Source organism: Streptomyces pallidus (ex Mingjun et al. 2026) (assembly GCF_051550185.1).
GTDB lineage: Bacteria > Actinomycetota > Actinomycetes > Streptomycetales > Streptomycetaceae > Streptomyces.
In genome coordinates this window covers 6,474,865-6,588,718 of record NZ_CP196181.1, presented here as the reverse complement: position 1 = coordinate 6,588,718, position 113,854 = coordinate 6,474,865, and the positions used below count along the sequence as shown (strand labels likewise).

The 113,854-nt window shown below is 73.4% G+C and carries 99 protein-coding genes and 2 pseudogenes (1 of these 101 cut by a window edge); 44 read left to right on the top strand and 57 right to left on the bottom strand.

Annotated features, from left to right (window positions below):
• Positions 1–136 precede the first annotated feature (136 nt).
• The 4 genes from ACSHWO_RS29345 to ACSHWO_RS29330 all read left to right on the top strand — a co-directional run bounded on the left by ACSHWO_RS29345 (position 137) and on the right by ACSHWO_RS29330 (position 10,102).
• Positions 137–556, top strand: a complete 420-nt coding sequence (locus tag ACSHWO_RS29345) for an arsenate reductase ArsC (RefSeq protein ID WP_438316486.1) — start codon at positions 137–139, stop codon at positions 554–556.
• A gap of 682 nt (positions 557–1,238) precedes the next feature.
• Complete coding sequence (locus tag ACSHWO_RS29340; protein WP_438316483.1) at positions 1,239–2,747, top strand: DUF4246 domain-containing protein; 1,509 nt, start codon at positions 1,239–1,241, stop codon at positions 2,745–2,747.
• Between the two features lie 159 nt (positions 2,748–2,906).
• Positions 2,907–8,663, top strand: coding sequence for a hypothetical protein (locus tag ACSHWO_RS29335; protein WP_438316480.1), 5,757 nt, complete (start codon positions 2,907–2,909; stop codon positions 8,661–8,663).
• Positions 8,660–10,102, top strand: coding sequence for a hypothetical protein (locus ACSHWO_RS29330; protein ID WP_438316477.1), 1,443 nt, complete (start codon positions 8,660–8,662; stop codon positions 10,100–10,102). Before ACSHWO_RS29335 ends, ACSHWO_RS29330 begins: the two co-directional genes overlap by 4 nt.
• A 316-nt stretch (positions 10,103–10,418) precedes the next feature.
• Here the strand turns inward: ACSHWO_RS29330 and ACSHWO_RS29325 are convergent, their stop codons facing one another.
• From ACSHWO_RS29325 to ACSHWO_RS29285, 9 genes are all read right to left on the bottom strand, one after another.
• Positions 10,419–11,051, bottom strand: coding sequence for an FMN reductase (locus ACSHWO_RS29325; RefSeq protein WP_438316474.1), 633 nt, complete (start codon positions 11,049–11,051; stop codon positions 10,419–10,421).
• Positions 11,048–12,133: an LLM class flavin-dependent oxidoreductase gene (locus ACSHWO_RS29320; RefSeq protein ID WP_438316471.1), complete on the bottom strand. Its 1,086-nt coding sequence runs from the start codon at positions 12,131–12,133 to the stop codon at positions 11,048–11,050. The genes ACSHWO_RS29325 and ACSHWO_RS29320 overlap by 4 nt, the downstream gene beginning before the upstream one ends.
• Before the next feature lie 59 nt (positions 12,134–12,192).
• Complete coding sequence (locus ACSHWO_RS29315) at positions 12,193–12,942, bottom strand: GPR1/FUN34/YaaH family transporter (RefSeq protein ID WP_438316468.1); 750 nt, start codon at positions 12,940–12,942, stop codon at positions 12,193–12,195.
• Positions 12,943–12,969: 27 nt separating this feature from the next.
• On the bottom strand, positions 12,970–14,856 hold the full coding sequence (locus tag ACSHWO_RS29310) for an amidohydrolase (protein WP_438316465.1): 1,887 nt from the start codon (positions 14,854–14,856) through the stop codon (positions 12,970–12,972).
• The gene (locus ACSHWO_RS29305) at positions 14,853–15,806 is read right to left on the bottom strand and encodes an alpha/beta hydrolase (protein WP_438316462.1); all 954 of its coding nucleotides are present in this window, start codon (positions 15,804–15,806) and stop codon (positions 14,853–14,855) included. Before ACSHWO_RS29305 ends, ACSHWO_RS29310 begins: the two co-directional genes overlap by 4 nt.
• Positions 15,807–15,867: 61 nt before the next feature.
• Complete coding sequence (locus ACSHWO_RS29300) at positions 15,868–16,698, bottom strand: alpha/beta fold hydrolase (protein ID WP_385817132.1); 831 nt, start codon at positions 16,696–16,698, stop codon at positions 15,868–15,870.
• A gap of 60 nt (positions 16,699–16,758) precedes the next feature.
• Positions 16,759–17,346 (bottom strand): Dps family protein, encoded by a 588-nt coding sequence (locus tag ACSHWO_RS29295; protein WP_361098130.1) that lies wholly within the window; start codon positions 17,344–17,346, stop codon positions 16,759–16,761.
• 86 nt (positions 17,347–17,432) lie between these two features.
• Entirely contained in the window at positions 17,433–17,930 is a 498-nt protein-coding gene (locus ACSHWO_RS29290; RefSeq protein WP_385817133.1) for a DoxX family protein, read from the bottom strand.
• A 6-nt stretch (positions 17,931–17,936) separates the two neighbouring features.
• Complete coding sequence (locus ACSHWO_RS29285) at positions 17,937–18,599, bottom strand: hydrolase (protein ID WP_361098136.1); 663 nt, start codon at positions 18,597–18,599, stop codon at positions 17,937–17,939.
• Between the two features lie 314 nt (positions 18,600–18,913).
• On the opposite strand from ACSHWO_RS29285, the gene ACSHWO_RS29280 reads away from it, so the two are divergent.
• Genes ACSHWO_RS29280 through ACSHWO_RS29270 form a run of 3 tightly spaced genes read left to right on the top strand, consistent with a single transcriptional unit; the run spans position 18,914 to position 22,450 of the window.
• Positions 18,914–20,590, top strand: coding sequence for an FAD-dependent oxidoreductase (locus ACSHWO_RS29280; RefSeq protein WP_438316456.1), 1,677 nt, complete (start codon positions 18,914–18,916; stop codon positions 20,588–20,590).
• 10 nt (positions 20,591–20,600) lie between these two features.
• The gene (locus ACSHWO_RS29275; protein ID WP_438316453.1) at positions 20,601–22,100 is read left to right on the top strand and encodes an ATP-binding protein; all 1,500 of its coding nucleotides are present in this window, start codon (positions 20,601–20,603) and stop codon (positions 22,098–22,100) included.
• Entirely contained in the window at positions 22,097–22,450 is a 354-nt protein-coding gene (locus tag ACSHWO_RS29270; protein ID WP_385817136.1) for a UBP-type zinc finger domain-containing protein, read from the top strand. The genes ACSHWO_RS29275 and ACSHWO_RS29270 overlap by 4 nt, the downstream gene beginning before the upstream one ends.
• Positions 22,451–22,469: 19 nt before the next feature.
• On the opposite strand, the gene ACSHWO_RS29265 is transcribed toward ACSHWO_RS29270, so the two are convergent.
• From ACSHWO_RS29265 to ACSHWO_RS29125, 29 genes are all read right to left on the bottom strand, one after another.
• Positions 22,470–23,648, bottom strand: coding sequence for a M48 family metalloprotease (locus ACSHWO_RS29265; RefSeq protein ID WP_438319299.1), 1,179 nt, complete (start codon positions 23,646–23,648; stop codon positions 22,470–22,472).
• 447 nt (positions 23,649–24,095) lie between these two features.
• Positions 24,096–24,605 (bottom strand): Pycsar system effector family protein, encoded by a 510-nt coding sequence (locus ACSHWO_RS29260; RefSeq protein ID WP_361098150.1) that lies wholly within the window; start codon positions 24,603–24,605, stop codon positions 24,096–24,098.
• 32 nt (positions 24,606–24,637) lie between these two features.
• Positions 24,638–25,894 carry a PE-PGRS family protein gene (locus ACSHWO_RS29255; protein WP_438316449.1) on the bottom strand — a complete coding sequence of 419 codons (1,257 nt, stop codon included), beginning with the start codon at positions 25,892–25,894 and terminating at the stop codon, positions 24,638–24,640.
• An 88-nt stretch (positions 25,895–25,982) separates the two neighbouring features.
• Positions 25,983–28,322 (bottom strand): hypothetical protein, encoded by a 2,340-nt coding sequence (locus tag ACSHWO_RS29250; protein WP_438316446.1) that lies wholly within the window; start codon positions 28,320–28,322, stop codon positions 25,983–25,985.
• The gene (locus ACSHWO_RS29245; protein WP_438316443.1) at positions 28,319–29,218 is read right to left on the bottom strand and encodes a hypothetical protein; all 900 of its coding nucleotides are present in this window, start codon (positions 29,216–29,218) and stop codon (positions 28,319–28,321) included. The genes ACSHWO_RS29250 and ACSHWO_RS29245 overlap by 4 nt, the downstream gene beginning before the upstream one ends.
• Positions 29,219–29,373: 155 nt before the next feature.
• Positions 29,374–30,057 (bottom strand): Crp/Fnr family transcriptional regulator, encoded by a 684-nt coding sequence (locus tag ACSHWO_RS29240; protein ID WP_361098162.1) that lies wholly within the window; start codon positions 30,055–30,057, stop codon positions 29,374–29,376.
• A 61-nt stretch (positions 30,058–30,118) separates the two neighbouring features.
• Positions 30,119–31,735, bottom strand: coding sequence for an alpha/beta fold hydrolase (locus ACSHWO_RS29235; RefSeq protein ID WP_438316440.1), 1,617 nt, complete (start codon positions 31,733–31,735; stop codon positions 30,119–30,121).
• Positions 31,736–31,747: 12 nt separating this feature from the next.
• Entirely contained in the window at positions 31,748–33,313 is a 1,566-nt protein-coding gene (locus tag ACSHWO_RS29230) for an alpha/beta fold hydrolase (RefSeq protein WP_438316437.1), read from the bottom strand.
• 142 nt (positions 33,314–33,455) lie between these two features.
• Positions 33,456–34,121, bottom strand: coding sequence for a TetR/AcrR family transcriptional regulator (locus ACSHWO_RS29225; RefSeq protein WP_438316434.1), 666 nt, complete (start codon positions 34,119–34,121; stop codon positions 33,456–33,458).
• Between the two features lie 23 nt (positions 34,122–34,144).
• Positions 34,145–35,719 (bottom strand): monooxygenase, encoded by a 1,575-nt coding sequence (locus ACSHWO_RS29220; protein WP_438316431.1) that lies wholly within the window; start codon positions 35,717–35,719, stop codon positions 34,145–34,147.
• 98 nt (positions 35,720–35,817) lie between these two features.
• Positions 35,818–36,384, bottom strand: coding sequence for a TetR/AcrR family transcriptional regulator (locus tag ACSHWO_RS29215; protein ID WP_361098177.1), 567 nt, complete (start codon positions 36,382–36,384; stop codon positions 35,818–35,820).
• Entirely contained in the window at positions 36,381–36,743 is a 363-nt protein-coding gene (locus ACSHWO_RS29210; RefSeq protein ID WP_385817141.1) for a DUF1304 domain-containing protein, read from the bottom strand. Before ACSHWO_RS29210 ends, ACSHWO_RS29215 begins: the two co-directional genes overlap by 4 nt.
• A gap of 156 nt (positions 36,744–36,899) precedes the next feature.
• Complete coding sequence (locus ACSHWO_RS29205; RefSeq protein WP_438316426.1) at positions 36,900–38,447, bottom strand: amino acid adenylation domain-containing protein; 1,548 nt, start codon at positions 38,445–38,447, stop codon at positions 36,900–36,902.
• A gap of 55 nt (positions 38,448–38,502) precedes the next feature.
• Entirely contained in the window at positions 38,503–39,306 is an 804-nt protein-coding gene (locus ACSHWO_RS29200) for an OAM dimerization domain-containing protein (protein ID WP_404233232.1), read from the bottom strand.
• Complete coding sequence (locus tag ACSHWO_RS29195; protein ID WP_438316422.1) at positions 39,303–41,012, bottom strand: lysine 5,6-aminomutase subunit alpha; 1,710 nt, start codon at positions 41,010–41,012, stop codon at positions 39,303–39,305. Before ACSHWO_RS29195 ends, ACSHWO_RS29200 begins: the two co-directional genes overlap by 4 nt.
• The gene (locus tag ACSHWO_RS29190) at positions 41,009–42,088 is read right to left on the bottom strand and encodes an L-erythro-3,5-diaminohexanoate dehydrogenase (RefSeq protein WP_438316419.1); all 1,080 of its coding nucleotides are present in this window, start codon (positions 42,086–42,088) and stop codon (positions 41,009–41,011) included. The genes ACSHWO_RS29195 and ACSHWO_RS29190 overlap by 4 nt, the downstream gene beginning before the upstream one ends.
• Positions 42,085–43,497, bottom strand: coding sequence for a KamA family radical SAM protein (locus ACSHWO_RS29185; RefSeq protein WP_438316416.1), 1,413 nt, complete (start codon positions 43,495–43,497; stop codon positions 42,085–42,087). Before ACSHWO_RS29185 ends, ACSHWO_RS29190 begins: the two co-directional genes overlap by 4 nt.
• A 55-nt stretch (positions 43,498–43,552) precedes the next feature.
• A complete protein-coding gene (locus ACSHWO_RS29180; protein ID WP_438316413.1) occupies positions 43,553–44,242 on the bottom strand; it encodes a GNAT family N-acetyltransferase in 690 nt (229 codons plus the stop codon).
• 56 nt (positions 44,243–44,298) lie between these two features.
• Positions 44,299–45,393 carry a pyridoxal phosphate-dependent aminotransferase gene (locus tag ACSHWO_RS29175; RefSeq protein WP_361098201.1) on the bottom strand — a complete coding sequence of 365 codons (1,095 nt, stop codon included), beginning with the start codon at positions 45,391–45,393 and terminating at the stop codon, positions 44,299–44,301.
• Positions 45,390–45,761, bottom strand: coding sequence for a cupin domain-containing protein (locus ACSHWO_RS29170; protein ID WP_361098204.1), 372 nt, complete (start codon positions 45,759–45,761; stop codon positions 45,390–45,392). Before ACSHWO_RS29170 ends, ACSHWO_RS29175 begins: the two co-directional genes overlap by 4 nt.
• Before the next feature lie 85 nt (positions 45,762–45,846).
• A complete protein-coding gene (locus ACSHWO_RS29165; protein WP_438316410.1) occupies positions 45,847–47,130 on the bottom strand; it encodes an ATP-grasp domain-containing protein in 1,284 nt (427 codons plus the stop codon).
• Between the two features lie 113 nt (positions 47,131–47,243).
• Positions 47,244–48,029, bottom strand: coding sequence for a GNAT family N-acetyltransferase (locus tag ACSHWO_RS29160; protein ID WP_438316407.1), 786 nt, complete (start codon positions 48,027–48,029; stop codon positions 47,244–47,246).
• Positions 48,030–48,071: 42 nt separating this feature from the next.
• Positions 48,072–49,445: an MFS transporter gene (locus ACSHWO_RS29155; RefSeq protein WP_438316404.1), complete on the bottom strand. Its 1,374-nt coding sequence runs from the start codon at positions 49,443–49,445 to the stop codon at positions 48,072–48,074.
• Positions 49,445–50,515, bottom strand: a complete 1,071-nt coding sequence (locus ACSHWO_RS29150; RefSeq protein ID WP_385817446.1) for a methyltransferase — start codon at positions 50,513–50,515, stop codon at positions 49,445–49,447. The genes ACSHWO_RS29155 and ACSHWO_RS29150 overlap by 1 nt, the downstream gene beginning before the upstream one ends.
• 30 nt (positions 50,516–50,545) lie before the next feature.
• Complete coding sequence (locus ACSHWO_RS29145; protein ID WP_438316400.1) at positions 50,546–51,859, bottom strand: CurL C-terminal domain-containing protein; 1,314 nt, start codon at positions 51,857–51,859, stop codon at positions 50,546–50,548.
• A gap of 8 nt (positions 51,860–51,867) precedes the next feature.
• Positions 51,868–56,256, bottom strand: a complete 4,389-nt coding sequence (locus ACSHWO_RS29140; protein ID WP_438316397.1) for an amino acid adenylation domain-containing protein — start codon at positions 56,254–56,256, stop codon at positions 51,868–51,870.
• Positions 56,253–56,549, bottom strand: a complete 297-nt coding sequence (locus tag ACSHWO_RS29135; RefSeq protein WP_385817544.1) for an acyl carrier protein — start codon at positions 56,547–56,549, stop codon at positions 56,253–56,255. The genes ACSHWO_RS29140 and ACSHWO_RS29135 overlap by 4 nt, the downstream gene beginning before the upstream one ends.
• An 18-nt stretch (positions 56,550–56,567) precedes the next feature.
• Positions 56,568–57,455, bottom strand: a complete 888-nt coding sequence (locus tag ACSHWO_RS29130) for a hypothetical protein (RefSeq protein WP_385817566.1) — start codon at positions 57,453–57,455, stop codon at positions 56,568–56,570.
• Positions 57,456–57,488: 33 nt separating this feature from the next.
• Complete coding sequence (locus ACSHWO_RS29125) at positions 57,489–58,838, bottom strand: tryptophan 2,3-dioxygenase (RefSeq protein ID WP_438316393.1); 1,350 nt, start codon at positions 58,836–58,838, stop codon at positions 57,489–57,491.
• 329 nt (positions 58,839–59,167) lie between these two features.
• On the opposite strand from ACSHWO_RS29125, the pseudogene ACSHWO_RS29120 reads away from it, so the two are divergent.
• Positions 59,168–60,427, top strand: a pseudogene (locus ACSHWO_RS29120) (DUF6777 domain-containing protein); the annotation flags it as partial.
• A 456-nt stretch (positions 60,428–60,883) separates the two neighbouring features.
• Here the strand turns inward: ACSHWO_RS29120 and ACSHWO_RS29115 are convergent.
• Both ACSHWO_RS29115 and ACSHWO_RS29110 read right to left on the bottom strand, forming a co-directional pair.
• A complete protein-coding gene (locus ACSHWO_RS29115) occupies positions 60,884–61,321 on the bottom strand; it encodes a hypothetical protein (RefSeq protein ID WP_385817585.1) in 438 nt (145 codons plus the stop codon).
• A 338-nt stretch (positions 61,322–61,659) separates the two neighbouring features.
• The gene (locus tag ACSHWO_RS29110) at positions 61,660–62,082 is read right to left on the bottom strand and encodes a hypothetical protein (RefSeq protein WP_385817592.1); all 423 of its coding nucleotides are present in this window, start codon (positions 62,080–62,082) and stop codon (positions 61,660–61,662) included.
• Between the two features lie 424 nt (positions 62,083–62,506).
• On the opposite strand from ACSHWO_RS29110, the gene ACSHWO_RS29105 reads away from it, so the two are divergent.
• The 3 genes from ACSHWO_RS29105 (at position 62,507) to ACSHWO_RS29095 (ending at position 66,420) form a co-directional block, all read left to right on the top strand.
• Positions 62,507–63,244, top strand: a complete 738-nt coding sequence (locus ACSHWO_RS29105; RefSeq protein WP_438316390.1) for a hypothetical protein — start codon at positions 62,507–62,509, stop codon at positions 63,242–63,244.
• A 258-nt stretch (positions 63,245–63,502) separates the two neighbouring features.
• A complete protein-coding gene (locus tag ACSHWO_RS29100) occupies positions 63,503–65,947 on the top strand; it encodes a SpoIIE family protein phosphatase (RefSeq protein WP_438316387.1) in 2,445 nt (814 codons plus the stop codon).
• 233 nt (positions 65,948–66,180) lie between these two features.
• Entirely contained in the window at positions 66,181–66,420 is a 240-nt protein-coding gene (locus tag ACSHWO_RS29095) for a response regulator transcription factor (protein ID WP_385817661.1), read from the top strand.
• 60 nt (positions 66,421–66,480) lie between these two features.
• Here the strand turns inward: ACSHWO_RS29095 and ACSHWO_RS29090 are convergent, their stop codons facing one another.
• From ACSHWO_RS29090 to ACSHWO_RS29080, 3 genes are all read right to left on the bottom strand, one after another.
• Complete coding sequence (locus ACSHWO_RS29090) at positions 66,481–67,494, bottom strand: serine/threonine-protein kinase (RefSeq protein ID WP_438316382.1); 1,014 nt, start codon at positions 67,492–67,494, stop codon at positions 66,481–66,483.
• 196 nt (positions 67,495–67,690) lie between these two features.
• On the bottom strand, positions 67,691–68,014 hold the full coding sequence (locus tag ACSHWO_RS29085; protein ID WP_361098256.1) for a plasmid stabilization protein: 324 nt from the start codon (positions 68,012–68,014) through the stop codon (positions 67,691–67,693).
• A 44-nt stretch (positions 68,015–68,058) separates the two neighbouring features.
• Positions 68,059–68,619 (bottom strand): hemerythrin domain-containing protein, encoded by a 561-nt coding sequence (locus ACSHWO_RS29080; protein ID WP_438316379.1) that lies wholly within the window; start codon positions 68,617–68,619, stop codon positions 68,059–68,061.
• A gap of 143 nt (positions 68,620–68,762) precedes the next feature.
• Between ACSHWO_RS29080 and ACSHWO_RS29075 the strand changes: the two genes are divergently transcribed.
• The 3 genes from ACSHWO_RS29075 to ACSHWO_RS29065 all read left to right on the top strand — a co-directional run bounded on the left by ACSHWO_RS29075 (position 68,763) and on the right by ACSHWO_RS29065 (position 70,745).
• Positions 68,763–69,461 (top strand): HemK2/MTQ2 family protein methyltransferase, encoded by a 699-nt coding sequence (locus ACSHWO_RS29075; RefSeq protein ID WP_438316376.1) that lies wholly within the window; start codon positions 68,763–68,765, stop codon positions 69,459–69,461.
• Positions 69,462–69,537: 76 nt separating this feature from the next.
• A complete protein-coding gene (locus tag ACSHWO_RS29070) occupies positions 69,538–69,741 on the top strand; it encodes a CDGSH iron-sulfur domain-containing protein (RefSeq protein ID WP_438316373.1) in 204 nt (67 codons plus the stop codon).
• On the top strand, positions 69,738–70,745 hold the full coding sequence (locus ACSHWO_RS29065) for an iron-containing redox enzyme family protein (RefSeq protein ID WP_361098268.1): 1,008 nt from the start codon (positions 69,738–69,740) through the stop codon (positions 70,743–70,745). The genes ACSHWO_RS29070 and ACSHWO_RS29065 overlap by 4 nt, the downstream gene beginning before the upstream one ends.
• A 40-nt stretch (positions 70,746–70,785) precedes the next feature.
• Here ACSHWO_RS29065 and ACSHWO_RS29060 read toward each other — a convergent pair whose 3' ends face one another.
• Entirely contained in the window at positions 70,786–71,298 is a 513-nt protein-coding gene (locus ACSHWO_RS29060) for a flavin reductase family protein (RefSeq protein WP_438316368.1), read from the bottom strand.
• 136 nt (positions 71,299–71,434) lie between these two features.
• Here ACSHWO_RS29060 and ACSHWO_RS29055 point away from each other — a divergent pair, with 136 nt between their 5' ends.
• Both ACSHWO_RS29055 and ACSHWO_RS29050 read left to right on the top strand, forming a co-directional pair.
• Positions 71,435–71,677, top strand: a complete 243-nt coding sequence (locus ACSHWO_RS29055; protein ID WP_438316365.1) for a DUF6480 family protein — start codon at positions 71,435–71,437, stop codon at positions 71,675–71,677.
• Positions 71,678–71,731: 54 nt separating this feature from the next.
• Positions 71,732–72,053 (top strand): annotated as a pseudogene (locus ACSHWO_RS29050) (DNA polymerase ligase N-terminal domain-containing protein); the annotation flags it as partial.
• Between the two features lie 344 nt (positions 72,054–72,397).
• On the opposite strand, the gene ACSHWO_RS29045 reads toward ACSHWO_RS29050, so the two are convergent.
• Positions 72,398–72,793 (bottom strand): DUF302 domain-containing protein, encoded by a 396-nt coding sequence (locus tag ACSHWO_RS29045; RefSeq protein ID WP_438316362.1) that lies wholly within the window; start codon positions 72,791–72,793, stop codon positions 72,398–72,400.
• A 152-nt stretch (positions 72,794–72,945) separates the two neighbouring features.
• Between ACSHWO_RS29045 and ACSHWO_RS29040 the strand changes: the two genes are divergently transcribed.
• The 14 genes from ACSHWO_RS29040 to ACSHWO_RS28975 all read left to right on the top strand — a co-directional run bounded on the left by ACSHWO_RS29040 (position 72,946) and on the right by ACSHWO_RS28975 (position 83,961).
• Positions 72,946–74,319 (top strand): rhodanese-like domain-containing protein, encoded by a 1,374-nt coding sequence (locus ACSHWO_RS29040; RefSeq protein WP_438316359.1) that lies wholly within the window; start codon positions 72,946–72,948, stop codon positions 74,317–74,319.
• A gap of 56 nt (positions 74,320–74,375) precedes the next feature.
• Positions 74,376–74,735, top strand: coding sequence for a rhodanese-like domain-containing protein (locus ACSHWO_RS29035; RefSeq protein ID WP_438316356.1), 360 nt, complete (start codon positions 74,376–74,378; stop codon positions 74,733–74,735).
• Positions 74,732–75,478: a sulfite exporter TauE/SafE family protein gene (locus ACSHWO_RS29030; RefSeq protein ID WP_438316353.1), complete on the top strand. Its 747-nt coding sequence runs from the start codon at positions 74,732–74,734 to the stop codon at positions 75,476–75,478. The genes ACSHWO_RS29035 and ACSHWO_RS29030 overlap by 4 nt, the downstream gene beginning before the upstream one ends.
• 118 nt (positions 75,479–75,596) lie before the next feature.
• Entirely contained in the window at positions 75,597–76,169 is a 573-nt protein-coding gene (locus ACSHWO_RS29025; protein WP_438316350.1) for a rhodanese-like domain-containing protein, read from the top strand.
• Between the two features lie 57 nt (positions 76,170–76,226).
• Positions 76,227–76,493, top strand: coding sequence for a metal-sensitive transcriptional regulator (locus ACSHWO_RS29020; protein WP_438316347.1), 267 nt, complete (start codon positions 76,227–76,229; stop codon positions 76,491–76,493).
• 158 nt (positions 76,494–76,651) lie between these two features.
• Positions 76,652–76,819 (top strand): hypothetical protein, encoded by a 168-nt coding sequence (locus ACSHWO_RS29015; protein ID WP_438316344.1) that lies wholly within the window; start codon positions 76,652–76,654, stop codon positions 76,817–76,819.
• Positions 76,820–77,037: 218 nt separating this feature from the next.
• Positions 77,038–77,235, top strand: coding sequence for a hypothetical protein (locus ACSHWO_RS29010; protein ID WP_385817878.1), 198 nt, complete (start codon positions 77,038–77,040; stop codon positions 77,233–77,235).
• A gap of 73 nt (positions 77,236–77,308) precedes the next feature.
• On the top strand, positions 77,309–77,923 hold the full coding sequence (locus tag ACSHWO_RS29005) for a dihydrofolate reductase family protein (protein WP_438316341.1): 615 nt from the start codon (positions 77,309–77,311) through the stop codon (positions 77,921–77,923).
• 191 nt (positions 77,924–78,114) lie between these two features.
• Entirely contained in the window at positions 78,115–78,978 is an 864-nt protein-coding gene (locus ACSHWO_RS29000) for an isocitrate lyase/PEP mutase family protein (RefSeq protein ID WP_385817901.1), read from the top strand.
• On the top strand, positions 78,975–79,241 hold the full coding sequence (locus tag ACSHWO_RS28995) for a hypothetical protein (protein ID WP_438316337.1): 267 nt from the start codon (positions 78,975–78,977) through the stop codon (positions 79,239–79,241). The genes ACSHWO_RS29000 and ACSHWO_RS28995 overlap by 4 nt, the downstream gene beginning before the upstream one ends.
• 664 nt (positions 79,242–79,905) lie before the next feature.
• The gene (locus ACSHWO_RS28990; protein WP_438316334.1) at positions 79,906–81,369 is read left to right on the top strand and encodes an amino acid permease; all 1,464 of its coding nucleotides are present in this window, start codon (positions 79,906–79,908) and stop codon (positions 81,367–81,369) included.
• Between the two features lie 210 nt (positions 81,370–81,579).
• Positions 81,580–81,831, top strand: a complete 252-nt coding sequence (locus ACSHWO_RS28985; RefSeq protein WP_361098307.1) for an EF-hand domain-containing protein — start codon at positions 81,580–81,582, stop codon at positions 81,829–81,831.
• Positions 81,832–82,381: 550 nt separating this feature from the next.
• A complete protein-coding gene (locus ACSHWO_RS28980) occupies positions 82,382–83,104 on the top strand; it encodes a hypothetical protein (protein ID WP_361098292.1) in 723 nt (240 codons plus the stop codon).
• Between the two features lie 161 nt (positions 83,105–83,265).
• Entirely contained in the window at positions 83,266–83,961 is a 696-nt protein-coding gene (locus tag ACSHWO_RS28975; protein ID WP_385817955.1) for a sigma-70 family RNA polymerase sigma factor, read from the top strand.
• Positions 83,962–84,061: 100 nt separating this feature from the next.
• Here the strand turns inward: ACSHWO_RS28975 and ACSHWO_RS28970 are convergent, their stop codons facing one another.
• The 3 genes from ACSHWO_RS28970 to ACSHWO_RS28960 all read right to left on the bottom strand — a co-directional run bounded on the left by ACSHWO_RS28970 (position 84,062) and on the right by ACSHWO_RS28960 (position 85,898).
• Positions 84,062–84,334 carry a carboxypeptidase-like regulatory domain-containing protein gene (locus ACSHWO_RS28970; RefSeq protein WP_385849953.1) on the bottom strand — a complete coding sequence of 91 codons (273 nt, stop codon included), beginning with the start codon at positions 84,332–84,334 and terminating at the stop codon, positions 84,062–84,064.
• Complete coding sequence (locus ACSHWO_RS28965) at positions 84,331–85,260, bottom strand: trypsin-like serine peptidase (RefSeq protein ID WP_438316329.1); 930 nt, start codon at positions 85,258–85,260, stop codon at positions 84,331–84,333. The genes ACSHWO_RS28970 and ACSHWO_RS28965 overlap by 4 nt, the downstream gene beginning before the upstream one ends.
• Positions 85,261–85,466: 206 nt before the next feature.
• Entirely contained in the window at positions 85,467–85,898 is a 432-nt protein-coding gene (locus tag ACSHWO_RS28960) for a VOC family protein (protein WP_438316326.1), read from the bottom strand.
• A 1,375-nt stretch (positions 85,899–87,273) separates the two neighbouring features.
• On the opposite strand from ACSHWO_RS28960, the gene ACSHWO_RS28955 reads away from it, so the two are divergent.
• Together ACSHWO_RS28955 and ACSHWO_RS28950 are read left to right on the top strand one after the other, a co-directional pair.
• Positions 87,274–88,401, top strand: a complete 1,128-nt coding sequence (locus ACSHWO_RS28955; protein WP_385849956.1) for a PLP-dependent cysteine synthase family protein — start codon at positions 87,274–87,276, stop codon at positions 88,399–88,401.
• Positions 88,398–89,708, top strand: a complete 1,311-nt coding sequence (locus tag ACSHWO_RS28950; RefSeq protein WP_438316321.1) for an MFS transporter — start codon at positions 88,398–88,400, stop codon at positions 89,706–89,708. The genes ACSHWO_RS28955 and ACSHWO_RS28950 overlap by 4 nt, the downstream gene beginning before the upstream one ends.
• Positions 89,709–89,892: 184 nt before the next feature.
• On the opposite strand, the gene ACSHWO_RS28945 is transcribed toward ACSHWO_RS28950, so the two are convergent.
• Entirely contained in the window at positions 89,893–90,546 is a 654-nt protein-coding gene (locus ACSHWO_RS28945; protein ID WP_438316318.1) for a TetR/AcrR family transcriptional regulator, read from the bottom strand.
• A gap of 145 nt (positions 90,547–90,691) precedes the next feature.
• Here ACSHWO_RS28945 and ACSHWO_RS28940 point away from each other — a divergent pair, with 145 nt between their 5' ends.
• Together ACSHWO_RS28940 and ACSHWO_RS28935 are read left to right on the top strand one after the other, a co-directional pair.
• A complete protein-coding gene (locus ACSHWO_RS28940; RefSeq protein ID WP_438316315.1) occupies positions 90,692–93,010 on the top strand; it encodes an MMPL family transporter in 2,319 nt (772 codons plus the stop codon).
• 8 nt (positions 93,011–93,018) lie between these two features.
• Positions 93,019–93,720: an LmeA family phospholipid-binding protein gene (locus tag ACSHWO_RS28935; protein ID WP_385849960.1), complete on the top strand. Its 702-nt coding sequence runs from the start codon at positions 93,019–93,021 to the stop codon at positions 93,718–93,720.
• A 43-nt stretch (positions 93,721–93,763) separates the two neighbouring features.
• Here the strand turns inward: ACSHWO_RS28935 and ACSHWO_RS28930 are convergent, their stop codons facing one another.
• Complete coding sequence (locus ACSHWO_RS28930) at positions 93,764–94,435, bottom strand: MSMEG_1061 family FMN-dependent PPOX-type flavoprotein (RefSeq protein ID WP_438316311.1); 672 nt, start codon at positions 94,433–94,435, stop codon at positions 93,764–93,766.
• Positions 94,436–94,524: 89 nt separating this feature from the next.
• On the bottom strand, positions 94,525–95,970 hold the full coding sequence (locus ACSHWO_RS28925) for a glyceraldehyde-3-phosphate dehydrogenase (protein ID WP_361101542.1): 1,446 nt from the start codon (positions 95,968–95,970) through the stop codon (positions 94,525–94,527).
• 967 nt (positions 95,971–96,937) lie between these two features.
• Between ACSHWO_RS28925 and ACSHWO_RS28920 the strand changes: the two genes are divergently transcribed.
• The gene (locus ACSHWO_RS28920) at positions 96,938–97,147 is read left to right on the top strand and encodes a hypothetical protein (protein ID WP_438316308.1); all 210 of its coding nucleotides are present in this window, start codon (positions 96,938–96,940) and stop codon (positions 97,145–97,147) included.
• Between the two features lie 146 nt (positions 97,148–97,293).
• Here ACSHWO_RS28920 and ACSHWO_RS28915 read toward each other — a convergent pair whose 3' ends face one another.
• Positions 97,294–97,752, bottom strand: coding sequence for an Lrp/AsnC family transcriptional regulator (locus tag ACSHWO_RS28915; protein ID WP_361101536.1), 459 nt, complete (start codon positions 97,750–97,752; stop codon positions 97,294–97,296).
• Between the two features lie 122 nt (positions 97,753–97,874).
• Between ACSHWO_RS28915 and ACSHWO_RS28910 the strand changes: the two genes are divergently transcribed.
• The 4 genes from ACSHWO_RS28910 (at position 97,875) to ACSHWO_RS28895 (ending at position 101,197) form a co-directional block, all read left to right on the top strand.
• Entirely contained in the window at positions 97,875–98,849 is a 975-nt protein-coding gene (locus ACSHWO_RS28910; protein ID WP_438316305.1) for an EamA family transporter, read from the top strand.
• 46 nt (positions 98,850–98,895) lie between these two features.
• Positions 98,896–100,107 (top strand): aromatic amino acid transaminase, encoded by a 1,212-nt coding sequence (locus tag ACSHWO_RS28905; protein ID WP_438316302.1) that lies wholly within the window; start codon positions 98,896–98,898, stop codon positions 100,105–100,107.
• Between the two features lie 633 nt (positions 100,108–100,740).
• Positions 100,741–100,902 carry a hypothetical protein gene (locus tag ACSHWO_RS28900; protein ID WP_438316299.1) on the top strand — a complete coding sequence of 54 codons (162 nt, stop codon included), beginning with the start codon at positions 100,741–100,743 and terminating at the stop codon, positions 100,900–100,902.
• A 31-nt stretch (positions 100,903–100,933) separates the two neighbouring features.
• Positions 100,934–101,197, top strand: coding sequence for a hypothetical protein (locus ACSHWO_RS28895; protein ID WP_438316296.1), 264 nt, complete (start codon positions 100,934–100,936; stop codon positions 101,195–101,197).
• Between the two features lie 9 nt (positions 101,198–101,206).
• Here ACSHWO_RS28895 and ACSHWO_RS28890 read toward each other — a convergent pair whose 3' ends face one another.
• The gene (locus tag ACSHWO_RS28890; protein WP_361101524.1) at positions 101,207–101,704 is read right to left on the bottom strand and encodes an HPP family protein; all 498 of its coding nucleotides are present in this window, start codon (positions 101,702–101,704) and stop codon (positions 101,207–101,209) included.
• Positions 101,705–102,107: 403 nt separating this feature from the next.
• Between ACSHWO_RS28890 and ACSHWO_RS28885 the strand changes: the two genes are divergently transcribed.
• Together ACSHWO_RS28885 and ACSHWO_RS28880 are read left to right on the top strand one after the other, a co-directional pair.
• On the top strand, positions 102,108–104,210 hold the full coding sequence (locus tag ACSHWO_RS28885; RefSeq protein ID WP_438316292.1) for a galactose-binding domain-containing protein: 2,103 nt from the start codon (positions 102,108–102,110) through the stop codon (positions 104,208–104,210).
• A gap of 154 nt (positions 104,211–104,364) precedes the next feature.
• A complete protein-coding gene (locus ACSHWO_RS28880) occupies positions 104,365–105,003 on the top strand; it encodes a TetR/AcrR family transcriptional regulator (RefSeq protein WP_361101518.1) in 639 nt (212 codons plus the stop codon).
• Between the two features lie 26 nt (positions 105,004–105,029).
• On the opposite strand, the gene ACSHWO_RS28875 is transcribed toward ACSHWO_RS28880, so the two are convergent.
• The gene (locus tag ACSHWO_RS28875; protein WP_438316288.1) at positions 105,030–105,989 is read right to left on the bottom strand and encodes a LysR family transcriptional regulator; all 960 of its coding nucleotides are present in this window, start codon (positions 105,987–105,989) and stop codon (positions 105,030–105,032) included.
• Between the two features lie 162 nt (positions 105,990–106,151).
• On the opposite strand from ACSHWO_RS28875, the gene ACSHWO_RS28870 reads away from it, so the two are divergent.
• Positions 106,152–109,658 (top strand): M28 family peptidase, encoded by a 3,507-nt coding sequence (locus ACSHWO_RS28870; protein WP_438316285.1) that lies wholly within the window; start codon positions 106,152–106,154, stop codon positions 109,656–109,658.
• Positions 109,659–109,733: 75 nt separating this feature from the next.
• On the opposite strand, the gene ACSHWO_RS28865 is transcribed toward ACSHWO_RS28870, so the two are convergent.
• Complete coding sequence (locus ACSHWO_RS28865; RefSeq protein ID WP_438316282.1) at positions 109,734–110,015, bottom strand: hypothetical protein; 282 nt, start codon at positions 110,013–110,015, stop codon at positions 109,734–109,736.
• Positions 110,016–110,133: 118 nt separating this feature from the next.
• On the opposite strand from ACSHWO_RS28865, the gene ACSHWO_RS28860 reads away from it, so the two are divergent.
• Both ACSHWO_RS28860 and ACSHWO_RS28855 read left to right on the top strand, forming a co-directional pair.
• A complete protein-coding gene (locus tag ACSHWO_RS28860; protein ID WP_438316279.1) occupies positions 110,134–111,423 on the top strand; it encodes a VWA domain-containing protein in 1,290 nt (429 codons plus the stop codon).
• Positions 111,423–112,253: a hypothetical protein gene (locus ACSHWO_RS28855; RefSeq protein WP_438316276.1), complete on the top strand. Its 831-nt coding sequence runs from the start codon at positions 111,423–111,425 to the stop codon at positions 112,251–112,253. The genes ACSHWO_RS28860 and ACSHWO_RS28855 overlap by 1 nt, the downstream gene beginning before the upstream one ends.
• 108 nt (positions 112,254–112,361) lie before the next feature.
• Here the strand turns inward: ACSHWO_RS28855 and ACSHWO_RS28850 are convergent, their stop codons facing one another.
• Together ACSHWO_RS28850 and ACSHWO_RS28845 are read right to left on the bottom strand one after the other, a co-directional pair.
• On the bottom strand, positions 112,362–113,039 hold the full coding sequence (locus ACSHWO_RS28850) for a DUF2278 family protein (protein WP_438316273.1): 678 nt from the start codon (positions 113,037–113,039) through the stop codon (positions 112,362–112,364).
• Between the two features lie 108 nt (positions 113,040–113,147).
• Positions 113,148–113,854 carry the 3' end of a hypothetical protein gene (locus tag ACSHWO_RS28845; RefSeq protein ID WP_438316270.1) on the bottom strand. Its footprint extends 862 nt past the window's final position, so the window shows 707 of its 1,569 coding nt (coding positions 863–1,569); the start codon falls outside the window, past its right edge — the gene reads right to left on this strand; the stop codon is at positions 113,148–113,150.

Here is a 113,854-nt window from a genome sequence, read left to right as displayed (position 1 = left end):
AGGGAGCGCCGATCGCCGTCGTCCGCGATATCCGCGACGCCATCGACGCCCGCATCACCGAGCTGCTCACCCGGCTCGCCCCCTGAAAGCCCCCGCAGATCCGCACCCGCAGTCGCCTCACCCTAAGGAAGAACAGATGCCCTCCGTTCCTGCCGCCTCCGTCCTGTTCGTCTGCATCCACAACGCGGGCCGTTCCCAGATGGCGGCCGGGTTCCTGCGCCACCTCGCCGGTGACCGCATCGAGGTCCGCTCGGCCGGCTCCATGCCCGGCGAGCAGATCAACCCCTCCGCCGTCGCCGCCATGGCGGAGCTCGGCATCGACATCTCCGACCAGAAGCCCAAGGTCCTCACCCCCGAGGCCGCCCAGGCCTCCGACTACATCATCACCATGGGCTGCGGCGACGCGTGCCCGTACTTCCCCGGCAAGACCTACCTCGACTGGCAGCTCGAGGACCCGGCCGGCCAGGGCGTCGAGGCCGTCCGCCCCATCCGCGACGAGATCAAGGGCCTCATCGAGGGCCTGATCGCCGAGATCGACGCCAAGAAACAGGGCTGACCCCGGGACCGACGCGACCACCGCCGACGACGGCATACGCAAGGTCATCATCATCATCGGCTCCGGGCACCGCCCACCGGGCGAAGTCCGTGATCATCGCGACCGGATCCGGCTACCGCAAGCTACGCCTACCGCCAGGCCATCACCGCCGCCGGCTCCGGCTGCGCAGCGGGCACTCGACGCCGAGCGCTACCTCGCCGCCCTCAGCGACGACAGCGCGGACGTCGACATGGCTCAGGTCAGCGCCTGACCCGCTGGCCCCGCCCCCGAATGGGGCCAACGTTTCACCGATGTCGAGCCCCGCCTCTTCCACGCGGCCTCCGCCTCACCCCCGAGGTCGCTTCGAAGCCAGCCGGATGGCCGTGCGCGCCGCTGGCCGCCAGCGGCGCGCACGTCGAGAACTCCCCAGACGACTCGGCACTGCCTGCGCAGCGCGAACTGCTTCAAGCGCCAGGCCGCTTGTGCCGTGAGAGCAGCTCGCCGAAGGAAGCGCCCCTGAGTCGCTCCAGGGTCTCCCCTGAGAGGGCCGGAGATCGTTGCAGAAGCTCGGCTTCTTCTAGAGGACCGAAGTCGCCGTCCGGAGAAGAGGCCGTCTTCTCCGGGCAACGCGGCAGCGGCTGCGGTGTCAGTGCGCTGAAGTATCCTTCCCGCCACCGCACACCGACTGGGAGGACCAAGAGAATTGACTGGCCTGTCTGCCTTCCCGCTGCCTTTCCAGGCATCCCGTTCCATACCGTACGCGGCACCGCGAACGCTGCGGGAACTCCAGATGATGGAGTGCAGCGCACACATTCGGGCGAAGCCGGGGTGGTTCGACAAGATGAACGACGCCGCCGTCGTCGCCAGGTGGACGCAGGAAGCGGTCGCCCAGGGGCTCACCGAATCGCAGGTTCGTTACGTCATTGCCGAACTCGCGCATTACGCGGCTCTGCGGGACGCACGAACCGGTGTCGAGGTGTCCGCCGTCGACGGGGTGTGGCAGTCGGACGTCCTGGTGGACGCCGAGCTCAGGTCCCGGCTGTGCGAGGCGGTTCGGGTTCTGGAACAGGTCCCCGAAGAGGAGCGGGACTGGCATCCCGGGTCCGACGGCCAGGTACTGGACCTGGTTCACCCTTCCCTGTTCTGTCTGGTGAGAGAGGCGAGTGGCGCGCCCGAGCACACTTGGCACAACCCGACGGACCGCTATTCGAGGCACGAGTTCTCGGAGAAGTTCCAGTGGCTGCCCACGGACGTCGACGTCAGCGACGACGGCGAGGTCGCCTTCCGTTCGTACGTCAACAACGTCCACCCCGAAATCCATCACGAACTGGCCTCGGTTCTACCGGAATTGTTCGCTCGCCTGCGCCCGCTGTGGGAAAACGTCCTCACCGATCTGCGCCATCCGCGGCCCCTGCGGATCGAGGCCGATCCTTACGGGTGGTACGACTCGGAGCCCGAATACCCGAACAGATCCTCCTACGGTGATGACGAGGCCTACGCAGAAGCCCGTCGCACGTGGGCACGGGCGCACGACGACTGGTGGGAGAACCGCCGCCCGGTCGTCCCGGACGCCCCCGCCTTCACCCCGCCCGAAGTGCCCGACGCAGCCGCCCGGGTCGACTTGCGCGGGAGCCGCCTCCAAGTCATCGTCAAGCTCGCCACGATCCACCTCACCCCGGACAAGCCCGAGTACCAGGGCGGTTCCTGGCACGTCGAGGGGATGCTGAACGAGCGGATCGTCTCGACCGGCATCTACTACTGGGACAGCGAGAACATCACCGAGAGCCGGCTGAGTTTCCGGGCGGCACTCGACGACCCGAACTACGAACAGAACGACGACGACGGTCTGCGCGAGGTCTACGGCCTGGAGGACGAAGACGCACTGAACCAGGTACTGGGATCGACATCGACCCCGGCGGGCCGCTGCCTGGCGTTCCCGAACGTCCTGCAACACCGCGTCGGCTCGTTCCGCCTCACGGACCCCACCCGCCCGGGCCATCGCAAGATCCTCGCCTTCTTCCTGGTCGACCCGTCGAAAACGATCACCTCGACATCCGATGTGCCGCCACAGCAGCCATGGTCCGAGACCTCGACCATGACGCTCGCACAGGCCCGGCACTACCGCGAACAGCTCATGCAGGAACGCAAGTTCTTCGTCGACGAACACAACGAGCAGCTCTACGAACGAGAATTCTCGCTCTGCGAGCACTGAACCCCGTTCGTCCTGGACACGCGCAGGCCGGCATTGCACGGACGGCCTGCACGTACGGCGTCGAGCCGGCGGGCGAGACGTGCACCGCCTCTGTGAAGCGAGCTTCCGGATCCTCCTGAAACCGCATGCGGCCGCGCACGCATCTGACAGGATCCGTCCATGCACACCACGGGGGACGGGCTCCGCGCCTGGCTGACCGGACTGGACGACCGCGCACTTCGGGAACTGCTCACGGTTCCGGGCATGTTGACGCACATACCGGGGATCGCCGCGAAGGGGCCGGCGCCGCGCCTGCGGCGCCGCGAGGTCCTGGCGGCCCGCACGTGGCTGAGCCGCACCAGTGCGGGCAGCCTCGCGACGATCGCGCAGTACGCGGCGGGCTGGACGATGTTCCGCTTGGAGCGGTGTTACGGACACCGTCCGGTGGAGCAGCCGACGGCGCCCGCCACGGAGCAACTGGGGCAGATGCTCCGAGAGGTCCCTCCCGTGCTCGCCCAGATCACCCTGTACGGCCTCGCCGAGACCCCCGTGGCCGACGGCGGGTCGGTCGGGGACCACTGGGACGACCTGTGGGCGGCCGCCTCGACCGCCGGGGCGCCGTGCATGTGCGAGCGGGGCGACGGACCGTGCAGTCCGGCCGACGGAGCCGAGGACGGATCCGACGCCGGCGAGGCATCCGTAGGGACGGGTGCCGTACGAGGAGAAGAGGGCGACGCGTTGACCGTGGGGATCACCGAGGAGCAGTTGCTCGCGTCGCGGCATGCGCTGAGTGAGCGGTCGACGGCACTGGGCCGGGTGTTGGAGGAGGCCCTCGGGCAGGTCCGAGCGGGACGGGCCGTTCCGGACCAGCTCTCCGTGCAGTTGGAGGAGTGGCGGCGGGCTCGGTCCCGGATTGCGGACGGGCTCGCCGCCGACGGTCGGGAGTGGTGCGGGGAATCCGGATTCGCCCAGCTCGACGCGATCGTGCAGGAACTACGGGACATCGCGGCACAGCGCACCGAGGAGTTGCGCAGGCTGGAAGCGGACCGCCGGGAACTCCGCGTCCTCCTGGAGAGGACCGCGTCCGACGCGCCGCACCGCTTACCGCTCCAGCAGTCACTGACCGTGCTGGAGGCGCGCATCAGCGAGCTCGTGGCGGCGGGGGCCCGTACCGCCCCGTCGGACGGCGCCCTGCCCGAACCGGTCCGGGCCGTCGACGTCGGCGGGGAATCAGAGCCGCCAGGGGCACCGAATCCGGATCCCACCGCAGAGCGGGACCATCTGCCTGACGTGGTCCCGGAACCGGCCGTCGAGGCCGACCCCGCCGCGGTGTCGATCGTGTCCTCGGACTCGGGCCCGGAATCGGACTCGGGCCCGGGCTCCCGGCCGGAGCCGGAAGCGGAGCCCGAAGCGGTCTCGGGTTCAGGGCCGGTCACGCCCCGATCCCCGAAGGACGAACCGGCCACGGCACCCGCGCCCGCCCCGCCCGCGACCCCGGCGCCGGTACGCACCGGCGCGGAAGCCCCCGGCACCCCGACGGACCCGACGGACCTCGCAGACCCGGACCTCGATCCGGTTGCCGGAGCAAGGTCGTACTTCCTGCCGTGGAAACCGCCGACGGCGCCCGGCACCGGCGAGGCGGCGGTGGCCCGGCTGATCGGTCAGGGCCGGTTCCAGGAGGCCTACTGGACGACGGTCGGCTCGGCGGAGCCCCCGCACCGCGCCGACTGCCTCGCCTTCGCCGAGGCCGCCTTCTCCTGCGGCGACGAGGGAGAGGCCGTGGCCGTCATGACCGGCTTCGACCCGGAGATCCAGCTGCTCCAGGCCGACCGACCCGCCCTGGTGCTCGCCGCCGTGGCCTCGCTGCGCGCCGGTCTGCTGGCGGGATGGCCCAACGACCTCCTGATCCAGACGGACCTCTCCTCCACCGTGCCCGGGAACTGGGGCAAACTCCTGGAGCGGGCCGTCGACGCCCTGCGCCGCTACCACCGGCTCGACCTCGGCGCGACCCGCCTGACCACCGACGACATGACGGGACTCACCGCGGACCAGCTCTCCTCCGAGGCTGCCGAGCTGCGGGACGCCTTGCGGCGCCAGCGCATCGGCTACACCCGCGCGACCCAGGTCAGGACCCGTCTGATCGGCTCGGACCAGCCCCTCGGGAAGGCATTGGACGGAATCAGCGCCTGGGCGGCCGGCACGGCCGAGGCGGCCGACCTCGACCAGGTCTGGGAGCTCTTCCGCAAGCGCGGCTCCGCGGAACGCATGATCGAGGAGGCGGACGCCGAGATCCGCACGCCGAAGCAGGCGAAGGAGCCGATCGAGGCCGCTGCAAAGCGGGCTCTGCTGCGCAGCATCGAGCAGGTGTCCGACCTGTTGTCCCGCGCCCGGGCGCTGGCCGCCCCCGCCGTCGACGAGCGGGCCGACAGCGCCACCGGCCTTCGGCACGCGCTGGACCAGGTACGTCACGCAACGCCCCCGCCGGGCGTCGAAGGGGCAGCCCTGCTGCGGCTGCGCACGTGGCTGCTGGAGGGCGACCGGTCATCCGGCACCGCCGTCCCGGCCCGTGACGCCGACGCCGTACGCGCGGCGGACCAGCCCCGGACGGAGGCCCTGCTCGCCGCGCCGGAACTGCCGCGGTCGGCCGAAGGGGCGCCCCGGCCCGACCAAGAGGGCTTCCGCGAAGCGGTGCTCGCGCTCCTGGAGCCGGTCGACGCGCGCGCGGTGCTCCGGAAGTACCTCGAACGGGGTGACCTGCACCTCGCCGACGCCCTGGTCTCGGCGCTGGAACAGGACCTCGTCCCCGCCCTCCCGGCGGGTCTCGACGCCGTGCCGCGCGACTGGCGGCAGATGCGCGATCCCGAATGGGCACGCTGGAGCAGCGTTCACCGCAAGGCCCACGCCGCAGCGAGCGCCCTCCTCGCCGAGCTGCGCACCCAGCAGCTCGACATGCAGACGGAGCGGGAACTCGTCGGCCGCCTCGAAGAGCTGGGCCGACCCGCACCGGAGGGCGCGTTCGGCCGAGCCTGCGCCGGCATCGCCGTCCTGGAGCGCGAGATGCGGGGGAAGGTGCAGGAGTACGTGGCGCGCCTCCACGAAAGCCTGGCCGCGTTGAACCCCCCGCCCGAGGAACTGCGACGCCTCACCTCGCTGCTCGACGCACGGGACACGGTCACCGCCGAGGAGTGTCTGGCACTGCTGCGCGAGGGCAAACCCCTCCCCGACTGGAGCGCCACGGACTCGGGGGCGGAGCTGGAGCGTTTCACCGACGGCATCGAGCTGTCCGTGGTGCGCAAGGCCGGGAACCAGGGGTACTCCGCCCGCCCCTGGGCCAACTCCTACCTGGACGGGGAGCCCCTCACCGAGGGCGCGCGAAGCGGGCTGGAGTCGTGGGACGCCCTGTGCCGCCCCGCCACCCGGGGCTCGGAGTGGCAGCGGCACATCCCGTCCGTCCTGCGCGTGCTGGGGCTGGAATGCCTGCAGACGCCCGTCCGGGACCAGCAGCGCGAGGTGCGCGGTGTACTGCGGCTCACCGCCCGGGCGCGGGCGAGCGAGACGGCTCCCGGTTACGTGGCGGCCCTGGGGTCGGCCGCGTCCTCGTACACGATCCTCGTGGTCTCCGACGAACAGCGCGGCCGCAGCCCGCTGGAACTGCTGGACAGCAGCGACTCCGGGGCCTGCCTGATCCTCTACCTGTATCCGCTGGGCCTGAACGGGCGCCGGGAGATGGCGGCCCGCGCGCGCACCGCCTCCTCCCAGCAGGCGCTGGTGGTGGACCCCGCCGTGTTCGGCTGGGTGGCGGCGCGTTCGCCGCGCTCCTTCCGGGCCACGCAACGGGTCACCCTGCCGTGGACGGCGTACAACCCGTACACGCCCTTCGTGGCCGGGCTCGTGCCGCCGGAGGTCTTCTACGGCCGGCAGGAGGAGATCGCCGCCGTCACGGACCCGCTCGGCGCGCTGTTCCTGTACGGCGGACGCCAGCTGGGCAAGTCCGCTCTCCTGCGCAAGGTACAGGCGTCCTTTCCGGGCGTCCCCGGCCGCAAGGCCATCTACGTCGACCTCAAGGCGCGTGGAGTGGGTGAGGCCGAGCCGGCCGAACGCATCTGGGCGGTTTTGGAGGACGAGCTGAAGCGGGTGGGCGTACTGGGCGGGTCGGCGGATTCCGCCCACACCCCGGACGTGATGCTCGCCAAGGTGGAGAAGTGGCTGGAGGAGAGTCACGACAGGCGGGTGCTGGTGCTCGCCGACGAGGCCGACGCCTTCCTGACCGCGGACTCCAAGGCCGTGCGCGGGCGCGGTGGGGAGGCCACCTTCTCCAACGTGCTCCGGCTCAAGGGGTTGATGGACCGCACCGACCGCCGCTTCAAGATCGTCTTTGCGGGCCTGCACCAGGTACAGCGCTTCAGCCACCTGTCCAACGTGCCCCTGACGCACGGCGGCCCGGACGTCCTGATCAGCACGTTGAAGCCGGCCGAGGCACAGCGCCTGGTCGTCGAGCCGATGGCGGCCTTCGGGTACCGCTTCGACCGGCCCGAGCTGGTCTGGCGGGTGCTCGCCGCGACGAACTACCAGGCGTGTCTGGTCCAGATCTTCTGCGAACGGCTCGTCGCGGCCCTGCGCGGGAAGTCGCTCGCCTCCGCGCAGTGGCCGATCACGGTCACCGACGACGACGTCCGGTCCGTGACCGGTTCCGCACAGGTCCACCGCCACATCGCCGAGCGGCTGCGGATCACCATCAACCTCGAGGACCGCTACCGGGTCCTCGCGCTGGTGATCGCCCTGCGCAGCCAGGAGGACCGCTACCGCTACGGTTACGACGCCGATGAGCTCCTGAGGGCCGCCAAGGAGCGCTGGCGGGAGGGGTTCAGTTCGCTCACCGCGAGCGACGTGAGGATCTACCTGGACGAGATGGTGGGCCTGGGCCTGCTCATCCAGCTGGCCGACGCGCGTCTGTACGCCGTCCGCAGCCCGAACGTCGTCAGCATGCTGGGAACCCGCGAGGACCTCGAACTCGAGCTGCGTCAAACCGAGTTCGACCTTCCCTACGACTACAACCCGCGCTTCTCGCGGCGCTTCGTCGGGCCGGACCGCGAGCACATCGCCCGCTACAGTCCGCTCACGGAGCACCAGTTGCACCTGGTGACGGCGCCCGGCGTGGCCGCGGTGTGCCTGACCGAGGCCCATGGGCCGGCGCTCGTGAAGCGCGCGGTGAAGTCGTACTCCACCGCGCGCGGACTGGAGTTCCGGGAGGCGCCCCCCGGTGCCCCGCCCCAGGCGCTGACGAAGGACACGGACGGCCGACCGTCCCTGATCCTGGCCGATGTCAGGGGTCTCGGGTCCGCCGAGGTCGCCGACTGGGTGACGTCCCTGCACGCCCACACCTCCCTGCCGGAGGGCGGAGTGCCCCATCGGACGGCCGTCCTGCTGGTGGATCCGGCCGCGCTCGGTCAGAAGGACGAACTCATCACCAGTGTGGTGCGTCCCGAACGGTGGACCGCGGACAGTCTCCGCGCCTGGCCGGAGTGTCCGTTCGACACCCCGGACAAGCGGCGACGGGTCATCGAACTCACCGGTGGCTGGCCCCACCTGCTGGAGCGGACCGTGCACCGCATCGCCCGGGAGGGCTCCACTCTCGAAGCGGCCCTGGAGGACGCCCGGGACTTCATCAGGCAGCGCGACTTCGCCCGCGTGCACCTGGAGCGGGTCGGGCTCGACGCCCGTCTGACAGGGGTGCTGGCCGAGTGGAGCCAGTACGTGGAGCCGGGCGAGGGATGCGCCTACGCCGACATCGCGTCGGTCACCGGACTGCGGATCGAGGAGGTCGGCTCGCTCGTGGGCCGACTGCTCGACCACGGTGTGCTGGACGACGGGCCGGAGGGCTGCTCGCTGGACCGGATCACCTTTCGGGCGCTCCAGGTCCTGTCGGAACCGTCGTGACTCCCGAGCCGCACGCGCCCTCCGGGACCCCGGTGACCACGCTGCCCGGAGTGCGGTTGTGGATGCGTCGGCTGCTGGGCGACCTGCGGTCGGGAAGGAGCTGCCTCTGCCTCTTCCCACAGGCCCAGTTGACCGGTGCGCCGGCCGATGTCGAGGCCCTGCTGGACGAGCTGCTCCACGAACTCGCGGACTTCGTCCTCGTCCCCGCACCCGGCGACGGTACGGCACCCGGACACCTCCTCCCGGCCCCACCGCCTCCCGTAGGCTCGGACCCGTGGGGCGACATGGACCCGATCCTCGACTACGACGACGGGTTGGCCGCCTTCTCGGCCGTACGGACGAGGTACGCGGCGGTTCCGCGGGCCCGCACGGCCTCGGCGCCGGACGTCCGGCGGGAGGAACCCGCCTTCCCCTGCCTGGCTGACCGGATCGTCAAGGAACTCGGCGCCCCGGCCTCCGACGCCGACCGGGGACACACCGGGACCGAAGGACTCCTCGAACGCCTCACCGCCACCGCTCCGGGCAGCCCTGACGCGACCCGGGTGATCGTGGTGCGCGGTTGGCAGGAACCCGCCCCGACCGCCGCCACCGACCTGCTGCGCCGGCTGTCCGCCACGGTCAAGGCAGCCGGCCTGCCCCCGGGACGGCGCCCGCGCCTGTTGGTGCTGGCCACGTCGACGGAGCTGCCGGTGGAACTGCCGGAGCAGATCGCACGCGAGGACGTCGGCGTCCACTGGTGGTGGGGTGCCCTCGGCCGCCTCGACACCGCCACCGTGGTCGCCATGGCCCGGGCCCGCCCGACCGGTCCGGCCGCCCGGCACCAGCTCCTCGAAGCGGTGGCGCAGGCCACCGTGGTCGAAGTGTGCGGGCCCTTCCTCGATCTGGCAGCGCGGCTGGCGGTCGAGTGGGACGGGCGGCCGGACGGCCTTCCCGCGCAGTTGCACCGGCTCACGGCCGGACCGTCGCCGGACCGAACCCCCCTGCGCGGCCCGCGGACGACGGAGTCGACCGCAGCCCCGCTCCATCCGAACGCCTCCCTGCGTCCCGAATGGAACCATGGCACGCTCGACAGGTGGGACGGGCGGCTGCGCCGCCGCCCCGCGGGCGGGGCCGAACACGAGCACAGCGTGCGCACCCGTGTCTGGCTGGCCCAGAATCACGCCCTGTTGCCCCTGCTCGACGAGGCCCGTGAGCAGTTCACCGAGGTGATCGGGGTCCGGTCGCGCCTCCCCGGAACCGAACTGGCCGCTCGCTACGGCCGACGCGCCGAAATGGAACTGGGTGCGATGTGGCGCGCTCACCTGCAGGGCCACGTCCGGCTCAGCCAGCCGGAGGCCGACCGGCTGCGTACCCTCTGGGCATCCCGCAACAAGCTCGCCCACCGCACCGCGCTCGACAACACCGCCCTGGAGTCCTTGGTGCACGTCCTGTGCTCCTGAGGTCGGGGCGGGCGAGGTCCTCGGCCGAGGGTCATCGCCCGCGCGGGGCGCCAGTCATACAAGCGGCGAAACGGGACGGCCACATGTTCAACAAAGTGAGGACGGGGGCGTCAGGAGCCTGCGCGGCGGGCGAACCGTGCACGGATCGTCGTGTCCGGGTGCACGCCCGGAACACTGCCACCGGTGCCGCCTCCTGGCCCCAGCACCGGAGCAGTGGCGCACCCGCGCCCGGAACACGAACGCGCGCCGCCTCCCTGCCCTGGACGGGCGGGGAGGCAGCGCGCGGGCTGGGCATGGAGAGCGGCGGGAAGGGCCCCTACGGTGTGCCGCCCAGGGCGGCCAGCTGCTCCTCGAACGGCACCACCTCGTCGTCCCCGTCCGGTTCCGCGACCTGCTGGTGCCGGACCATCAGCTCGGCCAGCTCGGCGGCCGCCCGGTCGACGCGTCCGGCGAGCGCGGCGGTCCGGGTGTCCCCGGCCGAGCCCCAGTCCTCGGGGGCCGCGAACACGGCGGTCGGTGCCACGACGGCCCGCAGATGGGCGAAGAGCGGCCGCATCGCGTACTCCAGGGCGAGGGAGTGCCGTGCGGTGCCGCCGGTGGCGGCGACGAGCACCGGCTTGCCGACGAGTGCGTCGCGGTCGATCACGTCCACGAAGGACTTGAACAGGCCGCTGTACGAGGCGCTGAAGACCGGTGTGACGGCGATCAGTCCGTCCGCCCGGGTCACGGCTTCGAGCGCGTCCCGCACGGCGGGCGCGGGGAAGCCGGTGACGTGGTGCTTGGCGATGTCGACGGCCAGCTGCCGCAGTTCCAGGACGTCGACCTCGACCGTCCGTTCCGTGTCCGCCAGTTGCCGCCGGACCGATTCTGTGAGCCGGTCGGCGAGCAGCCTCGTGGACGACGGCACGCTCAGCCCGGCCGTGACGACCGCCAGCCGCACCGGACTCACCGCTGCTCCCCGCCGCGCCGGGCGACGAGGGCCTCGTGTGTCGGCCCGGCCGGAGCCTCGGCGGACCGGCCGACCGCGAACTCCTTGCGCAGCACGGGGACCACCTCCTCGCCGAGCAGGTCCAGTTGTTCCAGGACGGTCTTCAGCGGCAGGCCGGCGTGGTCCATCAGGAACAGCTGGCGCTGGTAGTCCCCGAAACCCGCGCGGAACGTCAGGGTCTTCTCGATGACCTCCTGCGGGCTGCCGACGGTGAGCGGGGTCTGCTCGGTGAACTCCTCCAGCGAGGGGCCGTGCCCGTAGACGGGAGCGTTGTCGAAGTAGGGACGGAACTCCCGGACGGCGTCCTGGGAGTTGCGGCGCATGAACACCTGGCCGCCGAGGCCGACCACCGCCTGCTCGGGCGTTCCGTGGCCGTGGTGGGCGAAGCGCCGGCGGTACAGGTCGATCAGCCTCCGGAAGTGGTCCTTGGGCCAGAAGATGTTGTTCGCGAAGAAGCCGTCGCCGTAGTACGCGGCCTGCTCGGCGATCTCCGGGCTGCGGATCGAGCCGTGCCAGACGAACGGTGCGACGCCGTCCAGCGGGCGCGGCGTCGAGGTGAAGCCCTGCAGCGGCGTCCGGAAGCGCCCCTCCCAGTCGACCACGTCCTCGCGCCACAGCCGTTGCAGGAGCGCGTAGTTCTCGATCGCGAGCGGGATGCCGTCGCGGATGTCCTGGCCGAACCACGGGTAGACGGGGCCCGTGTTGCCGCGCCCCAGCATCAGGTCGACGCGCCCGTCGGCCAGGTGCTGGAGCATGGCGTAGTCCTCGGCGATCTTCACCGGGTCGTTGGTGGTGATCAGCGTGGTGGAGGTGGAGAGGATCAGGCGCTCGGTGCGCGCGGCGACGTACCCGAGCATCGTGGTCGGCGAGGAGGGCACGAACGGCGGGTTGTGGTGTTCACCCGTCGCGAAGACGTCCAGCCCCACCTCCTCCGCCTTGAGCGCGATGGTCACCATCGCCTTGATCCGTTCGTGTTCGGTGGGTGCCCGGCCCGAGGTCGGATCGGGCGTGACGTCGCCCACCGTGAAGATGCCGAATTGCACAGGAGTCGCTTTCTCAGTGAGGGGTGGTGGGGGCTTCGCCGGGGACCGGGAACCGGGGGCTACAGGGTGCGGCGCACGCCCGCCTGCCGTTCCAGGTTGCGCAGCTGTACGGAGAGGTCGCCCTCGACCGCGGTGTGGGCGGGGCCGCTGCGCCCGATGGGCAGCACCTCCTCGCTGCGCATGTCCTCCAGCATGAGGGCGTACGCGGCGTAGGTCGCGGCCAGCGCCACCAGGAGCCCGAGGGCCCCGGAGGCGTGCGTGAGCCATTCGGCGCCGGTCAGCCCCGACAGCCCGGTGGCCGCCCAGCGGGGCAGGGAGACCACGAGGACGACCCACAGCGCGCGCTTGGGCCGGGTCACGGCGGCCATCAGCGCCCCGAAGCACAGGAACGCCAGGTTGAACACGCCCAGGACCTTCAGGCCGCCGGCCGCGCCGGTGCCCATGACGAGGGCGTACGCCAGCCAGCTTCCGGCGAAGGTCCCCATGAGCGTGGCCGCGATCACGTCCCGGGCCAGGAAGGCCAGGACGCTGACGAGGAGTTGCAGGGCGAAGGCGGGCAGCACGCACAGGGCGACGGCCCGGCGGTCGGCGGGGGCGAGGATCCCGAGCTGGAGGCAGGCCGTCATCACCGAGGCGATCGCGACCGTGAAGAAGCCGAGCGGCATCGGGGAGGCGATGGGGCGGAGGTTGATGCGGGTCATCGAGCGGAGGTCCGGCTCGAAGCGGCGCCCGGGCGGTGCCGCCGGGCCGTCGTCGCCGTCGTCGGCGCGGTCGCCGCCGGTGGCGGGGGTGGCGGGGGTGGTGCTCATCTCAGGTCTTCCTGGGGTCGGCGCGCGTCAGTGCGCGAAGCAGGGGTCGACGAAGGGCTGGGGCGGCTGCGCCGCGGAGCCGCGTGCGGCGCGCCAGGCGCGCTGTTCCTCGGACTCGGCGACGACTTCGGCCATGCGCAGGGCCTGGAGCGTGCCCCGGGACTGGTAGCCGCCGAAGCGGGCCACCGGCGACCACCGGGGACTGACCGGCGGCAGGGGTTCGTCCAGGCCGTCGTACTCGGCGCAGGCGTAGACGATGCGGCCGCCGACGACCGTGAGGACGGACTCGATGTCGGGGAGGGCGCTCTCGGGCACCGTGAAGTAGTCCTCGGACAGGATCGCGAGGTCGCCGTAGCAGCCCTCGCGCAGGACGCCCTTGACGTCCTGCTCGCCGGTGAGCCGAGCGCCGCCGCGGGTGTAGAGGCCGAGGGCGGTCTCCCGGTCGAGCGGCTGCCCGGCCGGGCTCAGGTCCGTGCCGCCGACGGTGCGGCCGGTCACCAGCCAGTGCAGCGCGACCCACGGGTTGTACGAGGACACGCGGGTGGCGTCCGTTCCGGCGGCGACGGTCAGGCCCCGGTCGAGCATGGCCCGGACCGGAGGGGCGTGCGAGGCGGCCTCGGCGCCGTAGCGGTCGAGGAAGGCGGTGCCCTGGAAGGACATGCGGTTCTGGACGGACAGGGCGCCGCCGAGGGCCGCGATCCGGTCCAGGCTCTCGGCCGAGACGGTCTCGGCGTGGTCGAAGAGCCAGCGGTTGCCGCCGGGGAAGAGGCCTTCGGCCGCGAGCTTCTCGAAGACGGCCAGGTCGCGGCGGATGGTTTCGTCGTAGGTCGCGTGCAGGCGGAAGCCCCAGCCGTTCTCCGTCAGCAGCCGGACCGCCTGCTCGAACTCCGCCTCGTAGCCGGAAGCGAGTTCGGGGCGGGGTTCGGAGAAGTTCTCGAAGTCGGCGGCGGCCCAGGTCAGGTTCTCGCCCGCGCCGTTCAGCCGCAGCCACTCGTCCCCGTCGCCGGGCTTGACCGTCTCCGTCCAGCGCTTGAGGTCGTCGAGCTCCTGCCCCGCGGTCTGGGGGAACAGGTGGTAGGCGATCCGCAGCGACAGCTCGCCCGACCGGGCCAGGTCGACGACCGTCGCGTAGTGCTCGGGGAAGCTCTGGAAACCGCCGGCGGCGTCGACCGCCGAGGTCAGTCCGAAGCGGTTGAGCTCACGCAGGAAGTGGCGCGTCGACGTCCGCTTGTCGTCCTCGTCCAGGGCCGGGGCCTTGGCGAGGGTGGAGTAGAGGATGAGGGCGCTCGGAGCCGCCAGCAGGATGCCGTTCGGCTCGCCGTCCCGGCCCCGTACGATCTGGCCGCCGCGCGGGTCGGGGGTGTCGCGGGTGAAGCCGGCCGCGCGGACCGCGGCCCGGTTGAGGATGGCCGACTGGTAGAGGTGCAGGACGAACACGGGGGTGTCGGGCGCGGCGGCGTTCAACTCGGCCACGGTCGGCATCCGCCGCTCGGCGAACTGCTCGGCCGTCCAGCCGCCGACGACGCGGATCCACTGTCCCTTGGGAGTGCGCCCGGCCTGCTCGCGCAGCATGGCCAGGGCGTGGCGGAGGCTGCGCACGCCGTCCCAGCGCAGCTCCAGGACGTAGTTGAGGCCGCCCCGGATGACGTGCAGGTGGGAGTCGTTCAGGCCGGGCACCACGCGCCGGCCGAGGGCGTCGACGACCCTGGTCGCCGGGCCCACGAGGCGGGCGAGGTCGTGGTCGTCGCCCAGGGCCACCACCCGGCCGTCGCGGATCGCGACGGCGCGGGCGGCGGGCCGGTCGGGGTCGCCGGTGAACACCTTGGCGTTGCGGACGAGGAGGTCCGCCGCCGGCCCGTCCGGCTGACGGTCGGGGACGACCCCGGCCACGGGCATGCTGGGGGTACGGGTCATGACAGGGCCTTGCGCAGGGTGTCGACCGCCAGGCCGATGGCGAGGTCCGCGGCCCGCGTCTCGCGCAGCGCGTTCAGCATGACGAAGTCGTGGATGGTCCCGAGCACGCGCAGGGCGGTGACGGGGACCCCGGCGGCCCGGAGCTTGGCGGCGTACGCCTCGCCCTCGTCGCGCAGGACGTCGGCCTCGGCGGTGATGACCAGCGCGGGCGGCAGTCCGGTGAGCTGGTCGAGGGAGGCCCGCAGCGGGGAGGCGGTGACCGAGGCGCGCTCGGCCGCGTCGGTCGTGTACTGGTCCCAGAACCAGCGCATGGCGTCGCGGCGCAGGAAGTAGCCGGTGGCGAACTGCTCGTACGAGTCGGTGTCGAAGGCGGCGTCGGTGACGGGGTAGAAGAGGACCTGCTGGAGGAAGCGGACGTCGCCGCGCTCCTTGGCCAGGAGCGTGAGGGCGGCCGTCATGTTCCCGCCGACCGAGTCACCGGCGACGGCGATCCGGGTGTTGTCGAGCTCCTTGTGCCGCCCCTCGCGGGAGATCCACTGGGCGACGCCGTAGTTCTGCTCGATGGCGACGGGGAAGCGGGCCTCGGGCGAGAGGTCGTACTCGGGGAAGACCACGGCCGCCCCCGCCCCTACCGCGAGTTCCCGGACCAGCCGGTCGTGGGTGTGGGCGTTGCCGAAGACCCAGCCGGCGCCGTGGACGTAGAGGACGACGGGGAGGGGTCCGGTGACGCCGGCGGGGCGGACGATGCGGACGCGGACGTCCCCGGCGGCGCCGCCGTGGACGGTGAGCCACTCCTCGTCGACGGCGGGCAGCGGCACCTCGTCACCGCTCTGCACGCCGTCCACGGCCTTGCGGCCCTCCGCGACGGGGATCTCGTACAGGAACGGGGGCTGGGCGGTGGCGTCGGCGAAGGCCTGGGCGGCGGCTTCGAGGACGGGCTGGTTCGGCATGGAGGGTTCTCCTGAGAGGGGGCGGTGCGGTCGTGGTACGGGGGCGCCAGGGACGCCGGGCTCAGCCCAGGAAGGCGAGCAGTTCGGCGTTGACCTCGGCCGCGTGGGTCCAGAGCAGGCCGTGCGGGGCGCCCGGGACGATCCGGAGCTCGGCGCCCGCGATCCGCTCGGCCAGCGGGATCGCGGTGGCCGTGACGGGCAGGGTGCGGTCGGCGTCGCCGTGGATGATCAGCGTGGGGACGTCGATGCGCGGCAGGTCCGCGCGGAAGTCCGTGAGCCAGGCCTGGACGCAGTCGAGGGTGCCCTTGGCGGAGGCGCCGACGGCGACGTTCCAACTGGCCTGCACCGCCTGCTCGCTGATGCGTTCGCCGCCGAGCACGTCGACGTTGTAGAAGTCGGCGAAGAAGTCCGTCATGAACGCGAACCGGTCGGCGCGGATGGCCTCCTCGATGCCCTTGAAGACGTCCCCGTCGACACCGCCGGGGTTGTCGTCGGTCTTGAGCAGGAAGGGCGGGACGACGCCGATCATGACGGCCTTGGCGATGCGCCCGGATCCGTGGGTCCCGAGGTAGCGGGTCACTTCGCCCGTGCCCATGGAGAAGCCGACCAGCACGGCGTCGCGCAGGTCCAGGGCCGTGAGCAGCTGGTTGAGGTCGGAGGCGAAGGTGTCGTAGTCGTAGCCGTCGGCGGGCTGGTCGGAACGGCCGAAGCCGCGGCGGTCGTACGTGATCACCCGGTGGCCGGCGGCGAGCAGTGCGGCGGTCTGCTTCTCCCAGGAGGCCCCGTTCAGCGGCCAGCCGTGGATCAGCACCACGGGCTGTCCGCTGCCGTGGTCCTCGTAGTAGAGCTCGACGGGGGCGGAGTCGCCCTGGGCGACGTTGACGAACGGCATGGTGTGCTCCCTGTGTCGGGGACGGATGTGATCTGCGGAAGTGGTGTGCGGGGCCGGGGGTCAGGCGCGCACGAGGGGGGTGTCGACGAGGTGCTCGGCCAGGAACCACACCTGGGCCTCGCCGGTGCGGACGACCTGGGAGACGAGGAGGTCGTTGCTGCCCTCGTCGCCCTCGGTCGAGAGCCGGGCGGCGGCGTCCCGGGCGTCGACCAGGATCCGCTCGTGCGCGTCGAGGAGCCGCGACAGCATGACGGGCACCTTCTCGACACCGTCCGGCGGCCGCGGGATCGTCGTCAGCTCGGCGACGTGGCGCGGATCGCCGACGGCGACGCCGCCGAGGCTCTGGACGCGCTCGGCCAGGGCGTCCACGAGGGCCAGTTGGGCCTCCGCGTGCGCGTCGAGCATGAGGTGGAGCGAGTGGAAGGTGGCTCCGCGCACGAGCCAGTGGTGCTTCTTGTAGAGGGCGTACAGGATCTGCGTGTCGGCGAGCACCTGGTTCAGCCGCTGGCAGGCGTACATGCGGGTGTCGTGGCCGAGGCCGATGGGCAGCTGCTTGAGAGTGCCGAAGGCCTGGGTCTCTCCGCCCTTCTGGTGCAGCAGCGGCTGGCCGCCGCCGTGTGCGGGTGGTGCGTCGGTGGTGGTTCCCATGGAGTACTCCTGAGAGGGGACGGGTGACGGGGGCCCGGCCGCGCGGGCAAAGGGGGTGTACGCGCGCGGCCGGGCCGGTCTGTTGGTCAGTCGCCGAGCGCGGGGCGGCGGTGGAGCACGAGCCGGGTGAGCAGGCCGCTGCCGGTGCCGGCCGCGAGCACGGGCACCGTCCACCACAGGGGGTGGGGCGTGAGTCCGAGGGCCGCGTCGAGGGACCAGGCTCCGGGGCCGGTGGCGGCCAGGGCCGCGGCGGTCCCGATCAGGACCAGGGGGTATTCGTAGCCGTCGTGCTGCACCCACAGCCCGTTGTGCCACTTCACGGTGAGGGCGACGGTCATGACCCCGATGACGCCCGTCGCGGCGAGCGGGGTCAGGAGTCCGGCGGCCAGGAACAGGCCGGACCCGATCTGCCCGCCGCCCGCCGCGAGGGCGGTCAGGGCGCCTCCGCGGAACCCGTCACGGCGGAACTCCCGGGTGCCGCCGTCGAGTCCCTCCCCGCCGAGGTGCCGGCTGACCTTCTGCACCCCGTGGCCCGCGACGAGCAGGCCCACCAGCAACCGCAGGAGGAGAATGCCGGTGTCCACGCCGGATCAGCCGGCCGCGTGCTCGCCGATGACGGCCTGCGCGTAGACGACGCCGAGGCCGTAGGCGCCCGCGTGCTCCTTGACGATCTCCATGACGGCGCCGTACGTCTCCTGGCGGGCCCAGTCGCGCTGGAGCTCCAGGAGCACCTGCACCCACGTCACCGGCACGGTTCCGGCGGCCAGCATCCGCTGGATGGCGTGCTCGTGGGCGGCGGGGCTGACGCCGCCCGAGGCGTCGGCGACCACGTAGACCTCGTAGCCCTGCTCCAGCGCGGACAGGGCCGGCAGGACCAGGCACACCTCGGTCCACAGACCGGACAGGATGATCTTCTTGCGGCCGGTCGCCTTGACCGCCGCCACGAGCGCCTCGTCCTCCCAGGCGTTCATCGTCGTGCGGTCGATGACGTCGTGCCCGGGGAACACGTCGGCGAGCTGCGGCAGCAGCGGCCCGGAGAACGACTCCGCGGCGACGGTGGTCAGGACGACCGGCACGTCGAAGGCCCGGGCGGCCTTGGCGAGCCCGACCGTGCTGTTGATGATCGCGGCGCGGTCGCCGCTGCCGGTGCCGAAGAACATCTGCGGCTGGTGGTCCACGAAGAGCATGACCGAGTTGTCGGCCGTGAGCAGGTCCGCGCTCGGTGCGGCCTGTACCTGGGTGATGTCGAACATGAGGGGTCCTCTCAAAGGTCGGGATGCGGCGCCTTCCGCGCTGCCGCGGCTCGCCACACGCCGAACCTACGAGCGCCCCGAACCCCTCGAAGTCCCCTCCGCGCACGGCAACTGTCCCCGCAGCGCACTCACTCCCGGGACCGACCCGCCCGTCGCCCGGAAGCGGGGCGTGCTCCCCTGTGAGCGGGCGGTCACGTAGAGGGGGCGGGGCCTCGTGTGCCGGAGCGGAGGCGCGGGATCGCACATACGATGGGCGGGAGCCGGCGCGGGCTGCTCGTCACGTCGGCCGTCCCGAGCACGCAGGGCGGAGGAGCATGGCACAGGCCACCGACGCGGCGCGGACCGTCATCCTGACGGTGGACGACGACCCGGGAGTCTCCCGTGCCATCGCCCGTGACCTGCGGCGACGCTACGGCGGCGGGTACCGGATCGTGCGCGCCGAGTCCGGTGAGTCCGCGTTGGAGGCGCTGCGCGAGCTGAAGCTGCGGGGCGATCTCGTGGCCGTGATCCTGGCCGACTACCGGATGCCGCAGATGAACGGCATCGAGTTCCTGGAGCAGGCGCTCGGCGTGTACCCGGGGGCGCGGCGCGTGCTGCTGACGGCGTACGCCGACACCAACGCGGCCATCGACGCGATCAACGTCGTCGACCTCGACCACTACCTGCTCAAGCCGTGGGATCCGCCGGAGGAGAAGCTCTACCCCGTGCTGGACGACCTCCTCGCCGTCTGGCGCTCCAGCGACTACCGGCCCGTACCGGCGACGAAGGTGGTCGGGCACCGCTGGTCGGCGCCCTCCTCGCGGGTGCGCGACTTCCTGGCCCGCAACCAGGTCCCGTACCGCTGGTACTCGTCCGACGAGCCCGAGGGGCGGCGGCTGCTGGAGGCGGCCGGGAGCGACGGCCGCCGGCTGCCCGTGGTGATCGCGCCGGACGGGACGGTGCTGGTCGAGCCGGAGGCGCCCGAGCTGGCCGCCCGCGTGGGGCTCGCGACCACGCCGGCCGCCGAGTTCTACGACCTCGTCGTCATCGGCGGCGGCCCGGCCGGGCTCGGTGCGGCGGTGTACGGGGCCTCCGAGGGGCTGCGGACGGTGCTGGTCGAGCGGTCGGCGACGGGCGGGCAGGCCGGCCAGAGCTCCCGCATCGAGAACTACCTCGGCTTCCCGGACGGCGTGTCCGGTGCACAGCTCACCGACCGCGCCCGCCGCCAGGCTGGCCGCTTCGGCGCCGAGATACTGACCGCGCGCGAGGTCACGGGGCTCGATGTCAACGGGGCGGCGCGTGTCGTACGGTTCTCCGACGGCTCGGCGATCGCCGCGCACAGCGTGATCCTGGCGACCGGCGTCTCGTACCGGCAGCTCGGGGCGCCGGGCTGCGAGGGCCTCACCGGCCGCGGGGTGTACTACGGCTCCTCCCTCACCGAGGCGGCGTCCTGCGAGGGGCAGGACGTGTACGTCGTCGGCGGCGCGAACTCCGCCGGGCAGGCCGCGGTCTACCTGGCGCGGGGTGCGAAGTCCGTGACGCTGCTCGTGCGCGGGGATTCCCTGACGGCGTCGATGTCGTACTACCTGATCCAGCAGATCGAGGACGCGCACAACATCACCGTCCGGCCCCGGACCGCCGTGGAGGCGGCGCACGGCGAGGAGCACCTGGAACGGCTGACCCTGCGGGACGCCGGGACCGGCGCCACCGAGGTCGTCGACGCCCAGTGGATGTTCGTGTTCATCGGCGCGGCCCCGCTCACCGACTGGCTGGAGGGGACGGTGCTGCGCGACGGGGACGGCTTCATCCTGGCCGGCCCGGACCTCACCCCGGACGGGCGCCCGCCGCCCGAATGGGAGCTGGACCGGCCGCCCTACCACCTGGAGACCAGCGTTCCCGGCGTGTTCGTGGCGGGCGACGCGCGCGCCCGGTCCGCCAAGCGCGTCGCGTCCGCCGTGGGTGAGGGGGCCATGGCCGTGATGCTCGTCCACCGCTACCTGGAGCAGTCATGAGCAGGCCGTCATGAGCACGCAGGTCATGCCCTGCGATCCGCACGAGATCGGATCGCTGTTCCTGTTCGAGAAGCTCTCCGCGGAGCAGCTCGGACGGCTGTGCGCCGAGGGGCGGGTGGAGCGGTTCGGCCCGGGTCCGGTGTACACCGAGGGCGATCCAGCCACCTGCTTCTACGTGATGATCGAGGGCACCGTCGTGCTGTACCGCCGGGTCGGCGGCGACGACGTCGAGGTCAGCCGCACCTCGCAGCGCGGCGTGTACGCGGGCGCCATGCAGGCGTACCTGGGCGACAGGGTGCCGCAGGCGTACACCAACTCGATGCGGGTGACCGAGTCCACCCGGTTCTTCGTACTGCCCGCGCAGTCGTTCGCGGACGTCATGCGGGAGTGGTTCCCGATGGCGGCGCACCTGCTGGAGGGGCTCTTCTTCGGTTCCAAGAACACCCAGCGGGCCGTCGGGCAGCGCGAACGCCTGCTGGCGCTGGGATCACTGTCCGCCGGACTCACCCACGAGCTCAACAATCCGGCCGCGGCCGCCGTCCGGGCCACCGCGGCCCTGCGCGAGCGGGTCGGCAAGATGCGGCACAAGCTGGCGGTCATCGCGCAGGGCCCGTACTCCCGGGAGGCCCTCGCCGAGCTCATCGAGATCCAGGAGCGCACCGCCGAACGCGTCGCCAAGGCGCCGGTGTTGAGCCCCCTGGAGGCGTCGGACCGGGAGGACGCGCTCACCGACTGGCTCGACGACCACGGCATCACGGAGGGCTGGCGGGTCGCGCCCACCTTCGTCCAGGCCGGGCTGGACATCGACTGGCTGGAGCAGGTCGCGGCGACCGTGGCCGAGGACGTCCTGCCCGGGGCGATCGGCTGGCTCAACTACACCGTCGAGACCGAGCTGCTGATGGACGAGATCGACGACTCCACCACCCGCATCTCCCACCTGGTGGACGCGGCCAAGCAGTACGCGCAGCTCGACCGCGCCCCGCACCGCGACGTCGACGTCCACGAACTCCTCGACAGCACCCTGCTGATGCTGTCCGGCAAGATCGGCCCCCGGGTGCAGGTGGTCAAGGACTACGACCGCTCCCTCCCCGACGTGCCCGCCTATCCGGCGGAGCTCAACCAGGTGTGGACCAACCTCATCGACAACGCGGTGGCCGCCATCGGGAGCACCGGCGGCGACGGCACCCTGACGGTCCGCACGGCCCGGGAGGGCGACCGGCTGCTCGTGGAGTTCCGCGACACCGGCCCCGGAGTTCCCGAGGACATCCGCAGCCGCATCTTCGACCCCTTCTTCACCACCAAGCCGGTCGGCGAGGGCACCGGTCTCGGCCTCGACATCTCCTGGCGGATCGTCGTCAACAAGCACCACGGCAGCCTCCAGGTCGAGTCCGTCCCGGGCGACACCCGCTTCCAGGTACTGCTGCCCCTGACCGCCCCGGAAACCGAGCCCGCGCCCGAAACCGCACCCGGTACCGATTCCGATTCCGAGACCGCCGAGGAGCCCGCATGACCGAGATCGACGGCATCGACCCGAGCGTCCCGCCCAGCGGCACCGGCTGCGGGGACTGCGACGCGGTGGGCGGTTGGTGGTTCCACCTGCGGCGCTGCGCCCAGTGCGGCCACGTCGGCTGCTGCGACTCCTCGCCGGCCCAGCACGCCACCGCCCACTGGAAGTCCACCGGACATCCCCTGGTGCAGAGCTTCGAACCGGGCGAGGCGTGGTTCTGGAACTACGACACCGGCACCATGTACGAGTCCGGGCCCGACCTGGCCCCGCCCTCCGACCACCCGGCCGACCAGGCGGCCCCGGGCCCCGCGGACCGCGTCCCCCAGGACTGGCCGAACCACATCCACCGCTGAGGCTCCGCCGCTCGATCGGCTAGTGGTGCAGCTGCTGGGACATGACCAGCCGGACGTTCCGGAGGCGTGCCTCAACGTTCGTGTGCGCCGCCTTGGCCACCAGGCCGTCGCTGCTCGCCGGCTGCCCCGGGTGCTGCTGCCCCGCCGGGTACTGCGGCGGTGCGGGCGGGAGCCCCGGGTACTGCCTCGGGATCGCCGGCACTCCGAGGGGAGCCTGCCCAGGCCCCTGCGGAGGAACGTCGGGCGTTGCCGCCGCCCGGGCCTCCGTCATGAGGACGTCTTCCAGCGCATCACCGAATCCGAGCCCGACTGCGTACGCGTCCGCACGGAACTCGGCCCGTCGGTGCAGCCAGGCGATGAGCAGCGGACCGGCCGCCACCGGCACCACGAGCCACCACATCCCCTCCGTGACGGTGATCAGGAAGAGGAACTGGACGATCGCCAGCGACATGCAGCCCCCGCAGGCGATGCCGGCCCAGTGCTTCGTACGGAAGAGGACGACCACGAGGGCGAGGACGGCCCGCCCGACTAGCCGGGCGGGAAGGGCGTACCAGTCCGCCAGCATCGCCGCCCAGGTGTGGCCGCCCACGTGATGTCCGAGTTCGTGTGCTAGCACCGACCCGAGGCGGGAGTTGGGAAGCCGGTCCATCGCATGCCGGGTCACGGCGACGATGTGCCCGGCCGCCGCGGTCGCGTTCAGCTCCGTGCGCTCTTGGATCCACAGCTCGTAGGTCTCCCGGTTGACGCCCGCACGCCGGGTCACCTGCTCCCAGACCACGTCGAGTCGCCGGGCTTCCTCCGGGGTGGGCCTCCGCATGCCGAACATGCGTTGCGCGATGGCGGATTCGACCGTGCGGTTGAAGACCAGCGGTCCGGACAGCAACCACACCACGGGGACGAGCACCCCGAGGACAGGGTTGACCAGCGCGGACACGGAGGCGACGACGGCCAGGCTGATCAGCCCGATCGGCACGGTCACCAGCAGATGGGACAACGCAGCGCCGTCGATGCTCCGCTGCACGGCCTTCACCATCCTGCGCCCCTGGTCCAAGGCCAGATCGTCGTGATCGACGACGGGCCCGTAGCCGGGTGCCGCATGGGAGGTGGGCGGCAGCGGCGGGGCCGCGGGTTGCGGGTCGGTCTGCGGTACGTACGCGCCGGTCGGCGGCTGCAACGAGGCCTGCTCGGCGCTCGGCATGGTCACCGCGTCAGCGGGGTACGCCAGTCGTGCCCGCGTCTCCCCGGGTAGGTCGGGCAGGACGGGCACCGGATACGTGGGGGCCGTCTCCGTTCCCGGGTACGACGGAGGCGCCGCGTCGTTCGGGTAAGCGGGCGGGGTGGCGTCACCCGGGGAGGAGGATGCCGCCGTCCCTCCCGGGTACGTGGGGGGCCCGGTGTACCCGGGGTATGTGGGCGGAAGGGTCCGTCCCGGATCCGCGTGGGGCAGCTGGCCCCCCGGGTACCCGGGCGCGGTCACTGCCGGAGCGGCCGGAGGTGGGAGTGGTGTCTGCTCGGCAGGATACGGGGGTGGTGCGGATTCCTCTCCCGGGTAGGGGGGAGGAGCGTCCTCGTGGTCGGACATGACGGTGTGTCTCCTGATGGTCTTCCGATACGAATCGCCGGGCTTCGGCAGTGACCCGAGGGCTCAGCCGGCGAGCAGCGCACAGGGCAGCAGCACCAGCGCCGCCGTGAATCCGGCGATGCCTGCCCTCAGCCAGCCGTACTTGATCGAGACGATCCGGCTGTTCTCCGCGAGCGAGGCGAGGACAGCGGTACCGGGAGCCCGGTCGGTTTCCCGCAGCGCCTCCTCCAGAACCGTCGGCCCCTGGCGGGCCGCGCCGCGGATGTCCGCGAAATGGGTGAGCGGGGCACCTGGCTGCCAACCCGCCCTCCGGTAGCGGGGAAGGACGGCCATCAGCAGCGAGACGAGCGACACGAGGAAACACGCGGTCCCCGCCCACCACATCGTCTGACCGGGAGCCGTGAGGTGGGAGGGGCGCCAGCCGCGCGCGGCGAGCACACCGACGAGCGCGGCGGCGGTCATGCCCTGGGCGGCCACGAGGACCGAGCCCTTGGTGTCGGCACGGGCGGCCTCCTGACGCAGTTCGCGCAGGAGCCGGTCCGCGGTGCGCTGCGGCTCCGCCTGCAGTGGCACCTGCGCAGGGCCGGGCCCGGGAACGGTGGCGCTCATCGCGGCGGCTGCGGAGGGGCGGGGTAGCCGAAGACCGGTCCGTCCGGCGTGGGCGGCGGTGCACCCTCGGGAGATCCGGCCTGCGGAGACACGTCCTGCGGCGGTGCACCGCCTCCGTCCGGAGTCGAGGGATTGGGCGCGGCCGCGGCTCCGTGCTCCTGGCGATCCACCGTGCCGGGGTACGAGGGTCCCTCCGCCGCGGGCAGCTGCGGTGCTGCGGGCCGGGACGGCTGCACGCTCAGGATTTCCTTGATGTAGCTGGCCGCGAGCCGGCGCGGCTCGTCCATCTGATGTTCCTCCAGCCCGCCGGGGCCGCCACCGAGCGCCTGGAGGACGACCGCGAGCTGGTTCTTCATGGTCAGGAGTTGGTCCTGACGCAGGTTCTCCATGATCAGACGGGCGTCCTCGGGATGCCGTGCGAGCTGGAAGGCCATGGCGGACGGGCCGCCGCGTTCCAGGTAGTAGGTGTAGTACTCGATCTTCTTGGCCTCGATCTCCTGGAGCTCCAGCTCCTTGCGGCCCTGGTCCATCTGGCGCTGGTGTTCAAGGGCCTGGCGCTGGAGTTCGACGTCGTGCTGCTGGCGGTCCTGGGCCAGGGCGCGCTGCGCCGCGAGTTCGTCCTCCCGTACGAGCAGCGCGTGATGGGGTTCGAGCTTCTGGCGCGCGAACTCGATTTCGCGCAATTGGCGTTCCTGTTCGAGCGCCGCCTCGTCCCGCCGGATCTGCAGGGTGCAGCGGACCTCGATCCCGGCGCGGGCGCCCAGCGGTCCTGCCTCTTCGAGGGCCTTGCGGGCGTGGAGTTCGGCCGCCGCGCTGTCCTGCATGGCGTAGCCGCGGAGCACGGGTCGAACGGCCTGTTCGACGAGGCGCTGCACCATGGCGGGCACGTTGCGTTCGCCGCTCGTCACGACGGCGGCCGGGTCGAGGACCTGCCAGGTGCACGCCAGCGACACCTCGAAGAGGAAGGCGTCGTTCTGGCTGGCAAGGGCGAGAACGGCGGCGGATTCGTGCAACCCCATGTCCACCTCGTAGACGCTGGTCCAGCGCCGGGTGGCGAGTTCGGTACGGGCCGGCCTACTGGGCGGCAGGTAGGTGTCGAGGCCGCCCTGGGCCGTGGTGAAGACGAGGGCGTGGTCGATGCGCGTGGTACGCAGGGGCCTGAAGCGGGACAGCTCCTGGATCGTGACCACCGGGTCGACGAGCACGGTGTGGCGGTTGGCGTCCTGCTGCCACTGGGGCGGCTGGCTCATCATGGTGACGCTGCTCCTTGGGACGTTTCGAGCGGCTCGGGCCCGGAGGGCGCGCGCCGAGGGGTGCAGTGGTCAAGCGGCTTCGCCCTGGTCACCGGGACGGGGCGGCGGCGGCCGGGGCGCCGAGGGGTGGGGGCTCCGCACGCGGGGCGGAAACGAGCGCGCGCAGCCGGAGGGCCACGGCGAGCGGGGCGGGGCCGCCATCACCGCTCATGTTGTCGAGGAGGTAGGCGAGCCGCCGGTGGTCCTCGACGGAGACCGCGAGAAGGGGCACGAGTTCGGCGAGAGCGGTCTCGGCCCCCGGGTCGTTCTCGGCGGCCCGGACCCACTGGCGCAGGGTGTTCAGGCCGGACACGGAGCACATGGCGTCGTTGAGGACGCTCCGCCACAGGGCGGCGATGGAGTGCCGCAGCACCGCTCCGTCCGTGCCGGGTTTCGGGTCGGCGCGTCCGAACAGGTCGAGCAGGAGAGGACGCCCCGCGGGCCCGTCCGTGGGCCCGCCGGCGTGGACCACGGCCCGCAGCGCGAACTGCCTGGTGGTGCCACGGGTGAGGCTCAGGAGCGCCCCCCACAGGTCGGCGGCAGCGTCCCAGCCGTCGCCTTCGGCCGCTTCCTGCCCCGCAGCGAGCAGCAGCGCGGCGGCGGACTGGGCGAGGTCGTTGAGCTCCTCTGCCCAGCCACGTGCAGGGCCGCCCCGGGTCTCCATTCCGCGTACGGCGTCGATCAGCGCGGTGAGCGCGTCCTTGGGGAAGGCGTCACCGACCAGGGCGTAACTGCGCACGGCGGTCCACCGCAACCGGTGGTCCCCCGCGGTGCACCACTGCGCGAGGATGCGGGAGACGTGCGGAGCGCCGAGGTGGTGGGCGAGGGCCAGCGCGTTGGCCGCCGCGAGCCGGGCGCGCAGCCGCTGGTCCGCCGCCCAGGAGCGGATGAGGAGGGCCATGGCCGACGGCAGGTCGGCCTCGGCCATGACGGCGGCGGTGGCGGCGGCGCGGGTGCGGACGACGGGTCGCGGGTCGTCAGCGAGGCGGCGCAGCCAGGCCACGAGCGCGGGCCGGGCGGACGGGTGGCCCGTCCAGACCTCGCGCAGCAGGGTGATCGCGGTGAGTCGGTCCCTGAACTGGACCTTGGTCTGGAGCACCGGGCCCCATTCGGTCTCCTCCGGCTCTTGGTAGCGATCGGCGAGCGCCTGCTCGACACGTTGGGCGCTGGAGGTCCCGAAGACGGGGATCCGGGCCGGCTCCCCGGGGTTCTCGATGCGCTGGAGGAGGCCGAACAGGACATCGCTCAACTCGGCGGTGAGCGGGTAGGGCGCCTCGTCGAAGGTGGCGAGGGCGATGAGGAACGCCTTGTCGTGAAGGGTGTGGTCGGCGCTGTCGAACCACTCCCGGACCTGGCGTTCGGCGGCATAGTGGCCGAAGGCGCGGAGCTCGGCGAGGGACACGGTGCCCCGGGCGTAGCCGGCGACGCGGTCGGCGAAGCGGGCGGTGTCGGCGACCGGCCGATGGTGCGCGAGGACGGACCGTACCTCGCTGAGGGCGAGGAGTTCGTCTGAGCTCCGCCCGGCCAGGTTCTTGTTCCTGAGGTGTCCGGCGAGCAGTGCGGCGGGCTCCGGGGGCTTCCAGGGGACGTGACCCACGCCGCCGTGGACGACGGGGTGGGGTCCGACGACAAGGACGAGGTGCCCGTCGGCCTGTTGGAGGCGCTCGCTGAGGGCTCGGACGTGGTGCTCGCGCAGGGGGCGCTCGGGGCTGGTGGCGAAGTCGGCGACGAGGTGGCCGCAGCCCTCCCGGATTTCCCCGGCGAGCCGACCGGGCGGGAGCGCCGGGTCGAGGGCCCGGTAGGAGCGGGAGCCGACTGCGCGGAGCAGCATGAGGGCGGCTGCCCTGCGGCCGGTGGTGGCGGGGCCGGAGAGGACGGCCAGGCGGTGCTTCCTGAGCAGCGCGAGGGCGAGTGCGAAGGGGCTCCCCGGCTCCCACGGTTGATCCGTTTCGCGACGATCGGCCGTGGCGGTTTCGTCGGACTCGGCGGGTGGATAGATGAAGCTCTCCGCCAGGAGCTCGACTTCGGAGCCGGGGATCTCGCCGGACCGCTCCTCGGGGTCGCCGCCGAGGTGGTACTCCACTTTGCTGCCGCCGAGGATGACGTCGCCGGTGACATGGCCGCCGCTGACGCCGTGCTGGTCGCCGCCGATCAGCGAGCCGCCGATCCGGGCGGAATGCCCGAGCATGATGCCGGGGCTGTGCCGGTAGAGGTCGCGGCGGGAGTCCCAGGCGTGTTCGCTCTCGGCCTCGGCCTCGATCTCCGATAACTCCTCGGCGACGGCGCCTGTTTCGCCGGGCGCCTCCGGCGTGGGTGAGGCGGTCGCGGGGCGGTCCGGGTACGGGCCCTGCCCCTGCACGCCAGCCAGGTGGTCCCGGGGTGCGTTCACGACCGACCGCCGCCCTGGGGGCCGTCCTGGTTACGGGTGCCGCCGAGGACGACGTCACCGGTGACGTGGCCGCCGCTCACGCCGTGCTGGTCACCACCGACGAAGGAGCCGTGGATGACCGGCGCACCGTGGAAGTGGAACACCGCCCCGGTCGACCGCTGCTGCGGGGCGGATGAAGCGGCCTCGCCCACCGCCCCGCTACCGGCGGGAGAGGGCGCCGGAACTTCGGCCGACTCGGGCGCCGGTACGCCACCGCAGGCGGAGTCCGGCGACGCCGCAGGTGCGACGGCGGGGGCCGACATCCGGTCCGGCGCCGTACCCCGGTGGATCCATGCGGGGAGCACGCCGTCCTTCACGACGACCTCCACTGCCTGGAAGAGGTCCGGGCGCACCCCTCGGTGACCGTGGCGGATCACGCCCTCGTACACCGGCGCACTCACGGCGAGGACGCAGTGCTCCTCCTGCCGTGCCGCGAGCGCGGCACGCAGCACGTCGGCGTCCAGCAGTCGGCATGCCTGGTTGAGGTCGTGTCCGACGAGTCCACCGGTGGTCCCGGCGTGCGGGTCGTGGGCCACCTCGCCTGTGGCGAGGACAATCCTCAGCCGCATCTGGGCGCTGTCCGAGGCGAGCAGGTTGTGCTCGTGGAGGAGGTCGGGGATGGAGGTGAGGAGCGAGCGCAGGAGCACGGTCTTGGCCACGTCTGCGCTGATCAACGCGATCAGTCCATCACCGCGGTCCTCACGGTACTGCTGGGTGGCCTCGACTCCGGCGGCTTCGAGTGCCAGGTCCACGATCTTGTTCAAGCTACGCCGCAGGACAACCTGCACCACGTCGTCGCGGCGGCTGAACCGCTCGATGTCGAAGAGCAGGATGGTCCGGTTGACAGGCTCGTGCATGGGCGCCTTCCGCGGGTGACACGGCCCTCTCGGGGCCTTCGGGACATCGATGAAGATGCCAGGTGCAGTGCGTCCGGGGCGACGGAACTTGGCACACTCGCAATGTGACCACGTGCACAGAACGGGGCCGGGCGCAGGCCGGTCCGCCGGCCCGGTCAGCTGCTCCCCGACCGCGCCATCTGCCTCAGTACGTCAGGTCGTACGACGACGATCCCGCGACGCCCGGTCCGTACGACACCCCGCTCGCGCAGCGGCTTGAGCAGCCGGGCGACGGCCTCGCGCGAGGCACCGACCGAGCCTGCGAGGTCGCTCTGGGTGAGCCCGGCCCGGAGCTGGACGCCGTCGTCCGACTCCTTGCCGTGGGTGCGGATCAGTTCGAGCAGGAGCAGGGCGAGGCGCTCCTGCACGGTGAGGGAGGCGAACTGGACGCGCCGCCGGTCGCTGTCGCGAGTGCGGTCGGCGGTCAGAGCGAGTAACTTGCGTGCGATCAGCGGTCGTTCGTCCAGGAGCGTGCCGAAACGGTCGGCGGGGACGGCGAGCGCCTCGATCCGTTCGAGGGCAGTGACCGTGGCTCCCCGTGGCCGTCCGCTGAGCAGGGCCTGCTCTCCGACGATGTCCCCGGGGCCGCGGAGGGCGAGGAGCGCCTCGTACCCGTTGGGTGCCGCGGAGGTCACTTTTGCCCATCCGGAGAGGATGATCAGGACATGGGTCGAGGGTTCGTGCTCCCGTAACAAGACCTGTCTCGCGGGGAAGGCGAGAGGGGTGCCGCTGTGGATGAGCGCTTTCCGGTCGTCGGAGTCCAACCGGGCGACGAACGGGACCTGGTCCTCGAACTGCATCAACTATTTCTCCCCGCCCGCCCCTTCGGGCAGCGCACGATGGTTGCAACGAGCCGGGAGGTTAGCGCATGCGCGGCCCTGGTTCAGGGGCTGTGTCGAACTCGGGGGGCCTGAGGGTCTTCAGGCATGCGGTGTTCGGGGCGGCGGGGTCGTCGAAGAACGACACGGTGATCTCCTGTGCGCACTTCGACGTCGCGAACACCACGTGGGGTTCGTACGGGACCGTGACGACCTTCGCCCGGCCCAGCGTGCGGGCCACGTACGGTCCGTTGGCCGCGCCGGTCTGGGCGTCGAAGCCGCCCGACAGGGCCAGGGTGGGGATGTCGCTGCGGGTGGCGTCCCGGATCGAGCGGGGGGCCGCGGGGACGTTCCAGGCGTCGCAGTCCGGACGGAGGAAGGTGAGCTGCGGTGCCTGGGCCTGTACCGAGCGGGGGAACGACGGGTAGGCGTCCTGCCCTCCGCGCAGTGCCTGGGCCTGCGTCTCGTACGGGGTCCACGCGCTGCAGAAGACGCCGTAGACGAGTCCGTGGGCGACCCGGCCGACGGCCTGGGGGCTGAGCTTGCCGCCCGCCCACTGCTCGGCGATCCGCTGGGGTCTGCCGTGCGCGAGCTCGTCGAGCGAGCGCGGCACCCCGGGCGCCACGTGGGTGGCGGAGGTCAGCCAGTTCACCAGGGCTCCGCCGTCGAGGACGACCTTCACCGGCTTCGGGTTGCCGGGGACCTTGACCGTGGTGGTGACCGGTTCGGCTTCGAGTTCGCGCACGAGGCGCTCGAAGGTGGCCGACAGGTTCGGGTAGCGGCGGTTGCAGGCCGGGTCCTGCGCGCAGGCCTTGAACAGGCCGTCGAAGCCCTGTCTGGCGCTGCTCCAGGTCAGGGCCGATCCGGCCTTCGACGGCGGCAGGATGCCGTCGATGCCGACCGAGCGGATCCCCTCGGGGTGTTGGCGCATGGCGACGAGTGCCAGGTGGGTGCCGTAGGAGATGCCGAACAGGTTCCATTCCTTGACGCCCAGTGCGGCGCGGAGGTCCGCGTAGTCGGTGGCGCTCTCGGTGTCGTTGTAGGCGCTCAGGTCGGCTCCGAGGGCCGCGAGTCGGTCGCGGCAGGCCCGGGTCGCCTCGACGTGCAGCCGCTCCGTGGACGGCGCGTCGGAGACGAGGCCGACGGCGCGGGCGTTGAACCGGTCGATGTCGGGGCAGGTGAGCGCCGGGTGGGCCGAGTACGTCCCCCGCTGGGACATGAAGACGACGTCGCGGTCGCGGTTGAGGCCGCCGTCGATCGCCATCTTCGCCTCGCCGACCGCGTCGTCGCCGGGGCCGCCGGCGAGCCACACGATCGGGTCGGGTTTCGGGGTGGCGGAGGCCGCGGGGACGATCGCGACGCCGAGGGTGATCTTCCGGCCGTGGGGTCGGGTGCGGTTCTCGGGCACGGTGAGCGTTCCGCAGCGGGCGTCGTCGAGCGCGGTGATCGGCTCGGGCGTCTTCGGGCAGGGGCCGGGCTCGAAGCGGGCGTCGCCCGCGGTCCGGGCCACCGTGCCGATCGGAGCTCCGGGGCTCGGGCCGGCCCCTGCGCCGGCGCCGTGTTGCGCGTGGGCCGGTACGGTGAGCAGGCCCGTGATCAGGACTCCGGTGGCCACCGCGGCCGACCTGCGGCGACGACGGGGCGCAGGGTGGTGTGCCATCGGCCCTCCTGCTCATTCCGGCGTGATCGTGAACGGTTTGGGTGCGGCGCCGGCCACGCAGCCGGTGTCGGGTGCGGTCGGACGGGCGAGGAAGGAGGCCAGCACCTTTTGTGCGCAGGGCGACTGGGGTACCACCCAGTGGGTGATGCCGGGGATCTGTACGGAGGTCGAGCGGGACAGCGTACGGGCCGCCTCCTTCGCCCAACTCGCCCCGGTCTTGCCGTCGAACGACCCGGAGACGAGGAGCGTGGGGACCGCGCTGACGGTGGCCACCCGCTGGATGGCGGCACGGTCGGGAACGTTCCAGAGGCGGCACACGTCGTACTGGAAGGGGAGTTGGGGCGGTTGGGCCAGGACCGTGTCCGGCCAGCCGGGGAAGGCGCGGCGCCCCGCGTCCAGCACGTCGGTCTCCGTATGGCCGGGCGCCCACTCGCTGCAGGCCACCGACTCGGTCAGGCCGTGCGCCGTCGTGCCGACGGCCTGGACCGAGTCGGCCGCGCGGGCCCGCGCGAAGCGCTCCGGGTGTCCGCGGCCCAGCTCGTCGATCGAGGCCGGGACGTCGGGGGCCTTCACGGCGCCCGCGACCAGCAGGTTCAGCACGGCTCCCCCGTCGAGGACCACCTCGACCGGGTCTCCGCCGCGCGGCGGCCGGGCGCTCAGCGTGAGCGGCTCCGCCTCCAGTCTGCGTACCTGTTCCGTCAGCGTACGGGCGATGTCCGGGTAGCGGCTGTTGCAGCGCGGCTCGGCCGCACACGCCCCGAGGATGGTGGTGATGCCCTCCTGGGCGCTGCTCCAGGTCCACGGCAGGGTCGCGGCCTGCGGGGGCGTGACCGAGTCGATCGCCACCGCGCGGATGCCGTCAGGGTGGTCGCGCAGGTAGGTGAGGGCGAGGTCGGAGCCGTAGGAGTACCCGTAGACGTTCCACCGTGCGATGCCGAGTGCCCTGCGGAGGTCGGCGAAGTCGGCCGCGTTCTCGGCGGTGTTGTAGGCGCTCAGGTCGATCCCGTCGGCCGCGAACCGGTCCCGGCACGTCTTCACCGCGTCCAGCAGGAGCTGTTTCGCCGGCGCCGAGTCGTGGCCGAGGCCCACGTACCGGGCGGCGAAGCGGTCCAGTTCGGGGCAGGCGAGGTGGGGTTGGTCGTGGAGGTTTCCGCGCTGGGCCATGATGACCAGCGCGCGGTCCCGGTTCACTCCGGCGCCGACCAGGACGGGGATGTCGTCGAAGGTGTCGCCGCCGGGTCCGCCCGCCATGAACACCACCGGGTCCCGGGCCGGTTCCGCCGAGGCGGCGGGGACGACCGCGACGGCCAGTCGGATGGTCCGGCCGGCGGGGCGGGCACGGTTCTCGGGGACCTCCAGGAAGCCGCACCGGGCCTTGGCCAGTGCGGCGATCGGTTCGGGCGTCTTCGGGCAGGGGCCGGGCACGAACCGTGCCGATGCGGTCGGAGCGGTCGGGGTCGGACCGGGTGCGGTGGCGCGGGCGGGCGGCGCTGCGGCAGTGCCCCCTGCCGGGCCGAACCCCGCGAGGCAGGCCAGGGCGGTCGCGGCGGCGGCCGCGTTGATGCGGTGCCTTGCCATACGATCCCGTTCCTCTGCCGACGTCCACGGCTGCCCGGCCGGGCAGCGCCGCAGCGGTGTGGGCGGAACGCACGCACGTATACCGAAGGTACCGTGCGGTACGCCGGCACGCACACGGACGGCGACGACCGCCGCCGGCGGGCTACGTGCGCGCGAGGCCCCGGACGAGCAGGCCGAGGCCGAACTCGAAGTGGGCCTCGAGGTCGGGGCTGGTCAGGGTCGGCAGGGTGGCCGTGAGGTGGGGATAGGTGCCGGCCGCCGTGACCGCGTCGCGCAGCAGTTGCGGGTCCGCGGGGGCCTCGCCGTCCCGGCCCAGGGCGGCCTGCTCCTCCAGGGTGTGGCCCACGGTGTAGTGGACGACGGCCAGCAGTGCCCGGGCCGCGTCGGCGTCGGCGAAACCGGCCGTGCGCAGGAGGCCGATCCCGGACTCGGCGATGCCGAGGGTGTTCGGGCCGGTGGAGTGCGTGCCGGCGAAGACGCGCGCCCCGTCGCGGTGGGCGAGCAGGGCCCGGCGCAGGGACCGCGCCAGGTCCGCGAGCCGCGCGGCCCAGTCCGCGGCCTCGTGCTCCGCGGCGGGAGGGGCGCCGACCTGCTCCAGCATCCGCTCCGCCATCGCGGTGAGCAGGTCCTCCTTGGTGGCGAAGTACCGGTAGAGCGCCCCGGCCTGCACCCCCACCGCGTCGGCGAGCCGCCGCATGGTGAGCGCGTCGAGACCGCCCTCGTCCAGCAGCGCGAGGGCGGTCTCGATCGTCCGGGTGGGATCGAGGCGGGGCGGGCGGCCCCGCCCCGTGCGGGTCGGCGTACTCATGCCCCCACTCTAGTGAGCGGTGATCAGCACGGCTGCGTGTCCTGGCGGGGTCCGGCCCAGGCGGTGAGGGCGCGGGCCAGGTCGGCGGTGCGCTGCCGCGGGTCCGTGCTGCGGCCCGCCCAGGCGATGTGGCCGTCGGGTCGGATCAGCAGGTCGCTGACACCGGCCAGTTCGGGGCGTGCCTCGTACGAGGACGCGGTCACGGTGCGGACGTGGCCCGCCCAGGCCCGGGTCGGCAGTCCTTCGGGGGCGGCCAGGTGCAGGACGACGAAGCGGCCGTCGTGGAGCAGTTCGTAGGCCCGGCCGGCTCCGGCGGCGTCGGTCGTCAGGCCGATGTCCGGCATCCGCCGGCCCGCCGGGGCGCCCGGGTCTGCGCCCGGGTCTGCGCCCTGGTCGGCGTCGGGGTCGGAGGCTGGATCGGAGCCGGAGCCGGCTGCCGGGTACGCGGTGTGGAGGGCGGAGACGCGGCCGGCGAGGCGGTGGTTGACGTCCGGGAGGGTCAGGAGTTCGTCGAGGAGGGTGCGCAGGGCCGCGGCGGGCCGTGCGTACTGCTCCACCAGGACGAGTTCCAGCAGCAGGTTCTGGACCTCGGTGTTCTCGGTGACGGCCCGGCCGGCGGGCCGGCGCTCGGCGTCGTAGCTGTCGAGCAGTCCGGGCGGGGCCCAGCCGTGGATCTCGGCGGCCAGTTTCCAGCCGAGGTTCATGGCGTCCTGGAGACCGGTGTTCAGGCCCTGGCCGCCCGCGGGGAAGTGGATGTGGGCGGCGTCGCCGGCGAGCAGGATCCGGCCTGAGCGGTAGCGCTCGGCGATCCGGGTGGCGTTGCCGAAGCGGGACAGCCAGCGGGGCCGCCCCACACCGCAGTCCGAGCCGCAGTAGTCGGTCAGCGAGGCGCGGAACTCCTCCAGGGTCACCGGCTCGCGGGAGGGGATCCGCATCCGGGCCGGGTCGACGAGGACCAGCCGGGTGACGCCGTCCTCGACGGGGGCGACGATCAGCCCGCGCTCCCGGGCCCGGCGCAGCGCCGGATCGTGGGTGTCGAGGGCCTCGAAGTCGCCGAGGATGCCGGTGAGGGTCTCGTCGGTGCCGGGGAAGCCGATTCCGGCGGCCTCGCGGACGGGGCTGCGGGCGCCGTCGCAGCCGACGACGTAGGCCGCCCGCAGTGTTTCCGCTGCGCCGTCGGGGCCGCGTACGTCGACCTCGGCGCCGGTGGCGTCCTGGCGCACTGCGGTGACGGTGTGCCCGCGCCGCAGGTCGACGCCCAGCTCACGGGCCCGCTCCTCCAGCAGGGCCTCGGTGCGGGCCTGGGCGAGGAAGAGGGTGTAGGGGTGCCGGGTGTCGAGTGCGGTGAAGTCGAGCCGGGTGTTCAGGCCCGCGAAGTGCCAGCCGGGTACCGGCCGACCGGGGCCGAGGAAGCGGGGGGCGATGCCGCGCAGGTCGAACAGTTCGACGCTACGCGGGTGCAGGGTCAGGGCCCGGGAGTGGGGCTGCGGGTGCTCGCGGCGCTCGACGATCCGGGTGCGCACTCCGGCGAGGGCCAGTTCGCAGGCGAGCAGCAGGCCGGTCGGGCCGGCTCCGACGACGATCACGTCAAAGGGCATGGGGGTGTCCTCTCGGGAATCCCGCACATTAGTGAACGACGTTCACGTGAACGCTGTTCACTATAGTCGGGGTCCCGAGCGGCCCGTCAAACGGAAGGTCAGGGCAGCGGCGTCCGGTGGAGGCTGATCAGCAGGCGCCAGACCCGCCCGGCGATCTCGGCCGGGTTCGCCGCGATCGCCCCGTGCAGCCAGTCGGCGAACACCCCGGCGAAGGCCGCCGCCACGGCCGAGGCGACCAGCTCGGGCTCCGGCGCACCGGCCAGCGCACGCTCGTCCCGACTGCGGGCGCGCAGGTCGCGGTGCAGGACGAGGCCCAGCGGACCGCCGCCGCCGGGACGGAGCAACTCCCGGTAGAGCCCGGCGTGCAGGGGGATCCCCTCGAAGAACTCGACCAGGGCGGGCGGCGGGCTCGCCGGGTCGGGGACGCCGCGCCAGGCGTGCAGGGCGTCCACGGCCTCGCGGACGATCTCGGCGCAGGCGTCGACGGCGAGCGCCTCCAGATCGGCGTAGTGGACGTAGAAGGTGGCGCGGCCGACGCCGGCCCGGCGCACCAGTGCGGCGACACCGACCTTGTCCAGCGGGCCGCTCGCGCACTCCTCCAGCAGGGCCCGGCGCAGCTTGGCCCGGGTCCGCTCGGTACGGGGGTCCTCCGGCACCGCGGTCACCCGGCGAGCAGGACGGCGGCGAGCGCCAGCGCACCCGGCAGCGCCTGGGCGAGCAGGATGCGCCGGTTGGCAGTGAGGGCGCCGTACACCCCGGCGATCACCACGCAGCCGAGGAAGAAGACCCGGACCCGGAAGCCGGTCGGGTCGGCGGCGAAGAGGCCCCAGACCAGGCCGGCCGACAGGAAGCCGTTGTAGAGGCCCTGGTTCGCGGCGAGCGGAGCGGTGGCGCGGGCGAGGTCGGCGTCGAAGCCGGACAGCTTGCGCCCGGGCGCGCGCTCCCAGAGGAACATCTCCAGCACCAGGAAATACGCGTGCAACAGGGCCACGAGGCCCACCAGCACGGTCGCGGTCGTCTCCATCGGCTCAGCCACTCCCCCCGCGCCGCGCAGCACGCGGACACTCGAAACACTTCCTGGACAGGTGTCTCGAATATATGGACACCTGTCCAGGAAGTCAAGGGTGGCGGGGCCCGCGCCGGCCGGCCGTCGGCTCGACCGCCCCTCGGCGGCCGTGGCTCACGCCGCCAGCGCCGCGCGGTCGAGCTTGCCGTGCGGGGTCACCGGGAGGCGGTCCAGGTGGCGGACGTGCTGGGGCACCATGTGGCCCGGCAGTCGCTCGGCGAGCGCCGTGCGGACCGCGGCCGCCCGTACGGTGCCGGGGTCGGCGACGACGTACGCGGTGAGCGCCTGGTCGCCGTGGCCGTCCAGGGTCACCAGACAGGCCGCACCCGACACTCCGGGAAGGGCGCGCAGCGCCGACTCGATCTCGCCCAGCTCGATGCGGAAGCCTCGCAGCTTGACCTGGCCGTCCTGTCGGCCGGCGTAGTGGAGCAGGCCCTCGCCGTCGGCGACCGCCCAGTCGCCGCTGCGGTAGTACCGGCCGGAGCCGTCCCCGGCGTCGACGAAGCGGGCCGCGGTGAGGTCGGGGCGCTCCAGGTAGCCGTGGCTGACGCCGGTGCCGCCGACGCACATCTCGCCCGGCTCGCCGGCCGGCACGGGGCGGCCCTCGGCGTCGCGCAGCGTGACCGTGAGGTGCGGCAGCGGACTGCCGATCGGCGTCCGGCCGGGTACGGCACCCGCGAGGGTCTCGGGGGTCAGCGGGCAGTACGTGACGTGGACCGTGGTCTCGGTGATCCCGTACATGTTGACCAGCAGGGCGTCCGGGGCGATCCCCGCGGCCCACCAGCGCTGCACGTCCGCGGGGACCAGCGCCTCGCCGCCGAAGACGACGCGGCGCAGGTCGGGGAGGCGGACCTGCTCGGCGACGGCCTCGGCCACGAGGTTCCCGAACGCGGACGGCACCTGGTTCAGCACGGTGACGTTCCGGGCGGCCAGCAGGCGGGCGAACTCCAGCGGGTCCGTCGCCGCCTCCCTGTCGACGACGACCACCCGGCCGCCGTACAGCAGGGCCCCCCACAGCTCCCAGACGCTGAAGTCGAAGCTCAGCGAGTGGAACAGGGTCCACACGTCGTCCGCGCCGGTGCCGAGCAGCGGTACGGCCGCGTCCATCAGGGCGAGGACCTGGGCGTGGCCGACCATGCAGCCCTTGGGGTTGCCGGTGGAGCCCGAGGTGTAGATGACGTACGCCGTGTCGGCGGGCAGCTGCGGGGCGGCGGAGCCGTCCGCGCGCGACGTGCTGCGGCTCGCCAGGACGAAGGGGCCCACCTCGGCGATCGGGGTCTCGTCCGCCAGCAGGCCGCTGTCGGACAGCACCAGTTCGGTGCCGGAGTCCCCCAGCAGGTACTCCTGGCGGGCCTGCGGGTAGTTCGGGTCGACCGGAAGGTACGCGGCGCCGGAGCGCAGGATGCCGAGGACCGCTCCGGGAGCGTACCGGCTGCGGGCGGCGCGCAGCGCGACGAGCCGGCCGGGGCCGGTGCGGTCGTCGAGGTGGTGGGCGATCTCGTCGGCGAGGCGGTCCAGTTCCCCGTAGGTCAGGGTCCCGTCGGCATCGCAGGCGGCGGTACGGGCGGCGGCGCGGGCGGCAACCCCGGCGAACCGGGTGTCGATGCGGTCGGCGGTCCCGGACGGGGCGGGTGGCGCGCCGTCACCAAGGGGGCTGTTCATCGGATTCTGATTCTCCAGCTGGACGTTGCGGGCGGGACACGGGGCGCAGGGGGCGTCAGACGACGCCCTCCAGGACGGCGGCGGGTACCGGCGCGGGCCCCGGGGACCCGGCCGGGACCAGGGCGTGCACCAGGTAGCTCGCCACGTCCCCCGGGGTGGTGCCCCGGCCGAAGATCCGGTCGGCGCCCAGCGTGGCGGCCGAGGAGGCGTCGAAGCGGGGGCCGCCCACGACCAGCAGCGGCCGCTCGTGGTCCGCGAACTCGGCCCGCAGTTCCGCGCTGAGCTCGCGCACGTTGGTGAGGTGGGCGTCCCGCTGCGTGACCGCCTGCGAGACGAGGACCGCGTCCGCCCGCTCGGCGCGCGCCCGGCGCACCAGCTCGTCCACCGGCACCTGCGCGCCCAGGTTGAGCACGCGCATCGACTTGTAGTACTCGAGGCCCTTCTCGCCCGCGAACCCCTTGATGTTGAGGATCGCGTCGATGCCGACGGTGTGCGCGTCCGTGCCGATGCAGGCGCCGATCACGACGAGTTTGCGGCCGAGCCCGTCGCCGATCGCCGCGTCCGCCTCCTTGGCGGACAGCAGCGGGTAGTCGCGCTCGGTCACCTGCACCTCGGCGAGGTCCACGGCGTGCGTCACGGCCCCGTACACGACGAAGAAGCTGAAGTCGGTGCCGCCGACGGCCTTGCTGTGCACGAGCAGCGGGCGCTCCATTCCCATGCGGCGGGCGAGTTGGAGCGCCGCGCCCTCGGCGCGCGGGCCGTGCGGCAGGGGCAGGGTGAAGGACAGCTGCACCATGCCGTCGTCGGTGGTGTCGCCGTACGGGCGGACCGTTCCGGTGGTCCGGGGGGCCGTGTTCATGGGGCCTCGGTTCCTTCCAGGATGTCGGCGGCCGGGTTGCGGTAGCCGGGGGCGCGGCGGAACACGCCGTCCGCGCCGCGCCCGCCGTCCGCGGGCCGCCGCATCCCGCCGAAGGTGCCGCGCCCGATGGCGTCCAGCAGTCCGTCGTCGCAGATGCGCGCCAGCAGGTCGACGGCCTCGTCGAGCACGTGGTGGGCGCGTCGGGTGATGAAGCCGTCCGGGGCGGGGCGGAAGTCCTCGGCCAGCGAGCCGGCCGCGCCCAGGACGTAGCGGACGTTCTGCAGGGCCAGGTCGCGGTCGGACAGGAACGGGGTGACGACGGCCTCCGTCATCATCCCGACCAGCAGGATGCTCTGCCCGGTGAGCGCCCCGGCCAGGTTGAAGAAGCCGTTCAGGAGGTAGCCGCGGAAGACGTCGCCGGTCATGTGCCGGGTCGGCGGCATCCACTTCAGCGGTGCGTCCGGGAACAGCTCGCGGGCCAGCAGCGCGTGGGCGAGCTCCAGCCGGAAGGACTCCGGCCGGTCCGGGTCGATCTCGAAGGCGTGGCCGAGGCCGAGCTGGCCGTCGGGCAGGCCGGCCTCCTTGGCGAAGTACTCGTTGAGCAGCTGGCTGGCCGTCACGGTGTGGGCGGCGTCGACGGCGTCGGCGGTCGTGAGGTAGTTGTCCTCGCCGGTGTTGATGAGGATGCCGGCGCGGGCGTGCAGCTGCCGGGAGAACCGCTGGTCGACGAAGGTGCGCACCGGATTGATGTCGCGGAAGAGGATTCCGTACATCGAGTCGTTGAGCATCATGTCGAGGCGTTCGAGACCGGCCAGGGCGGCGATCTCCGGCATGCACAGCCCGGACGCGTAGTTGGTGAGCCGTACGTAGCGGCCCAGTTCGGCGGAGACCTCGTCGAGGGCCGCGCGCATCAGCCGGAAGTTCTCGCGCGTGGCGTAGGTGCCGGCGTACCCCTCGCGGGTCGCGCCCTCGGGTACGTAGTCGAGCAGCGACTGGCCGGTGGAGCGGATCACCGCGATCACGTCGGCTCCGCCGCGGGCCGCCGCCTGGGCCTGGCGGATGTCCTCGTAGATGTCGCCGGTGGCCACGATCAGGTAGATCCAGGGGGCGGGCGGGTTGCCCAACTCCCCCGCCAGGCGAGTCCGCTCGGCGCGGCGGGCGTCGATCGCGGCGATGCCGCGGGCGACCGCGGCATGGGCGGCGCGGGCCGCCGCCTCGGCCTGCGCGCCCTCCGGGATCCGGAAGGAGACGGTGCGGGCGGCGGCGTGGGCGGCGAGGTCGGTCAGGTCCCGGTAGCGGCCGGTGAGCAGGGCGTCCCACACCGGCAGGCACACGCCGTGCTCCAGGCCGACGGCGTCGGCGACGGTGTCGACGAGCCGGTTGACCCACGGGATGCCCTCGGGGTCGGCGCCGTCCAGCCCGGCCAGGCGCAGGGTGGCGCGCTCGACGGACACCGTCGTGTGCGAGCGGGCGAGTTCCACGACGGGGCGGCCGGCGCGGGCCGCGAGTTCCCGGGCCCGCTCGACCGTGCGCGGGTCCAGGCCCAGCTTCGCGGAGGCGGGCGGCACGGGGACGTCCGGCGCGGGCCGGCCTGCGCCGGCCCGCCTGGTCGGGGCGGCCGGCGCGGCCGCGGACACCGGGGCGGGGGCGGGAGCCTCGACGGGGGCGGGGGACTCGGCGGCAGGGGCCTCGACGGGCGCGGTCATCGTGCGGCTCCGTTCCCCGCGTGCCGCGCCGTACGGTCGAACAGGTCGCGTACGCCGGGTACTTCGCGGACCAGGTCGAGGGCGAGGTCGCTGTGGCCCGGCTGGTAGCCGTTGCCGATCAGCAGGGTGACGTCGCCGGCCAGGCCCTCGGCGCCGAGCGCCGCCGCGCTGAACGACGTGGCCATGGAGAAGAACACGACCGAACCTCCGTCGCGGGTGGCCAGTACCGCCGCGTGCTCGCAGCCGCCGACGTCCGTGCACACGACGGTGATGTCGGCCGGGCCGCCGTGCTCCTCCAGCTGCGCGTGCAGGGCGAGCGCGTCGCGCGCGTCGGCCCGTACGACCTCGTCGGCGAGCCCGGCGGCGCGCAGCGCGGCCTCTTCCGCGGCGTCGGGGACCACGCCGACGAGCCGGCCGGCGCCCGCGCGGCGGGCCGCCGCCAGCGACAGCGACCCGGACTTGCCCGACGCGCCGAGCACCAGCACCGAGGGCGCGGTCCCGGACCGGGTGTACGACTCCACGACGCGGGCGGTCAGGGCCGGCGCGCCGCACACGTCCAGGACGGACAGGGCGAGTTCGTCGGGCAGGTCGTCCGGCAGGACGGCGGCGACGGACCGGCCGAAGAGGACGGCGTGGCCGCGGGCCGGGACCCGCTCGCCGAGGCCGTCCCAGTCGCGCAGCCCGTCGGTGATCTCCAGGGGCGTCAGGGTGAGCGACACCAGGGTGGCGACCCGGTCGCCGGGGCGCAGGCCGAGCGGCGACTGCGGCCCCACGGCGGCGACGGTACCGATCAGCATGCCGCCGGACCCGGTCACCGGGTTGTGCATCTTGCCGCGGTCCCGGACGAGGTCGCACACCGCGCGCCGGACGGCGTCGCCGTCGCCGTCGTGGGCCTCGCGCAGCTGCCGGAAGGAGGCCGCGTCCAGGTTCAGGCAGGTGACGTCGATGCGGACCTCGTCCGGCGCGATCCGCGGATCGGTGTCGAGCCGCAGGGCGGCCTGGGGCAGGACGCCGGCGGGCTCCAGCACCCGGTGGAGTCCGAACGGCGAGGGGGTGCGCGTCGCGACGGACGTCATGACGTCCCGCCGATCAGGTTCTGGCTGCTGGTCCACCACGTCTGCCCCGACTCGGGCAGGGTCTGCACCGGGTCGTAGTAGTGGTGCACCCGGTCCAGCGCCGCCGGGTCGTCCTGGTCGACCGTCGTGCGGTAGTTCTTGGTCCAGTACGAGATGCCGCGCTCGCGGTCGTAGCCGTCGGCCTGGTCCACCCAGCGCTTGCCCACGTACGGCACGTCGCAGACCACGCGCGGGGTGGCGAACCCGGGCAGGTAGCCCATGATCGAGCGCTGCAGCGCCTGGGCGCGGGACAGCGGCACCCGCCAGTGCTCGGCGCCCGGGATCATGTCGCAGAGGTAGAAGTAGTACGGCATGACGCCGGCCGAGTCGAGCAGGGCGAAGCACAGGTCGAGCAGGGCCTCGGGCGTGGTGTTCACACCGTTCAGCAGGACGCCCTGGTTGCGCACGTCGCGCAGGCCGGCGTCCAGCAGCGCCCGGGAGGCCTCGGCGACCAGCGGGGTGACCTGCTGGGCCGCGTTGGCATGGGTGTGCATGGCCAGGGACACTCCGCGCTCGCGGGCGCGGGCGGACAGCCGGGCGATCCCGTCGAGGACCTGGGGTGCCATCCAGTGCTGGGGCAGCCCGATCAGGCCCTTGCTGGCGAGCCGGATGTCGCGGACCGAGTCCAGGTCCAGCAGCCGGCCGACGAAGGCCTCCAGCCGCGGCCAGGGCACGTTGGCGACGTCGCCGCCGGAGACGACGACGTCGCGGACGGTCGGCGTGGCCCGGAGGTAGTCGATCATGCGGTCCAGCCGGTCCGCGGGCCGCAGGACGAAGCGGTACTTGGTGATCTGCGGGGTGGACGTGCCGACGAGGTCCATCCGGGTGCAGTGTCCGCAGTACTGCGGGCAGGTGGTCACCAGCTCGGCGAGCACCTTCGTCGGGTAGCGGTGGGTGAGGCCCTCCACCGCCCACATCTCGGCCTCGTGCAGCGAGTCCCGGGAGGCGAGCGGGTGGCTGGGCCACAGCGGGTGCCGGTCGGAGGCCACCGGCAGCATGTACCGGCGGACCGGGTCCTCGTACCAGGCGGCGGTCTCGACGGGGCCGTGGGGCGCCATCGTGTTCAGCACGTGCGGCGGCAGCAGGACCGGCATCGTGGCGTGTTCGCGCTGGTCGGCCTCCAGGTCGGCGTAGAACGCCTCGTCGAGCCCGGACCCGGCCACCGCGTGCAGCTCCCGCACGCCCTTGACGCAGTGGGCCCGCTGCCACTGCGGGTCGCGCCACTGCTCTTCGGTGACGTCGCGCCAGCCGGGGAAGCGCCGCCAGTCGGGTTCGACGGCCTCGTGGCGGCGGTAGGCGTACGGCTGCGGCAGGGGTTCGGCGACGGTGTCCGCGGGGACGGCCTCGGCGCGCAGTGAACGGGACACCATGTTCCTCAGTTCTCTCGGTTCTCTCGGGTCTCGCGGTTCCTCGGGGGGCCGTCGGTCAGTGGGGGAGGCGGTAGACGAGCAGTCCCTCGGCGTCGCGCTCGGGCAGCAGGGAGAAGCCGGCCCGTTCCATGACGCGCTGCGAGGCGGCGTTGTCCTCGGTGGTGGTGGCGATGACGGTGTCGACGCCGTCCCGGCGCAGGGCCCACGCGGCCAGCTCCGCCAGCGCCTCCGTGGCGTAGCCCTGGCCCCGGGCCGGCTCGGCGAGGTCGAAGCCGATCTCGGCGGACCCGTCGGACGGCGGGCCGTGGAAGCCCATCGCGCCGACGACCCAGGCGTCCTCGGCCCGTACCAGCAGGTACATGCCCCAGCCGGGCTGGTGCAGGCCCGCGTCGGCGGCGCGCACGAGCATCTTCGACGCGATCTGCGTCTCGGCGCTGGGGGCGCCGCCCAGCCAGTCGAGCCCGGCGGACTCGCCGGCCGTGATCCGGCGGGCCTCCGCGGGCAGCACCTCGCGCAGCCACAGCCGGGCGGTCGCCAGCAGCTGGAGCGCGGGACGGGCGGCGTCCTCGGCGGCGGCCTCGCGGACGGGGGTGGGGCGGCCGTCGGTCCACAGTTCGGCGATGCGGTCCAGGCACGCCTGCTCGGTGCCGGTCCAGCCGGTGCTCTGCCAGCCGGCGGGCAGGTCGTTCGCGCTGGGCCACACGGCGTACTGCTCGCGGGTGTTGATGATGACGGCGTGCGTCACTGGGAGTCCTCCTGGTAGTGCGGTGCCGCCGGTCCGCCGCCGGCGGTCGGCCATGGTCAGCGGGCGGACGGGGCCCCGGCGGCCGCGAACGGGCGGGGGTCCTCGGCGGGGGCGCCGACCGGGTCGATGACGTCGAGGGCGTCGAGGACCCGGACGAGGGCGTCCTCTGGGCCGAGGGAGATGCGCAGGTGCCCGGCGAAGCCGAACCGGCCCGCGTCGCGGACGAGGATCCCGTGCTCCTCGGCGAGCAGCCGCTCGGCCGCCGCCGGGTCCGACACCGGCACGGCGACGAAGTTGGTGGTGGTGGGCAGCGACTGCCGCCCCCGCCGGCGCAGTTCGTCCCGGAACCAGTCGCGGCGCCGGTCGTTGCGGCGGACCACGTCGGCCAGGTGGTCCCGGTCGGCGAGGGCCGCGACGGCGGCGGCCTGGGCGACGGCGTTGACGCTGAACGGCATGGTGCCCTGGACCGCGTGCAGCCGGGCGACGAGGTCGGCCCTGCCGACGGCGTACCCGATGCGCAGTGCGGCGAGGCCGTACGCCTTGGACAGGGTCCGCAGCGACAGCAGCGGGGCGCCGCCGTCCAGGTAGTCGAGGACCTGCGGGGTGCCGGCGGGGGCGAATTCGAGGTAGGCCTCGTCGACCACGAGCGGGGTGCCCGTTGCCGCGGCGCGCTCGACCAGCAGGTCGAACGCGGCCCGGTCGAGGACGGCCCCGCTCGGGTTGTGCGGGTGGCACAGGTAGGCGATGCCGGCGCCGTCCATGGCGGCCGCCACGGCCCCGGCGTCGGTGCGGCCGCCGTCGAGGGGGACCTCCTCGCAGCCGCGGCCCACCGTGTCCAGGCAGATGCGGTAGCCGGGGAAGGTCCCGGCGGTGGTGACGCCCGGGCGGTCGCGGTCGCCGAGGGCGAGGGCGGCCAGGAGGACGAGTTCGTCGCTGCCGTTGGCGACGGCGACCTGGGTCCGGTCGACGCCGGCGTGTACGGCGATGGCCGCGGCGACGTCGGTGCGGGCCGGGTCCGGGTACCGGGCGGTGGGGTCGAGGGCCTCGCGGGCGGCCCGCAGCGCGGCGGGGCTGCAGCCGAAGGGGTTCTCGCTCAGGTGCAGCCGAGCGGGGCCGGCGCCGGTCGCGGCGGGGCTCGCGGTGGTGCTCACGCGGCGTCCCCCAGCAGTACGCCGAAGCAGTAGCTGCCGGGCTCGGCCTCCAGGGTGAGGAAGCGGTGCTCGGCGCCGGCGGGCACGTGCAGCAGGGCCGGGGACGACAGCTCGTGCGTCTCCCCGTCGACGGTCACCTCGATGCGGGCGCCGCCGGGCCGGGGCGAGACGAGGAAGTAGATCTCGGCGACCTCGTGCCGGTGCGGGTCGGCGACGGGGCGGCCCACCAGGTGGTCGATGGGCCCGCCCGCGATCTGCACCGGCACACCGCCGAACATGTCCGCCGTCAGATAGAAGGGAGCGGGATCGTGGTGGCCGGCGACCGGCAGGAACTTCGGTACGTCGGTGCGGATCTCGGCGGTTGCCACGGACGCCACTCCTTGTTCGGGTTCGGTCTCTCGGTGGGCTGAGCCTGGCCGATCCCGCTCGAGCGGCGCTGGAGTCCGCGGGACGTCAGGAGACCGGCACGGCCGGACGGCCGGCGGCGACGGTGCGCGGCTGCCCGTCCGGCCCCTCGACCGTGAAGGACAGGACGGCCAGGACCTGGTCCACGAGCCGGAACATGGCGTCGTGGTCGGGTGCCACGGCCTCCACCCAGGCCAGTTCGCTGGACTGCACCCCGGCGGGGAGCCGGTCGCCGGTGGAGTGCGGGATGATGACGTTCTCCACGCCCTCCAGGGCCAGTACGGCCCGCAGGCCGTGTACGGCGAGGTAGGTGCCGCCGTCGGACGGTGCGGGCACGCACCACGAGAACACCACCCGGCGCTCGTCGGCGTGCACGTGCGAGACGTCCTCGCCGAGCGCGACCCGGCCGGCGAGTTCGACGGGGCGCAGTTCGCCGGACAGCCGGGCCAGCTGGGTCTGCCAACCGCCCAGCCGACCGTTGACCTCGATGATCCGCGGGCCGTCCGGGGTGAGCTTGAGCTCGGTGTGGCTGATGCCGGTGGTGATGTCGAGGGCCTGCAGGGCCGCCGTGACGGTGTCCAGGGCCGCGGCCCGCTCGTCCTCGGGCAGGACGGCCGGGCGCAGGTTGCCGACCTCGCGGAACGGGGGCGCCAGCGGGAACTTGCCGGTGACCGCCCAGTGGGAGATCCGCCCTGCGCTGACGGCGGACTCCACCGAGACGTAGTCGCCGTACGGTGCGCAGTCCCGGCCGGTGAGGTACTCCTCCAGGACCAGGGAGGTCTCCGCGTCCGGTCCGGTCAGCAGCAGCCGCGCCAGCTCGGCGCCCTCCTGCGCGTCCTCGACGAGGTGGGTGCTGCGGCTGCCCTGGCCGCTCGACGGCTTGAGCACGGCCGGGAGCCCCACGGCGGCGAGGGCCCCCGTCCAGTCCTCCGGCCGGGTCAGCCGGTACGAGCGCACCGAGTCGACGCCGTGCTCGCGCAGCCGGCTGCGCTGGGCGTACTTGTCGCGGAGCAGCTCCACGGTGGCCGGGGTGTGGTAGGGCAGGCCGAGCCGTTCGGCGAGCTCGGCGGTGACGGCCAGCTTGGTCTCGCTGAACGTGAGGATGGCGTCCGGCGCGTGGGCGCGCAGCAGCGCGGCCGAGGCGTCGTGGTCCTGGGCGTCGAGCCGGACCACGGGGGCGAGTTCCTCCGCCAGCGGACCGACGTCGTCGGTGTGTTCGGAGGGCCACAGGGCCAGCACGGGGCTGCCGAGCGGCGCCAGGCCGTCGATGATGTCGATGACGGACGCGGAGCCCTTGTCGTAGACGACGACGATGACGGGGCGCTCGGGCATGGCGGTTCTTTCCTCTCCGGGGAACGGTAGCGGGAGCCGCCCGGGCGGCGGGCGGCTCCGGTGGTGCCGGGGATGCGCGGTGTGTGTGTGGGGGGGGAGGGCCGGGGTACCGGCTACGCCGCGGGCTGGTCGGATTCCTCGGCGTACCGCACGCCGGACAGCACGCTGGCCAGGGGCGTGCGGGGGACGGCGACGCCTCCCCGGCCGACGGGCCCGGCAGGCGCGGCGGGCGCGGCGGGCGCGGCGGGCGTGGCGGGCGTGGCCGGCAGGCCGAACAGCGGCAGCGCGGACCGGGTGCCGGCCACCTCGGCCTCGACGGTGCGGTGGGCGAGCCAGCGTTCGCGGCCGAGCCGGAAGCGGTCGCTGACCACCTGCTCGCCGCGCACGGCGTTGATCTGGCTGCCGTCGTGCTCGAAGCCGAACTTGCGGCACACGCCCTGCGAGGCCTCGTTGCCCCGGCGCACGACGGAGAACGCCTGCTCGGCGCCGAGCCCGGTGAAAGCGAGCTCCAGGGCGGCCGCCCGGGCGTGCCCGCCGAGGCCCTCGCCCTGCCGGCTCAGGGACAGCCAGGAGGTCAGCAGCACCTCCCGGGTGACGCCGAAGTCCCGGGCGCCCAGGCTCTGCGAGCCGATCACCTCGCCGTCGTGGACGACGACGAGGTACAGCGTCCAGTCCTCCGGCGTCCAGGAGGCCATGGCGTTCCAGTGCCGCTGGAGCACGCGGCGGGCGACCTCCTCGGGGCTGCCGTCCGTCCACTGCGAGAAGAACGGCATGAACCCGGGGGCGTGCACCCCCTCGACGGCCCGGTCCGCGAGGGCGTCCAGGTCCTCGGGGGTGGGCCAGCGCAGTTCGATGCGGGACGTGCGGACGCTGATGCCGGTGAGCGGCCAGTGCTTCATGGTGTACGGGACCTCGTCAGGGCTGGGGGTGGGGTGTTCGGATCACGCGGCGGCCGGGACGGCGGTCGCGGCGGCCGGCTCCGGTGCGGGGCCGGTGCCGGCGGCGGCCGGGGCGGGGGCGTCGGAACCGGGCGCTTCCCGCGGGGCCTCCTCCTCCGGTGCGGGGAGGTCCGCCCGGGCGGTGAGCGTCGTCCGCAGGCGCACGGCCACGGCCACGACGCCGGCGCAGCCGGCGATGAGGGCGGCCATCAGGCCGAGGCCGTCCGCCCAGGGCAGCAGCGCGCCGGCGAGTGCGGGGCCGGCGACGGAGCCGGTCGAGACCGCCACGGACAGCAGGGCGTTGACCCGGCCGCGGACGTTCTCCTCCGCCAGGTCGTTGAGCAGGGAGGTCACGACGGGGAAGACCAGGGCCTCGCCCACCGACAGCAGCACGACGCCGGCCAGCGCGAGGCCGAGCGCGGTGCCGCCGCCCTGCAGCCCGGCGAGCAGGACGAGGGCCCAGGCCAGCGCCCAGACGGCGCCGGAGACGGCGAGGACCGCGCTGCGGCGGACGGTCTGGATGCGCTCGGCGAGCAGGAACTGTGCGCCGACGGCGACGAGGATGTTGACGGCGAAGGCGCCGGAGATGCCCTCCGGGCCGAGGGCGCCGCCCTGGGTGAGGTAGCCGGGCAGGCCGGAGCGGAACTGCCCGTACGAGACGAGCGAGCAGACGGCCAGTGCGGCGAGCAGCGCGCCGATGTGGCGCTGGGTCAGCACGTCGCGGTAGCCGGCCCGCTGCTTCGGCTCCGCGCCGGAGCCGTCGTCCTCGCCGTCGGCCCCGAGGGCCTTGGGCAGCAGCCAGAGCAGGGCCGCCCCGGCGAGCAGGAAGGTCGCGCCGTCGGCGAGGTACAGGGCGGCGAACCGGGCCGCCCGCGACCCGGCGTCCAGTGCGGCCACGGCCCCGCCGACGAGCACGCCGACCCCGGTCATCGCGTTGAACACGGCGTAGTCCGCGGAGTAGGCCAGCGAGCGCTCCCGCGCGGAGGCGGCCCCCGCGTACAGGAAGCGCATGGCCGTGCCCACCCCGCTGATGCCGAGGCCGTAGACGAGCGCCGCGGCCAGGGCGGTGGCCACCCCGTCCGCCTGCGCGTACAGGGCGGTGCCGACGCCCGCCACCGCCATGACCAGCGGGACGGTGGTGCGGGGCGCGAACCGGTCGAGCACCGCGCCCCACAGCAGACCCCCGGCCACCGCGGTGGCGGCCTGGAGGGCGAGCGTCACGGCGGGCACCCACGCGGGCAGTCCGCGCACGTCGCTCAGGTAGATCCACAGGAACGGCAGTACCAGGCCGCCGCCGAAGGAGTTGACGGCGTTGACCGCGAGCACCGTCCGGGTGCGGAGGGAGAACTCCCCGAGTACCGCGAAGGGGTTCCGCATCAGCAGGCCTCCAGCACGTACAGCCACGAGTGGGGGGTGCCGAAGGGGACGACGCGGCGCGGCACCAGGCCGGCGGCGGCGAACAGCTCCTCGTACGTCTCCTTCGTGTGCAGCGGTACGCCCATGAGGGCGTGCGCGAGCTCGTAGCCGAGGGAGAACACCGGCAGGGAGGTGGAGTTCTCGGAGTCGGGGCGCAGCATCGTGTCGGCGAGGACGAAGGTGCGGGCCGCGGGGAACGCCTCGCGCATGCGCGTGAACGTCTGCGGGCGGGTCGTGGGGTCGGCGAGCAGGTCGTGCAGCAGGAAGAAGCTCATGACCGTGTCGACCTCGGCGAGCTTGTCGCGGTGCGCGGCCCGGTGGCAGACGTCGAGGACGTCGGTCTGGATCGCCTGGACGCGGTCGGCGAGGCCGGCCTCGGCGATGGTGCGGTGGCCGAGCTCGGTGGCCGGGCCGCTGATGTCCAGGCCCAGGCCGCGGGTGCCGGGCCGCTCGCCGACGACCCGGGAGACCCGGGCGGAGATGCCGCTGCCGAGGTCGGCGAGGACGGAGAAGTCCACGTCGGCGAGGACGTCGTCGAGGGTCCCGGCCATGAAGGAGCGGTCGTTCTGGCCGGAGCCGAGGGCCACCATCGCCTCGTCGCGCAGCACGTCGGTGCCGAACTCCGCCTCGCCCGTGGCAATCCGGTGGGCCTGGGCGAACACCTCGTTGTAGCCGCCGACGCCCCAGGTGAAGTAGCCGCGCATGCGGAGCATCTCCTGGCCCGCGCTGGTCAGCAGCGCGGTGTCGCCGCCGTCCTGGAGGCGGAGCCAGCCGCAGGTGGCGGCGGCGCGGACGATCTCGCGCAGGACGCGCTCCCGGACGGCGGGCCCGGTCTCGGCGGCGAGGGCGCGCAGGTCGAGGAGCGGGTTGGCGGCGAGCCGGTCCCAGATGCCGAGCCGGTCGAGGGCGTTGACGACGGTGCCGGCCACGTAGCCGTTGTAGGCCTGGTCGACGCCCATCGGGGCGGGGGCGGCGCCGGCCCAGTCGGCGGGGATCTGCGGGGTGGTGAGGTGGTCCTGTACGGCGGTCATGGCGGTCCTTTCGGTGACGGGTACGGAGTGTCAGAGGGTGGCGGCGGCCGGGCGGAGGGAGGTTCCGGCCAGCTCGGCCCATTCGGAGAGGAGTTCGTCCGCGGACGCGGCCCCGGCGACCGGGGCGTACACGGCGAGTGCCACGGCCCAGCCGTCCTGTGCCGGAGCGAGCGCGCAGCGCACGAGCGGGGCGTCGGCCACGGCGAAGGACTCCTCGACCGTGGCGTGCCGGACTCGAGCGCGTGCCTCGTCCCGGTCGTCCGGGCCGAGCAGGGTCACCGGGACGGGTGTCTGCGCGGTACGGGCGAACCAGCGGCCGCCGTGCTGCGTGAAGACGGTGCGCAGCGCCGGGTGGCGCTGCTGGAGCGCGGCGAGGGCGGCGTCGGCGGCGGCCCGCTCGGGCAGGGGCCCGGGCAGGACGGCCGTGGCGCACTGCGCGTGCTCGGCGGCGCTGCCGCGGCGGACGAGGTCGTGGAAGAGCCAGCGCTGCTCGTGGGGGGTGAGTGGGCGGAGGTCGGCGGCCGGGCCGGTGACGGGGCCGGAGCGCCGGAACGGGTAGCCGGGCAGGCGTACGCGCCGGCCCGCGCGGTCGAGCGAGCAGTCGACGTCGACGCCCCGCCGCCACAGGGCGGCGAGCAGTTCGGCGTGGGCGCGGGCGGAGGACGGGTCCAGGTACAGCTCGGTGCCGGTTCCTTCGCCGCGGCCCTCGCCGGCGGCGGCGAGGCGGACGACCAGGGCGGTCCCCGCGGCTTCTGCGGCCCCGGACCCGGTCTCGGCCGGGACCGGGCTGCCGGTGGCGGCGGCGCGCAGCGCGTCCGCCAGGGGCAGTGCGCCGAGCAGGGCCGCGGCGGCGGCCGCGCCGGGCCCCCGGCCGCGGACGGCGGCGGGGCGCAGGCCCCGGGCGGCGAGCCACGCGCCGGTGCCGTGGAGCACGGCGGCGGTGCGGGCGGCGGACCGGTCGGCGCCGGTGGGCAGTTCGAGGGCCTCGGCCAGTGCGACGGCCTCGGCGACCTGCGGCAGCTCGGGGGCGCCCCCGGCCGCCGCCGAGCCGTCACCGAGGTCGAGGACCAGGGTGCCCGCGGGCTCGGTCGGCCGGGTGTCCCGGGCCGCGTCCCGCAGTGCGGCCGCCAGCCCGGCGGCGTCGGTGCCGGTGACGGCGCGGCGTGCGGCGAAGCGCTCCCGGCCGTGTGCGAGGGTGGCGGCCACGTCGTCCGGCCGGAGCGACGGGTCCGCCGCGAGCCGGGCGGCGAGCCGCTCGCAGGAGGCGGCTACGGCCTCCTCGTCCCGGGCCGACAGGGCGAGGACGCGCGGCGCGTCGGCACCCGTCAGGAATGTCGTGCTCATGTTGGCGCTCACGCCCTTTCCCCTGCGTATTCCTGGACGACCACGTGCGCGTTCGTGCCGCCGACGCCGAACGAGCTGACGCCCGCGGTGCGCGGCCGGCCCGCGGCGGCCTGCCAGGCCCGGCTCTCGGGCAGCAGGCTGAACCGGCCGGTGAGTTCGTCGATCGGCTCGCCCGTGTTCGGTGTGCCGGGCAGTACGCCGTGGTGCACGGCGAGGACGGTCTTGATGAGGCCGGCGATGCCGGCGGCCGTGTTGCAGTGGCCGATCGACGCCTTCACGGAGCCGACGGCGACACCGGGCCCCTCCGTGCCGAGGACCTCGCCGAGGGCGGTCGCCTCGATGGCGTCGCCGAGCCGGGTGCCGGTGCCGTGCGCCTCGACATAGCCGATGTCGGCGCCGGTGACGCCGGCTGCGGCGAGCGCCCGGCCGATGACGCGGGCCTGGCCCTCGACGCCTGGCGCGGAGTAGCCGACCCGGGCGCGGCCGTCGTTGTTGACGGCGCTGCCGCGGATCACCGCGTGGATCGGGTCCCCGTCCCGTTCGGCGTCGGAGAGCCGGCGCAGCAGGAGTGCGCCCGCGCCGAAGCCGCCGACGGTGCCCGAGGCCCGCCGGTCGAACGGCCGGCACACGCCGTCGTCGGCGTACAGCAGGCCCGGACGGAAGGTGTAGGAGCCGTCGGACGAGCCGTCGAGCGAGACGGCGCCGGCCAGGGCGTAGTCGCTCTCGCCGCGCAGCAGTGCGCGGCAGGCCAGGTGGACGGCGTACAGGCCCGTGGAGCAGGCGGTGTCCAGCATGAGCGCCTCGCCCCACAGGTCGTGCAGGTAGGCGAACCGGGAGGCGGCGAACGTCGGGTCGGCGTTGACGATGTCGTCGACGCGGGCCTCGCCGTCGGTGCGGACGAACCGCGGGCAGCCGGCGTACAGGCTGGTGCGGTGGGCGATGTCGGACAGCCGCAGGGAGGCGTCCTCGACGGCCGCCCACAGCACTTCGTGCAGGACGCCCTGCTGCGGGTCGCCGGCTGCCACGTCCTCGGCGGTGAAGCCGAGGAGTCCGGCGTCGTAGCCGGTGCCGTCGGCGGGCATGCCCCAGCGGGCCACCCGGCGGGTCCCGTCCGCCAGTTCGGTGACGACCGGGCCCGGTCCCTCGCTGAAGCAGTCGCGGCCGGCCGCGAGGTTGTCCCAGAAGGCGTCCAGGTCGGGTGCGCCGGCGAACCGCGCGCCCATGCCGACCACAGCGATCAGGTCGTCGTCGGCGGCTTCCCGGACCGCCGCCCGCGGCGGGACGGCGGCACCGGACCGCTCCTCGTCGGCGGCGGCACCCCCGATGAGCCGGGCCTGGGCGCGGACGGTGGTGTGCCGCATGAGGTCGGCGACGCGCGGGGCGGTGCCGGTGGCGGCTTCCAGTGCGTCCTGGAGCTTGACGAGCAGCAGCGAGTGGCCGCCCGCCTCGAAGAAGTTGGTCTCCGGGCCGAAGGTGCGCCCGGGCAGTACCTCGCGCCACGCCCTCAGCACCGCGTCCGTGACGCCGCCGGCCGTCGCCGTGGTCCCGCGCAGCGGAGCGGGCCCGGGCTCCGGGAGGGGCGCCGGTGCGGCTGCGGGCGCGGCCCCGGCCGTGTCGGCGGGTGCCGGGAGCCGCTTGCGGTCGATCTTGCCGTTCGGGGTCAGCGGCAGCTCGTCGAGGACCAGCAGGTGCGAGGGCACCGCGAACTGCGGGAGCACGCCCCGCAGGTGGGCCCGTACGGAGTCCAGCGCGGCGGCCCGCTCCAGGACGGCGTACCCGACGATCTCCTTCTCGCCCCTGCCGTTGATCCGTGTGGTGACGAACGCGCCGCGCACCTCCGGGTGCGCCCGCAGGGCCGATTCGACCTCGCCGAGCTCCACGCGCTGGCTGCGGATCTTCACCTGGTTGTCGGCGCGGCCGATGAACTCCAGCTGTCCGTCCGCGGTCCAGCGCACCCGGTCGCCGGTGCGGTACATCCGCCCGCCCGGCTCGTCGCCGAAGGGGTCCGGCACGAACCGCTCCGCGGTGCGCCGGGGGTCGCCGAGGTAGCCGCGGGCCACGCCGGTGCCGCCGAGCAGCAGCTCGCCGGGGACGTACGGCGGGGCCGGGGTCAGGGTTCCCTCCAGCACCACGTGGAGGCTGGTGTCGGGCACGGCGCGGCCGATCGGGACGGTGCGCGCGCCGTCCTCGACCTCCTCGATGGGGTACCAGGAGGAGGTGAAGGAGTTCTCGGTGGGGCCGTAGCTGTGCAGCAGGGTCCCGGGCGGGGCCCAGCGCAGCGCCTTCTCGACGTGCGGGACGGAGATGATCTCGCCGCCGAAGTAGACGCGGCGCAGCGACTGCAGCAGGTCGGGGGTGTCCTCGATGAGCCGGTTCAGCAGCGGTGTGGTGACCAGCAGGGTGGTGACCGCGAGTTCGCGCAGGGCGGTGCGCAGTTCGCGCGGGCTGAGGACGAGCTCCTTGTCGAGGACGGCCAGGGTCGCGCCGTGCGTGAGGGCGCCCCAGATCTCGTACGTGGCGCCGTCGAAGTTGAGCGGCGACAGGTGTGAGAGGACGTCGTCCGGGCCGAGCGGCAGGAACTCGGGGCGGTGCATCATCCGCAGCACGCCGCCGTGGTGCAGGACCACGCCCTTGGGGCGGCCCGTGGAGCCGGAGGTGTAGAGCACGTTGAACGCCGTGTCCGGGCCGGCCGAGGTCTCGGGTGCGCAGACCGGCAGCGGGGTGGCGGCGCGCCGGAGGTCCTGCGGGGTGTGCACGGGCAGCCCGGTGACCCGGTGCGCCTCGTCGGCCTCGGCGACGAGCAGGCGGGGTCGGGCGTCGCCGATCACCATCTGCAGCTGGGCGTCGGGGTAGGCGGGGTCGAGCGGCAGGTAGGCGGCACCGGCGAGGCCGACGGCGAGCATCGTCGTCACCGTGTCCGCGCCTGGGCGCAGCAGCAGGGCGACCACGTCGTCGGTGCGCACGCCCTGGATGCGCAGCCAGTGCGCCGTCCTGGCGGCGTCGCGGACGAGTTCGCCGTAGCTGATCCGGAGGCCGTTGTGGACGATGGCGGTCGCGTCCGGGTCCCGGCGGGCCTGCTCCAGGACGAGCGCGGGGACGGTGGCCGCGGACGGCGGGGCGGACGGTGCGGTGTGCGCGGCCTGGGGCTGCGCCGCGGCGAGGGAGGCCAGCAGGTCGTGGCAGGTTGCGCCGGGCTCCAGCGCGGTCTGGAGCATCCGGTCGATCTGCTCGGCCATGAGCTCGGCCGTGGCGGAGGTGTGGACCGCCAGGTCGTGGTCGATGCGCAGGACGAGCCGGTCCGCGGCCTCGACGGCGGCGAACGCCAGGTCGTACTTGGCGACGGCGGTCTGCGGGTGCAGCAGCCGGACCTCGGCGTCGGGCACCTGCCAGGCCGCGGCGGGCTGCGGCTGGTGCAGGAAGACCGCCGAGTAGAGCGGGGTGGAGCCGGGCGGCGGGTCGCCGGCCTCGGCGTGCGCCTCCATCGACGCGAGGACCTGCTCGGCGAGGGCGGCGGCGTGGTCGCCGAACGGGCGGGCCGCGTCGTGCACGGTACGGACGGGCAGCACGCGGGTGAACAGCCCGACGGCGTCCTCGGTGCCCGGCTCGTCGCGGCCGGCGAAGGGCATGCCGAGCACGCCGTCGTCCTCGCCGGACCAGGCGTGCAGCAGCAGGCTCCACACGGCGAGCAGCACCATGGCGGGGCTGACGCCCTCCCGGGCGGCCAGGGAGCGCAGGTCCGCCAGCCGCTCGGCGGTCAGGGTGCGCTCGGTCCAGCCGGCCGGGCCGCGCAGCCCGTTCTCGGGGCGCACCAGGTCGGGCAGGGGGGCGAGCAGCGCGGGCTCGCCGCCGAGGAGCTCCGCCCAGTACGGGTCGAGGGTGGTGGCCTGGCTCGGGGCGGGCACCGGCACGGGGTCGAACCCCGGGTCGCGGTCGGCGCAGCGGCTGCGGTAGGCGCGGAGCAGGTCCTCGGTGAGGACGTCCACGGACCGGCCGTCGGCCACGATGTGGTGGACCGTCAGGGCGACCAGGGAGGCGTCGTCGTGGCGCAGCACCTCGGCGCGCAGCAGGGGTGCGGTGCCCGGGTCGAGGGGCCGTGCGGCGGCGCGCGAGGCGCCTTCGAGCGCCGCCCGGCGGTCGTACGGGCCGGGGCGGACGGCGACGTGCAGCGGTACGGTGGCGTCCGGCTCGGCGAGGTGCAGGAGCGCGCCGTCGCGGGTGTCGAACCGGCCGGCGAGCGCCGGGTGCCGCAGCAGGACGTCGGCGAGGGCCGCGCGCAGGGCCCGCTCGTCGAGGCGGCCGCGGAATTCCAGGGCGAACGGGATGTTGTAGCGGCCGGTCTCGGGTTCGCAGCGGTCCGCGAGCCAGATCTCCAGCTGTGCGGAGGAGGCGGCGGTCACGCTCCGGCCTCCGCGCGGGCCGTGCCGTCGCCGACCGTCGCGGCGAGGTCGGTGAGGTGGAGGGCCAGTCCGGCGACGGTGGGGTGGGCGAAGAAGTCGCGCACGGTCAGCGGTATGCCGAGCTCGGTCTTCAGGGCGCGCACGATCCGCACGGCGCACATGGAGTGGCCGCCGACCTCGAAGAAGTGCTCGTCGTCGTGGAACTCGTCGTGGCCCAGGCCCCGGGCCCAGGCGGTGCGCACGCGCGCCGCCAGGTCCGCCGTGGTGCCGTCGGTGGGAAGCGTGGATGTCATGGTGGGAACTCCTCGGGGTCAGGACGCCGCGTCGGCGGGTACGAAACGTCGGAAGATGGCGTCCACGGACTCCCACAGCTGCGGAAACAGCGTGCGTTCGGCCATCTTGCGCAGGGAGAGCGTGGACTCGCCGCGCAGGCTGGTGGGCTGCCGTACGGGGCAGCCGGGGGCGCCCGCGGAGCGCGGCCCGGCGGCGGACGTCCCGGCCGCGGTGTACGGCTCGCTCTCCGGGTGGCCGCCCAGCTGGCCCCATACGAGGCGCAGGTGGAGCTGCTTCCAGTCACCGACCGCGCCGTCGAGGCGCATCAGGCCCTGTCGGACGAGGGCCAGTTCGACCGCGTCGCGCTCGCCCTCGGTGGGGCGGGCGGTGCGGCCCTGGGCGGAGATCAGGTCCTCCAGGGTGAGGCCCGCCCGGTCCAGCGCCCGGGTGAACGCCCGCCACAGCGGCTGCGCGGCGCGGCGCAGGTTCCGGGAGCCCGGGGAGTCCAGCCCGGTGGTGTTCTCCGGGAACGTGTCGCGCATGGTGAGCAGGGCCGTCTGCGGCAGGTACTCCACCAGGGTGTTCAGTGCCTGCACCGGGATCCGGCCGAGGGAGGCCGCCCGCTCCAGGACCTGCGCGGCGAGGAGGTGGTCGCCCTCGTCGACGAGGCCGACCGCGCGGACCATCTCGAAGTGCATCGCCGCCCAGGCGTACTCGGTGATGAGGTGCACGGACTGGAACAGCCGCTGGTCGGGGTGGACGAGCCGGTCCTCGGGGAGCAGCGCGTCCAGCGCGGTGGTGAGCCGGGTGTCCTCCTCGTAGTTGCTGCCCCGGTCGTACTCGTAGACCAGCAGGCGGTCGTCCGCCGACGGGTTCAGTGCGCGGCGGGCGGCCCCCGGTCGTCCGGTCGTGGCGCGCTTGCTCATGGGCTTCGGTGTCCTTCTGTTCGAAGATCGCGGTCAGCCGGCGGCGGACTGCTGCTCCAGGGCGGGTTCGAGGTCGGCCGCCGGGACGTTTTCCGGGGCGGTGTCCGGGGCGGCCTCCATGGCGGGGAAGAGCCGGTTGCGTATCACCGACGCCAGGTACGGCACGCCCTCGGTGGAACCGGTGCCGGTCCGGTGGCCGATCATGCGCACGGCGAGCCGGTAGTGGGTCTGCTTCCACCGCTGGTGCACCGCTTCGAGCTGCCGGGCGGCGGCGCGTACGGCGGCCGCGTCCGGTTCGGACAGCCAGCCGATGGAGATCACGTCCTCCCAAGTGCCCTGGACGGTCTCCCGCCCGGCGAGCACCTCGTCGCGCACGCCCGGTACGGAGGTAAACGCGGGCGAGTCGAGCCGTGCTCGGGCGGGGGTGGAGCAGTACGACTCGAAGGTCTTGTAGCCCTCGGACTGGATGGCGCTGGCGCCGTCCGTGTACTGCCGGAACACCTGGAACGACTCGGGCTGCATGGTGGCCAGCAGCGAGAACAGCGGCAGGGACTCGCGCAGCACGTCGGCGACGGAGGCGATGAGCACGGCCGCCTCGGCGGGCCGCTCGCCGCGCAGCACGCCCACGGCGGCGTCCAGCGTCGCGGACATGAAGGTGAAGGTGGCCTCGAACGCCTGCAGGACGCGCAGGAACAGGTACTCGTCGTGCAGGACGTAGACGGGCTGGACGCTGGCGAGCAGCACCAGCCGTTCCTCTTCGGTCGCGGTGGCGAGCACCGCGTCGGCCAGCTCCCCGGCCGGGGTGCGGCCGGGGGTCGTGGCGACCGAGACGGGGTCGACGGCCCCGTCGAGGACGCGCAGGGCGGCCGGCTCCATCACGCGGGCGGCGAGCCGCAGCCGCTTGTTCAGCAGCAGGGGCGTGGGGAGCATGCCCTGCGGGTCGGCGGGTCGGCCGTCCAGCACCCGGCGTTCGAAGCCGATCAGGTCCGCGAGCAGCAGCAGGACCGTACGGTCCCGGCGGCGGCGCAGGGCCTCCCAGTCGCCGGGGGCCTGCGACCCGAACCGGCGCAGCAGCGGCAGGGCCGTGTAGCTGGGGTAGTCGTAGCGGTCGTCGAACTTGTCGAGGACCACGTCGAGGAAACGGGCGAGGGTCGTTGCGGAACCGGTGGCGCCGGTGGCCCCGGGGGCGCCGGACGTTTGCGGCGTCTGCGCGGACAGCACGCCCCGGCATTCCGCCAGGACCTCCAGGATCCGGGGCGCCAGGAAGTGCTTGCCGACGGCGCGCAGGTGGCGGATCACGGCCTCGTACGGGAAGTCCGGTCCGCCGCCGGTGTCGCGCCACTCGCAGAGTTCACGCCAGAGCGGTTCCTCGAAGTCGTCCATGGTGTCTCCTCGACGGCGGGTAAGAAGTCACTTGAGATTCACCAGGGGCTCTGGAGGCCCGCTCAAATCCCACTGCACGATCGGCGGCGGGCCGTGCGGGCGCCGTCGGGTCGCGCGCCGCGGACGTCCGTGCAGTGCGCCGTGCGGGGCAGGGGGCGGGACCGTCCGCTTGCGGATCGGGCGGCACCGGAGCTCACAATGAGGACTAACGGTGTGAAACCGGGCCCGCGGTGTGTGCGCGGGCCCGGAGCCGGTGGCAGGGCCGGATGGCTCCGAGCGGTCACGCGCTTTCACGTCACGCGTCCCGATCCCGGCGGGAAGGGGAGAACGTGAGTTCCGAACCGCGGTCCGAGCACCCCACGGGCCCGCCTTCCGGGCCTCTTTCCGGCCGCCCGTCCGGCCCCCCTTCCGGCCCGCCGTCGAGACCCCCGCCACCGCCCCCGCCTGCGGGGCCGCCCAGGGGGCCCGGTGGGCCGGGTGGCCCGGGTGATGAAGGGGGGCGCCCCTGGTGGCGGTCCGTGCCCCGGATCGCGGCGGTCACCAGCGCCATTGCCATCGCGGTGGTCCTGGCCGTCGTACTCACCCGCCCGAGCGGCGGCCCCGCGCAGGCCGGCGAGGTCATCCTCCAGCCGACGAGCGATACCGGTCCGGATCCGTTCACCCCGTCCACGGCGAACGCGACGAACGCGGTGCCGGCCGCCGCGCCGGCGGACGCGCCCGCCCAGGCCGGTACCCTGCGCAGCGTGTCGGGTACGGAGCCCGGCTTGTACGGCGGGACCCGCAACCGTGCGTCCTGTGACGTGGAGAAGCAGATCCGCTACCTGAGCGCCGCCCCGGCCAGGAACAGCGCGTTCGCCGCCGCGCTGAACATCCAGCCGGCCGCGGTCCCCGGATACCTGCGTTCGTTGACGCCCATGCAACTGCGCTCGGACACCCGTGTCACCAACCACGGCTACCGCAACGGCACCGCGACGAGCTACCAGTCGGTTCTCCAGTCCGGCACGGCCGTCCTCGTCGACGCCCACGGGGAGCCGAAGGTGCGCTGCGCCTGCGGGAATCCGCTGGCCCGGGCGGTCGCGCAGAAGGGCACGCCCAAGCAGACGGGGACCACCTGGTCCGGATACCAGCCGCAGAACGTCGTGGTCGTCAACCGCGCGCCCGCGGCGGTCAAGACCTTCGTCATCCTCGACGTGAAGGAAAAGAACTGGGTCAAGCGGCACTCCGGCGACCACGGCCACCGTGACACGAAGACCCACCCCCCGCCGAGGCACTGGCCGCTGCCGCCGCCGCCGACGAAGTCGCCCTTCACCAAGTCACCGTTCACCAGGTCGCCGGCCACGCTGAACCCCGGCACCAGGTCACCGGGCACGAGGCCCCCCGGCATCAAGCCTCCGGCCAGCAAGTCCCCCGGCGCCAAGCCCCCGACCACCAAGTCGCCGGGCACGAAACCCCCCGAGTCGAAGAAACCGGTGACGAAGCCCCCCAAGACGAAGGCACCGGCCTCGAAGCCCCCCAGGACGAAGGCACCGGCCTCGAAGCCCCCCAAGACGAAGGCACCGCTCAACCCGGAGTCCGCGGCCCCGGAGTCGAAGACCCCGAAGACGAAGGCCCCGAAGACGAAGGCCCCCGAGTCCAAAGCACCGGCGCCCGTAACCCCGGAGTCCCCGCCGGCGGTGCGCAAGGAACCCGTGCCGGAGACCCCGGAACCCCGGCCCCTCAAGACGGCGGCCCCGCCCCCTGCGTCGCCGGCCGCGCCCGTGACACCGGCGGCGCCCGTGACACCCCGGGGCCCGTCGCCCGCGGAGCCCGAGCCCAAGGTGACGGAGCACGTCCGCTCCGAGCCTCCGGCCCCCAAGTCCGAGGTCAAGCCGCCCGGCGACGAGACGCAGAACCGGCAGCGGGAGCAGCCGCCGCAGCAGGAGCAGCAGCAGCAGCAGCAGCAGCAGCAGCAGCAGCAGCAATAACGACGTCGCGCGGAACGCCGGACGCCGGAGAGGCGATGGCCTCTCCGGCGTCCGGCGTTTCCGTGCGACACGGCGTCGGTCTCAATTGCCGATCTTCGCCTTGATCAGGTCCTTCAGGTTCTGCTTGAGGTCCTGCTTGATGAGCTCCTGCTTGGTCACCGTGCCACCCGTGCCCGCGGCGTCCCCGGTCACCGCGGTCGAGTCGCCCTGGTTGATCGCGTCGGCACTCGCGTCACCGCTCCTGGCATTGCCGGTGCGGATGTCGCAGCCGCCGTCGCAGTTGGCCACACCCGAGTTGGCGGCGCCCGTCCTGGCCTCACCGCCGACCGTCGTGTTCCCGGCCCTCGCGTCCCCGCTCGTACCGATCCCGTCGGCACTGTCCTGCACGAACGACGCCACCTGCTGCGGGGCGGCCACCGGAGCGGCCATAGCCGTCGCCGGAAGGGCGATACCGCCACCCACGAGAGCCACGGAAGCACCGGCCAGAACAATACGACGGTTCCAAAAACGCTCGAACATCAGAATTCTCCACTCACATGAGGAAAAGGGGTTATGGGCCGCCCTTCCTCCGGGAGTTCCGGTGAGGGCGTACTTCCAATAAACCAGCCCCGCACATACGCGTCACGCCACTGGAACACGTGACTTGACCGTCACAAGAGATCTTGATAAGGCGGATCCGTGGCTGCGACAAAAATGCGCCACCCCCTCGACGGCCCCTTCGTCAGGGAAGTCCGGCGCGTCGTGGGGCGGCGCGGGCGCACACGGCCGTGCCCCGGAGAGGCCAGTCCTCTCCGGGGCACGGTGCAGGGGGCAGCTCTCCGGGACGGGGTCCCGGGGGCCGTGGGGCGGGTGGAGCCTCACTTGCCGAGCTTCGCCTTCAGTTCCTCCTTCAGCTGCTTCTTCAGCACCTGCTTGGTGACGGTTCCGCCCTTGCCCGTGGCGTCGCCGGTCACCGCGGTGGCATCACCCGTGTTGATGGCGTCGGCGCTCGCGTCACCGCTCCTGGCGTTGCCGGTGGTGATCGTGCACTTGCCCTTGCAGCTGCCCACCCCCGAATTGGCGGTGCCGGTGGTGGCGGTACCGCCGACGGTGGTGTTGTCGGCAGTCGCGTCGCCACTGGTGCCGATGCCGTCGGCACTGTCCTGCACGAACTTCGCGACCTGCTGCGGGGCGGCCGCCGGAGCGGCCATCGCCGTCGCCGGGAGGGCGATACCGCCACCCACCAGGGCCACGGAAGCGCCGGCCAGAACGATACGACGGGTCCAAAAACGCTCGAACATGAGAATTCTCCACTCAATAGTAGGGTTTTTCACAAGTACCCCGCTGGATGGCCCGGGCTTTTCTCCCGGTTCCGTTTCCTCCGGGAGTTCCCGGTGGGGCGTACTTCCAATAAACCCGGCGAGCGAGGAAGCGTCACGCCACTCGAATACGTGGCTTGACCGCCGTCGCCGATCTTGATAAAAGGCGTCCGCCACGGGGTGACCGGCCCGCGGCGGTCGAACCGGATGCCGGAACTCGCGGCGAACACGCCGCACCGCGCGAGATCCGGCTCGCGGCATGATCCACACGCTAACGTCACCTCGCAAAAGCCCCCGGGGATCCCCCCGGTGTCTGCATCACCCCGGACGCATCCGATCGAAGCCCCAGCGCCCGCCCGCTCGGCCGCAGGCGAAGACTTCGCACACGAACCCCGGAGAGTTTCCGATGAAAGCGCGTTCCTGGACCCGTCGTATCGTGCTGGCCGCGGCTTCCGTGGCACTGACCGGCAGCGTGGTCCTGCCGGCGACCGCGACGGCCGCATCCGCAGCCCCGAACTACGCCACCGTCCTCACCCCAGGGGGGTGCACCGGCCTCTGCCACGACAGCACCAACACCGCCGCGGGCGCCGCCACCTCCGGTTCCTGCACCGGCCTCTGCCACGACAGCAGCAACACGGCCGTGGGCGACGGGGCCTCGGGCACGTGCACGGGCCTGTGCCGGGGCAGCACCAGCACCTCCGTGGGGGTGGGCGCGTACGACGAGTGCACGGGCCTCTGCGGCAGCAGCACGAACACCTCCGTCGGCGCCGGCGCCCGCAGCCTGTGCACCGGTCTCTGCGGGGACAGTGTCAACACCGCCGTGAGCGACGACGCCGTGGCCACCGGTGCGGTCAAGGCGATCACCGCGGTCCGGGAGGGTGCGCGGACCGCGAGCGGCACGGACGGCGGCACCACCACCGCCAACGCCACCGCGAGCAGCGGCGCCGCCACGGCCGAGAACAACACCCTCGGCGGCACCGCCACCACCGGCCCCGCCAACACCGGCGTGGGCACGTGCATCGGCAGGTGCACGATCACGACGGGCAACGCGACGACCGGCAGCGCGAGCGCCGACGCCATCAACAGCGGTTCCGCGACCGCCGTCAGCGGTGACGCGACCGCCACGGGCGGCGGCCTCGACTGACCCGCGGGCGCACGCACGGGCACGCACCGCGGACGCCGGAGGGGGACGCGCCTCTCCGGCGTCCGCGGTTTCCGCGTGCGATCGCCGCCGTCGGAAGGACGCACGGTGCGTCCCGTCGCCGGTCGGCGGCGCGCCGGTGCCGGCGGGACTGCGTTGGTGCTCCCAGGCCCGCTGGATCATGCTTGTCTGTGGGGCCCGTGGCCGTGCAGTTTCCCGTGGGGCTCCGGTAGCGGAACGAGCGAGGGCGAGTGAGCGGCGATGGAGCAACTTCCCACCTCTCCTGGTGAGCGGCCGGAGGAGCCGGACGCCTCCCCTCAGCGGGCGTACACGGCCACGGCCACCATCAACGAGCAGGGCATCGTGACGGAGTGGAGCGAGGGTGCCACCCGACTGCTCGGCTACGAGTCCTCCGAGATCGTGGGGCTGTCCGCCGAACGTCTGCTCGCCGATGCCGCCGCCGACACGGCTCAGCGGATCGCTCCCGGCCAGGAGCGGTGGAGCGGCACGGTCGGGCTGCGGCACCGGGACGGCCGCCGCCTGGAGCCGGGTCTGCTCGCGCACCGCTGGACGTCGAGCGGCGGGACCGCCAAGTGGTTCGTGGTCTCCGCCGTGCCGAGCGGGGCGGCCGCGCCGTCGAGCGAGCCGCTCAAGGAGCTGAAGGAGTGGGCGTTCACCCAGTCCCCCTGCTTCCTGGCGGTCTTCGATGCGGAGCTGCGGCTGGTACGGGCGAACGAAGGCATGGAGCGCACGCTGTCCCTCACCGAGGCCGAGATGCGCGGCCTGCGGCTGCCTGAGATCGCTCCGGATCCGGTGAGCGGCGAGACCGAGCGGCGGATGCGGCTCGTGCTGGAGACCGGGGATCCGCAGTACGTGGAGGAGTTCATCCGCCCCACGGCCGCCGGGACGGAGCACGGTTGGGCGGCCTCGCTGGCCCCGCTGCGGGATGCGGACGGCCGGGTGCGCGCCGTCTGCCTGGCCGCGCACGACCGGCCCGGGACGGAGAAGGGCGTCCGGGAGCACCTGCACCTGCCGACCGATGTCGCCGCCCACATCGGCACGACCCTGGAGAGCGCCCGCACGGCGCAGGAACTGGTGGACGTCGCCGTCCCCCGGCTCGCCGACTTCGCGGTCGTCGACCTCCTCGAACCGCTTCCGCGCGGGGACGAGCCGTCGTCCGTACCGGGGGCGGGGCCGGTCACGGTCAGCCGCACCGCGGTGCGGTCGGTCCTGGAGGGGGGTCCGCCGTCCGGGGTCGCGATCGGGGAGACGACCGTGTACCCGCCGCTGTCGCCGCCCGCAGAGTGCCTGGCCGCGGGACGCGGCGCCGTGTACGGGGCGGGCGATCCGGCCGTCGTCCGGTGGGCGGAGCAGGACGCCGGGGCGGTCTGGATCGGCGAGTACGGGACCCACTCCGTGATGGTGGTGCCGATGCGGGCGGGGGACACCACGCTCGGCGTGGCCCTCTTCGGGCGCCAACTGCACCGGGAGCCCTTCCAGCCGGAGGACCTGTGGCTGGCCGAGGAACTGGGGCACCGGGCGGCCGCCGGCATCCACGACGCGGGCCGGCACCCCCGCGAGCACACCACCACGATGACCCTGCAGCGCAGCCTGCTCCCGCACTCGCTGCCCGAGCAGGCGGCGCTGGAGATCGCCTCCCGCTACCTGCCCGCCGGCACCGAGGCCGGCGTGGGCGGCGACTGGTTCGACGTGATCCCGCTCTCCGGGGCGCGGGTGGCGCTGGTCGTGGGCGACGTCGTCGGGCACGGCATGCGGGCGGCCGCCACCATGGGCCGGCTGCGCACCGCCGTGCGCACCCTGGCCGACGTCGACCTGCCGCCCGACGAGCTCCTCACCCACCTCGACGACCTGATCATCCACCTGTCCGCGGACGAGGGCGACGAGGACCCCGGCGGGGAGGCCGCCGGGGGCATCGGCACCACCTGCCTGTACGTGGTATACGACCCGGTGACCCGGCGCTGCACCCTCGCCCGGGCCGGCCACCCCCCGCCGGCCGTGGTCTCCCCGGAGGGCTCCGTGTACCTCATCGACGTACCGGCCGGCCCGCCGCTGGGGCTGGGCGGACTGCCCTTCGAGACGGTCGAGGCGGAACTCCCCGAGGGCAGCGTCATCGCCCTGTACACCGACGGGCTGCTCCAGACCCGGGAGCGGGACATCGACGAGGCCCTGGACAGCATGCTCGCGGCCCTCTACCGGCCGGCCGGCACGCTGGACACGGTCTGCGACCGCGTGCTGACCGCCCTGCTGACCCACCCTCCCGAGGACGACGTCGCCCTGCTCGTGGCCCGGACCCGGGCCCTGCACGCCGACCAGGTCGTCGTCTGGGACCTGCCGTCCGATCCTTCCGTCGTGGGCCAGGCCCGCCGGTTCACCACGGACCAGCTGACGGCCTGGGGGCTGGAGGAGGCCTCCTTCGTCACGGAGCTCCTGGTCAGCGAGCTGGTCACCAATGCCATCCGCTACGGCCAGCCGCCCATCCAGCTGCGGCTGATCCACCAGGACAGCACGCTGATCTGCGAGGTCTCCGACTCCAGCAGCACCGCCCCGCACATGCGGCGGGCCCGGACCTTCGACGAGGGAGGCCGGGGTCTGCTGCTGGTCGCCCAGCTCGCCCAGCGCTGGGGCACCAGGCCCGCCCCCGTCGGCAAGACGATCTGGGCCGAGCAGTCCCTCGCCGGGTTCTGAGGGCCTCGCGGGGCGGCGTACCGCGGGCGCCCGCCGGCCACGGCGCGCCGCGCGAACACGGGTGAAACAGGACGAAAGTGCCCTGTGACACGCCTGTGACAGTCGACGGACACGGCCATGACGTCGCGCGGCCAGTCTTTTGAGCAGGGACAAATACCGACATTCAGGTATAGATCCCCTGCTTCCGAGGGTGTGAGCAGTGATGACCGAACCGATTCGTCGGAGGAAATCCCATGAGCCTCACCCTGACCGCCCCGACCGCCCCGACCGCCGAAGCCGCCACCACCACGCTGGCCCCGCGCGAGCAGGAGGCCCTGCGGCACATCGCCTCCGGCTGCACCTATCTGCAGACGGCCCGCAACATGGGGCTCTCGAAGCACACCGTCGACGCCTACCTGCGCCGCATCCGGGCCAAGCTGGGCATCAACACCACGGCGGAGATGACCCGCCTGGCCGTCTCCATGGGCCTGTGACGGCGCCGCGAGCGGAAAGCCGGCCGCCCTGTGCCGCCGCCAGCGGGCCGCCGGTCGGTGTCAGTCGGTCGGTCTGACGTGGAACACCGCGGCAGCCCAGGCCGGGGGCCGCGGCGGCGGATCGGCGTCCACCCGGGCCCCCTGAGACCGGCGCAGCGCCCCGGAATCGGGGTCCGAGTGCCGGGCGGCGGTCCCGGTGGCGGCGCGCAGGGCGGCCACGAACTCCAGGCAGGAGTCGTAGCGGTCCTCGGGCACCTTCGCCAGGGCCTTGCCCAGGACCTCGTCGGCGGCGGGCGCGATGTCGGGCCGCTTCTCGGTGACGGGGGGCGGCGGATCGTACTGGTGGGCCCACAGCAGCGCCGCGTCCTCCTCGCGCTCGAAGGGCGGCCCGCCGGTGAGGGATTCATAGACCACGCAGGCCAGGCTGTACAGGTCGCACCTGCCGTCCACCGGCCGGCCGGAGATCTGCTCGGGCGCCATGTAGTCGAGCGTGCCGACGAACTCGCCGGCGGTGGTGAAACCGGTGAGCGACAGCGACTTCTTCGTCAGCCCGAAGTCCGTGAGGTAGACGTGCTCGGGGTGGTCGCTGTCGGTGCCGGCGGCTACCAGGATGTTGCCGGGCTTGACGTCCCGGTGGACCAGGTCGTGCTCGTGGGCCGCGTCGAGTGCGGACGCCACCTGGGCGGCGATGCGCACGGCGGTCGAGACGGGGAGGGGGCCCTCCCGGTCCAGCAGGGCCCGCATGTCCAGGCCGGAGACGTACCGCATGGCGATGTAGAGGACGCCCTCGGTCTCCCCCGCCTCGTAGATCGGCACGATGTGGGGGTGGTCGATGGACGCGGCCACCCGCGACTCGTGGGTGAAGCGGCGCCGGAAGGTGTCGTCGCGGGCCCGTTCCGGGGCGATCAGCTTGAGCGCGACGGTGCGGTCCAGACGCAGGTCCTTCGCACTGTAGACGACGGCCATGCCGCCGCGGCCGAGCATGCGCTCGACCCGGTACCCCGCGATCTGCTTCCCGATGAGGCCGGAGCCGCGGCCGCCCGTGTACAGGCTCAGGTTCGACGCCGTGCCCATACCGGGAAGTCTATCGAGTGATCCACACGAGTGCCCGTTCGCGGCGGCCCCGGGGGGTCGGGTGGCCGTGCCTCGGGCAGGTGCGGTGCGCATCGCACGGGCAGGACGAGGGAAGAGCAAGGTGACGAACGCTCACCGGGCGCCGTCTCCCGCCGACGCGGGCGTCAGCGGGGAGACGGGCGGCGGCAGGCCCGGGTCAACGGCCGAGGGCCTGCTTCAGCTCGGCCTTGTCCATCTGGGAGCGGCCCTTGATGTTCCGCTGCTTGGCCTCGTTGTACAGCTGCTCCTTCGTCGGCCCCTCGGAGCCGCTGTGGGACCGCTGTCCGCCGCGCCGGGACGAGGACATGTCCTGGATGGAGGAGCGGCTGGCGGTCTTCGACTCACCGGAACGGGCGCGCTCCTTGTTCACCGTGCGGGCGGCGATCTCCTCGGCCCGCTTCTCGGACTCGCCGCGGTCCAGCGCGGAGTCCTTGATGTGTTCGTACTGTCGTTCCCGCTTCGGGGAAGAGCCGCGGGGCATGGCTTCTCCTTCCGTACTTCGTTGGACCGGAGCGCGGTGGCGGCTCAGGCCGTCCTGCCGCGGCCGGTGACGAGGTCGCGTGCCCGGTCGACCAGGCCGAGGCCCGGGGCGAGCAGCTTGTTGGCGGGCGGGGTGGAGGGGCTGCCCGGGTGCGGCCGGGTCGGTGCGATCTTCTTCGCACGCCGGATGCGCTCGCCGAGCTCGTCAAGGTCCTGCTGCGGGCAGTTGTGCCGCAGGGCGGGGAAGAGGTTCTCCTCCTCGTCCTTGATGTGGGCGAGGACCTCGGTCTGCAGTTCGCCCACGCACCGCTCGAACTCGGGGCCCGTCGGATCCAGGTCCTCCAGCTCCTTGAGCATCTTCTCCACACGGGCGTGGTCGGCGATCTCCTTGTCGGCGATCCGGTCGCCGCCGTCGAGGTGCTCGCGGACCGCCGGGTAGAGGTACTGCTCTTCCGCGACCGAGTGGCGGACGAGTTCGATGGTCAGCAGGTCCGCCACCCGCCGCCGCCGGTCGCCCTCGGTGGTGGTGCGCAGTTGGGTGAAGTAGTCCTTCACCTCGTCGTGGTCGGCGGTGAGTTCCTTGACGGCGTCTCCACCGTGTCCCATGGGGTGCCTCCCAGCACGTGGTCCGGGACGGTCGCCCGGACGCCACTGCAAGGCGCCTGCCCCGTCGCCCGCGCCTCATGCCCGGTACTCGCCATCCGGGCGGACGGGGGGTAGGCCAGCGGGTTGCGGGTAGCCGCGGTGACATGACGCCGTACATCGCACCGCCCTTCGCCCCGGCTGCCCCCGCTCTCCCCCGGTTGTTCGCCCCGCCGGGGGTGTACCGCCCCCAGGCGGACACCCGGCTCCTGGCCGCGGCCCTCGACCAGGAGGAGCTGGGCCCCGGCACCACGGTGATGGAGGTCGGCACCGGAACGGGGGCCCTGGCGCTCCGCGCGGCCGGCCGGGGGGCGCGCGTCACCGCGGTCGACGTTTCCTGGCCGGCGGTGCTCACCGCGTACGCCAACGCGCGGCTGCGGCGGCTGCCGGTGCGGGTGCTGCACGGGGACTTCGCCGCCCGGACCCACGGCCGGCGGTTCGACCTCGTCCTCGCCAACCCGCCGTACGTCCCCTCGCCCGACCCGGGGCCGCCGGTCCGCGGCGCCGCCCGCGCCTGGGACGCCGGGCCGACCGGGCGGCTGGTCATCGACCGGATCTGCTCGTGGGCCCCGGCCGTGCTCCGGCCCGGCGGCGTGCTCCTGATCGTGCAGTCCGCCATGTGCGGCCCGCCCGCCACCGTGCGGCTGCTGGAAGGGGCCGGCCTGCGCGCGGGCGTCCTGCTCCGCGCGGCCGTGCCGTGGGGTCCGGTGCTGCGCTCCCGCCGCGCCTGGCTGGAGGGCCGGGGCCTGGCCGACTCGGGCGAGGAATGGGAAGAGCTGGTGGTCATCCGTGCCCGGCAACCCTGACCGCCCCCCGGCCCCCTCAGCCGAGGCCGAGGCCGCAGTGACGTCGTCCGTGTCCGCGTCGTGTCCCGCCCGCCGCGTGACCGTGGTCCCGCAGGGCCCGGTCCTGATCGAGGGCCCGGTGGAGATCGTGCTGGAGGACGGTACGGTCGCCCGCTCGGACCGCTTCACCGTCGCGGTGTGCACCTGCCGCCGCAGCCGGAACCTGCCCTGGTGCGACACCAGCCACCGTCCGCGCCGCCGGGGCGGTGCGGCGCCGTCCGGAGACGGGGGCACGCCATGACGGGGCGGGGCCCCGCCCTCGTGCCGGGGCGCGGAGAGCTGTCACAGACCGTGGTGGACGCCCTGCGGGGCGGCCGGCCGCCCCGTTACTCCCCCGACACGGCCGCACGGGCCGACCCGTGGGGCGAGGACCTCCAGCTCGCGCTGTACCTGCTGTACGAGCTGCACTACCGGGGCTTCCACGAGGCCGCCGACGAACGGGAATGGGACCCGGACCTGCTGCGCCTGCGCCGGATCCTGGAGACCGCCATGCTCGACGCCCTGCGCGACGAACTGCGCGGCGGGCCGGACAGTGTCGCGGAGGCCTTCGGCCCCTTGCTGGTGGAGTCCGCCGGTCCGGGCGGGAGCGCCAGCCACCACCTCGAACGGCGGGGCACCCTGTGGCAGCTGCGCGAGTACGCCGCCCTGCGCTCGCTGTACCACCTGAAGGAGGCGGACCCCCACCTGTGGGTCGTCCCGCGTCTGACCGGCCGGGCCAAGGCCGCCATGGTCGCCGTCGAGTACGACGAGTTCGGGGCCGGGCGCGCCGAGGACGTCCACGCACGGCTGTTCGCCGACCTGATGGCCGACCTCGGCCTCGATCCCGCGTACGGCAGGTACCTGAAGCACGCTCCGGCACCCCTGCTCGCCACGGTCAACCTGATGTCGCTGTTCGGCCTGCACCGGTCGTTGCGCGGGGCACTGGTGGGACATTTCGCCTGCGTCGAGGTCACCTCCTCGCCGGGGTCCCGCCGACTGCTGCACGCGATGCGGCGGTGCGGTGCGGGCCCGGCCGCCGAGCGGTTCTACGCCGAGCACGTCGAGGCCGACGCCGTCCACGAGCAGGTGGTGCGCCGCGAGGTCGTCGGCGGGCTCCTCGCCGACGAGCCCCGGCTGGAGGCCGACGCGGCCTTCGGCTGCGCGGCGACGGTCCTGCTGGAGGAGCGCCTCGACGCGCACGTCACGGCGGCCTGGAAGCGGAACGAGTCCGCGCTGCGGCTCCCGCTCCCACCGCCCGCTGGTTGAGGGTGTGCGGCGCGGCCGGCGCGGTGGCCGGCGGGCCCGCTCAGGCCGGATGGCCGGGTTCCAGGTCGCGTACGTCGGCGTACCGCAGCGGTGGGACGGCGGCCCCGGCGGCCGGGCCCGCCGGCGGAGGAGGCGCGTCGACCGGTGACAGCAGGAACCCGTCGTGATCACCGCCCGCGACCACGCCCTCGACGCGTCCGGTGAACCAGTCGGACACGTCCGAGAGCACGGGGCTGCCCTCGATGCCGGGCCGCCAGCCGGTGCGGGCGAACTTGTCCACGCTGTCCCCGGTCCGGCCGCCGAAGAGCTCCGCGAGCGCCCGCTGGTCCCGGCGCAGCAGGTGCACCGTGAGGTACCGGGCACCGCTCGCGACCGCGTGGGTGTGGTTAGCGGTGGACAGCCAGACGACGAAGCGGGGCGGGGTGATCGAGCACTGCGAGGCGAACCCGACCAGGCACCCGGCCCGCCGGCCGCCGGCGGCGACCGTGACCACGTACACGGCTCCGTCCAGCGCGGCGTAGAAGGCGTCGAGGCCGGGGCCGGCTTCCGGCACGAGTGGCTCCTGGGGTTCGGCTGCGGGGACGCGGGGGTGCCCCTCCTGCATCGGCACGGGCGCGCCCCGGCTTGAGTCCGCGAACCGGTGCGGACCGGCAGTGCATAGCCGCGCCCTCCGAGGGGAGGCGCCGGGCATGGACAGAGACCGCTCCCCGAGCAATCCGGACCCCGACCCGCGGTGGACCACGGGCCTGACGCGGGGCGGCGCCGTGCCCCCGGGCGAGACGCCGCCGGCCGAGGCCGGCACCGCGACCGGTGCCGGCCCGTACCGCCCCCTGAAGAGGGGCTGGGCGGGCTGCCCCCTCGCCCTGATCGTCGCGCTCGCCCTCGTCGTCGCCCTGTTCTTCCTCGCCTACGGCATCATCCTGGCCCTGTGAACGGGTGGACGTGAACGGGTGCGCCGGCCGGCCACCGACGGGTAGGAGGAACCCGTGAGTCCCGAGGCAACCGACGCGCTGAGCGAGTACCGCCGGCGCCGCGACTTCTCCCGCACGGACGAGCCGAAGGGCGGCCCCGCGGCCGCCGACCCGGGAGGGACACCGCCTTCGTTCGTGGTACAGATCCACTACGCGACGGCCCTGCACTTCGACTTCCGGCTGGAGGTCGACGGCGTGCTGAAGTCGGGCGGTGCCGAAGGGGCCGTCGGCCGACCCGCACGACAAGCGGCTGGCCATGCCGACCGAGGACCATCCACTGGAGTACCGGGACTTCGAGGGGCTGATCGCGCCGGGCGAGTACGGCGCGGGCACCGTCGCGAACTCCGTCCGCACGCTCAGGCCCGTCCGGGGCAGGCCGTGGCGCAGCAGACGTCGAGCCGTTGCACGTTTTTTGACGACTGTGCCGGTGTGGTGTCCGTCACGGCAGGGTCTCCGGTTTCGGGTGGGCTACTGCCGCTCTGATCTCGTCGGCGGTCCTCGGGCACGGGCCTTTCGGGTCCTAGCGGGGACCTCTCGGCCCCTGAGGGGCGACTCATCCGCCTTGGAGCGTTCCGGTCGGGCTCGCGGGCACCGTTTGGGATCGGCCGGAGCGCCTCGTCGCCCGGCGCTCGGCTGCTGCGGGGTTGCCCTCTTCCCGCCCCGGTGGCCTGCGCGAGGCGGTCATCCGGTGGTTTCGAGGGTGCTGAGGGCGGCGTCGAGGCGGCGGGTGGCTTCGTCGGCGACGGGCTGGAGGGCGGGCACGCCGGTGAGGGTGACCATGACTCCGGGGTCCAGGGCCTGGACGGCGGTGCGGTCACCGTCGGTGCGGACCACGACGTTGCAGGGCAGGAGGAGGCCGATGGTGCGGTCGGCGTCCAGGGCCTGGCGGGCGAGCGGCGGGTTGCAGGCGCCGAGGATCAGGTAGTCCTCCATGTCGTGGCCGAGCTTGGCCTTCAGGGTGGCGGTGACATCGATCTCGGTGAGGATGCCGAAGCCCTGTGCGGCGAGGGCCTCGCGGACCGCGGCCACGGTCGTGGGGAAGTCGGCATCGAGGTGGACGGTCCGGTCGTAGCGCATGGCGTCATCCCTGTCCGGGGGTGCGTGACCGGGCGGCGGGTAGCCGCCGGGTGCGAGCGGGTTCACTGCACCGCCCAAAATACCCCCCGGGGTACCCGTGCTAGGCTCGAAAATATACCCCCGGGGGTAATCGTTCAGCCGAAAGGAGCATCGTGTTCTTCATCGACACCATCGAGACCGAGGGCCTCGGAAACCGCAGCTACCTGGCAGGCGGCGCGCGCACCGCAGTGGTGGTGGACCCGCCCCGCGACATCGACCGAGTCCTGGCGGCGGCTGCCGCGCGGGGGGTGCGGATATCCCAGGTAGTGGAGACCCACGTCCACAACGACTACGTCACCGGCGGTCTGGACCTGGCCCGCATCACCGGCGCCGCCTACCTCGTGCCCGCCGCCGCCCGCGTCGCCTTCGCCCGCACGCCGGTCGCGGACGGCGACACGGTGAGCGTGGACGAGGGCATCGCGTTGCGGGCGATGGCCACACCCGGCCATACCCCGCACCACACCTCCTACGTCCTGGAAGAGCAGGGGGCGGTGGCGGCGGTGTTCACCGGCGGTTCGTTGCTGATCGGCTCGGTGGGGCGCCCCGACCTGGTCGAGCCGCGGCTGACCGAACAGCTGGCCCGCGCCCAGCACGCATCCGCGCACCGGCTGGCCGCCGAGCTCCCCGATGAAACGCCGGTGCTGCCCACCCACGGGTTCGGCAGCTTCTGTTCCTCCTCGCAGTCCGAGGGCGACACGACGACCATCGGCAAGGAGAAGGCGGGCAACGACGCCCTGGTCAAGGACGTCGAGTCCTTCGTCGCCGCCCTGCTGGCGGGCCTGGAGGACGTGCCCGCCTACTACGCCCACATGGGCCCGGCCAACGCCGAAGGTCCCACCCCGGTGGACCTGACCGCACCCCCGCTGGCCGACGCCGCCGACATCGCCGAGCGCCTGGCCGCCGGGGAATGGGTGGTGGACCTGCGCAACCGGATCGCGTTCGCCGAGGGCCACGTCGCCGGCTCGTTCAACTTCGAGGCGGAGGGGAAGATCGCCACCTACCTCGCCTGGATGATTCCCTGGGGCAGGTCCGTCACCCTCCTCGCGGAGTCACCCGCCCAGCTCGCCGCGGCCCAGCGCGAACTGGTCCGCGTCGGCATCGACCGCCCGGCCGCGGCTGCCACCGGTACCGTCCGCGACTGGATACCCGACGGCCACACCCCGCGCTCCTTCCCCCGCGCCACCTTCGCCGACCTTGCCGCCCAGGACCCCGGCCCGGACGTGGTCCTCGACGTGCGCCGGGACTCCGAACGCGCCACGGGCTGGATTGAAGGCTCCGTACACATCCCCATCCACCACCTCCACCGCCGCCTGGCCGACGTACCGGCAGGGACGGTGTGGGTGCACTGCGCGGGCGGAATGCGCGCGGGCATCGCAGCCTCCCTGCTCGACGCCGCGGGCCGCGACGTCGTCGCAGTCGACGACTCCTTCGACGCGGCGGCCGACGCCGGCCTGCCCCTGGTCACCGGCACCGGCACCGGCAGCTGAACCGCAGCCACCCCCCTGCCCCTTGCCCCTGCCCCCGACAATCGGAAAGAAGACGGATGTTCCTTTTCCGTCGCGGCACCGACCGCGTCACCCCCGCCCAGGCCCGCCAGAACACCATCGACGGCGACGCCGTCCTCCTCGATGTACGCGAGCAGGGCGAGTGGAACGCCGGCCACGCCCCCGGAGCCATCCACCTCCCGCTCTCCAGGCTGGTCACCGGCGCCGCCCTGCCCTCCACCGCCGAAGGCCGGCCGCTGGTGGTGATCTGCCGCTCCGGGCACCGCTCCCAACAGGCCGCCAAACTCCTGGCCGGGCGCGGAGCCGAGGCAGTCGACGTCAAGGGCGGCATGAACGCCTGGGCGGCGGCCGGGCTGCCGGTCGTCGACGAAAGCGGAAGCAACGGCCGGATAACGTGAGCACGCTCGTACTCGCCCTCGCCGCCGGGGCCGTCATCGGCCTGGCCCTCGGGGCGCTCGGCGGCGGCGGCAGTGTCCTGGCCGTCCCCGCCCTGATCTATCTCCTCGGTTTCACACCGGCCGCCGCCACCACCGCCTCACTGATCATCGTCACCGCCACCTCCGCGACCGCCCTCTACGCCCACGCCACCTCCGGCAACGTCCGCTGGAAGACCGGCGTCCTGTTCGCGGCCGCCGGGATCGCACCGGCGATCGCCGCGGCCACCCTCGCCACCCGCCTGCCCGAAGCGGTGCTGACCGCAGCGTTCGCCGCGATAGCCGCCCTCGCCGCCCTCAGAATGCTCAAGCCACCCCATGCCGAACAGCAGCCCAGGCCCATCAGACCGGCGCGAGCCGCAGGCGCGGGCGCCGGGCTCGGCGCGGTCACCGGGCTTCTCGGCGTCGGCGGCGGCTTCCTCGCCGTCCCCGCCCTCGTAGGCGTCCTCGGACTGCGCATGCGCGCCGCGGTCGGCACCAGCCTGCTGGTCATCACCGTCAACTCCCTCGCCGCGCTCGCCGCCCGCGCCGGCACCAGCACACCCCTGGACTGGACGGTCATCGCCCCGTTCACCGGCGCCGCGATCCTCGGCGCCTGGGACGGCAAACGCCTCGCCTCCAAGATCTCCGGCCCCACCCTCCAACGGATCTTCGCGATCGCGCTCCTGACCGTCGCCGCCCTCATGCTCACCGACGCCCTCCACTGACCCTCCCCCTCCCGCGACCCGCGACGGAGCCCCGCCACCACACCCCCATCAATACCCCCCGGGGTAACACAATGCCTGCAATCGGGCATAATAGACAACTAGGAAGGATCACCTCATCATGACCGCGCCCCGCACCCTCGACACCGAACAGGCCCGCACTCACCTGCACGAGCTGATCGTCTTGGACGTCCGCACCCCCGGCGAATACGCCACCGGCCACCTCCCCGGCGCCCACAACATTCCCCTCGACTACCTGGACCGGGCCCTGCCCGACATCCGCCACGCAGCCCAGCGCGGCGACATCCTCGTCGTCTGCGCCTCCGGCGCCCGCTCCGAGAACGCCTGCCACACCCTCGCCGCCCACGGCATCACCGCCGCCACCCTCGCCGGCGGCACAGGCGCCTGGGCCGCAGACGGCCACACCCTCCACCGTCCCGACGGCGCCCGGCGCACCGCCTGGAGCATGGAACGCCAGGTCCGCCTCACCGCCGGCGTCATCGTCCTGACCGGCCTCGCCCTCGGCCGCCTGCGCCCCGCCTTCCGCCTCGCTTCCGCCGGCATCGCCGGCGGCCTGGTCTACTCCGCCGTCACCAACACCTGCGGCATGGCCGCCCTCCTCGCCAAACTTCCCCACAACCGCCCCTACCAGGGCGACCTGGAAGCCACCCTCGCCGCCCTCCGCAACCACTGACCCAGATACCCCCTGGGGTACCATGGGGTGAGAACAGACAAGGCCAGGAGGCAACCGGTGAAAGTCGACGACGACTCAGTCAGCTCAGTCCTCAACCGCCTGCGCCGCGCCCAAGGCCAACTCACCGGCGTCATCGCCATGATCGAAGCCGGACGCGACTGCAAAGACGTCGTCACCCAGCTCGCCGCCGTCTCCAAAGCCCTGGACCGCGCCGGCTTCAAAATCGTCGCCAGCGGCATGCGCCAGTGCATGAGCAACACCGATGCGAACCAGGCCCCCATGACCGAGGAAGAACTCGAAAAGCTCTTCCTCGCCCTCGCCTGACGCACCACCCCGAACGGCCCGGCCGCCACCGCGAACCGGGCCGTCCGCGTACCCGCACCGGCCATGGCGCAGTGTCGCGTCCCGCCCGCGATCTCCCGACGCGAGACCCGCCGGCCGGACTCGATACCGTGCGCACGGTGACCAGAAAACGAAGACGCATGCAGAAGACACTGATGACCGCAGGTTGTCGGCCTGGGCGTTCGCCGCTGATGCCGGGCGCCTTCGCCATCGTGGCGGCATGCGCACTTCCGGGCGGCTGGGCCGGGCTGACCGGCATCGTGATCACTGCGGTCATCCTCATCGGTTTCGCCGCCACCCGCATGTAGCGCTCACAAGCGCCGGGCCCTGTCACGCCTCGCCTGCACCGTGCCGTACGAGCAAGTCATTCGACCGCGACGTCCTCACGGGTACGGGCCCGGCCGATGTGCTGGGTGGGGGTTTGGCGCGTGGGGAAACGGTTAGGCGCCGGTCGGCGGAGGCGGCAGCCGCCGTCGAGTGCTGCGTCCACGCGGTGACGCGGCAGAGCCCGGGAGTGTGAGAGGTCATGGGCGGCGACAGCGACAGGCAGGACACGGACCGGATCCGCGGGCGGTCTCCGGCCCCGGAGCAGCTGAGGACGGGCGGCCGGCCGCGCAGCCCCGACGAGGTGGCGCACGAGCGCGGCCGTGAGGACGCGACCATGCGCGACGTCATGCACGAGCTGAGCGAGGGAGACCTGGACGACATGCGCGACGACCGCTGAGACCGGTGGTCGCGCAGCGTACGGCGTCGTCTACTGGAGGTGCACCGCCCCACCGCGTCCCGGGAGAGCCGGCATGAGGAAGATCTCCGCGCAGCTGTTCATCTCGCTCGACGGGGTGGTCGAGGCACCCGACCAATGGCACTTCCCGTACTTCGACGACGCCATGGGGGCGGCCGTCGACACCACCCTCGGCACGGCGGACACGCTGCTCCTCGGCCGCAGGACGTACGAGAGCTTCGCGGGCGCCTGGCCGGAGCGGGAGGCGGCCGGCGGGGAGGACGCGCCCTTCGCCACGCTCCTCGGCGACGCCCGCAAGATCGTCGTGACGCATCGGCCGCTACCGCCCACCTGGCGGAACGCGGAGGTCCTGGACGGTGGGCTCGTCGAGGCCGTCACCGCGCTGAAGGCCGGGACCGGCTCCACCGTGTGGATCAGCGGCTCGGTCTCGGTCGTCCGCCAGCTCCTCGCGGCGGGACTGCTGGACGAGCTGAACCTGCTGGTGCACCCGATCGCCGTCCGCTCCGGCACGCGCCTGTTCGAGGAGGGCGGCGCACCGCTGCCGCTGCGGCTGGTGTCCGGCGAGACCTTCCCCTCGGGTGTGCTGAACCTCTTCTACGCCCCCGCCGCGGAACCGGGCACGGCCGCGTACGAGGACGCCCGGGCCCATCTGCCCCGCAACGGTGACTAGTGCTCCGCGGCCCGGCCGGTCCCCGGTGACGTTTCTCCGGTGAAATCGCTCCCCCTGGAGAGTGAGTAAAGCGCTCGCCTAAGGATTTTCCCGGTTCTCCCACGAAAGTATCGGGCTTTGGTAAAGGACCGCCGTGTTGCGGCGGTCCCGCCACGTCCGTGTGCTGCTTCACCATGGCGAGGAGTAAGGCGTTGACCTACGGGAACAAGTTGCGGGAACAGATCGCCGCACCGGGAACCACCCCCCTCATCGGCGTGTACGACATGTACTCGGCGTCCATCGCGGCCCGCCACTACGACGGGATGTTCGTCTCCGGCTTCGGCTTCGCCGCGTCCTACTACGGGCTGCCGGACATCGGGTTCATCGCGTGGCCGGACATGGTCGCCTTCGTGCAGCGCCTGCGCGGCGCCTTCCCCCGGCACCACCTGCTCGTGGACATCGACGACGGCTACGCCGACCCGGAGGTGGCCTGCCACGTGGTGGAGGGGCTGGAGCGCATCGGGGCCTCCGGCGTGATCCTGGAGGACCAGCGGCGGCCCCGCCGGTGCGGGCACGCGGACGGCAAGCAGGTGCTGCCCCTCGACGAGTACCTCGACAAGCTGGAGATGGTGCTGGCCGTCCGCAGGGACATGGTCGTGGTGGCCCGCACGGACGCCACGGAAGAGGCCGACATCCTGAACCGGGCCGAGCGCCTGGCGGCCACCGGCGCCGACGTCGTCCTCGTCGACGGGGTGCGCAGCGTCGAGTGGATCCGACGGATCCGCGAGGTGGTCGGCAGCAAGCCGCTGCTGTTCAACCAGCTCGCGGGCGGGAAATCGCCCCGGCTCTCGCTCGGCGAGCTGGCCGCCCTCGGGGTGGACGTGGCCATCTACAGCACGCCGTGCCTGTTCGCGGCGCACGAGGCGATGGACTCGGCGCTGCGCGACCTGCGGCGCGACGACGGGCGGCTGCCCCTGGTGACCGCCGACGACGGGATCGGGGTGGCCGCCGCGACCCGGCTCCTGGAGGACAACGTCGCCCGCCTGCGCCCGGTACCCGAGCGGGTGGGGGTGTGAGCCGGCGGGGCGCTCGGCTGCGCGCGGCGGCCCCGCCGCTGCTCGCGGCGGCCCTGCTCGGTGCGGCGGCGGCGCCCGCGGCGGCCGGCGGAAGTCTGATCACGGTGGTCGACAACTCCCATGCCGATTCGGTCCTCGAGGTCGACCGGACCGCCAACGTGCAGTACCGCAGCCGTGGCACGGCGGGCAGCGATCACGACGGCAGCGCCGTCGAGGCCGTGCAGGCCCTGCTCGGCGCCCTCGGCCCCACGCCGCGGGCCTGACGGACGCGGCCGCCGACGCGAAGCCTCGCGGGGGCCCGGCCCCGGGTCCCCCGAGCACGCCGGCACCGACACCGACCACCGACACCGACGGTGACGGTGTCCGCGGCTGGCAGGGCGGCCGGGAAAGGGCGGCCCGTTCGTGGGGGGTGATCTCCGCCGGGGCTCCGGGTGCCGCCAACTGCGGTCGCGCGCGGGTGTGTTCGTACGGTCACGCGGTCGTGTCCGGCGCGCCCGACCTGCGCGGCGGACGGTGAAGATGCGTACAAGACGTCGCCAATACCCACGAAAACGGGCCAGGCGGACATGGCCACGCTCCGTGTTCACCATCCGATACGGGCGCGTTCACCCTGACATCTATTGCCTTGATGGCAATCGGTGTTCGCTCAGCGGAGGCTCAGATCCGGATAACGATCGAGTCACCGAGGGAGGGTCTTTCGGCCTGGTCACAGGCGAATGCCCGTTATGCCGGTGATGTACGCCACGGCCCGTCGTCGCCAACCGTGGTACACCTTCACGACCGCCTGCCGGACACCACCCACGTCCGAGCAGAGGCGCTGGAGCCGGCCACCGCCGGCAGCAACTCCATCAGCATCCGGGGGATCGGAACCCGGTTCGCAGCCGTGCGCGGCGCGGACCGGCATGGAGCGGAAAGGCGCACCACAGCATGACCTCGACGCAGGTCGAACAGCACAACGGCGACAACACGGCCGCGGGCAACACGCCCGAGGAGGGCTACGAGCGCGGGCTCGGCAGCCGCCAGGTCCAGATGATCGCCATCGGCGGCGCCATCGGCGTCGGCCTCTTCCTGGGCGCGGGCGCGAACATCGCGAAGGCCGGGCCCAGCCTCATCCTGATGTACGCCCTCGCCGGCGTGATCGTCTTCTTCATCATGCGGGCACTCGGCGAGCTGCTCCTGTACCGGCCCGTTTCGGGTTCCTTCGCGGAATACGCCCGCGAGTTCCTCGGTCCGTTCTTCGGTTTCGTGACCGGTTGGACGTACTGGCTCATGTGGGTGGTCACCGGCATGGCCGAGCTGACCGCCGCGGCGATCTACGTGCACTTCTGGTTCCCGGACATCCCGCAGTGGGTGACGGCCCTGGTGTTCCTGGTGGTCCTCTACGTCGCCAACCTCATCTCGGTGAAGATCTTCGGCGAGATCGAGTTCTGGTTCTCGATGGTCAAGGTCACCGCCCTCATCGGCATGATCGTGATCGGTATCGGCGTCGTGACCTTCGGGTTCAGCGCCGCCGGTGACACCGCCGCCGTGTCCAACCTCTGGGCCTTCGACGGCATCTTCCCGAAGGGTGTCGGCTCCAGCCTCATGACCCTGCAGGGCGTCATGTTCGCGTACCTGGCCGTCGAGCTCGTCGGCGTCACCGCGGGCGAGTCCGAGAACCCGGAGAAGACCCTCCCCAAGGCGATCAACACCCTGCCGTGGCGCATCATCGTCTTCTACGTCGGTGCCCTCAGCGTGATCCTGATGGTCGTCAAGTGGACCGAGTTCCAGCCGGGCGTCAGCCCCTTCGTCGCGGCCTTCGCCAAGATCGGCATCCCGGCCGGTGCGGCCATCGTCAACTTCGTGGTCCTCACCGCGGCCCTGTCGTCCTGCAACTCCGGCATGTACTCCACCGGACGCATGCTGCGCGACCTCGCCGCCAACGCCGAGGCCCCCAAGGTGCTCGGCAAGCTGAGCTCCACCAAGACCCCGGCGATCGCCATCACCCTCTCCGTCGCCCTCATGGGCATCGGCGTCGTCCTCAACTACGTCGTCCCGGAGAAGGCCTTCGGCTACGTCACCTCGGTCGCGACCGCGGCCGGTATCTGGACCTGGCTGATGATCCTCGTCAGCCACATCCGCTACCGCCGTGCGGTGGACGCCGGCAAGCTGCCCGCCTCCTCCTTCCCGGCCCCCGGCGGCACGGTGTGCAGCTGGATCGCCGTCGCGTTCCTGCTGCTCGTCACCGCGATGATCGCCATCGACCCCGACAGCCGCGTCTCCCTGTACGTGGGTGCCGGCTGGGCGGTCTGCCTGGCGATCGGCTGGGCCGTGCTGAAGTCCCGCAACCCGCAGATCGCGGCGCGGGCCGCGGCCGCGGACAGCGCCCCGAAGACCGCGAACCGGTCCTGACCCACCCTTGAGCGGGTCCTCCCCCGCCCGCTCCCCACGGGGGCGTACCCGCCGGACCGGCGGGTACGCCCCCGTCGGCGTGTGCGCCGCGGAGCGGCGGCGCCGCCCGTGGCCGGCGCGCAACCCGGTGCCCGGCCGCTGCGTCCCTCTGTACAGGACGCGGCCACCGACCCGACGACGCGTACGGCCCCACGGAAGCAGGACATGGTGATGAGCGAAAAGGCCCGCAGGCTCTTCGACGCCCTCGACCTCGACCAGGACGGCACGCTGACGCGTGTCGAGGTCATCGGGGCGCTCCGGGCCAAGGGCCCGACCCTCGCCGCCCAGGGAGTCATCCCCTTCTGGGGAGTGGGGGACGACGCCGAGTCCTCCGCCCTCTTCGACGCGGCCGACCAGAACGGCGACCGCGTCCTGACCTTCGAGGAGTTCTCCGCCGTGGTGGACCGCCGCTTCGGCTGGTGACCGGCCCCGCCGCCGCCCGCCCCCCTGACCGGACCCCGCCCGCCGCCGACCGGTCCCGTCGCGGCCGGCGAGCGGGAGGCACCGACCGCAGCGGACGGGCCCGGCGCCCTGCTCCGGCTGGTGACCGTGCGGCGGGCCGGTCTGGCGCTGCCGGTCGCGGCCCGGCGCGCCGTGGACCGAGCAGGGCCGTGCAGACACCGGGCTCGTCCGCCGGCCACGGCCCGAGCGCCCCAGCAGGAACGGCCGGAGCGTCGGGAACGCCGTCGCGTAGGTGAGCGGAGCCGCCAGCGGGCGGCGCTCCGGCGGGTCGCCGGCCGCACGCGTCGCCGCGCCCGGGGCAGGGGCCTGCTCCACGCCTTTCCTCCTTCGTACCGTCTCCGCACCGTTTCAGCGGCCCGTGGCCGTGGGACAGAAGTCGGAAGCGGCAACTCTCGGGTTCCCGAGGGGACTTATGGCGTACGACACAGTCGCGAGAACGCATTGACAGCCGCCGGATCTGCCCCCACCGACCTGTGTCCGCCGGCTCCGGGAGTGCGAGGATGAGCCCGTCATGACGTCTGGCCGATGGTGTCGAGCAGTACGGGCCGCGGTGTTCGCGGCCACCTGTGTGCTGCTCGCGGCCGTCGGCCACACCCTCATGTCAAGCGCCGGTGTGCCGGGTGGGGCACTGGCGGCGGCGTTCGCGACGACGGGCGGCGCGGCCTGGGCCCTGGCGGGCCGGGAGCGGCGCCTGTCCGCGGTGACGGCGGCCGCCGTAGCCGTCCAGGCCGTGCTGCACGCGCTGTTCTCGCTGGCCGAGACCGGCCGGGCAGGGTCCCGCCCCCCGCTTCCGCCCGGACACCACCCGCCGACGGCGGCCGGTACCGGCCTCCACGCCGGTCACGGCACGCCGTGCGAACACGGGACGACGGCCGCAGCCACCGGCATGGACGCCCTGGCCGGAGACCCCGGCATGGACGGCATGACCGGCACGGCCGGCGCCCACACCATGGCCGACATGTCGGCGAGCGGCATGCTCGCGGCCCACCTGCTGGCCGCGCTGCTGAGCGGCCTGTGGCTCGCGTACGGCGAGCAGGCCGCGTTCCGCATCCTCCGGGCGCTCGCCGGCTGGTTCCTCGCACCGCTGGGGCTGCTGCCCCGCATGCCCGCCGTCCTCCCCCACCGGCCCCGCATCCGCTCGCGGCGGCCGCACCACGGCGCCACGCTCCGCGGGTTGCTGCTCGCCCACGCGTTCGGCACCCGGGGTCCGCCGTCCGGGATCGCTGTCGTCTGACAGCCGGCTCACCCGAGGGCGCGGGAGACCCCCCGCGCTTCGGGTCTCGGCCCTGCCGTCCCGCAGCGGCCGTACGACGCACCGGCCCCTGCGCGCCGATCGCCACCACCGCGCCGATCGCGCCGGGCCGGATCCCGACACCCCGTGAAGGACACGTGGCGATGACCCCTGCCCTCAGCCTGCCCACCACGCGCACCACGCTCAGCACTCTCAACACACCCGACACCCCTACTGCTCCCAGCCACACCACGCACCCCACACACCACACGCACCCCGTGCACTCCTCCCGCAGCACCGACACCACGTGCACCGCGTGTACCGAGGAACGGGTGACGCGGTTCGCGCTCGCCGCGCGGGGCGGCGACCCCCGCGCCGTGGACGCATTCATCCGGGCCCTGCACCGGGACGTCTGGCGCTACGTGGCCTACCTGAGCGCCGACCGGCAGGCCGCCGACGACCTCACGCAGGAGACGTTCCTGCGCGCCCTCGGCAGCCTGCACCGGTTCGAGGGCCGCTCCTCCGCCCGCACCTGGCTGCTCTCCATCGCCCGGCGCACCGTCGCGGACAGCCTCCGGTACGCCGCCGCCCGGCCCAAGGTGTCCGACCGCGACGACTGGCAGGCCGCCGCCGAGCAGTGCCAGCCCCGCGGGGTGCCGGGCTTCGAGGACGGCATAGCGCTCGCCGAGCTGCTGGCGGCGATCCCGGACGAGCGCCGGGAGGCGTTCGTCCTCACCCAGTTGCTGGGGCTGCCGTACGCCGATGCCGCGAAGGCCATCGGCTGCCCGGTCGGCACGGTCCGCTCCCGGGTGGCCCGGGCGCGGACCTCGTTGAACGAGCTACTGGCCCTGTCGGTGTAGCGCGGCGGGGCCGGGCCGACGACCGGCCCGGCCCCGCCCGCCCCTGGGTCCCCGCCCCGGCCGGGGCGGGCCGGGGCGGGGCGGGGACCCGCTGTCGGCTTCAGCCGAGCCGGAGCACGACGGAGGCGGCCTCCCGGGCGCCGGCCGCGGCCGACGCCCGGGCGCTCCTCCCGTCCGGTGCCCGGCACTGCACGGTGTAGACGCCCTCGGCCGACACCCCGAAGGAGAACCGGCCGTCGGCGCCGGTCAGGGCGGCGACATCGGGGAAGGGGCCGGGCCCGCCCGTCAGGTACACGGACACGCCCGGCGACGGACTGCCGTCCGTGTCGACCACCACGCCGCCGATCAGGTGTGTGCGGGCGCTGCCGGTCACGCCTTCCACTGCACCAGGTTGTTGAAGACGGAACGGGTGATCCGGGTGCCGGAGTTGGTGGTCACACCGCCGTAGGCGTGCACCGCGATGCCGTACCGGCCGCCGTTGTGGATGCGGTAGACCGCGCTGCCGCTCTGGCCGCCCGCGGTGTCGATGTCGTAGAAGACCTTCAGCGGGTTCACCGAGCTGACGCCGCGCCCGTCGTACCACTGGGTCCCCGGCGGCTTGTCCCCCGGGTAACCGGAGATGTTGACGGAGGTCTTGAGCAGGTCGGCGTCCGGCCAGGCGCCGAAGCCGAACCAGCCGGTGGTGGCACCGAGTTCGGTGGGGATGATGACGGCGCCGTAGTCGAAGTTCTCGTCGCCGCTGTCGGTCCAGCCGGTGACGGTGCGGAAGCTGGTGCTCGTGACCGCGCCGAAGGGCAGGGTCGAGCCGTTGCGGCCGGGCATGACCTGGATGCTCTTCACCCAGCCGTCGCGGCCGGGGACACCGCTGTTCTTGATGAACACGACGTGCCCGGCGGTCGCCAGGGTGTGCGGGCCTATGAACCAGCCCGTCCCGATCCACTGCGAGTTGTCGGCGGCGGTGATCAGCAGGGACGCGTGCGCCCGCCAGGGGTAGTTCGAGGTGTCCGCGATCTGCACGCGGTCGTCGGGGCCGTGCACGGTCTCCAGCATCTCCGGTGGCCCGAACGAGGCCACGCCGATGTCGGGCAGAACGGCGGCCGGCGCCCGCCAGGTCTCGGGCGGCACGGACTCGAGCACACTGCGGGAGTGGCCGTTCACCTGTTCCAGCCCGTCGGAGGTGAAGGGCGTGGGGCTGCCCTGCACGCCTTCCGACGGGCCTTCGAAGACGGGCTGTTCCGGAACGGCCGTGGCCAGTTCCTCGGGCTGGTTGGAGACGGGCGTGTGCGGATCGTTGGCCATGGTGGGCTCCCTCGGTGGGCACGCCCGGGGCGTGCGTGGAGGTGGGGCTTCGGGGATAGGGGCTACGGGGCTGCCCACGACCGATGCACCTCAGGGACGTCCTGGCTCGGAACGCCCGTGCACCGTCCGGGCACGCCCCCCACGACCATGTAAAGCCGACCCGGGGGTGATCGCCACGCGGCCGCCGCGGCAGGCCGCCGGCCCGGTCAGCGCTCCGACAGCTCCGACGGGGCCTCCTGGACCACCCACCCGTTGCCGTCCGGATCCGGGAAGGTGACGAACGAGTTCCACGTCCCGCCCTGCCCGTCCTCCCAGCCCGTGTTGCCGACGTGGCGGACCGGCGAGACGTCCACGCCCCGGCCGACGAGTTCGGCACGGGCCGCCTCGATGTCGGTGACGCACAGCTGGACGCCGTGCAGGGTGCCCGGGGCCATCTCCCGCGTGCCGGGGGCCGCGGGCAGCCCCTGCTGCAGGGCGACGGAGCAGCGGGAGCCGGGCGGGGTCAGCTGGATGACGCGCAGGCCAGGGGCGACCTCGGTGTCGACGTCGACCGTGAAGCCCACCCGTTCGGCGTAGAAGGCCTTCGCCCGGTCCAGATCCGTCACGGGGACGACGACGATTTCGAGAGTCCAGTTCACGGCGACTCGCTCCTCCACGGGGACCGGCGGATCCGGTCGGTCCACGGTGGCGCACGAGCACGCCCCGGCGCACCACGCAACGCCCGAACACCCGGTGCGCGGCGATCCGGTTCCGGTGACGGCTTCGCGCCTGTTTCCTGCCGGGTGGATACTTTCTCGCCATATCGCGGTCGGCCTTTGCCTTCCGCCGGCCGCCCGTGGTTAGGATTACGGCATGGTCACGGCCCGGTCGTCATGCGGTGTGCCGCGGATCCGGTGGTACCGGATGACGTCGGCCCCTTACTGGCTGGCCCTGCTTTTCCTCGGATTCCTTTGCGTACACGGCAGCAGTGACGCAATGGTCGTGCACCCTTCCTCCGCCGCTCCCTCGGCGAACGCGGCTCCCCATCGGCTCGCGCACGAAACGATCGGGAATTCCGCCGCTCCCGCGGTCCGCACCCCGCAGCAGGAATGTGCGCACGGTGCGCGGAATTCCCCGCACCCGGCCGAGCACTGCCTGCCGGGGCAGCCGGACGAGGCGGCCGTGTCGGCTCCCTGCCCGCGCGCCGACGAACCCTCCGCGACCGCATGCCCGAACGGTGACCGGCCTCCCGTCCCCGGTGGGGCCGCACAGACGCACGGCACGGCGGCCGGTCCCCCGACCGGAGTGCTGCGCATCTAGAGGGCCGGCCCCTGACGGTCGACGGGCCCCGCGATGCTCCGGCCGGCCCACGAACGCGCGTCCGGCGCCCCGTTCCTGCGGGTCGCACCGGTATGCACCCCACCCCGCCCGCAGGCGTCCACGCGGATGACCGAAGCTGCCGCGCACCCTCGGTGCGGTCCCCTGTCACCGGCCGGCTCCCCGGAGGAACCGTGTCGTTCCACACCCGTACCACCCCGGCGTTGCGCCTGCTCGCAGTGCTGCTGCTGGCGGCCTTCGCCGCGGCGACGGCCGGATGCCTGCACCATGCGGACGCCGCACCCCACGGGCACGCGTCCGCGTTCGCGGGGGCCCGTTCCGCCGCCCCGCACCCCCACAGCCACACGCCTTCCCACCATCCGTTGACCGTGGGGTCCCGGGGTTTTCCCGACTCCGGCGCATCCTGCGTCCCGAATTACCCGTCCCTTCCGGTCCAGGAAATCTCGGCGCCCCGCGCCGCCGCATTCTCCGTCCTCCTCTCGGTGCTCCTGGGAATCCGCTCCCCGCACCTCCCCGTGCGCGGGAGGGACCGCCCTTCGGCATTTCCCGCGCGGGCGCGCGAAGGCCGGACCACGCGCACGAGCATCTGCTGCTGGCGCATTTAGGCCTCGTTCGCGCGGCCCGCCCGCTTTTCGGCGCGGCCGCCCGCTCCCGTCCCGTACGGAACCAGCCGTCCCACGAATGAGAGCCGAGGAAATGTCCTCTCCGTCCACCCACAGCACCGCCCCCGCGCCCCTCCACCGCGCCGCCCTCTCCGGGCTCGTCGGCAACACCCCGCTCCTGCACGTGTCCGAGCCGTTCGCCCCGGAAGGCCACGGCTTCTGGGCCAAGCTGGAAGGCTTCAACCCGGGCGGCATCAAGGACCGCCCGGGCCTGCACATGGTCGAACGGGCCCGTGCCCGCGGCGACCTCCGGCCGGGCGCCCGGATCATCGAGTCCACCAGCGGCACCCTGGGTCTCGGCCTGGCCCTGGCCGGCCTCGTCCACGGGCACCCCGTCACCCTGGTCACCGACCCGGGCCTGGAGTCGTCCATGACGAAGCTGCTGACGGCCTACGGCGCCCAGGTCAACACCGTCTCGGAACCGCATCCGACCGGCGGCTGGCAGGAGGCCCGGCGCGAGCGGGTGCGCCGGCTGATGGACCGTCATCCCGGGTCGTGGTGCCCCGACCAGTACAACAACCCCGACAACACCACCGCCTACACCCCGCTCGCCCTGGAACTCGCCGCCGACCTCGGGCACGTCGACGTCCTCGTGTGCAGCGTCGGCACCGGCGGCCACTCCGCCGGGGTGTCCCGGGTCCTGCGCCAGCTGTACCCCCAGCTGGAACTCGTCGGCGTGGACACCATCGGCTCGACGATCTTCGGCCAGCCCGCCCGGCCGCGGCTGATGCGCGGCCTGGGATCGAGCATCTACCCCCGCAACGTCGCCTACGGGAACTTCACCGAGGTCCACTGGGTGGCACCGGCAGAGGCGGTCTGGGCCTGCCGACAGCTCGCGTCCTCCCACTACGCGACCGGCGGCTGGAGCGTCGGCGCCGTCGCCCTGGTCGCCGGCTGGCTGGCCCGCACCCGCCCGGCGGACACCCGGATCGCGGCGGTCTTCCCCGACGGGCCGCAGCGGTACCTGGGGACCGTGTACGACGACGACTACTGCGCCGCCCACGGCCTCCTCGACGGCCCGCCGGCGGCCGAACCGGAGGTCATCGGCCAGGTGGACGAGAAGGAGGTCACCCGCTGGACGCGCTGCGCGGCGGTGGTCGACCCGCTGGCGGACGCGGCCGGCGCCTCCGCGGCACGGGACGCAGAGGGTCCGGGCCGGTGAAGGGCGTGCTCGCGCAGGTGCGCTCGTACGAGAGGAGCGTCCAGTTGTTGATGGTGAACCAGTTCACCATCAACCTCGGCTTCTACATGCTCATGCCGTACCTCGCCGCACACCTCTCCGGGTCGTTGGGGCTGGCCGGCTGGGCCGTCGGACTCGTCCTGGGCGTCCGCAACTTCAGTCAGCAGGGCATGTTCCTGGTCGGCGGCACCCTCGCCGACCGGCTGGGCTACAAACCGCTGATCGTCGCCGGCTGCGTGCTGCGCACCGCCGGCTTCGCCACGCTGGGCCTGGTCGACTCCCTGCCGGCGCTGCTCGCCGCGTCAGCCGCCACCGGGCTCGCGGGGGCGCTGTTCAACCCGGCGGTGCGCGCGTACCTCGCGGTGGACGCGGGAGAGCGGCGGGTGGAGGCGTTCGCCCTGTTCAACGTCTTCTACCAGGCGGGCATCCTGCTCGGCCCGCTCGTGGGCATGGTGCTCACCGGGGCGGACTTCCGGATCACCTGCCTGGTCGCGGCCGCCGTGTTCGCCGTGCTGAGCGGGGTCCAGATCCGCAGCCTGCCCGCGCGCCGAGGAGGCGGGGCCGGGCCGGCGACATCGGGCGGGGCGCGGGAGAAAGTGCTCGCGCAGTGGCGGGGGATCCTCGCCAACCGGCCGTTCCTGCTGTTCTCCACCGTGATGACCGGCTCGTACGTACTGTCGTACCAGGTGTACCTGGCGCTCCCGCTGGAGGTCCGGCGGCTGGGCGGCGACGGTACCTTCGGCACGGGCGCGACGGCCGCGCTGTTCGGCGTGTCCGGGCTGGGCACCATCCTCTTCCAGACCCGCGTCACGGCGTGGTGCAGGGCCCGGATGGCCCCCGGGCAGGCCCTGGCCTTGGGGCTGCTCACCCTGGGCGCGGCCTTCGTGCCGCTGCTGCTGGCAGCGGTCGTACCGCTTCCGGAGGGCGGCGGGTGGCGGTGGCTGACGGCCGCCGCACCGCCCCTGGTCGCGGCGGCGATGCTCGCCCTCGGCACGATGATCGCCTACCCGTTCGAGATGGACACCCTCGTCCGGCTCTCCGGCGACCGGCTCGTCGCCACGCACTACGGGCTGTACAACACCATCTGCGGGATCGGGATCACGCTGGGGAACCTGCTCACCGGGGTGGCGCTCGACGCGGCGCGGGGCGCGGGCGCGGCGGCACTGCCGTGGTTCTCGCTGGCCGCGCTCGGCCTGCTGTGCGCGGGCGTGCTGTACGGGTTGCACCGCAGCGGGCGGCTCGCACCCGCCGACGCCCGCTCGGCGCGGCCGGAACCGGCGAAGGCATGACCGGCGCGAGGGGATGACCGACGCGGAGGGGATGACCGGCGCGAGGGGATGACCGACGCGGAAGGGTCGACCTGCGCGGAGGGGTCGACCTGCGCGGAGGAGTGAGCGGGGGGGGCGGGTGCCCGCGGGATGCCCGCCCCTTCCCCTTCGTCACCCTTCTCCGCTCCCCGTTTTCCGGGCCGCGTCAGCCGGGCGGGCCCTCCGGTTCCGGCCCCGGGCCCCGTTCGACCGAGGCGAGCAGGTTCAGGACGGTGGCCTCCATCGCGTGCCGGGCCTGCTCGGGGGAGAGGCCCGTGGAGCGCCAGTGGTGCCAGGCCCCCCAGGTGGTGACCGCGTCCAGCCCGTTGACCAGGTCGGTTCGGCGCTGCCCCGTCAGGGTGTCGAGCTCCTCGGCCAGCACGGCCTCCAGCCGGGCGCGGGCGTCGGCGAAGGCCTCGTCGACCGTCTGCTGGATGCGCGGCGACGGGTGCTCCATGCGCAGGATCGCCTTGCGGGCCGGCGTGATCCACTCCAGGATCCGGGCGCGCTGCTCGGCGAGCGCGGCCACGCGCACCGCCCGCGCGCCGGTGGTCGGCAGGGGCCTGATCTGCTCGGCCAGCTGCTCCAGCCGCCGGGTGATCGCGGTGTCCACGAGCTGCGCCATGTCGGCGAAGTGGTGGAACACCGACCGCCGCGATACTCCGGCGTACGCCGCCACCTTCTCCGCGGGGAACTCCGTCGCCCCTTCGTCCAGCAGGACCAGCAGCGCGTCGGCGATCTTCTCTCGGGTCTGCCGGCCGCGCTCGGTCCTGCCGTCCGTCGCCGGCGCCGATGCGGCTCGCTCCGGATCGTTCTCCACGTCGACCTCCTTCCTCGGATTGACATTGTTGCACCCTGAGTGCAAGCGTAAATATGCACTCGGAGTGCAACTTGCTTGCGGGCCCTCCGGCGCCGGGCCTGCCCGGCCCCGGTGCCCGCGGTCGAACGAGAGGAAGAACCGCACGATGTTCCACGCCCTGGGGCGCAGCTGCGCCGACCGCCCCGGCCGGGTCCTCGCCGTCTGGCTGGCGGTGCTGCTCGCGCTCGCCGCCGCCGTCCTGGTCCACGGCCGGGCCACCAGCGAGGCCGTGACCATCCCCGGCAGCGACAGCCAGGCGGCCCGCGACGCGGCCGCGGCCTTCCCCGGCCCGCCGTCGGGGAACCAGCCCGTGGTCCTGCACACCCCGGCCGACGGCGCCCCGCTGAGCTCCGACGCGATGGCGGCGGCGGTCCGGGCCGCGGCCGCGGACCTGGCCCGCGTCGACCACGTCGTCGCCGTCACCACCCCGTACGATCCCGCCGGCCGGGCCGCGATGAGCCGGGACGGCCACACCGGTTACCTCTCGGTCGGGTTGGACGTGACCGGCCGCGACATCACCGCGGAGATCACCTCCGCTGTGGTGGCCGCGACCGCCCCGGCGCAGGCGGCGGGGATCGAGGTCACCCCGGGCGGCGACCTCGCCGCCGCGGCGGACAAGGGCTCCACCGGGCACAGCGAGCTGATCGGCCTGGCTGCGGCCGCCGTCATCCTGTTCGCGGGGCTGCGCCGGGTCACCGCGGCGGGGCTGCCGCTCGTCGTCGGCGTCGTCGGGCTCCTGGTGTCGCTGGCCCTGATCGGACTGGTCGGGCACGTGATGGACATGCCGTCGTCCGGCGCCACCATCGCCGCCATGATCGGCCTGGGCGTCGGCATCGACTACACCCTGTTCTGCCTGACCCGCTTCCGGGACCTGCTCGGCGCGGGCGTCCCCGTGGTGGAGGCCGCCGCCCGGACCACGGCCACCTCCGGCAAGGCCGCGGCCTTCGCCGGCTGCGCGGTGGCGGCCGCCCTGGCCGGCCTCGCGCTCGGCGGGCTCCCGCTGCTGTACGCCCTCGCCCTCGCCCCCGGGATCGCCGTGATCGTCGCCGTCGCCGCCGCACTCACCCTGCTGCCGGCCCTGCTCGCGCTGCTCGGCCGGCGGCTCGCCCCGGCCCGCACCCCGGTCCGCCCTGCCGCCACCACGGGCGACGACCGGGCGGGCGCCCCGGCGGGCGACCCGGCCGACGCCCCGGCCGACAGCCCGGCCGGGGCGCGCTGGCACCGGCTGGCCGTCCTCGTCGCCGGCCGGCCCTGGCGCCACCTGCTCGCCGGGCTCGCCCTGCTCGCCGTACTGGCCGCGCCCGCCACGCAGTTGACGTTCGGCCAGCTCGACGCCGGGGACAAGGCCTCCGGCACCGACAGCCGCATCGCCTACGAACGGCTGGCGGAAGCCTTCGGCCCGGGCGCCAACGGCCCCCTCCAGGTGACCGCCTCCCTGCCCACCCCCGCCGCCGGCACCGACGACGGGCGCCTCACCGCGGTCACCACCGCGCTGGGGCGGACCCCGGGCGTGGCCGGGGTCGGCGCGCCGCAGCTCGCCTCCGACGCCCGTACCGCCCGCTGGCAGGTCACCCCCGCCACCGGCCCCGGCGACCCGGAGACCGCCCGACTCGTCGACCGGCTGCGGGAGTCCACCCTGCCCGCGGTCACCGCGGACAGCGGAGGGACCGCCCATGTCGGCGGCGCCACGGCCGCGCAGGCCGACCTCAACGACCGGCTCGCGCACCGGATGCCCGTGATCATCGCCACGGTCGTCGCAGTCGCCGCGCTGCTGCTCCTGCTCGCGTTCCGCTCCCCGGTCGTCGCGGTCAAGGCGGCCGTGATGAACCTGCTGTCGGTCGGCGCCGCCTACGGGGTGCTCACGGCCCTGTTCCAGTGGGGCTGGGGGGCCGGGCCCATCGGCCTCGAAGGACCCGTTCCGATCCCGGGCTACGTGCCCCTGCTGATGTTCGCGGTCCTGTTCGGGCTCTCGATGGACTACGAGGTGTTCCTGCTCACCGCCGTACGGGAGAACTGGCTGCGGTACGGGGACAACCGGAGGGCGGTGGTCGCCGGCCTGGCGGGTACCGGGCGCATCATCACCTCGGCAGCCCTGATCATGGTGAGTGTGTTTCTGAGCTACCTGCTGTCGGAGGACCCCGTGGTGAAGATGTTCGGGGTCGGCCTGGCCACGGCCGTCGCCCTGGACGCCACCGTCGTCCGCGGGCTGCTGGTGCCCACCAGCATGGTGCTGCTCGGTACACGCAACTGGTGGCTGCCCGCCCGGCTCGACCGCCTCCTGCCCCACATGGACATCGAGGGCGAGGGCCACGGCGGAGCCGGGACCGGCGCTGCGGGCCCGCGCGCGGGCGCCCCGGCCGGTGCCGGCCCCGGACCCGCCGGACCTGCCGTCACCGCCACCACCGAGCCGAACCCCGCCCCGTGAGGAACCGCATGCCCGCCACCCCGTCCGAGTCCTCCCGTCCGCGCCGGCGCCGCCGCCTGCTGATCGCCGGCGCCGCCCTCGCGGCCGTCGCGATCGCCCTGCCGGCGGCGGACGCCGTCGCCCGCGAGCGCGGCGAGAGCCGGCTCGCCGACCGGATCGCCGCCCGCCACCAGGACCTGCGGTCGGCGCCGCAGGTGCGGATAGGCGGCTACCCCTTCCTGCTCGACGCCGCCCGCGGCAGCCACCCCGAGGTCCGGGTCACGGCCGACGGCCGCGCGCCCGACGGACGGCCGGTCAAGGCCGCGGTGGATCTGAAGGAGGTCACCCAGGGCGCGGACGGCTACTCCGCGGCGGCGGTCGACGCCCGGTTCACCGTGCCGTTCGACGCGCTCGCCGGCGAGGCGGGCAAGGGCGTACGCCTGTCCGACGCCGGGGACGGCCAACTGCGTGTGGAGCGCAGCGCCTTCGGCATCTCGGCGGTCGTCACGGCCCGGCTCCAGCTGAAGGAGGACACCGTCACCCTCCAGGCGACGAAGGCCACCCTGGCCGGGCGCCCCATCGACCCGGCCAACCCGCTGATCGCCGAGGCCCTCGCCGGGAAGCGGTGGGAGCTGCCCGCCCTGCCGCTGGGGCTGCGCGCCTCGGAGGTCTCGGTGGGCCCCGACGGGGTCACCGCCCGCGCCCACGGCGAACGGCTGACCCTCAGCTGACCCGGCGGGCCGGCCGGCTGCCCGCCGGCCGGCGCCGCCCGGCTCACTCGTAACGGTGGAGAAGCGATTCCCGCTCGGCCTGGCGGATCTGCTCCAGCGTCAGGCCGGGCAGGTCCTGGCCGGAGTGGGCGAGGGTGATCTCCGCGGAGCTGGGCGCGGCATCCTCTGGAAGCCATTCCTCCGGCTTCCAGGCGCCGCTGCGCAGGAACGCCTTCGGGCAGTGCTGGTACGCCTCCTCCACCTCGACGACGATCGCGGTGCGCGGGGGCTTGCCGACCGGCGTCAGCCGTTCCAGCAGCTGCGGGTCGGCGCTGACGCAGGCCTTGCCGTTCACGCGCAGGGTGCTGCCCCGGCCGGGGACGAGGAAGATCAGCCCGGCGCGGCCGGTCTCCACGATGTTGTGGACGCTGTCCAGCCGTCTGTTGCCGGTGGCGTCGGGTATGGCGAGGGTGAACTCGTCGAGGACGGCGACGAAGCCGGCCGGCCCGCCGCGCGGCGTCACGTCGCAGCGGCCGTCGGCGGCGGCCGTGGCGACGAAGACCAGGGAGGAGCGGCCGATGAAGGCGCGGGCGACGTCGTGGATCCGGTCGACCTGCTTGGCCCGGACCATGGCGCTCGGCGGCTCGTAGAGCTCGCGCAGTCGGGCGGTGTCCTGGACGGCGGTGGACTTCAGGGCGTCGAAGATGCGGCCGGTCGGCCGCTGCACAGTGGTCACGTGGCGCCACTGTAGGAGACGGGCGCCCGCCCCGGGTTCGGTGGAACCCGGGGCGGGCGCCCGCTGGTCGTCCTGGTGTTGCCGGACCGTCAGGCGCGCGGCGCCGGGAAGGTCGGGTACTCGACGCCCGAGACGTGCTGGACGACGCGGATGACCTGGCAGGAGTAGCCGAACTCGTTGTCGTACCAGAGGTACAGGATCGCGTTGTCACCGTCGACCTTGGTGGCACCGGCGTCCACGATGGAGGCGTGGCGCGAGCCGACGAAGTCCATGGAGACGGCGTCGGGGGCGGTGGTGAAGTCGATCTGGCGCTTCAGCGGCGAGTGCAGCGAGACGTTGCGCAGGTAGTCGAGGACCTCCTCGCGGGTGGTCTCGCGGCCCAGGCGCAGGCTGAGGATGGCGATCGAGACGTCCGGGACGGGGACGCGGATCGAGCTGCCGGTGATCGGGGCCTTGAGGTCCGGCAGCGCCTTGGCGACGGCGGAGGCGGCACCGGTCTCGGTGATCACCATGTTGAGCGGCGCGGAGCGGCCGCGGCGGTCGGCCTTGTGGTAGTTGTCCAGCAGGTTCTGGTCGTTGGTGAACGAGTGGACGGTCTCCACGTGACCGCGCAGCACGCCGTACTCGTCGTCCATGGCCTTCAGCGGCGGGACGATGGCGTTGGTGGTGCAGGAGGCGCAGGACAGGATGCGCTCGTCCGGCTTGATCATGTCCTGGTTGACGCCGTGGACGATGTTCGGGACGTCGCCCTTGCCCGGGGCGGTCAGGACGACCTTGTCGATACCGGGGCGCAGGTGCTTGGAGAGGCCCTCGCGGTCGCGCCACTTGCCGGTGTTGTCGATGAGGATGGCGTCCTTGATGCCGTACGCCGTGTAGTCGACCTCGGAGGGGTCGTTGGCGTAGATCACGCGGATCGCGTTGCCGTTGGCGACGATCGTGCTGTTCGCCTCGTCGACGGTGATGGTGCCCTGGAACTGGCCGTGGATGGAGTCGCGGCGCAGCAGGGAGGCACGCTTGACCAGGTCGGCCTCGCCGCCTCCGCGGACGACGATGGCGCGCAGGCGCAGGCCGTTGCCGGAGCCGGCCTTCTCGATCAGCAGGCGGGCGACGAGGCGGCCGATGCGGCCGAAGCCGTAGAGGACGACGTCGCGACCGGTGGAGCGCTCCAGCTTGTTCTCACCGGTGGCGCCGGCGACGGCCTCGGCGGTGAAGTCGGCGACCGACAGACCGCGGTCGTCGGTCTTGTGGTTCGCGGCGAGCATGCCGATGTCGATCTGCGACGGACCGAGATCGAGGGTGGTGAGAGCCTGCAGGAACGGCATCGTCTCGGTGACCGAGAGCTCCTCGCCGTCGATCTGCCGGGCGAACCGGTGGGTCTTGAGGATGCTGACCACCGACTTGTTCACCAGGGAGCGGCTGTGCAGCAGGATCGTGACATCCCGCTCGCGGTGCAGCTTCCCGATGATCGGGATCATCGACTCCGCGATCTCCTCGCGGTGGTTCCAGTTGGTGAACGAGTCGTCGTTGACAGTCACAGGCTTATCTTTCGAGCTAGGCGGCGCTCATATGCTAACCCCCTCTTAGTTTGATCATTCAAGAGGTACCCCTGTGGGATTCGACCACCCGGCGCTATCGGCGCACCATATGGCCGATCAGTCCGCTTCGTCCGGCCAGTGTGCGGCTTTCCTCCGCTTTGGCGGCGGCTGGCGGCTCCGTTTGTTGCGGCCCGCCGCGGCGACCGTCGGTCATGTGACGTACGGCCCGGCGTGCGCGCGCGGTGACGCTGTGGCTGCTCACGTGCCGTGTCCGGCAGGGAGCATGTCTGAAGGTCGTACTCGACGCGGCCTCCTTACCGGACGCACACTGGATCACCTCGTGGCAGCGGGCACGGGCCCGCCGGCTGGCGCCGGTGCGGGTGACCGTCCCGCCGGGCAGCCGGCCGACGGCACCCTGTCGACGGCGCACCCGGGCTACCTGCGCGTACTGCCGGTGAGCGCCGGACCGCTGCGGATCGCGCGTCGCCGCCGCGGCCGGCGAGCCGCCGGCCGGCCTCCTGGGGACGGCGACCACCGTCGACGTCGCCGACGCCGACCTGGGGCGCCGCTTCACCGGCCGGCACGCGTACGCCGCCCAGGGCTCCGTCACCAAGGCCACCTGCCGCTGGGACGCGGCCCGCGCCTGCCTGCGCGAGGCCCGCGGCCGGAGAGCTCGGCTACCACCGCAACGCCCAGCTGTTCCGGCACACCTACGCGCACGTCCTGGCCGTATGCGGCGACGAAGAGGGGCTGCTCGGCCTCGAGCGGCTGAACGGCCCGGCCGCGGCGCGGGCCGGCAGGCGGTTCGTCACCGACCGCCTGGCCCGGCTGCGCGAGCTGGTCGCGCCGGCGCACGGTCGGTTCGAGGAGACGTACGACCGCTTCGCCGCCCTCACCCCGCCCCGGGGCGCTGCCCCGCGGACTGTCCTGGTTCCACCTGCCGTTCTTCGACTTCGTGGAGGCGGCCGTGCACACCGGTCGGATCGAGGAGGCCCGTGGCCGCGGGCCGGGCGGCGCGGATGCAGGACATCTCCCCGCGCCACCGCGCCTCGTACTGCGCGACGCCCACCAGGCGTGCGGCGGCCCGCGGGCCGACCCGTGGCTGCGGCGCTGCGCCCGGGAACTGCGCGCGGCCGGCACCCGGTGGACGCCCCGGCCGCCGGGCCGGAACCGCTGACGGGGCAGGCGCTGCGGATCGCCCGGCTCGCCGCGCACCGTCGCCGCCCCCTGCACAAGGTCTGCCACGGGGCTGGCATCACCTCCCGCGCGGCCCTCGCCAGGCCCCAGCTCCAGGTGAGACGGGCACCGCCGGGTCCACCCGCCTCACTTCGGGGCGGGGTAGACCCTCGACTGCTTGACGCTGCCGAAGGCGAAGCTCGACTCGATCGAGGCGATGCCGGGGATGGCGTGGATGCGGTTGCGGACCAGGCCCTCGTACGCCTCCAGGCTCTCGATGACGACCCGGAGGAGGTAGTCGCTGCTGCCGGCCATCAGGTAGCAGTCCTGGATGTGCTCGATGACGGCGACGTGCTCCTCGAAGACCCGTACGGCCTCCGCGGTGTGGCGTTCCAGCCGTATCCGGACGAACACGGTGATGGGCAGGCCGAATGCGACCTGGTCGACCATGGCCGTGTAGCCGCGGATCAGACCGGCCTCCTCCAGCCTCCGCACCCGGCGCAGGCAGGGCGAAGGCGACAGCCGGACCCGGTCGGCGAGCTCCTGGTTGGACAGGCGGCCGTCGGCCTGCAATTCGCGGATGATCTGCAGATCGACTGCGTCCATGGTCACTCCTTGGCAGATTCTGCCCCCAAGCTATGCCTGAGCAGCAGAACTGGCAATCGGCTGCCACGGCAAAAGCTCTAGCGTTGCCCCGTGGCCGGATCCGGCCCCTGGATCTGGAGGACATGACCGTGGTCGCCGTGAAGACCGTGCCCGCGCCGGCACCCCCGCGAGGGCGCACCGCCGGTGCCCGCGGGCCCTCCCCGCAAGGCCGGGGCATGATCGCGCTGGTCCTGACCGTGCTGATCTGGGCCGCGTTCGCGCTCAGCGCGCGGGCCCTGAGCAGCTCCTCCCTGCGGCCGGCCGACGCCGCCCTGCTGCGCTTCGGCGTCCCGCTCGTCGTCCTCGCCCCGGCCCTGTGGCGGCGGCGCCGCGCGCTCGCCGCGGTACGCCCGGCCGCCGCCCTCAAGGTCGTCTGCGGGGCGGGGGTGCCGTTCTTCCTGGCCGCGATGTACGGCGGCTCCCTGACCTCGGCGGCGTTCGTCGGCTCGATCGTCCCCGGGATGGTCCCGCTGTTCGTCGCCGCCCTGATGGTGGCCGGCGGGCGGGGCGCGCCCCGCGGCACCCAGGCCGGCGGCCTCGCGCTGATCGCGGCCGGTGTGGTCGCCCTCGTCTGGCGCTACCTCTTCCCCGTGAACGGCTCGGTGCTGGCCGGCGCCGGCATCCTGCTCGCCGCCAGCGGGCTGTGGGCGCTGTACACCGTCGGGCTGAAGGAGGTGGAGCTCGACCCGGTCGGATCGATCGGCCTGCTCTGCCTGCCCTCGTTCACGGTGATGGCCCTGCTGGTGCTGACCGGGGTGCTGCCCAGCGGCCTGCCGTCCGCGGCCGGCTCCGACATCGCCCTGTTCCTGGTCGTGCAGGGGCTGGGAGTCGGACTGTGCGCGGGGCTGCTGTACGCCTTCGCCATCCGCAGGCTCGGCGCGGAGCGCAGCTCCGCCGTCGGCAGCCTCAGCCCGGTCCTCGTGGTCCTGCTCGCCGTACCGCTGCTCGGCGAGGCGCCGACGCTCGCCGTGCTGATCGGCGTGCCGCTCATCGCCGCGGGGGTCTTCCTCGCCAACCGGCGCCCCCGCGCCCTTCCCCGTCCCGTCTCCACCAGCTGACCCGCCGACCCGCCGATCCGCCGATCCCCGCACGAGGTTCCCGCAGATGCTTGAGCTCCTCCTCCCGCCGCCCGTCGACCCGCTGTGGGACCTGACCGAGGCGTACGGCGCCGACGCCCGGCCCGAGCGCCTGAACCTGGTCCTCGGCGTCTACCGCGACGACACCGGCGGCACCCCGGTCATGGCGGCGGTGCGCGAGGCCGAGATCCGCCTGGCGGAACGTTCCCTCTCCAAGGAGTACCGCGGGCTCTCCGGCAACCTGGCCTTCAACCGCGCGATGCTGTCGATGGTGCTGGGCGAGGGCGGCGCCGCCGAGCGGGCCGTCGCCGTCCAGACCGTGGCGGGCAGCGGGGCGCTGCGGCTGCTCGCCGACCTGATCTGCCGCACCCGGCCCGGCACGACGGTGTGGATCAGCGACCCCGCCTACGTGAACCACCGGCCCATCCTGGAGGCCGCGGGGCTGACGGTGCGCACGTACGCCTGGCTCGACGCGGACGGCCTGCCCGACAGCGAGGGCATGCTGCGGGACCTGGGGCAGGCACGGCGCGACGACGTCGTACTGCTCCAGGGCTGCTGCCACAACCCCACCGGCGTCGACCCGACCCCCGAGGCCTGGGCGGCCCTGGCCGACATGGCCGGGCGCGTCGGATGGGTGCCGTTCATCGACCTCGCGTACCACGGGCTCGGCGACGGCCTGGAGGCGGACCTGGCCGCCACGCGGATGCTGGCGGAGCGGGTGCCGGAGATGCTCGTCGCCATCAGCTGCTCGAAGAACTTCGGGCTCTACAGCGACCGCACCGGCTGCGCGGTGGTCATCGGCGCCTCCCGGGAGTCGCTGCGCCATGTGGAGACGGCCCTGCAGAACGCGGCCCGGACCCTGTACTCCATGCCTCCGGAGCACGGGGCCGCGGTGGTCTCGACCGTCCTGGAGGACGACGGGCTGCGCACGCTGTGGCGGGCCGAGCTGGACGCCATGCGCGGCCGCATCGAGGCCAACCGCAGCGCCCTGACCGGGCAGCTGGCCTCGCTCGGCTGGGCCGACCGGGCCGAGTCGCTGGCGCGGCAGAAGGGCATGTTCTCGATGCTGCCCCTGAGCCCCCGCCAGATGCTCCGCCTCCGCAGCGGCTTCGCCATCTACGGCACCACCGCGGGCCGCATCAACATCGCCGGCATCCCGGCGGACCGCATCCCCTGCCTGGCCAACGGCATAGCCGCCGTCCTCGCCGAGGAAGCCGAACCAGCCGGACACGCGGGCTAGCGTGGCCGGAGAGGTCTGCCGGCTCGCGGCGTCCGGTGCGGTGCGTCGCGAGGCGGAGGGCCGCGGTTCGTACGGGACGTACTTGCGTGGTCCGACGACGCGGCGAGGCGCCGTGCTCGGGGGCACCTCCCAGCGGTAGCTGGGCAAGCGTCGCGAGGCGGTGGACCGCAAGGGTCTGCCGCCCCCGGCGTCCGGTGCGGTGCGCCGCACGGCGGAGGCTCGCGACACCTACAGGACGTCCTCCGCGCGGTCCGAGGACGCAGCGGGGGCCGTGCCGGGCATCGCGAGGCGGTGCACCCTTCCAGCTCACGGCACCACCAGCACCGCAACGGGTCCGCGGGGCCGTACGGTTCCGGCCCGTCCCCCTGGCGGACCCCGACGCCGGCCCGGGCTTCCGCGGGCGGGCTGCGGCCGTCGGCGGTTCGCGCCCCGTCCCGACGCCACCCCTCGCCCCGGCCCCCGGCCCGGCCGTCAGGGCCACGGCACCAGGGTCGGAGCGCGATCGTGCAGAGGCCCGTGGCGAGGGCCGGCCGCCGCCCCCGTCACCGCGCCCGTGGCGAAGCCGGGCGGCGCACCGGTGTGGCTCGGCGAGCCGTGCTGCCCCGTCTCGCCGTCGACGGGTGGGCCACGGGAATGCATCGGCCAGTCCCGGTGCCCGGCGAGGCCGACGGCATGCCGGGGCCGGCGTACCTGTTCCTCGCGTACGACGACTACGAGACCCGGGGCGACCGCGCGGACGACGGCGAGGCCGTGCTCCCCGTGCAGCCGGCGGCCGGATCCCGGATCTCGCCGTGATCGGCCCGGCGGGGACCCGCGGCAGGCCCCTGTGGAGGTCGAGCTCGCCCCCGTGCCGCAGGAAGCCGCGGAGGAGCTGGAGGAGGACGGGGTGCTGCCCGTACGCGACTACCTCGGAGGGCGCCCCGACCACCGCTACCCGGACCGGGCCGGCTGCGCCGCGCCGTGGCGGTTCTTCTTCCGGCTCGGCGACGGCGACGGCGGGCCGCACTTCCTCGACTTCGCGCACGGCGGCGGCTACGCCTACCTCAGCCCGGCCCGGCGTGAGGGCCGCTTCACGCGGGAGGCGGCGTAGGCCGGGGGGTCACCACCAGTAGGCGGGGTAGCGGGGGGCCTTGGGGCGCATGCGCGAGGCGGCGTACCCGGTGAGGACGAGCAGGACCGTCGACCCGAGGAGGAGGGGGACGAAGCGGCCGGGCGCGGGGGTCTGCAGGACGACGATCACCGCGCTGGCGCAGCCCGGCGAGTGCGGGGTGCGGGCGGCGGTGTTCGCGGCCAGGGCGAGCCCGCCGGCGACGGCCGCGGCCCAGGGGGTGCTGCCCGCGGCGGCGAGCACCGCGTAGCCGACCAGGGCTCCGAGCAGGTGCCCGACGATCACGCTGCGGGGCTGGGAGAGCGGCAGCGCGGGTGCGCTGTGGACCAGGGCGGCGCTGGCGGCGAGGGACGGTATGAGGACCGGCTCGTGGATGACGGCGCCGATCCCGACGAGCGCGAGCAGGACCAGGGTGGCCCCGCTGATGCTGTGGGCCGCGGCGGCGGGCGTGGGGCGCGCGGGCGCGCGCGGCGGGGTGACGGTGCTCATGGCGGTGGGTTCCGGACGGGCAGGGGGCGAGGGCGGGCGGCGCGGTCGGGGCTGCCGGTGCGGCAGCACGGCCCGTGATCGACAACGGCCCTGACCTTGTGCCGACGCTTCGGTGGAAACCAGCACAGTCCGCCCACGACCCTACCGCCCCGGGCCGTCCGGGGGGCCGCCGGGGGTGCGCTCCCGGTGTCCGGCGGGGCGTCGTCGCAGGCCCGGCCGGGCGCCGGGAGCGGTCCGGCGGTACCTGATTCATCATCAGGTCAGGTGTCCCGGACTCTTGACTCTCCGGTCGGCAGTGGCGATCCTCGTCGCAAATTCGCGCGGGACATGACAATCGCCGGCCTCGGACGGTCTGCGTCCTCGACCGCGCCCTCCGCCTCCCGATGACGTGAGTGGTGATGACATGACCCGACTACCACCCGGCCGCCGCAGGCCCCTTGCGGTCCTCGCGATCCTCCTGGCCGGTCTGATGGCCGTCGGCCTCGGCCCGGTCACCGGAGCCGCGGCCGAACCCGCCGCCGGCGCCGCCGGTACTGCGGCCGCCCCGGCCGAGACCGGCTGGTGGGTCCCGACCGCCCGCCCCGGGCAGGACTCCCAGATCAACGTCACGGGCGAGCCCTTCAAGGGCACCGACGCGCAGGGCCGCGTGCGCGGCTTCGTCGACGCCCACGACCACATCATGTCCAACGAGGGCTTCGGCGGCCGCCTCATCTGCGGCAAGCCGTTCTCGGAGCTGGGCGTCGCCGACGCGCTCAAGGACTGCCCGGAGCACTACCCCGACGGCACCCTCGCGATCTTCGACTTCATCACCAAGGGCGGCGACGGCAAGCACGACCCCGACGGCTGGCCGACGTTCAAGGACTGGCCCGCCCACGACTCGCTCACCCACCAGCAGAACTACTACGCGTGGATCGAGCGGGCCTGGCGCGGCGGCCAGCGTGTCCTCGTCAACGACCTCGTCACCAACGGGGTGATCTGCTCGGTCTACTTCTTCAAGGACCGCGGCTGCGACGAGATGACCGCCATCCGCCTGGAGGCCCAGAAGACGTACGACATGCAGGCCTACATCGACAGGATGTACGGCGGCCCCGGAAAGGGCTGGTTCCGGATCGTCACCGACTCGGCCCAGGCCCGCGACGTCATCCAGCAGGGCAAGCTGGCCGTCATCCTCGGGGTGGAGACCTCCGAGCCGTTCGGCTGCAAGCAGATCCTGGACATCAGCCAGTGCAGCCGGGAGGACATCGACCGCGGCCTGGACGAGCTGTACCGGATCGGCGTGCGCAGCATGTTCCTGTGCCACAAGTTCGACAACGCGCTGTGCGGGGTGCGCTTCGACGAGGGCGCCCTGGGCACCGCGATCAACGTGGGCCAGTTCCTGTCCACGGGCACCTTCTGGAAGACCGAGCAGTGCACCGGCCCGCAGCACGACAACCCCATCGGGCTGGCCGCGGCACCCGCCGCGCAGAAGGAGCTCCCGGCCGGCGTGTCGGTGCCCTCGTACGCCGCCGACGCACGGTGCAACACCCGGGGGCTGACCGAGCTCGGTGAGTACGCCGTGCGCGGGATGATGAAGCGCAAGATGATGCTCGAAGTCGACCACATGAGCGTCAAGGCCGCCGGCCGCGCCCTCGACATCCTGGAGACCGAGTCCTACCCGGGCGTGATCTCCTCCCACAGTTGGATGGACCAGGGCTGGCTGGAGCGCCTCTACAAGCTCGGCGGCTTCGCCACCGCGTACATGGGCGGCGCCGAGGGCTTCAGCGCGGAGGCCAAGCGCAACGCCGCGCTGCGTGACAGGTACGGCGTGGGCTACGGCTTCGGCACCGACATGAACGGCGTCGGCGGCTGGCCGGGTCCCCGCGGGGCGGACGCCCCCAACCCGGTCCGCTACCCGTACCGCAGCACCGACGGCGGCTCGCTCATCGACCGGCAGACCACCGGGCAGCGCACGTGGGACTTCAACACCGACGGCGCCGCGCACTACGGCATGGTCCCCGACTGGATCGAGGACATCCGCAACGTCGGCGGCCAGGAGGTCGTGGACGACCTCTTCCAGGGCGCCGAGTCCTACCTGCGCACCTGGGGCGCGTCCGAGAAGCACAAGGCGGGCGTGAACCTCGCCGCGGGGGCGTCCGCCTCGGCCAGCTCCACCGAGTGGAACCCGTTCGTCAGTTACGCGGCCGGCCGGGCCGTGGACGGCGACCGCGGGTCGCGCTGGGCGAGCGGCTGGAGCGACGGCCAGTGGCTGCGCATCGACCTCGGCTCGCCGCAGCTCGTCAAGCGGGTCACCCTCGAATGGGAGCGGGCGTACGGCAGGTCGTACCGCATCGAGGTGTCCTCCGACGACGTGAACTGGCAGACCGTCTGGTCCACGACCGCCGGGGACGGCGGCCTGGACACCGCGCAGTTCTCCGGGGTACCGGCCCGCTACGTACGGGTCGACTGCCTCGGACGCGGCACCCAGTGGGGCTACTCCCTCTACGACGTGGGCGTCTTCAGCAGCTGACGGCAGCTGACGACACCACAGGGGCAGGCACCGACCCCGGCCGGGGCCGTCCGGATCCGCAACCGATCCGGCCGGTCCCGGCCACCCGCGCGTTCCCCACGCGCCCTCCACGCCGCACGCCCCCGCACGCCCCCACGAAGGGAACGGAACACCGATGCCACGGATGCCGTTGGCCGAGCGGCGCAGGCAGCTCACCGAGGCCGCGATCCGCGCGATGGCCCGCGACGGCGTCGCCCGGACCACGACCCGCTCCATCGCGGCGGAGGCGGGCGTGTCGCTGAGCGTCTTCCACTACTGCTTCGACTCCAAGCAGGCGCTGCTGGAATCGGTCATCGAGACGATCACCGACCACTACCTCGGGGTGGTGAAGGAGGCGATCCGGCCGCGCGCCACCCTCCACGAGACGGTACGGGCCGGCTTCCGGGCCTACTGGGACCACGTCCGCGCCAGCCCGGCCGAGCACATGCTCACCTACGAGCTCACCCAGTACGCCCTGCGCCAGCCCGGGTTCGAGCACCTCGCGCGGCGCCAGCACGAGCTGTACTGCGCGACGTACGCCGAGCTGATCGAGCAGGTCCGCGGCGGTCCGGCCTTCGAGCTGAGCGTCCCGGTGCCCGTCCTGGCCCGCTACCTGGCCGCCATGACGGACGGCCTCACGCTGAACTTCCTGGTCCTCGGCGACGGCCGCGCCGCGCAGGACATCCTCGACATGGTCACCGCGCACGTCGCCGGCCTGGTCCGGGCCGCGCGGCCGCTCGACCCGGTGGAGCCCGTGGAGGCTCCCGTCGGCTGACCGGCCGGCGGGCGCGCCGCCCGGCCTCAGTCGAGGACCGGGTGCACCTCCGGGTGGGCGTCCCACCACGCCCGGTGGAAGGCGTTGTTGTCCACGTTGGCCAGGTACGCCCCGGCCGCCGCCCGGTAGAGCAGGTCGGCCTGCCCGTTCGACACCGTCGAGCGGTTCCACGCCAGCCGGATGCGGCCGCTGATCGGGGTGCCGAGCAGCGGCCGCATCACCGTGCCCTCGAACGCCGGGGCGGTGGGCTGGGTGAGGGAGATCGCCCGGCCGGCCGCGACCAGGTGGTGGCGCATCTGCCGGTCGGTGATCCGGTAGCGCAGCGACGGCACGAAGCCGGCCGCGGCGCAGGCTGCGACGAGCGCCTCGGGGCCGCCGTCGTCGTCCTCGACCAGGGTCATCCACTGCTCGCCCGCGAGGTCGGCCAGAGCGAGGGCCGCCCGGCCGGCCAGGGGATGGCGGGTGGCCATGCGGATGCAGAAGGGCTCCTTGGGGATCAGGGTCCTGGCCAGGGCGCCCCGGGGCAGCGCCACCTCGTGGTCGTTGACCTCGCCGTAGAGGACGACGTCGTACCGGCCCGCGCCGAGCATCCGTACCAGCGCCGTGACCGAGTGCTCCACGTCCACGGTGATCTCCCGGCCTGACAGGGTGAGGTCCGTGCGGGCCAGCAGGCCGTCGACGAGCACCAGCAGGATGCAGCCGAGCCGCAGCGGGGTGTCGGTGGCCATGGTGCGGGTCTCGGCGCCGAGGGCCTCCATCTCGTCCAGTACGCGGCGGGCTTTCGACAGGACGTACTGGCCGAGCGGGGTGGGCTCCACGCCGGACCGGCCACGGACGAAGAGCTCGCCGCCGGTGACCCGCTCGATCCTGCGGAGCTGGGCCGAGAGCGCGGGCTGGGAGACGCCCAACCGCCGCGCCGCGCCGCCCAGGCTGCCGGCCTCGGCAATCTGGCAGACGGCTTGCAGATGTCTCAACTCCAGCTGCATCCCGGCAGCTTACGAAGCGTGATGCGACCCGTACATAACGCGGACCTTATGCCTGCAGAGATGTCCCAATCTCGCCATGTCCACGCCCATACTCGGCGGCGAACGAGCCAGCCCCCCCACCCCCCACACGATCGGAGTGGACTCTTGCAGCCCACGAGATGGATGGCTTCCGTGGCGGCCATGGCGCTGACCGCCGGCCTCGCCGGCACGCTGGCCGGCGCGGCACACGCCGCCGAACCCGCCCGAGCGGCCCGGGCCGTCGGAGCCGCGCAGCCCTCGCCCGCGGAACGGGCCATAGCCGCCGCCGACGCGGCGGTCAGGAGCGGCCTCGACACCCTGGTCAACGCGGCCCAGCAGCAGTACGACCGGCGCCAGGTCACCCCCTGGGTGCAGGACCTGTACTCGGTGGCCTACGAGCGCAGCTACCGCGGCCTGCCCGTCGTCGGCGGTGACGCCGTGGTCCTGGCCGACGGCCAGGGCCGGGTCCGCGCCGTGCAGTCGGCCTCGTCGACCGTGATCGACGTGGCGACCACCCCGTCCGTCAGCGCGAAGACGGCCGAAACCACCTCCCGCAGGGAACTGGCCGCCGTCGACAAGGTCGAGAGCAGCCGTCTCGTCGTCCGGCTCAAGGACGACCGGCCGTACCTGGCCTGGGAGACCGTGCTCTCCGGGAGCACCAAGGACGCGCCCAGCCGCCTGCACGTGTTCGTGGACGCCCGGACCGGCAAGGTCGTCGACCGCCACGACGAGGTCGTCGCCGGCACCGGCAGCAGCAAGTGGAACGGCCCGAACCCGCTCACCATCGACACCACCGCCTCGGGCGGCTCCTACTCCCTGCGCGACCCGAACCGCACCGGTCTGAGCTGCGCGGACTACAGCACCGGCAGCGTCTTCACGAAGTCCACGGACTCCTGGGGCACCGGCAACCCCACCTCCAGGGAGACCGGCTGCACGGACCTGATGTTCGCCGCCCAGAAGCAGTGGGACATGCTCGGCCAGTGGCTGGGCCGCAACGGGGTCGACGGCTCCGGCCGCAGCTTCCCCGCCAAGGTCGGCCTGGGCCAGCTCAACGCCTACTGGGACGGCAGCTCGGTCACCATCGGGCGCAACAGCGCCAACGAGTGGATCGCCGGGATCGACGTCGTTGCCCACGAGTACGGGCACGCCGTCGACTCCACCACCCCCGGCGGCACCTCCGGCCAGGAGGCCGGCCTCGGCGAGGGCACCGGCGACATCTTCGGGGCGCTGACCGAGGCGTACGCCAACGAGCCCGCCCCGTACGACACCCCGGACTACACGGTCGGCGAGGCCGTCAACCTCCAGGGCCGCGGGCCGATCCGGAACATGTACAACCCGTCGGCGATCAACAACGACCCGTCCTGCTACAGCTCCGCGATCCCCGGCACCGAGGTGCACGCGGCGGCAGGCCCGCTGAACCACTGGTTCTACCTGCTGGCCGAGGGCAGCAACCCGGGCGGCGGCAAGCCGAGCAGCGCCACCTGCAACGGGTCCACGGTGAACGGTGTCGGCGTCCAGAACGCCGGCAGGATCTTCTACGGCGGGATGCTGCTGAAGACCAGCAGCATGTCGTACAAGAAGTACCGGACGGCGACCCTCAGCTCGGCCAAGTCCCTCGACCCGGCCACCTGCAACCTGTTCGACAGGACCAAGGCCGCCTGGGACGCCATCAGCGTGCCCGCCCAGTCCGCCGACCCGACCTGCACCCCCAGCGGCCAGAACGACGACTTCTCCCTAGCCCTGAACCCCGCCTCGGGCACCGTCCAGCAGGGCGGCTCGGTCACCGCGACGGTGACCACCAGCACCACCAGCGGCCAGGCCCAGCAGGTGGCCCTCACCGCGTCCGGACTGCCGTCCGGGGTGACCGCCACCTTCAGCCCGGCCACCGTGCAGTCCGGCCAGTCCGCGACGCTGACCCTGTCCGCCTCGGCCAACGCGGCCCCGGGGGCCTCCACCGTCACCGTCAAGGGCCAGGGGCCGAGCCTGGCCCACACCGTCGACTACGCGCTCAACGTGGGCGGCACCCCGCCGGGCACCTCCCCGCCGGACATCAGCGTGTCCAACGTGCAGGCGCACCTGACGCAGCTGAACACGATCGCCTCGCAGAACGGCGGCCACCGCCGCGCCGGCAGCGCCGGGTACGCCCAGTCGCTGGCGTACGTGAAGGGCAAGCTCCAGGCGGCCGGATACACCGTCACCGAGCAGGCCTGCACCTCCTGCACCTACCCGTCCGACAACCTGATCGCCGACTGGCCCGGCGGGCCCGCCGACCAGGTCGTCATGTTCGGCGCGCACCTCGACGGCGTATCGGCCGGACCGGGCATCAACGACAACGGTTCGGGCTCGGCCACCCTGCTGGAGAACGCCCTCGTCCTCGCCCAGAAGAACCCGGCCCTGACCAAGCACGTGCGGTTCGCCTGGTGGACCGACGAGGAGCAGGGGCTCAACGGCTCCGAGTTCTACGTGGGCCGGCTCGGCAGCGCCGACAAGGCGGCCATCAAGGCGTACTACAACTTCGACATGGTCGGCTCGCCCAACGGCGGCTACTTCATCAACAACCTGAACTCCGCCGCCGGCGCCCCCCTCAAGGCGTACTGGACCTCCCTCAACCTCGCGCCCGAGGAGAACACCGAGGGCCAGGGCCGCAGCGACGACTACTCCTTCCAGCAGGCCGGCATCCCCACCTCCGGCTACGCGGCCGGCGCCAGCGCCCGCAAGACCTCGGCGCAGGCGGCGAAGTGGGGCGGCACCGCGGGCGCCGCGTACGACGGCTGCTACCACAGCTCCTGCGACACCGCGAGCAACATCAACGCCACCGTCCTGGACCGCAGCGCGGACGGTGTCGCGTACACCGTCTGGCAGCAGGCGGTGGGCGGCGGCACCCCGGCGCAGGACTTCTCGATCGGCACCTCGCCGGCCTCCGGCTCCACCGAGCCCGGCGGCAGCGTCACCTCCACCGTCAACACCACGACCGTCAGCGGCAGTCCGCAGACGGTCGCCCTCACCGTCTCCGGAGCCCCGGCCGGCGTGACCGCGACGCTGAACCCGGCGTCCGTGCAGTCCGGCAGCTCCTCGACGCTCTCGGTCCAGGTCGGCTCCGGCACGACTGCGGGCACGTACACCCTGACCGTCACGGGTACCGGCACGGTCAGCCACAGCACCACCTACACCCTGACCGTCGGGGGCGGCGGCGGCAGCTGCACCCCGCGGCAGGTCGTGGTCAACGGCGGCTTCGAGAACGGCAGCAGCCCGTGGACCGCCACCACCGGGGTCATCACCAACCAGTCCGGCCAGGTCCCGCACAGCGGCTCGTACATGGCCTGGCTGAACGGCTACGGCAGCACGCACACCGACAGCGCGTCCCAGACGCTGACCCTGCCGGCGGGCTGTACCACGGCCCGGCTCTCCTTCCAGCTGCACATCGACACCGACGAGTACGAGGACGTGGTCTACGACCGGTTCACCGTCTCCGTCGGCGGCCAGACGCTGGAGACCCTCTCCAACGTGGACGCGGCCCCCGGCTACGTCCTGAAGAGCTACGACGTCTCCCGGTTCGCCGGGCAGACCGTGACGCTGCAGTTCCGGGGCACGGAGGACCCGTCCCTGCAGACGTCCTTCGTCGTGGACGACGTCACCCTCCAGGCGAGCTGACGCCCGCCCGGCCCTGACCCGGCTCCGGCATCCGCAGAGCGGCACGCGCACCGGCCCCCGGCCCGCGCGTGCCGCTCAGTACGGTCGGGGCGACATCACCAGCGGCTGGGCGGCGTCCGGTGCCTCCAGGACGCAGCGGGGCACACCGGGGCCCGGCGTGGCGCGGACGGTCACCGGTGTCGGCGGTACGGTCGGCAGCTCCACGTGGACGAGGACGGGCCGGTCACCGTGCGTGGTGGCGTGGCCGGTCTCCTTGCCGTCGACCAGGACCTCCACCTCCACCCGGTGCCCCGTCTCGATGGTCGTGCTGACGGAATGCCCGGCATGGTCGATGTGGAAGTGATGGCGTCGTCTCATGGGGTCGCCTCCGGGCCGGGCACACGGGCACACCGCCCCCTGCTCCAGGGTAGTCGCGGGCGGTGCGGCCCGCAGCGGACGGTTTGGATTGCCGCACGATCCTCAATACGATCCGGCGATGATCACAAGAAGATGGGTGGCGGCCGGGGCATGCGGCCTGCTCGCCACGCTCGCGGTCGGGCTGTTCCCGGCGAGCGCGGCGGCCGGCGAACCGGCGGGGAAGGATTCGCCCAAGGTCGAGCTGGTGCTGGACGTCAGCGGCTCGATGCGGGCGACGGACATCGACGGCACGTCCCGCATGGCGGCGGCCAAGCAGGCCTTCAACGAGGTCCTGGACGCCACGCCGGAGGAGGTGCAGCTGGGGATACGGACGCTCGGGGCGACCTATCCGGGCGAGGACCGGCAGCTCGGCTGCAAGGACACCAAGCAGCTCTACCCGGTGGGCAAGCTGAACCGGACCGAGGCCAAGACCGCCGTGGCGACCCTCGCCCCCACGGGCTGGACCCCCATCGGCCCGGCCCTGCTCGGCGCGGCCGAGGACCTCAAGGGCGGCAACGCCACCCGGCGTATCGTGCTGATCACGGACGGCGAGGACACCTGCGCCCCGCTCGACCCGTGCGAGGTGGCGCGTGACATCGCCGCCCAGGGCATCCACCTGGTCATCGACACGCTCGGCCTGGTGCCCGACGCCAAGACCCGCGACCAGCTGGTCTGCATCGCCGAGGCCACCGGCGGGACCTACACCTCGGTGCAGCACACCGCGGAACTCTCCGGCCGCGTCAAGCAGCTCGTGGACCGGGCGGCGGCCCCCGTCGTCACCCCGGTGGCGACGCAGGGCGCCAAGCAGTGCCAGGGCGCCCCGAAGCTGGGCGCGGGCCTGTACACCGACCGCGAGGCCTTCGGCGAGCACCGCTGGTACCAGGTGGACGTCAAGCCCGGCCAGGAGCTGCGCGCCTCGGTGAGCATCGGCGTCGACCGCGCCGTCAACAGCGACTACGGAGTGCTGCTGCGGGCCACGACCGTCCCCGGCCGCGAGATCGTGCGCGGCTCGGAGGCGGGCGACGGCCGCACCGACGTGATCTCGACGGGGCTGCGCTACCCGAAGGCCGCGTCCGACGGGGACGAGGACGAGGGCACGGCCGGGGACGGCAAGCCGGCCGTGGAGACCGTCTGCCTGCAGGTCAGCAACTCCTTCTCGGCGCCCGCCAACGTCAAGACGACGCCGGGCATGCCGGTGGAGCTGACCGTCGACCTGGTCGACGGCCCCGACGACTCCGCCGACGTCGCCTCGTTCGGCCTCGGCCGCGGCTGGTGGCTGCTGGGCGTCCTCGTGCTCGCCGGTCTCCTCGCGGGCCTGGTGTGGGGCTGGCTCTCCCGCTGGCGTGTCTCGGTCTGGAGGACCAACTGATGCGTACCGTACGGATGGTGACCGCCGCGCTGCTGGCCGCCGGCGCCGCCCTGGCCACGGCCGGAGCAGCCGCGGCCGACACCCCCTCGGCGAGTGCGAGCCCGAGCGGGGCCGCGTCCGGCCCGACGGAGGCCGGCACGGCCTTCGGCACGGCCGCGCCGGTCAAGCCGGGCCAGGTCGCCACGGCCGAGGCCTCCACCGGTGACTACCTGTACTGGGTGCTCCCGCTGGACTCCGGGCAGCGGGCCACGGTCCGGGCCACGGTGAAGCTGCCCGACGCGGCGTCCCGCCACGCGGCGTCGACGTGGCGGCTGGACGTGTACGACGGCCTGCGCCGCCGGCAGCCGTGCACGTACGCCGCGCAGGCGGCGTCGGCGGCCAAGGAGGCCGCGACGGTCGAGTTGTCCTGCACGCTGCGCACGGTCCGCCCGGGCGCCGAGCCGTGGGCCAACGACCCGCTGCCGGGCAGCTACTACGTGCGCCTGACCGCGGTGAACCTGGCCCAGGAGGACCTGGGTCGGAAGGTGCGGGCGGAGATGCGGGCCGACGTGAGCGACACCGGGGGTGCGTTCGCCTCGGACGGCGCCGTCGCCGAGCCGCTCGTCCCCGGCATCACGGCCCGTGCCGCGGCCGTCGAGGCCGCGAAGAAGGAGGGGAAGCAGCCGCCGGCCGCCATCGGCGAACCGGACGGGGGCTGGTCGAGCGGCCGCTGGTCCGACCGCTGGATCTGGACCGCGGCCGGCGGTGTGCTCGCCGCCCTGGCGGGCGTCTTCGGCTACTCCCTCACCCGCGGCCGGGGCCGCCCGACGCACGTCCCGCCGGGCGCCTGATCCGCGGCCGGCCGACGGCCCGCCCACCCCGTGCCCCGCCCCGGGCGGCGGCTCTGCGGCACCACGCCGCGGGCCGGCGCCCGGGGCGGACGCCTTCCCGTCACCGCATCAGTGCGGGACCGCGGCCGGGAGGGGGTGGCCGTCGTCGTCGGTGGCGCCGGCCTGGGTGGAGAAGCGGGACAGGAAGACGTCGTAGAGGCCGTCGTCGCGGCGGGTCATCGTGGCGCCGTCCTGCCAGGTGCCGTTCTCCTCCCACCACTCGCTGCCGTACGGGTCGCCCTGGTTCTGGTGCACGTTGTGCATGCCGAGCCCGGAGTCGAAGGGCTCGCCGAAGACGAGGACCTGCCGACCGGGCACCAGGATCGGCTCCAGCGCCGCCGAGGCCTCCAGGTAGCTGCCGGCGGTCCACGGCCGGGCCGGGCTGATCCGTTCCCGGAGCCGCTGGATCCAGGCCGGCGGGCGGGGCAGGAAGAGGAAGCCCGGGTGGTCCGCGAGGGCCGGGTGGCGCAGGTGGTCGACGGCGCCGGACCCGCTGGCGCGGGCGAGGTCGTGGTAGCCGGGCTCCGGCGCGTCCACGGGCTCCAGCACCGAGGGGTGCAGGGTGAGCACCTTCCACTCGACTCCGACCTCGGACTTCTTGCTGTCGACGTCGACGGCGACCCCGTAGCGCCCGGCAGGGGTGTCGACCTCCAGGTGCACGTGGAACCAGCGGCCCTGGTCGTCGGGCCGGTCGCGGAAGTGGCGGTGCAGGGTTCCCGACAGCACGCCGTAGTTCTCGAAGGGCATGCCCGCCAGTGAACCACCCGCCGCCTCCGCGTGCGGTGGGGCGGGGGCGGGTAGTCCCGTCCGGCCCGCCCCGCCCGCCCGGCCCTCTCGCCCGTGCGCGCCCCGCGGTCAGTCCCCGTCGCGGACGGCGACCATGCCGTTGAAGACCCCGACGTACGCGGTGCCGTCGGGCCCGAGGGTGATCGGAGCCCAGTTGTTGTCGTAGAGCGGCCCGGTCCCGGTCAGCCGGCGCCAGCGGCGCTCCCCGGTGCGGAAGTCCACCGCCGTCAGGTACCAGGCGTCGATGCCCCAGGCGTGGGGCTCCTTCTCGTAGAAGTACAGCAGTCCGTTCGCGGTCGAGAGCTTCGGGACCACGGAGGGGGCGCGGACCGGGCTCTGCCACACGGTGTCGCAGCCGCTGCCGTCCGCGCGGACGTCGATCCGGGTGACGCCGCCGACGACGGACCGGCCCAGCAGCACGCTGGTGGGGTTCTCGTAGCCGTAGTTGTTCTCGACGACGATGCTGTTGCCCCAGGTGATCAGGGAGTTGTCGGTGGTGGAGGCGCCCGGTCCGAACACCGGGACCCTGCAGACGAGCCGGCGGTCGGCGGGCACGTCCGCGCCGCGCCGGAAGACGAGGACGTTCATCCGGTCGTCGGCGTTGTCGGTGATCGCGACGTAGCCGTCGCCGAAGAGGTCCGGGGTGGTGCCCGAGCCCTGGTTCACGGAGCCGGGCTTGGTGCCCGTGCCCCGGTCGTACGTCTGGCGCCACTGCACCTCGGGGGTGCCGTCCGGGGCGGCGCGGAAGCCGTACAGGGCGTGGTCGCTGACGATGG

Excerpts from the sequence above, each read along its gene's own strand:
- ACSHWO_RS29345 (WP_438316486.1), top strand. The coding sequence starts at position 137 with ATGCCCTCCGTTCCTGCCGCCTCCGTCCTGTTCGTCTGCATCCACAAC.
- ACSHWO_RS29335 (WP_438316480.1), top strand. The coding sequence starts at position 2,907 with ATGCACACCACGGGGGACGGGCTCCGCGCCTGGCTGACCGGACTGGAC.
- ACSHWO_RS29315 (WP_438316468.1), bottom strand. The coding sequence starts at position 12,942 with ATGAGCACCACCCCCGCCACCCCCGCCACCGGCGGCGACCGCGCCGAC.
- ACSHWO_RS29310 (WP_438316465.1), bottom strand. The coding sequence starts at position 14,856 with ATGACCCGTACCCCCAGCATGCCCGTGGCCGGGGTCGTCCCCGACCGT.
- ACSHWO_RS29305 (WP_438316462.1), bottom strand. The coding sequence starts at position 15,806 with ATGCCGAACCAGCCCGTCCTCGAAGCCGCCGCCCAGGCCTTCGCCGAC.
- ACSHWO_RS29300 (WP_385817132.1), bottom strand. The coding sequence starts at position 16,698 with ATGCCGTTCGTCAACGTCGCCCAGGGCGACTCCGCCCCCGTCGAGCTC.
- ACSHWO_RS29295 (WP_361098130.1), bottom strand. The coding sequence starts at position 17,346 with ATGGGAACCACCACCGACGCACCACCCGCACACGGCGGCGGCCAGCCG.
- ACSHWO_RS29285 (WP_361098136.1), bottom strand. The coding sequence starts at position 18,599 with ATGTTCGACATCACCCAGGTACAGGCCGCACCGAGCGCGGACCTGCTC.
- ACSHWO_RS29280 (WP_438316456.1), top strand. The coding sequence starts at position 18,914 with ATGGCACAGGCCACCGACGCGGCGCGGACCGTCATCCTGACGGTGGAC.
- ACSHWO_RS29275 (WP_438316453.1), top strand. The coding sequence starts at position 20,601 with ATGAGCACGCAGGTCATGCCCTGCGATCCGCACGAGATCGGATCGCTG.
- ACSHWO_RS29270 (WP_385817136.1), top strand. The coding sequence starts at position 22,097 with ATGACCGAGATCGACGGCATCGACCCGAGCGTCCCGCCCAGCGGCACC.
- ACSHWO_RS29265 (WP_438319299.1), bottom strand. The coding sequence starts at position 23,648 with ATGCCGAGCGCCGAGCAGGCCTCGTTGCAGCCGCCGACCGGCGCGTAC.
- ACSHWO_RS29255 (WP_438316449.1), bottom strand. The coding sequence starts at position 25,894 with ATGATGAGCCAGCCGCCCCAGTGGCAGCAGGACGCCAACCGCCACACC.
- ACSHWO_RS29245 (WP_438316443.1), bottom strand. The coding sequence starts at position 29,218 with ATGCACGAGCCTGTCAACCGGACCATCCTGCTCTTCGACATCGAGCGG.
- ACSHWO_RS29240 (WP_361098162.1), bottom strand. The coding sequence starts at position 30,057 with ATGCAGTTCGAGGACCAGGTCCCGTTCGTCGCCCGGTTGGACTCCGAC.
- ACSHWO_RS29235 (WP_438316440.1), bottom strand. The coding sequence starts at position 31,735 with ATGGCACACCACCCTGCGCCCCGTCGTCGCCGCAGGTCGGCCGCGGTG.
- ACSHWO_RS29230 (WP_438316437.1), bottom strand. The coding sequence starts at position 33,313 with ATGGCAAGGCACCGCATCAACGCGGCCGCCGCCGCGACCGCCCTGGCC.
- ACSHWO_RS29225 (WP_438316434.1), bottom strand. The coding sequence starts at position 34,121 with ATGAGTACGCCGACCCGCACGGGGCGGGGCCGCCCGCCCCGCCTCGAT.
- ACSHWO_RS29220 (WP_438316431.1), bottom strand. The coding sequence starts at position 35,719 with ATGCCCTTTGACGTGATCGTCGTCGGAGCCGGCCCGACCGGCCTGCTG.
- ACSHWO_RS29210 (WP_385817141.1), bottom strand. The coding sequence starts at position 36,743 with ATGGAGACGACCGCGACCGTGCTGGTGGGCCTCGTGGCCCTGTTGCAC.
- ACSHWO_RS29205 (WP_438316426.1), bottom strand. The coding sequence starts at position 38,447 with ATGAACAGCCCCCTTGGTGACGGCGCGCCACCCGCCCCGTCCGGGACC.
- ACSHWO_RS29200 (WP_404233232.1), bottom strand. The coding sequence starts at position 39,306 with ATGAACACGGCCCCCCGGACCACCGGAACGGTCCGCCCGTACGGCGAC.
- ACSHWO_RS29195 (WP_438316422.1), bottom strand. The coding sequence starts at position 41,012 with ATGACCGCGCCCGTCGAGGCCCCTGCCGCCGAGTCCCCCGCCCCCGTC.
- ACSHWO_RS29190 (WP_438316419.1), bottom strand. The coding sequence starts at position 42,088 with ATGACGTCCGTCGCGACGCGCACCCCCTCGCCGTTCGGACTCCACCGG.
- ACSHWO_RS29185 (WP_438316416.1), bottom strand. The coding sequence starts at position 43,497 with ATGGTGTCCCGTTCACTGCGCGCCGAGGCCGTCCCCGCGGACACCGTC.
- ACSHWO_RS29165 (WP_438316410.1), bottom strand. The coding sequence starts at position 47,130 with ATGCCCGAGCGCCCCGTCATCGTCGTCGTCTACGACAAGGGCTCCGCG.
- ACSHWO_RS29160 (WP_438316407.1), bottom strand. The coding sequence starts at position 48,029 with ATGAAGCACTGGCCGCTCACCGGCATCAGCGTCCGCACGTCCCGCATC.
- ACSHWO_RS29155 (WP_438316404.1), bottom strand. The coding sequence starts at position 49,445 with ATGCGGAACCCCTTCGCGGTACTCGGGGAGTTCTCCCTCCGCACCCGG.
- ACSHWO_RS29150 (WP_385817446.1), bottom strand. The coding sequence starts at position 50,515 with ATGACCGCCGTACAGGACCACCTCACCACCCCGCAGATCCCCGCCGAC.
- ACSHWO_RS29145 (WP_438316400.1), bottom strand. The coding sequence starts at position 51,859 with ATGAGCACGACATTCCTGACGGGTGCCGACGCGCCGCGCGTCCTCGCC.
- ACSHWO_RS29135 (WP_385817544.1), bottom strand. The coding sequence starts at position 56,549 with ATGACATCCACGCTTCCCACCGACGGCACCACGGCGGACCTGGCGGCG.
- ACSHWO_RS29130 (WP_385817566.1), bottom strand. The coding sequence starts at position 57,455 with ATGAGCAAGCGCGCCACGACCGGACGACCGGGGGCCGCCCGCCGCGCA.
- ACSHWO_RS29125 (WP_438316393.1), bottom strand. The coding sequence starts at position 58,838 with ATGGACGACTTCGAGGAACCGCTCTGGCGTGAACTCTGCGAGTGGCGC.
- ACSHWO_RS29115 (WP_385817585.1), bottom strand. The coding sequence starts at position 61,321 with ATGTTCGAGCGTTTTTGGAACCGTCGTATTGTTCTGGCCGGTGCTTCC.
- ACSHWO_RS29110 (WP_385817592.1), bottom strand. The coding sequence starts at position 62,082 with ATGTTCGAGCGTTTTTGGACCCGTCGTATCGTTCTGGCCGGCGCTTCC.
- ACSHWO_RS29105 (WP_438316390.1), top strand. The coding sequence starts at position 62,507 with ATGAAAGCGCGTTCCTGGACCCGTCGTATCGTGCTGGCCGCGGCTTCC.
- ACSHWO_RS29100 (WP_438316387.1), top strand. The coding sequence starts at position 63,503 with ATGGAGCAACTTCCCACCTCTCCTGGTGAGCGGCCGGAGGAGCCGGAC.
- ACSHWO_RS29095 (WP_385817661.1), top strand. The coding sequence starts at position 66,181 with ATGAGCCTCACCCTGACCGCCCCGACCGCCCCGACCGCCGAAGCCGCC.
- ACSHWO_RS29090 (WP_438316382.1), bottom strand. The coding sequence starts at position 67,494 with ATGGGCACGGCGTCGAACCTGAGCCTGTACACGGGCGGCCGCGGCTCC.
- ACSHWO_RS29085 (WP_361098256.1), bottom strand. The coding sequence starts at position 68,014 with ATGCCCCGCGGCTCTTCCCCGAAGCGGGAACGACAGTACGAACACATC.
- ACSHWO_RS29080 (WP_438316379.1), bottom strand. The coding sequence starts at position 68,619 with ATGGGACACGGTGGAGACGCCGTCAAGGAACTCACCGCCGACCACGAC.
- ACSHWO_RS29075 (WP_438316376.1), top strand. The coding sequence starts at position 68,763 with ATGACGCCGTACATCGCACCGCCCTTCGCCCCGGCTGCCCCCGCTCTC.
- ACSHWO_RS29065 (WP_361098268.1), top strand. The coding sequence starts at position 69,738 with ATGACGGGGCGGGGCCCCGCCCTCGTGCCGGGGCGCGGAGAGCTGTCA.
- ACSHWO_RS29055 (WP_438316365.1), top strand. The coding sequence starts at position 71,435 with ATGGACAGAGACCGCTCCCCGAGCAATCCGGACCCCGACCCGCGGTGG.
- ACSHWO_RS29045 (WP_438316362.1), bottom strand. The coding sequence starts at position 72,793 with ATGCGCTACGACCGGACCGTCCACCTCGATGCCGACTTCCCCACGACC.
- ACSHWO_RS29035 (WP_438316356.1), top strand. The coding sequence starts at position 74,376 with ATGTTCCTTTTCCGTCGCGGCACCGACCGCGTCACCCCCGCCCAGGCC.
- ACSHWO_RS29025 (WP_438316350.1), top strand. The coding sequence starts at position 75,597 with ATGACCGCGCCCCGCACCCTCGACACCGAACAGGCCCGCACTCACCTG.
- ACSHWO_RS29015 (WP_438316344.1), top strand. The coding sequence starts at position 76,652 with ATGCAGAAGACACTGATGACCGCAGGTTGTCGGCCTGGGCGTTCGCCG.
- ACSHWO_RS29010 (WP_385817878.1), top strand. The coding sequence starts at position 77,038 with ATGGGCGGCGACAGCGACAGGCAGGACACGGACCGGATCCGCGGGCGG.
- ACSHWO_RS29005 (WP_438316341.1), top strand. The coding sequence starts at position 77,309 with ATGAGGAAGATCTCCGCGCAGCTGTTCATCTCGCTCGACGGGGTGGTC.
- ACSHWO_RS28990 (WP_438316334.1), top strand. The coding sequence starts at position 79,906 with ATGACCTCGACGCAGGTCGAACAGCACAACGGCGACAACACGGCCGCG.
- ACSHWO_RS28985 (WP_361098307.1), top strand. The coding sequence starts at position 81,580 with ATGAGCGAAAAGGCCCGCAGGCTCTTCGACGCCCTCGACCTCGACCAG.
- ACSHWO_RS28980 (WP_361098292.1), top strand. The coding sequence starts at position 82,382 with ATGACGTCTGGCCGATGGTGTCGAGCAGTACGGGCCGCGGTGTTCGCG.
- ACSHWO_RS28975 (WP_385817955.1), top strand. The coding sequence starts at position 83,266 with ATGACCCCTGCCCTCAGCCTGCCCACCACGCGCACCACGCTCAGCACT.
- ACSHWO_RS28965 (WP_438316329.1), bottom strand. The coding sequence starts at position 85,260 with ATGGCCAACGATCCGCACACGCCCGTCTCCAACCAGCCCGAGGAACTG.
- ACSHWO_RS28955 (WP_385849956.1), top strand. The coding sequence starts at position 87,274 with ATGTCCTCTCCGTCCACCCACAGCACCGCCCCCGCGCCCCTCCACCGC.
- ACSHWO_RS28940 (WP_438316315.1), top strand. The coding sequence starts at position 90,692 with ATGTTCCACGCCCTGGGGCGCAGCTGCGCCGACCGCCCCGGCCGGGTC.
- ACSHWO_RS28935 (WP_385849960.1), top strand. The coding sequence starts at position 93,019 with ATGCCCGCCACCCCGTCCGAGTCCTCCCGTCCGCGCCGGCGCCGCCGC.
- ACSHWO_RS28915 (WP_361101536.1), bottom strand. The coding sequence starts at position 97,752 with ATGGACGCAGTCGATCTGCAGATCATCCGCGAATTGCAGGCCGACGGC.
- ACSHWO_RS28910 (WP_438316305.1), top strand. The coding sequence starts at position 97,875 with ATGACCGTGGTCGCCGTGAAGACCGTGCCCGCGCCGGCACCCCCGCGA.
- ACSHWO_RS28905 (WP_438316302.1), top strand. The coding sequence starts at position 98,896 with ATGCTTGAGCTCCTCCTCCCGCCGCCCGTCGACCCGCTGTGGGACCTG.
- ACSHWO_RS28900 (WP_438316299.1), top strand. The coding sequence starts at position 100,741 with ATGCATCGGCCAGTCCCGGTGCCCGGCGAGGCCGACGGCATGCCGGGG.
- ACSHWO_RS28890 (WP_361101524.1), bottom strand. The coding sequence starts at position 101,704 with ATGAGCACCGTCACCCCGCCGCGCGCGCCCGCGCGCCCCACGCCCGCC.
- ACSHWO_RS28885 (WP_438316292.1), top strand. The coding sequence starts at position 102,108 with ATGACCCGACTACCACCCGGCCGCCGCAGGCCCCTTGCGGTCCTCGCG.
- ACSHWO_RS28880 (WP_361101518.1), top strand. The coding sequence starts at position 104,365 with ATGCCACGGATGCCGTTGGCCGAGCGGCGCAGGCAGCTCACCGAGGCC.
- ACSHWO_RS28875 (WP_438316288.1), bottom strand. The coding sequence starts at position 105,989 with ATGCAGCTGGAGTTGAGACATCTGCAAGCCGTCTGCCAGATTGCCGAG.
- ACSHWO_RS28870 (WP_438316285.1), top strand. The coding sequence starts at position 106,152 with ATGGCTTCCGTGGCGGCCATGGCGCTGACCGCCGGCCTCGCCGGCACG.
- ACSHWO_RS28865 (WP_438316282.1), bottom strand. The coding sequence starts at position 110,015 with ATGAGACGACGCCATCACTTCCACATCGACCATGCCGGGCATTCCGTC.
- ACSHWO_RS28860 (WP_438316279.1), top strand. The coding sequence starts at position 110,134 with ATGATCACAAGAAGATGGGTGGCGGCCGGGGCATGCGGCCTGCTCGCC.
- ACSHWO_RS28855 (WP_438316276.1), top strand. The coding sequence starts at position 111,423 with ATGCGTACCGTACGGATGGTGACCGCCGCGCTGCTGGCCGCCGGCGCC.
- ACSHWO_RS28850 (WP_438316273.1), bottom strand. The coding sequence starts at position 113,039 with ATGCCCTTCGAGAACTACGGCGTGCTGTCGGGAACCCTGCACCGCCAC.